87 protein-coding genes, 2 tRNA genes and 3 pseudogenes (1 of these 92 only partly in view) are annotated in these 115343 nt (G+C 45.5%); 43 read left to right on the top strand and 49 right to left on the bottom strand.

Annotated features, from left to right (window positions below; all coding sequences use genetic code 11):
* From AACQ75_RS05785 to AACQ75_RS05770, 4 genes are all read left to right on the top strand, one after another.
* Positions 1–130 carry the 3' portion of an HD domain-containing phosphohydrolase gene (locus AACQ75_RS05785; RefSeq protein ID WP_170888381.1) on the top strand. Its footprint begins 1325 nt before the window's first position, so 130 of the gene's 1455 nt are visible here — the last part of the coding sequence; its start codon lies beyond the left edge, outside the window; it ends in the stop codon at positions 128–130.
* 291 nt (positions 131–421) lie between these two features.
* On the top strand, positions 422–1612 hold the full coding sequence (locus AACQ75_RS05780; protein WP_088717991.1) for an amino acid aminotransferase: 1191 nt from the start codon (positions 422–424) through the stop codon (positions 1610–1612).
* Positions 1613–1881: 269 nt separating this feature from the next.
* Positions 1882–3771 carry a putative nucleotidyltransferase substrate binding domain-containing protein gene (locus AACQ75_RS05775; protein WP_019280961.1) on the top strand — a complete coding sequence of 630 codons (1890 nt, stop codon included), beginning with the start codon at positions 1882–1884 and terminating at the stop codon, positions 3769–3771.
* A gap of 5 nt (positions 3772–3776) precedes the next feature.
* Positions 3777–4496, top strand: coding sequence for a 3'-5' exonuclease (locus AACQ75_RS05770; RefSeq protein WP_202599105.1), 720 nt, complete (start codon positions 3777–3779; stop codon positions 4494–4496).
* A 124-nt stretch (positions 4497–4620) separates the two neighbouring features.
* Here the strand turns inward: AACQ75_RS05770 and AACQ75_RS05765 are convergent, their stop codons facing one another.
* Entirely contained in the window at positions 4621–6504 is a 1884-nt protein-coding gene (locus AACQ75_RS05765; protein WP_170888380.1) for a methyl-accepting chemotaxis protein, read from the bottom strand.
* A gap of 234 nt (positions 6505–6738) precedes the next feature.
* Positions 6739–8316, bottom strand: a complete 1578-nt coding sequence (locus AACQ75_RS05760; RefSeq protein ID WP_170888379.1) for a BCCT family transporter — start codon at positions 8314–8316, stop codon at positions 6739–6741.
* 393 nt (positions 8317–8709) lie between these two features.
* Between AACQ75_RS05760 and AACQ75_RS05755 the strand changes: the two genes are divergently transcribed.
* On the top strand, positions 8710–9186 hold the full coding sequence (locus AACQ75_RS05755) for a MarR family winged helix-turn-helix transcriptional regulator (RefSeq protein WP_010320725.1): 477 nt from the start codon (positions 8710–8712) through the stop codon (positions 9184–9186).
* Between the two features lie 78 nt (positions 9187–9264).
* On the opposite strand, the gene AACQ75_RS05750 is transcribed toward AACQ75_RS05755, so the two are convergent.
* Entirely contained in the window at positions 9265–9654 is a 390-nt protein-coding gene (locus AACQ75_RS05750; protein WP_064625304.1) for a hypothetical protein, read from the bottom strand.
* 199 nt (positions 9655–9853) lie between these two features.
* Between AACQ75_RS05750 and AACQ75_RS05745 the strand changes: the two genes are divergently transcribed.
* Positions 9854–10519, top strand: a complete 666-nt coding sequence (locus AACQ75_RS05745; RefSeq protein WP_013856748.1) for a DUF2982 domain-containing protein — start codon at positions 9854–9856, stop codon at positions 10517–10519.
* Between the two features lie 47 nt (positions 10520–10566).
* Here AACQ75_RS05745 and AACQ75_RS05740 read toward each other — a convergent pair whose 3' ends face one another.
* The 8 genes from AACQ75_RS05740 to AACQ75_RS05705 all read right to left on the bottom strand — a co-directional run bounded on the left by AACQ75_RS05740 (position 10567) and on the right by AACQ75_RS05705 (position 19430).
* Positions 10567–11223: an MBL fold metallo-hydrolase gene (locus AACQ75_RS05740; RefSeq protein ID WP_013856747.1), complete on the bottom strand. Its 657-nt coding sequence runs from the start codon at positions 11221–11223 to the stop codon at positions 10567–10569.
* A gap of 75 nt (positions 11224–11298) precedes the next feature.
* On the bottom strand, positions 11299–11841 hold the full coding sequence (locus AACQ75_RS05735) for a YcbK family protein (RefSeq protein ID WP_170888378.1): 543 nt from the start codon (positions 11839–11841) through the stop codon (positions 11299–11301).
* A gap of 220 nt (positions 11842–12061) precedes the next feature.
* Positions 12062–13615: a L,D-transpeptidase family protein gene (locus AACQ75_RS05730; RefSeq protein ID WP_170888377.1), complete on the bottom strand. Its 1554-nt coding sequence runs from the start codon at positions 13613–13615 to the stop codon at positions 12062–12064.
* 143 nt (positions 13616–13758) lie between these two features.
* A complete protein-coding gene (locus tag AACQ75_RS05725; RefSeq protein WP_170888376.1) occupies positions 13759–14856 on the bottom strand; it encodes a DUF1513 domain-containing protein in 1098 nt (365 codons plus the stop codon).
* Positions 14846–15883, bottom strand: a complete 1038-nt coding sequence (locus tag AACQ75_RS05720) for an imelysin family protein (protein WP_170888375.1) — start codon at positions 15881–15883, stop codon at positions 14846–14848. Before AACQ75_RS05720 ends, AACQ75_RS05725 begins: the two co-directional genes overlap by 11 nt.
* Positions 15884–15892: 9 nt before the next feature.
* On the bottom strand, positions 15893–17275 hold the full coding sequence (locus tag AACQ75_RS05715; RefSeq protein ID WP_170888374.1) for a di-heme oxidoreductase family protein: 1383 nt from the start codon (positions 17273–17275) through the stop codon (positions 15893–15895).
* Between the two features lie 78 nt (positions 17276–17353).
* Positions 17354–18616 carry an imelysin family protein gene (locus tag AACQ75_RS05710; protein ID WP_170888373.1) on the bottom strand — a complete coding sequence of 421 codons (1263 nt, stop codon included), beginning with the start codon at positions 18614–18616 and terminating at the stop codon, positions 17354–17356.
* Between the two features lie 166 nt (positions 18617–18782).
* Positions 18783–19430, bottom strand: coding sequence for a GTP cyclohydrolase II (locus tag AACQ75_RS05705; protein WP_013856740.1), 648 nt, complete (start codon positions 19428–19430; stop codon positions 18783–18785).
* A gap of 223 nt (positions 19431–19653) precedes the next feature.
* Between AACQ75_RS05705 and AACQ75_RS05700 the strand changes: the two genes are divergently transcribed.
* Positions 19654–20550: an ROK family protein gene (locus AACQ75_RS05700; protein ID WP_170888372.1), complete on the top strand. Its 897-nt coding sequence runs from the start codon at positions 19654–19656 to the stop codon at positions 20548–20550.
* A 212-nt stretch (positions 20551–20762) separates the two neighbouring features.
* Entirely contained in the window at positions 20763–22901 is a 2139-nt protein-coding gene (locus AACQ75_RS05695; protein WP_129532532.1) for a TonB-dependent hemoglobin/transferrin/lactoferrin family receptor, read from the top strand.
* Positions 22902–23092: 191 nt separating this feature from the next.
* Here AACQ75_RS05695 and hutZ read toward each other — a convergent pair whose 3' ends face one another.
* From hutZ to hutW, 3 genes are read right to left on the bottom strand one after another with little or no spacing between them, the layout of a single operon-like run.
* The gene (gene hutZ, locus AACQ75_RS05690) at positions 23093–23623 is read right to left on the bottom strand and encodes a heme utilization protein HutZ (RefSeq protein WP_094147124.1); all 531 of its coding nucleotides are present in this window, start codon (positions 23621–23623) and stop codon (positions 23093–23095) included.
* A 54-nt stretch (positions 23624–23677) separates the two neighbouring features.
* Positions 23678–24187, bottom strand: coding sequence for a heme utilization cystosolic carrier protein HutX (gene hutX, locus AACQ75_RS05685; protein WP_088732522.1), 510 nt, complete (start codon positions 24185–24187; stop codon positions 23678–23680).
* A gap of 2 nt (positions 24188–24189) precedes the next feature.
* Positions 24190–25590 (bottom strand): heme anaerobic degradation radical SAM methyltransferase ChuW/HutW, encoded by a 1401-nt coding sequence (gene hutW, locus AACQ75_RS05680; protein WP_170888371.1) that lies wholly within the window; start codon positions 25588–25590, stop codon positions 24190–24192.
* Between the two features lie 155 nt (positions 25591–25745).
* Here hutW and AACQ75_RS05675 point away from each other — a divergent pair, with 155 nt between their 5' ends.
* The 7 genes from AACQ75_RS05675 to trhO all read left to right on the top strand — a co-directional run bounded on the left by AACQ75_RS05675 (position 25746) and on the right by trhO (position 31368).
* On the top strand, positions 25746–26456 hold the full coding sequence (locus AACQ75_RS05675; RefSeq protein ID WP_170888370.1) for a TonB family protein: 711 nt from the start codon (positions 25746–25748) through the stop codon (positions 26454–26456).
* Positions 26456–27163, top strand: coding sequence for a MotA/TolQ/ExbB proton channel family protein (locus tag AACQ75_RS05670; protein WP_088732524.1), 708 nt, complete (start codon positions 26456–26458; stop codon positions 27161–27163). The genes AACQ75_RS05675 and AACQ75_RS05670 overlap by 1 nt, the downstream gene beginning before the upstream one ends.
* A complete protein-coding gene (locus AACQ75_RS05665; RefSeq protein ID WP_088732525.1) occupies positions 27160–27570 on the top strand; it encodes an ExbD/TolR family protein in 411 nt (136 codons plus the stop codon). The genes AACQ75_RS05670 and AACQ75_RS05665 overlap by 4 nt, the downstream gene beginning before the upstream one ends.
* Before the next feature lie 51 nt (positions 27571–27621).
* Positions 27622–28470 (top strand): heme/hemin ABC transporter substrate-binding protein, encoded by an 849-nt coding sequence (locus AACQ75_RS05660; RefSeq protein ID WP_017044793.1) that lies wholly within the window; start codon positions 27622–27624, stop codon positions 28468–28470.
* 100 nt (positions 28471–28570) lie between these two features.
* A complete protein-coding gene (locus AACQ75_RS05655; RefSeq protein ID WP_249339347.1) occupies positions 28571–29515 on the top strand; it encodes a FecCD family ABC transporter permease in 945 nt (314 codons plus the stop codon).
* Positions 29512–30294, top strand: a complete 783-nt coding sequence (locus tag AACQ75_RS05650) for a heme ABC transporter ATP-binding protein (RefSeq protein WP_170888368.1) — start codon at positions 29512–29514, stop codon at positions 30292–30294. The genes AACQ75_RS05655 and AACQ75_RS05650 overlap by 4 nt, the downstream gene beginning before the upstream one ends.
* A 90-nt stretch (positions 30295–30384) precedes the next feature.
* Entirely contained in the window at positions 30385–31368 is a 984-nt protein-coding gene (trhO, locus tag AACQ75_RS05645; RefSeq protein ID WP_026027546.1) for an oxygen-dependent tRNA uridine(34) hydroxylase TrhO, read from the top strand.
* Positions 31369–31461: 93 nt separating this feature from the next.
* Here the strand turns inward: trhO and AACQ75_RS05640 are convergent, their stop codons facing one another.
* From AACQ75_RS05640 to AACQ75_RS05625, 4 genes are all read right to left on the bottom strand, one after another.
* The gene (locus AACQ75_RS05640) at positions 31462–32193 is read right to left on the bottom strand and encodes a transporter substrate-binding domain-containing protein (protein WP_013856728.1); all 732 of its coding nucleotides are present in this window, start codon (positions 32191–32193) and stop codon (positions 31462–31464) included.
* A gap of 25 nt (positions 32194–32218) precedes the next feature.
* Positions 32219–33757, bottom strand: coding sequence for a methyl-accepting chemotaxis protein (locus AACQ75_RS05635; RefSeq protein WP_017044797.1), 1539 nt, complete (start codon positions 33755–33757; stop codon positions 32219–32221).
* Positions 33758–34006: 249 nt separating this feature from the next.
* Positions 34007–35686, bottom strand: coding sequence for a glycoside hydrolase family 32 protein (locus AACQ75_RS05630; RefSeq protein WP_170888367.1), 1680 nt, complete (start codon positions 35684–35686; stop codon positions 34007–34009).
* A 118-nt stretch (positions 35687–35804) separates the two neighbouring features.
* Complete coding sequence (locus AACQ75_RS05625) at positions 35805–36791, bottom strand: LacI family DNA-binding transcriptional regulator (RefSeq protein WP_010319758.1); 987 nt, start codon at positions 36789–36791, stop codon at positions 35805–35807.
* Between the two features lie 273 nt (positions 36792–37064).
* On the opposite strand from AACQ75_RS05625, the gene AACQ75_RS05620 reads away from it, so the two are divergent.
* The 3 genes from AACQ75_RS05620 (at position 37065) to AACQ75_RS05610 (ending at position 41152) form a co-directional block, all read left to right on the top strand.
* A complete protein-coding gene (locus AACQ75_RS05620) occupies positions 37065–38504 on the top strand; it encodes a sucrose-specific PTS transporter subunit IIBC (protein WP_170888366.1) in 1440 nt (479 codons plus the stop codon).
* Between the two features lie 84 nt (positions 38505–38588).
* Positions 38589–39509: an aminoimidazole riboside kinase gene (locus tag AACQ75_RS05615; RefSeq protein WP_170888365.1), complete on the top strand. Its 921-nt coding sequence runs from the start codon at positions 38589–38591 to the stop codon at positions 39507–39509.
* A 254-nt stretch (positions 39510–39763) separates the two neighbouring features.
* On the top strand, positions 39764–41152 hold the full coding sequence (locus tag AACQ75_RS05610) for an EAL domain-containing protein (protein ID WP_228209081.1): 1389 nt from the start codon (positions 39764–39766) through the stop codon (positions 41150–41152).
* A gap of 46 nt (positions 41153–41198) precedes the next feature.
* On the opposite strand, the gene AACQ75_RS05605 is transcribed toward AACQ75_RS05610, so the two are convergent.
* Complete coding sequence (locus tag AACQ75_RS05605; protein ID WP_017042968.1) at positions 41199–41966, bottom strand: potassium channel family protein; 768 nt, start codon at positions 41964–41966, stop codon at positions 41199–41201.
* A gap of 463 nt (positions 41967–42429) precedes the next feature.
* Here AACQ75_RS05605 and AACQ75_RS05600 point away from each other — a divergent pair, with 463 nt between their 5' ends.
* Positions 42430–44061, top strand: a complete 1632-nt coding sequence (locus AACQ75_RS05600; RefSeq protein WP_017044803.1) for a methyl-accepting chemotaxis protein — start codon at positions 42430–42432, stop codon at positions 44059–44061.
* A 63-nt stretch (positions 44062–44124) separates the two neighbouring features.
* Here AACQ75_RS05600 and AACQ75_RS05595 read toward each other — a convergent pair whose 3' ends face one another.
* The 4 genes from AACQ75_RS05595 to AACQ75_RS05580 all read right to left on the bottom strand — a co-directional run bounded on the left by AACQ75_RS05595 (position 44125) and on the right by AACQ75_RS05580 (position 49951).
* Positions 44125–45117 (bottom strand): cytochrome d ubiquinol oxidase subunit II, encoded by a 993-nt coding sequence (locus tag AACQ75_RS05595; RefSeq protein WP_017042970.1) that lies wholly within the window; start codon positions 45115–45117, stop codon positions 44125–44127.
* Positions 45114–46454, bottom strand: a complete 1341-nt coding sequence (locus tag AACQ75_RS05590) for a cytochrome ubiquinol oxidase subunit I (RefSeq protein ID WP_170888364.1) — start codon at positions 46452–46454, stop codon at positions 45114–45116. The genes AACQ75_RS05595 and AACQ75_RS05590 overlap by 4 nt, the downstream gene beginning before the upstream one ends.
* A gap of 353 nt (positions 46455–46807) precedes the next feature.
* Entirely contained in the window at positions 46808–49612 is a 2805-nt protein-coding gene (locus AACQ75_RS05585; protein WP_170888363.1) for a TolB, read from the bottom strand.
* A 153-nt stretch (positions 49613–49765) separates the two neighbouring features.
* Positions 49766–49951, bottom strand: coding sequence for a hypothetical protein (locus AACQ75_RS05580; RefSeq protein ID WP_249339345.1), 186 nt, complete (start codon positions 49949–49951; stop codon positions 49766–49768).
* A gap of 61 nt (positions 49952–50012) precedes the next feature.
* On the opposite strand from AACQ75_RS05580, the pseudogene AACQ75_RS05575 reads away from it, so the two are divergent.
* From AACQ75_RS05575 to cydX, 8 genes and pseudogenes are all read left to right on the top strand, one after another.
* Positions 50013–50648, top strand: a pseudogene (locus tag AACQ75_RS05575) (MBL fold metallo-hydrolase); the annotation flags it as partial.
* Positions 50638–50952: a hypothetical protein gene (locus AACQ75_RS05570; RefSeq protein WP_170888362.1), complete on the top strand. Its 315-nt coding sequence runs from the start codon at positions 50638–50640 to the stop codon at positions 50950–50952. The pseudogene AACQ75_RS05575 and the gene AACQ75_RS05570, both read left to right, overlap by 11 nt.
* Positions 50940–51803, top strand: a complete 864-nt coding sequence (locus AACQ75_RS05565; protein WP_170888361.1) for a DUF692 domain-containing protein — start codon at positions 50940–50942, stop codon at positions 51801–51803. The genes AACQ75_RS05570 and AACQ75_RS05565 overlap by 13 nt, the downstream gene beginning before the upstream one ends.
* Positions 51796–52542 carry an HvfC family peptide modification chaperone gene (locus AACQ75_RS05560; RefSeq protein ID WP_017048643.1) on the top strand — a complete coding sequence of 249 codons (747 nt, stop codon included), beginning with the start codon at positions 51796–51798 and terminating at the stop codon, positions 52540–52542. Before AACQ75_RS05565 ends, AACQ75_RS05560 begins: the two co-directional genes overlap by 8 nt.
* Positions 52539–53137: pseudogene (locus tag AACQ75_RS05555) on the top strand (HvfX family Cu-binding RiPP maturation protein). Before AACQ75_RS05560 ends, AACQ75_RS05555 begins: the two are co-directional and overlap by 4 nt.
* A 120-nt stretch (positions 53138–53257) precedes the next feature.
* A complete protein-coding gene (locus tag AACQ75_RS05550; RefSeq protein ID WP_170888360.1) occupies positions 53258–54838 on the top strand; it encodes a cytochrome ubiquinol oxidase subunit I in 1581 nt (526 codons plus the stop codon).
* A gap of 11 nt (positions 54839–54849) precedes the next feature.
* The gene (gene cydB / locus AACQ75_RS05545; protein WP_170888359.1) at positions 54850–55986 is read left to right on the top strand and encodes a cytochrome d ubiquinol oxidase subunit II; all 1137 of its coding nucleotides are present in this window, start codon (positions 54850–54852) and stop codon (positions 55984–55986) included.
* Positions 55987–56005: 19 nt separating this feature from the next.
* Entirely contained in the window at positions 56006–56086 is an 81-nt protein-coding gene (cydX, locus tag AACQ75_RS05540; RefSeq protein ID WP_170888457.1) for a cytochrome bd-I oxidase subunit CydX, read from the top strand.
* A 114-nt stretch (positions 56087–56200) separates the two neighbouring features.
* On the opposite strand, the gene AACQ75_RS05535 is transcribed toward cydX, so the two are convergent.
* From AACQ75_RS05535 to AACQ75_RS05520, 4 genes are all read right to left on the bottom strand, one after another.
* A complete protein-coding gene (locus AACQ75_RS05535; protein WP_088728898.1) occupies positions 56201–56563 on the bottom strand; it encodes a RidA family protein in 363 nt (120 codons plus the stop codon).
* A 12-nt stretch (positions 56564–56575) separates the two neighbouring features.
* A complete protein-coding gene (locus AACQ75_RS05530; RefSeq protein ID WP_088732541.1) occupies positions 56576–57628 on the bottom strand; it encodes a lactonase family protein in 1053 nt (350 codons plus the stop codon).
* 283 nt (positions 57629–57911) lie between these two features.
* Positions 57912–57988, bottom strand: a tRNA-Val gene (locus tag AACQ75_RS05525).
* A gap of 37 nt (positions 57989–58025) precedes the next feature.
* A tRNA-Val gene (locus AACQ75_RS05520) sits at positions 58026–58102 on the bottom strand.
* A 272-nt stretch (positions 58103–58374) separates the two neighbouring features.
* Between AACQ75_RS05520 and AACQ75_RS05515 the strand changes: the two are divergent.
* Positions 58375–59435 (top strand): annotated as a pseudogene (locus AACQ75_RS05515) (GGDEF domain-containing protein).
* Here AACQ75_RS05515 and AACQ75_RS05510 read toward each other — a convergent pair.
* From AACQ75_RS05510 to AACQ75_RS05485, 6 genes are all read right to left on the bottom strand, one after another.
* Positions 59423–60094: a DUF2726 domain-containing protein gene (locus AACQ75_RS05510; protein ID WP_094123525.1), complete on the bottom strand. Its 672-nt coding sequence runs from the start codon at positions 60092–60094 to the stop codon at positions 59423–59425. The pseudogene AACQ75_RS05515 and the gene AACQ75_RS05510 overlap by 13 nt on opposite strands.
* Before the next feature lie 319 nt (positions 60095–60413).
* Positions 60414–66458, bottom strand: coding sequence for a pullulanase-type alpha-1,6-glucosidase (gene pulA, locus AACQ75_RS05505; RefSeq protein WP_170888358.1), 6045 nt, complete (start codon positions 66456–66458; stop codon positions 60414–60416).
* Between the two features lie 488 nt (positions 66459–66946).
* Positions 66947–67921, bottom strand: coding sequence for a chemotaxis protein (locus AACQ75_RS05500; protein WP_170888357.1), 975 nt, complete (start codon positions 67919–67921; stop codon positions 66947–66949).
* Positions 67922–67945: 24 nt separating this feature from the next.
* A complete protein-coding gene (locus AACQ75_RS05495; protein WP_170888356.1) occupies positions 67946–68725 on the bottom strand; it encodes a transporter substrate-binding domain-containing protein in 780 nt (259 codons plus the stop codon).
* 157 nt (positions 68726–68882) lie between these two features.
* Positions 68883–69563, bottom strand: coding sequence for a response regulator (locus AACQ75_RS05490; RefSeq protein ID WP_170888355.1), 681 nt, complete (start codon positions 69561–69563; stop codon positions 68883–68885).
* On the bottom strand, positions 69560–71179 hold the full coding sequence (locus AACQ75_RS05485) for an ATP-binding protein (protein ID WP_017044817.1): 1620 nt from the start codon (positions 71177–71179) through the stop codon (positions 69560–69562). The genes AACQ75_RS05490 and AACQ75_RS05485 overlap by 4 nt, the downstream gene beginning before the upstream one ends.
* A 360-nt stretch (positions 71180–71539) precedes the next feature.
* Here AACQ75_RS05485 and AACQ75_RS05480 point away from each other — a divergent pair, with 360 nt between their 5' ends.
* The 5 genes from AACQ75_RS05480 (at position 71540) to AACQ75_RS05460 (ending at position 76629) form a co-directional block, all read left to right on the top strand.
* Positions 71540–71794 (top strand): hypothetical protein, encoded by a 255-nt coding sequence (locus AACQ75_RS05480; protein ID WP_170888354.1) that lies wholly within the window; start codon positions 71540–71542, stop codon positions 71792–71794.
* A gap of 144 nt (positions 71795–71938) precedes the next feature.
* Positions 71939–73375: a TolC family protein gene (locus AACQ75_RS05475; RefSeq protein WP_170888353.1), complete on the top strand. Its 1437-nt coding sequence runs from the start codon at positions 71939–71941 to the stop codon at positions 73373–73375.
* Complete coding sequence (locus AACQ75_RS05470; protein WP_017042989.1) at positions 73372–74346, top strand: HlyD family secretion protein; 975 nt, start codon at positions 73372–73374, stop codon at positions 74344–74346. Before AACQ75_RS05475 ends, AACQ75_RS05470 begins: the two co-directional genes overlap by 4 nt.
* 5 nt (positions 74347–74351) lie before the next feature.
* Complete coding sequence (locus AACQ75_RS05465; protein ID WP_069211970.1) at positions 74352–75500, top strand: ABC transporter permease; 1149 nt, start codon at positions 74352–74354, stop codon at positions 75498–75500.
* Complete coding sequence (locus AACQ75_RS05460) at positions 75493–76629, top strand: ABC transporter permease (protein WP_170888352.1); 1137 nt, start codon at positions 75493–75495, stop codon at positions 76627–76629. Before AACQ75_RS05465 ends, AACQ75_RS05460 begins: the two co-directional genes overlap by 8 nt.
* 4 nt (positions 76630–76633) lie before the next feature.
* Here the strand turns inward: AACQ75_RS05460 and AACQ75_RS05455 are convergent, their stop codons facing one another.
* On the bottom strand, positions 76634–77008 hold the full coding sequence (locus AACQ75_RS05455; protein ID WP_170888351.1) for an ATP-binding protein: 375 nt from the start codon (positions 77006–77008) through the stop codon (positions 76634–76636).
* A gap of 137 nt (positions 77009–77145) precedes the next feature.
* Here AACQ75_RS05455 and metA point away from each other — a divergent pair, with 137 nt between their 5' ends.
* Both metA and pilW read left to right on the top strand, forming a co-directional pair.
* Positions 77146–78087: a homoserine O-acetyltransferase MetA gene (gene metA, locus AACQ75_RS05450; RefSeq protein WP_013856656.1), complete on the top strand. Its 942-nt coding sequence runs from the start codon at positions 77146–77148 to the stop codon at positions 78085–78087.
* A gap of 145 nt (positions 78088–78232) precedes the next feature.
* The gene (pilW, locus tag AACQ75_RS05445) at positions 78233–78946 is read left to right on the top strand and encodes a type IV pilus biogenesis/stability protein PilW (RefSeq protein ID WP_170888350.1); all 714 of its coding nucleotides are present in this window, start codon (positions 78233–78235) and stop codon (positions 78944–78946) included.
* A 22-nt stretch (positions 78947–78968) separates the two neighbouring features.
* Here the strand turns inward: pilW and AACQ75_RS05440 are convergent, their stop codons facing one another.
* The 3 genes from AACQ75_RS05440 to AACQ75_RS05430 all read right to left on the bottom strand — a co-directional run bounded on the left by AACQ75_RS05440 (position 78969) and on the right by AACQ75_RS05430 (position 80790).
* Positions 78969–79190 (bottom strand): hypothetical protein, encoded by a 222-nt coding sequence (locus AACQ75_RS05440; protein ID WP_017044824.1) that lies wholly within the window; start codon positions 79188–79190, stop codon positions 78969–78971.
* A gap of 62 nt (positions 79191–79252) precedes the next feature.
* Positions 79253–80287, bottom strand: a complete 1035-nt coding sequence (gene rlmF / locus AACQ75_RS05435; RefSeq protein ID WP_170888349.1) for a 23S rRNA (adenine(1618)-N(6))-methyltransferase RlmF — start codon at positions 80285–80287, stop codon at positions 79253–79255.
* Positions 80287–80790: a M48 metallopeptidase family protein gene (locus tag AACQ75_RS05430; protein ID WP_094132971.1), complete on the bottom strand. Its 504-nt coding sequence runs from the start codon at positions 80788–80790 to the stop codon at positions 80287–80289. Before AACQ75_RS05430 ends, rlmF begins: the two co-directional genes overlap by 1 nt.
* Before the next feature lie 165 nt (positions 80791–80955).
* Here AACQ75_RS05430 and AACQ75_RS05425 point away from each other — a divergent pair, with 165 nt between their 5' ends.
* A complete protein-coding gene (locus AACQ75_RS05425) occupies positions 80956–81183 on the top strand; it encodes a glutaredoxin family protein (protein ID WP_010318599.1) in 228 nt (75 codons plus the stop codon).
* 23 nt (positions 81184–81206) lie between these two features.
* Here the strand turns inward: AACQ75_RS05425 and AACQ75_RS05420 are convergent, their stop codons facing one another.
* A complete protein-coding gene (locus tag AACQ75_RS05420) occupies positions 81207–82076 on the bottom strand; it encodes a LysR family transcriptional regulator (protein WP_026027359.1) in 870 nt (289 codons plus the stop codon).
* Positions 82077–82230: 154 nt separating this feature from the next.
* Between AACQ75_RS05420 and AACQ75_RS05415 the strand changes: the two genes are divergently transcribed.
* The 3 genes from AACQ75_RS05415 to AACQ75_RS05405 all read left to right on the top strand — a co-directional run bounded on the left by AACQ75_RS05415 (position 82231) and on the right by AACQ75_RS05405 (position 84800).
* Positions 82231–83445, top strand: a complete 1215-nt coding sequence (locus tag AACQ75_RS05415) for an MFS transporter (protein ID WP_013856650.1) — start codon at positions 82231–82233, stop codon at positions 83443–83445.
* Between the two features lie 69 nt (positions 83446–83514).
* Positions 83515–84081: a DUF1415 domain-containing protein gene (locus tag AACQ75_RS05410; RefSeq protein ID WP_026027360.1), complete on the top strand. Its 567-nt coding sequence runs from the start codon at positions 83515–83517 to the stop codon at positions 84079–84081.
* Positions 84082–84224: 143 nt separating this feature from the next.
* Positions 84225–84800, top strand: a complete 576-nt coding sequence (locus AACQ75_RS05405) for a nucleoside triphosphate pyrophosphohydrolase family protein (protein WP_010318603.1) — start codon at positions 84225–84227, stop codon at positions 84798–84800.
* Between the two features lie 229 nt (positions 84801–85029).
* Here the strand turns inward: AACQ75_RS05405 and btuD are convergent, their stop codons facing one another.
* From btuD to rtxH, 10 genes are all read right to left on the bottom strand, one after another.
* The gene (btuD, locus tag AACQ75_RS05400; RefSeq protein WP_017044830.1) at positions 85030–85785 is read right to left on the bottom strand and encodes a vitamin B12 ABC transporter ATP-binding protein BtuD; all 756 of its coding nucleotides are present in this window, start codon (positions 85783–85785) and stop codon (positions 85030–85032) included.
* A complete protein-coding gene (gene btuC, locus AACQ75_RS05395) occupies positions 85772–86767 on the bottom strand; it encodes a vitamin B12 ABC transporter permease BtuC (protein WP_029388300.1) in 996 nt (331 codons plus the stop codon). Before btuC ends, btuD begins: the two co-directional genes overlap by 14 nt.
* A 138-nt stretch (positions 86768–86905) precedes the next feature.
* Positions 86906–87934 carry a succinylglutamate desuccinylase gene (locus AACQ75_RS05390; RefSeq protein ID WP_170888348.1) on the bottom strand — a complete coding sequence of 343 codons (1029 nt, stop codon included), beginning with the start codon at positions 87932–87934 and terminating at the stop codon, positions 86906–86908.
* Positions 87935–88156: 222 nt separating this feature from the next.
* Positions 88157–88759, bottom strand: a complete 603-nt coding sequence (locus AACQ75_RS05385; protein ID WP_170888347.1) for a histidine phosphatase family protein — start codon at positions 88757–88759, stop codon at positions 88157–88159.
* The gene (cobU, locus tag AACQ75_RS05380) at positions 88756–89340 is read right to left on the bottom strand and encodes a bifunctional adenosylcobinamide kinase/adenosylcobinamide-phosphate guanylyltransferase (protein WP_170888346.1); all 585 of its coding nucleotides are present in this window, start codon (positions 89338–89340) and stop codon (positions 88756–88758) included. The genes AACQ75_RS05385 and cobU overlap by 4 nt, the downstream gene beginning before the upstream one ends.
* Positions 89340–90140, bottom strand: coding sequence for an adenosylcobinamide-GDP ribazoletransferase (locus tag AACQ75_RS05375; RefSeq protein ID WP_170888345.1), 801 nt, complete (start codon positions 90138–90140; stop codon positions 89340–89342). Before AACQ75_RS05375 ends, cobU begins: the two co-directional genes overlap by 1 nt.
* Complete coding sequence (gene cobT / locus AACQ75_RS05370) at positions 90140–91168, bottom strand: nicotinate-nucleotide--dimethylbenzimidazole phosphoribosyltransferase (protein WP_170888344.1); 1029 nt, start codon at positions 91166–91168, stop codon at positions 90140–90142. Before cobT ends, AACQ75_RS05375 begins: the two co-directional genes overlap by 1 nt.
* 192 nt (positions 91169–91360) lie before the next feature.
* Complete coding sequence (gene rtxA / locus AACQ75_RS05365; RefSeq protein WP_170888343.1) at positions 91361–105496, bottom strand: MARTX multifunctional-autoprocessing repeats-in-toxin holotoxin RtxA; 14136 nt, start codon at positions 105494–105496, stop codon at positions 91361–91363.
* Between the two features lie 22 nt (positions 105497–105518).
* On the bottom strand, positions 105519–105980 hold the full coding sequence (gene rtxC, locus AACQ75_RS05360) for an RTX toxin-activating lysine-acyltransferase RtxC (protein WP_017044044.1): 462 nt from the start codon (positions 105978–105980) through the stop codon (positions 105519–105521).
* 15 nt (positions 105981–105995) lie between these two features.
* On the bottom strand, positions 105996–106331 hold the full coding sequence (rtxH, locus tag AACQ75_RS05355) for a protein RtxH (RefSeq protein WP_170888342.1): 336 nt from the start codon (positions 106329–106331) through the stop codon (positions 105996–105998).
* 303 nt (positions 106332–106634) lie between these two features.
* Here rtxH and AACQ75_RS05350 point away from each other — a divergent pair, with 303 nt between their 5' ends.
* The 3 genes from AACQ75_RS05350 to AACQ75_RS05340 are packed head-to-tail and all read left to right on the top strand — an operon-like array spanning position 106635 to position 112229.
* Positions 106635–108743: a peptidase domain-containing ABC transporter gene (locus AACQ75_RS05350; protein ID WP_170888341.1), complete on the top strand. Its 2109-nt coding sequence runs from the start codon at positions 106635–106637 to the stop codon at positions 108741–108743.
* Positions 108740–110092: an HlyD family type I secretion periplasmic adaptor subunit gene (locus AACQ75_RS05345; RefSeq protein WP_017049398.1), complete on the top strand. Its 1353-nt coding sequence runs from the start codon at positions 108740–108742 to the stop codon at positions 110090–110092. Before AACQ75_RS05350 ends, AACQ75_RS05345 begins: the two co-directional genes overlap by 4 nt.
* A 1-nt stretch (position 110093) precedes the next feature.
* Positions 110094–112229, top strand: a complete 2136-nt coding sequence (locus AACQ75_RS05340) for a type I secretion system permease/ATPase (RefSeq protein WP_069211965.1) — start codon at positions 110094–110096, stop codon at positions 112227–112229.
* A gap of 46 nt (positions 112230–112275) precedes the next feature.
* Here the strand turns inward: AACQ75_RS05340 and AACQ75_RS05335 are convergent, their stop codons facing one another.
* Positions 112276–114234 carry a methyl-accepting chemotaxis protein gene (locus AACQ75_RS05335; protein WP_170888340.1) on the bottom strand — a complete coding sequence of 653 codons (1959 nt, stop codon included), beginning with the start codon at positions 114232–114234 and terminating at the stop codon, positions 112276–112278.
* Between the two features lie 216 nt (positions 114235–114450).
* On the opposite strand from AACQ75_RS05335, the gene AACQ75_RS05330 reads away from it, so the two are divergent.
* Positions 114451–115134, top strand: coding sequence for an NAD(P)H-binding protein (locus AACQ75_RS05330; RefSeq protein WP_170888339.1), 684 nt, complete (start codon positions 114451–114453; stop codon positions 115132–115134).
* The last annotated feature ends 209 nt before the right edge of the window (positions 115135–115343 follow it).

Genomic DNA, 115343 nt, shown 5'->3' with positions numbered 1-115343 from the left:
TCATGATGAAGCAAAAGCCATCATCCTACAGGGCGAAGCGACACATTTTGACCCACAAGTCGTAGAGGCTTTTTTGAGTGTTGAACAACAATTTGTCGCCATTGCCGCTCGCCATCAGGATAAACATTAATCTCTTATTACAGTAACTCCTCCGCTCAATGGCAAAATATCGTATTTGATGATGAATTTTGCCGTTGAGCTGACTACTTCTCAAAGTAAAACCTATTTAATCTCCCCGCCTGAAAACGGTGGATGATAGAGTTTTTTTAAAAAAATCGCCTTTTTGTTCATGATTCTTAGCCAACACAAATTATTTTCAGTTTTTCTGTTTTGTGTGTTGTAACGGATATTTCATAAAGGTATAAATACCTTAATTTTATGTTTCTAAAATCCCTTCTAACACTTTACATGGATGATGATTATGTTTGAAAAAGTTGTCGCAGCTCCGGCTGACCCTATTCTTGGTTTAACCGAAGAGTTTAAAAAAGATCCTCGCACTGAAAAAATTAACCTCGGTGTTGGTATCTACAAAAATGAAGCAGGTGAAACACCTGTTCTTGCGACAGTAAAGAAAGCGGAAGCGGCGTTGCTTGAGTCTGAAAAGACCAAATCTTATCTCACCATTGAAGGTACTGCTGAATATGGGCTCGCGGTACAAAAACTCCTGTTTGGCGATGAATCTGAGATTGTGACACAAAAGCTCGCAAAAACGGCGCAAGCGCCCGGTGGTACTGGTGCACTGCGTGTAGCAGGTGAATTTATTAAGCGTCAAATCGGCGACGTGAAAGTGTGGATCAGCAACCCAACATGGGCAAACCATCACGGTGTTTTTAATGCGGCTGGTTTAGAAACCACGCAGTATTCGTACTACAATGCCGAAACGAAAGATAAAGATTTCGCAGCGATGCTTACCGATCTTGAGCAAGCTCAAGCGGGTGATATTGTTCTTCTACACGGGTGCTGCCACAACCCAACTGGCATTGATCCAACCGATAAAGAGTGGGAAACGTTAGCAAAATTAGTCGCTGATAAAGGGCTTCTTCCTCTGTTTGACTTTGCTTATCAAGGTTTTGCGAAAGGTGTTGAAGAAGACGCACAAGGCCTACGTACTTTTGCGAAATACAATAAAGAGATCTTAGTGGCGAGCTCATTCTCTAAAAACTTCGGTTTGTACAATGAGCGCGTGGGTGCGTTTACCATCGTTGCTGGCTCAACAGATGTCGCTGAAACAGCTTTCTCACAAATCAAAGCGATCATTCGTTCCATTTATTCAAACCCACCAGCGCACGGTGCTGCAGTCGTTACTTATATCCTCAACAACGCCGAACTGCGCGCAGAATGGGAAAACGAAGTGACAGAAATGCGTGAACGTATTCAAGAGATGCGTGAGCTGTTTGTTACCACCCTAAAAGCCGAAGGTGTGAAGGCTGATTTTAGCTTTATTGAACGTCAAAATGGCATGTTCTCTTTTTCTGGTTTGAACAAGGAACAAGTTGCTCGTCTGAAAGATGAATTGGCAATTTACATCGTCGGTTCCGGCCGTATCAGTGTGGCAGGCATGACGAAATCGAATATGGGCCCACTGTGCAAAGGTATTGCAGCGGTTCTATAATCGATAATGATAAGAAATAGACAACAATAGCCGCCACTTGTCGGCTATTTTTTTATCTTCAATTCACTGAAATGGCACTTGATTCACATCGAAGCGCGTACACTTTCCCCTCTTGCCTGCAAAGCACGTTCTTTTCATGTACTATAACTCTCTGAATCCTATGTCCAATGCCACCGATGTAACCGGATCCCTTTGACCAGTTACATCGTTTAGCTGGCTCACGACGTCAGAATCCCACAATATGAACTCCGAAACACAAGGAAGCCTCCATGGAAGCAGAATTAATTGAAATCAAGAACTTCCTTGCTCAGTATCCACCGTTCAATGAACTACCTGAAGAAACACTGATCGAAGTGACGCAGAGCGTAGAAATCTCCTATTTTCGACAAGGTACACCCATCATTCATTTTGGTGATCATATCCAGGACTTGTATTTGATCCGCAGCGGCGTCGTCGAGGTGTACCGTCGCAAAGGCGAATTATACAACCGCCTAACCGAAGGCGGTTTATTTGGTCAAATGGGGCTATTGACCAATAACCGTGTTCGTTTTCCGGTCACAGCGATTGAAGATACGCTGGTTTATTGTATTCCAGAGGCAAGGTTTCAAGATTTATATGACCACTATGATTCCTTTGCTGATTTCGTTGAAGTGCAAGATAACGCACGCCTTCGCCAAGCCGTTCTGAGTAAAACAGAACAGAATGATCTCACCACCTCGAAAGTGCGAACCTTACTCAGCCGAGAAGCCCCTTTCGTTTACAAAACAGAAACCATTCAACATGCGGCGATCAAGATGGCGGAAGAGAGTATCTCTTCACTGCTGGTGATTGACCCTGATATTTTGCAAGAGAGTGACGACGATAACAGCCCAGTAATCGGCATCCTGACTGACCGAGATCTCTGCACGCGTGTATTAGCCGTTGGCATCGATCCTAATCACCTCGTCACGGAAGTGATGACAACGGAGGTTATCTCATTAGATCATAATGCTTATGTCTATGAGGCCATGCTGAAAATGCTTCGGTACAATGTTCATCATCTTCCTATACTCAAAGAAAAAAAGCCGATCGGTATCATTGAAGCGACCGACATTGTTCGCTACGAATCACAAAACTCATTGCTGCTCGTCAGTCGCATCTTCCAGCAACAAAGCGTTGAAGAGTTAGCCACACTGTCGCACCAAGTCAAAGACAGTTTTGTTCGTTTAGTCAATGAAGATGCAAACTCACATATGATCGGCACGGCGATGTCAGTGATTGGCCGTAGCTTTAAACAAAGAATCATTGAACTTGCCGAAGAATTACTAGGCTCGCCGCCTATTCCATACTGCTTTTTAGCCTTGGGTTCTATGGGCCGTGATGAACAGTTAATTGTCACGGACCAAGATAACGCTTTAATTTTGGACGATAGCTATGAAGAAACACAGCATGGTGCTTATTTCGAAGCGTTCGCCAAATTTGTCTGCGACAGCTTAGATCAATGCGGTTACAGCTACTGTACGGGGGACATTATGGCCAGCAACCCGATGTGGCGTATGACTCGTAAAGAATGGGAAGCCTGCTTTGCCGATTGGATAGATAACCCTAACCCTAAGGCGCTATTGAATGCATCCATCTTTTTTGACTTATACGGAGTGTGTGGCAGGACCAAATGGGCAGAACAACTGAATGGGTTTATTGTACGGCGAGCACGCAAAAATAATCGGTTTCTTGCATGCCTTGCACGAAATGCACTGAACCGCACGCCACCATTGGGGTTTTTCAAAGACTTTGTGATGGAAAAAGATGGACGACACAATAACACCATCAATTTAAAACGTCGCGGCACTGCACCGTTAGCGGATTTAATCCGTGTGCATGCATTGGCTGTCGGTTCACGCTCTACCAACTCGTTTGAACGTTTAGATGACATCATTGAAGCCGGAATTCTACCCAAAGGACGGGCGCAAGATCTGCGTGATGCAATGGAGTTTATCGCTATGGTACGCATTCGCCACCAAGCGGCTGACGTTGAACAAGAAATAGAGCCAGATAACAATATCGAGCCAGAAAACCTATCCGATTTTGAAAGACGCAACTTAAAAGATGCGTTTCAAATCCTAAGCAATGCGCAAAATTTCTTGAAATTCCGTTATCAAGCCAGCAATAACTTTAAGTGAGAGTGATGATTAAACAATGGTTTCAAAAACCGAGCATCGATTGGGTAGCAAAATATGCCAATAAGCAGTCGTTGGTTAACCATCCGTTACTCAAAGATTTTTATTCAAGGCCGATTGCTAAGGGTTGCACGCCAATCGATGAAATAGAGTTTGTCGCTTTAGATTTGGAAACAACGGGTTTAAGTGCGCAGCATGATGACATTATCACCATTGGCTTGGTGCCTTTTACCTTAAACCGTATCTATCTCAACCGCTCTAAACATTGGATAGTTCGGCCACGCCAAGCGTTAAAAGAGGATTCGGTGGTTATCCATGGCATCACACACAACGATATTTTAGATGCGCCAGATTTGGCAGAAGTGCAGGAGTCGATACTGAAGGCCTTATCTGGAAAAATTGTTGTGGTTCATTACCGTCATATTGAACGTAGCTTTCTCAATCAAGCATTAAAAGTGCGATTGGGTGAAGGTATTGAGTTCCCTGTGATCGATACTTTGCAATTGGAAACGGAAATTCAACAACGGTTGCATGGAGGTTTATGGAACCAGTTAAAAGGGCAAAAACCACAATCAGTGCGTTTAGGGCAAGCGCGGGCGCGTTATGGACTACCAGCGTACACCCCACACCACGCTTTAGTTGATGCTATTGCCACCGCGGAATTATTCCAAGCACAAATCGCTCATCATTTTGATCGGCAGCAAAGTGTCCGAACGTTGTGGCTATAACTTTTTGATTATCCTTTAAAGGGATTCTTTCAAGGTTTAGTACCGTGATCGACACGAGCAAAAAAAGAGGAACCCATGTTAGGTTCCTCTTTTTTAATCACATCTCGGCTTTTACGCTTAGAACTTACAGCTTAAAGCGACGAATTTCATTTTCTAACTGATGCGAAAGCTCAGAAAGTTGTGATGCTTGTGCTGCTGCTTCATGCGCTTCTTGTGCAAGATCGTTAGACACATCGCGGATCCCTTCCGTGTTGCGAGTAATTTCCGACGTCACAGAAGCTTGCTCTTCAGCGGCCGAGGCAATTTGCGTCGCCATGTCACTGATGCGCTCAACTGAATTATGAATTTGCATCAAACTTGCTGCAGCGGCGTTCGCATCATCTACGCTGGTTCCAGCAAGCATACGGCTATCACCCATAATGCCAACCGCTTTACCCGTCGTTGATTGCAACGTTTCGATCATCTGCTGAATTTCTTTTGTCGAAGCATGTGTACGTTGACTAAGCACACGAACTTCATCGGCAACCACCGCAAAGCCACGACCTTGCTCACCAGCACGTGCCGCTTCAATCGCCGCATTCAATGCTAGCAGGTTAGTTTGCTCTGCTATGTTTTGAATAGTCGCCAGAATCGTATTGATGTGTTTACCGTGTGCTTCCAGCTCAAGGATAACATCAGTGGCCACTTGAACTTCTTGAGCCAGATTTTGAATCGAACCTTGTGTTTGTGAAACTTGATTCGAGCCATGTACGCAAGCCGTTACCGCCTCACCAGAGTTTTGAGCGGTATGATCTGCGTTACCGGCAATCTCTTGTGTAGCTGCGGCCATTTCATTGATGGCCGTAGCCACCATATTAATTTCATCTTGTTGTAAACGGATACGCGCACTACGCTCTTTGGCTTGAGCGGCCGTCTGTTTTGACTGTTCAGACAACGCAGCAGAAACAAAGCTGAGTTTAGAAACCATAGTGTGCATGTTACCGACAAAGATATTGAAGTTTTGTGCTAATTGCCCAACTTCATCATCACTTCTTGGTTCAAGACGTTGAGTTAAATCACCGTCTCCGGAAGCAATTTCCTCTAATGCTTTGGATACTCGGCTAAGATCTCTAAACAAAAAGCTCACTAACCAAGAGACGATTACAATCACAGCAATAGTAATCACAAGCGCAGTCACAAACAGGCCGGTAAGCAAAGATGTATGCGCTGCTTCTTCCGTTGCACGATCCATTTGGATAGCGAAAATCCAATCGGTTTGCGGCACTTTGGCGAAGTAAAATAGCTTATCAACACCTTGTAATGACGCGTCTTCAACGGTACCTGAAGCCACTGCTTGCTCTATCATGTTCATCGTCAACGTCTTCGACAATGACGACACTGGTTTTAATAAGAAATTTTTATCTGGATGCGCTAAAAAGGTTCCATCTTGCGCATCAATTAACATCGCGTAGGCGTTTTTGCCCGCATCTAAACTGATGACATCTTGGATGAGCTGATCGATTAACACATCGGCACCAACGACGCCGACAAATTGCCCATTGCGACGCACTGGCTCTGCAATTGTCACCAACAGTGCATTGGTGATCGCGTCTTTATAAGCGGTGGTGATAATTTGTTTATTCGCTGAAACGGCATCTTTATACCAAGGGCGTTGGCGAGGATCATAGTCAGCACGGTTACGCTCAGGGTGTGAACGATACATCTCACCTTGCGGTGTACCAAAGAAAATATCATCAAAGCCACCCGCTTTGCGAGCTTGCTGTAAGAAAGGGACGACATCATCTTGAGCGGTGTAGTCATTAAAAGCGGTTGAGATCTCTTTACGGACCACAATCCAGTCCGAAATGCCTTTCGCAGCGGCAGCTGACAAGCTTTCTGCCCGCGAATATACGCCATTTCGAGTTTGTTCAAAGAGTTGATCAGCGGCTAGCCAAGTCAACGCGCTCGCCATAACGACGACGGCAGAAAGACTGGCACCGATTAGCTTTTGCTTTAGGGTCAATTTCATTGGGTTACAAAATGTATGAAGCGGAAAAGGTGGCAAATATTAACCAGATTTCGCATAAGTTGCACTAATTATGTATCTATTTTTGACACAATATAACCTTTTGCTTTTACTAAAGTTATTAATTAATGTTGTCATGACGACTGTCAAAAAAACAGCAAAAAGGCGACTAAAAGTCGCCTTGATGATTGAACGTCCATACCCTTCCCACTTAAAGCAGCCTTGGGTATATCTGAATTAGTGCTTAGATAATTCGGTTCGCATACCTAACAGTAGGCTCACACACATCAATAGTAAGACGATGGTAAATGGCAGCGCCGTTGATATTGCCGCAGCCTGCAACGCTTCAATAGCATTGGTGCCACCAATCCATAACAAGGCTACGGCGATAGCGCCTTCCATCAACGCCCAGAAAATACGCTGTAGGACAGGGGCATCCACTTTGCCTCCAGCAGTAATACTATCAATAACCAGTGACCCTGAATCTGATGAGGTGATAAAAAATACCAACACTAACACAACCGCAATCACTGAAAGTAAGGTGCCATAAGGCAGCGCATCAAACATTTGGAACATCGCCAGTGGCACTTCGGTCAAACCATTCGCGCCTAATTGGCCAACATTGTTGATGACTTGATCAATCGCCAAACCACCAAATACAGACATCCAAATCAAGGTAACAGCAGTAGGTACTAATAATACGGCGGTGAGGAACTCGCGGATAGTACGACCTTTTGATACTCGCGCAATGAACATTCCAACAAATGGTGACCATGAAATCCACCAAGCCCAATAGAACACTGTCCAACCTTGGAACCAAGCCTCATCAGTTCGAGCGTGCGGGTTACTGAGTGGAATGATATTTTCAATATACGCCATTAATGTGGTTGGAATGGATGAAAAGGTTACGGTATAGCCAATCAGTGCAACCAAAATCAGCAGCAAGAACGCAACGATCATATTGATGTTACTGATGACTTTGACACCACCATCAATACCACGCACCACGGAGACCACTGCTAATAAAGTAACAACGGTAATCACGACAATTTGTAAGCCCATTCCGGCATCAATGCCAAACACATGATGGATACCACTAGCCGCTTGTTGCGCCCCCAGCCCTAATGACGTTGCTAAGCCAAACAATGTTGCTAATACAGCCAGAATATCAATGATATGCCCTGCCCAGCCCCAAGCGCGATCGCCAAGCAACGGGTAAAAAATAGAGCGAATAGAAAGCGGAAGCCCTTTGTTGTAAGTAAAGAACGCAAGGGAAAGCGCTACCACACCGTAAATGGCCCAAGGGTGTAGACCCCAATGGTACATGGTTGCACCTAATGCTAGTTTAGCTGCTTCGGGTGTGTTAGCTGCAACACCTAAAGGTGTCTCATACCAACCAGTAAAATACGCCACCGGTTCAGCGACACTCCAGAACATGAGACCAATACCCATCCCTGCGGCAAACAGCATAGAGAGCCAAGAAATAAAAGAGTAGTCTGCTGTCGCCTCTTGGCCACCTAAACGTATTTTACCAAAGGGAGAAACAATCAAGCCTAAGCAAAACAGCACAAAAAGATTACCCGACCAAATAAACAGCCAGTCAAAAGTGCCAATAATTTTCCATTTAACGCCATCAAGCACGCTCTTCGCAACCTCAGGATCAACGACTAAAGCGGCGACTAAAAATAGCGCAATAAATCCGGCGCTAAAGCCAAACACTGGGTTATGAACATCAAACCCCCACTTTTGCACGTTATCTTGCCCGACAGTGTAGTCAGTACTGTCGATACTGTACTTATCAATACCTTTTGTCATTTTACCTCTCTAGAAATCTAGACATGATTTTTCAGTTGAGATTAATAACCATGAGAACGAAACAATTTTAAGAAAAAAACCAAAAATAACTTCGTACTCATAGCAATTTATTTTTTCAATATGCTGAATACCCTACCAAAATCACAGAAAAAATCCACTAAAAAGCAACATAAAATGCCATGGAAGGCAAGAAATAAGCTTTAATGGTTAAACTTCAACCAATTTAGGGTGAAAATCGAAAACAAAAACATTCGAGCACTAATCATTTTACATCTCAACTTATACACTCATCATCTTAGACCAAAACAAAAGAGGTCGAATGCTACTTTTCAAGTGAAAAGAACTGCGCTATGGTCCCCGCTTATTAATAACTTTCTTTTTGGGACAATGAGTTTGGAAAAACATGAAGAAGTTTTGATCTCAATTCGACAAATTATTCGCGCAATTGATCTGCACTCTAAAAAACTGAATAGAGACGCTGGGCTTACTGGTCCCCAGCTTATTCTAATGCGTTCAATTCAAACCCTTGGTGAGGTGACTATCCGCACATTGTCGGATCATACGAACATGAGCCAGGCCACTGCCACCACCATTTTGGATAGATTAGAGCGCAACGGATACGTACAGCGAATTCGCAGCAATACCGATAAACGAAAAGTGCACGCCCATTTAACGGACGAAGGTAAGAAGCTGCTAGAAAAGGCACCGCAACCATTGCAAGAAAGCTTTGTCGAACAATTTAGGCAGCTTCAAGAGTGGGAGCAAAGCCTGTTGCTCTCATCAGTACAACGTTTATCTTCTATGATGAATGCCGAAAACATAGATGTCGCGCCGATGCTCGAAATTGGCTCTATTACCAAAGAAGAGTAGCTTTGATTGCATTTTAAAATTTGATCGTAAAAAAGCCTCGGGGCTACCGAGGCTAATTCATTCACAACGAACAGCAGATTAAATGGCTTTATAGATAACTTTGTTGCCTGCTAACTGCTCTTTCACTACCAGATTTTCTTCTACTAGTTTCTTGAGTGCGCCAGTGGCCCAAGCGGCAGCTTTCGCATCTTCTTGACCAGCACTTAAGCCGATCGATTTAGGATTCATACCTTCTGCGTGGTTAGCGACGATATCTAAAACCTGTTGCTGTTTTGGCGTTAACGCAACATCCACTTTTTTAGAGTTCGCTGCACCTTTATCCACAACTACTTTTGTTGCAGCGGTTTTTGCTACGGTCGATTGCGCTGTTACAGGCTTTGCTGATTGAGAGGCGATCAAGTTTGCAACAGTCGCTTTAATACGCTTTTGCAATTTTGCCTGCACCTTACGCTTATGAGCAAGTCTCATCGAATATTTCTCCATTTCACTGCGTTTCAAGCAGTGGTGAAAATTTGAAGCGCGTTTTATATCAAAAATCGTCCTCGATTTGTAGGGCATAGCACAGATTGAGGGGCAAAAACGCATTTTGATGCGGTAACTGACTACAATTTATACAGGTCGCAACAGCCAACAACGATGCTGTAGCTCGAAGGAGTTTCACTGGTTTATGCACACCCAACATTTATCTAATACGCGCTTTTCTCTGCAATCACCTGTGGTTAAATGGATCAATACGACTTGTATCATCGCTTCAATTTGCATTGTCATGTTCTCATCCAACATTATTCATGCGCTGCTGTTAGTAAGTGCACTAGCAGTGACTCTAATCACCTTCTATCTTTTGATTTTGAAAGGAAAAGTTAGCTACACCCTAACCGCTACCCATTTTCAGCAGCATCTCTTTAAAGGAGGTTGGGTCGTAAAATGGAACAATATCAGCCGCATTGGGGTATGCAGTTATGAATATCATGGTTGGCACCAACCTTTGCCTTGGATTGGGATCAAACTGAAGGATTATTCACCTTACCTTGAGAGTGTGTGTCCCAGAATCGCTAGTGAGATCTTGCTCAGCCAGCGCGCGCTGCTCTACTTAGGAGCAAAACAACAGCGCAAAGAGACTCAATTTGAAGATTTGGTACTCGACAACGCACCTTACACTGCGCCAAACGGTAATTACTATCATGGTCTTATGGCAATGTTAGCCAATCGGATGCGCTATCAACGGCAATTTTTTGATTATGATATTTTTATCTCAGCGCACGATCTGGATCGTGACGCCGAGGCGTTTGTGGGGCTGATTCGGCGCTACCTCGCGGCGGCCGAACCAGACTAAGACATGGTTTAATGGGCGCAGAAGGAACACTCTGAGCCTAATCAAGATCAATACAGGGGCATTTCATCTGCGACATAAGGGTTATTGGCACGTTCACGGCCAAAAGTCGATTGCGGACCATGGCCGGGCACAAACGTCACATCGTTGCCAAGTGGCCATAGCTTAGTTTTGATCGAGTGAATCAGGGTATTGAAATCACCTTGCGGGAAATCCGTACGGCCGATACTACCGTTAAACAATACATCACCAACAAACGCCAATTTCGCTTGCTGGCTAAACAGCACTACGTGGCCGGGCGTGTGGCCGGGCGTGTGTAACACTTGTAGAGTTTGAAGGCCAAACTTCACTTCATCACCGTCATTAAGCCATTGGGTAGGTTCAAAGGCTTCCGTCAGTGGAAAACCAAACATTTTGCTTTGACCTTCGAGGCCTTGTAGCCAGAAGTTGTCCGCTTTGTGTGGTCCAATAATATCGACGCCGCCCAACTGCTGCGCCAGCGGTTCGGTTCCACCGACATGATCTAAATGACCATGAGTAAGAACCAAACTGACCACTTTTACCCCGAGTTCATTGATCAACATCACGAGCTGTTTCACATCACCGCCGGGGTCAACCACGATCCCTTCCATGGTGTCATCACACCAAACGATAGAGCAGTTTTGAGAGAAGGAAGTGACGGGCACCACTTGATACTTTAACGACATACTAAAACCTTGTTCGAATTCGCAATTGGCCGAACTATGACATTGACACTTTCATTTGACAAGTCACGAACAGCCTTATGACCAATGACGTACAGGCCCAGTATCAATGTGCACAAAATCACTGCTAGGATAATAACCAACACCGCCAGCGCCCAATTCGATCGCCGCTTCGCGTACTTGACTCAACTGAACACCATCTAATCGAAAATCAATTGCTTGGCCTAGCATATGGAAACTTTTCTTAGCCACCCCCGAGGAGTGAGTGCGCAACCTTTCATTGGTGGCAGGAGATCGATAACCGGAGATGATTTGTACTTCCGCTTGCGTGCCAAGTAGAGATTGAATTTTCGATATTTGGTCAAATAGATTTTTGTCCATTGGATGGACTTCGTTGCGGCGGAAATCACGGCAAATATGGTTGAGCCGATCAAGCTCAGATCGGACATAACGAACACCGTTGAAATAACAGGTTTCAAGTGTTTCACCTGTGTGTAAATTATTCATCGAAAGTATACGTGAGGTTTCATTGTACGATGCCAATACTATCTGGGGGGCACACGCCGCTAAAACGACACCACTACCAGCCAATTTTATAAAATGACGACGAGAAACTAACAAGGTTGGATACCTTCACAACTGAATTTATTTTCAACAAGCCCGGACACTACCGGACTCCATTGTGAAGATCAAATGCATAAATTGTGCTCGAAATGCTCAAGAGAGAGCTACAGCATCGTTACTCTTTGAACATAAAAGAGATCTTTATTAAGTCATTTTTTGGTAAATTGAGAGACGCATCCCTGCTTACTTAGGTGACCACTGTTTTAGCAGCATCCATTCACCCATTACTGGTACTGAATGCATCATAACGATAGATATCATCTCGGTAGTGCAGTTCCCCACCTTCATACCAAACGGTTTGATAGATGATGTGTACGGGGATGCGCTGCTTTAATGGGATCGTGCCATTCGCAGGCCCTTCTTTACCCGTTAATTTATCACCATTAATACCTTGGGTTTCTAATATCATCGAAGCAAACTTATCGGCATTTTGTACTCGAATGCAACCCGAACTAAAGGCTCGCGACGTATTATTGAATAGGTATTTACTCGGCGTATCATGTAGGTAAATCGCTCTGCGATTGGGCGTATTAAATTTATACAGACCTAATGCATTATCTTGCCCCGCTTGCTGACGCATTCGGTAGGGAAAAGAGGCCGGATTCACCGCAGACCAGTTGATGTTGCTTGGGTCAATTTGATCGTTCGAACGCCAGCTCGAAACAATATCAATATTGTGTTGACGCAAATAGTTTTGATCTTTTTTTACCATCGGCAGAATATCTTCAACCATGATTTTGTGTGGCACATTCCACGTCGGGTTTAGGATCAAAGAATCTAATTTGGTGCTCATGAGTGGCGTTTTGCGTGAAACTCGGCCCACCACCACTTTAGACTGAAAGACTTCTTTACCTAAATACCAGTAGCGCATATCAAAACTGGGAACGTTGACTACGATCTGTGTCTCTTTTGATTCTGGCCACAAACGAGTTCGCTCTGCATTTAATGCCAACATAGACAAGCGTGCCTGCAAAGACAAATTTAACCACTTTAAGGTCTCAGGGCCAATCATGCCATCAGCTTTTAAACCGTGCATCGCTTGAAACTCTTTCACAGGTTTGACCAAGCTGTTGTCATACCAAGTAACGTCGTCACGCACTGTACTAACATCGATATTAACTAATGATAAGCGGGCAATAAGCACACTACGTTGTGAGAGCTTATCGCCAGGTTTTTTTAACCCTTTTTGGCTGTACAACGAGAGCGCTGCATTTTCAGTACTGAGCAGAAAATCATAGGCATGTAGCAGTTGATCATAAGCCGCGTTGTTGGGCGCATAACCATTGAGCAGATCGCCGATACTGTTAACTTCCACCGCAACATGAAGAGCGAACAAGGCTTCTTGGCTTGGTGAAGCAATCGCAGAGTTGAGCTTACGTTCAAAGAACCAAGCCATACCGACTTTGGGAGCTTGCTCGGCATAACTCAAATACAAAAGTAAAGTATCGGTCGCCAGCAGATCGTATTCGTTGAACGCTTGCTGATTCCGGTACGCTTTCATTTGCGCTAACTGGCGTGAAAATAAAGGGCTAAACCCCGCTCGGCGAATCACTTCCAATTGATGTTCAAATTGACGAACAATCTGCTCATCTTGCCAAATGCGTCGATTCTCATTCTCTTGGTAAATTCGTTCGACTAAATGCGGATATTGGATAAAAGATTGCAACGAGGCATTCTCTTGCGAGGCAGCAAAAGGCTGTACCTTCTCGGCAGAGTAAAGAGAAAAGCTACTAAAAATCAATAATAAAGCAAATAGGATGCTTTTACTCATTCCGATCTATCCAACAACGCTGATTCACGTTTCAGTATGGCAAAAGAAACGGCTATCTGCTAAACGTTGTTGTCGATATCAACAATATATTCATAAACTCTCATGCAATGAGAATTATCATTAAACAAATTTAGTTCGCTTACTCAGCTTTTTTGGCAAGAGTAATCAATGGCAGACCAGTGATTGTCCCATTGGACATTACTACGCGTGCGTATTTCAGGTTGAGGATAGGGTGAATTAACGACCAAGCCAGCTCCTGAACTGACTTGGAACTGCTGATCTTGCACTACCACGCCAGAAGCATCCGGCAAAGAGGCCAACTCAACCAGTTGCAATGTCTCTTTTGACCAAATACCGTAACAGTTACCACGTGGAGAAGTCGCTAAAATCCATTGGTCGGTCGCCGCAATACTGGCAATGTAATGGTTGAATCTTGCCCATTGTTCAGGCTCTGCCAAGAGCGGAATGAGTTCGCCACCTTGGTCATGTAGCGCTACCAAAGGTGGATACTCTTCCGGCTGACCTCGGTATTGTTGGCCGCACAGCACAGTATCTGCACCATCATGAGCAAGATGGCGGATGCTCAAATGGTGGTCGTTTAATATCCGTTGCTCAAGCACTTCTCCTTGATGAGAAAGGTAGGTCAAGCTTGGCATCATGCTCTCTACGTTGAGTGGCTCGCGGCCGAAGGTATGCACCCCACCCACCCCAATTGCGAGCCTACCATCTGGCATCACAATGACTTCGTGAGGGCCAATACCAAAACCACTGAACTCAGCCACTTTTTGGTAACTGTGCTGCACATCATACACACCAATAATGCCGCGACTTGTCGCTTTCTCGCCTTCAGTTGCATAAAGCCACGCACCATCATTTGAGTAAACGCCGTGCCCATAAAAATGTCGCGTGGGTTGCGCCAGTTGCAATTTGATGAGTTCTCCATTTTGGTAGTTAAACACCATCAAAAACTCACCGGGACGACGGGCAAAAGCGACCGCATGCGTCAAGGTAGGATGGATAGCAACACCGTGTCCCCTTGCAGGCAAAGGTAATTGGTGAATCGCTTGGCCTTGGGCGTCGGCTACAACGGCGCGAAACTGCGAGCCTTTATGAATAGCGCAACCAATCAAAGCGGGTTGTGGGCCACGACGAGTAGTGGCGCACCCCAGCGGCAGCAGGGGAGCTGATGCGCTCAATAACGCCGCTTTCAGTAGCGTACGCCTTGTTAGATCAGTCACCATCGGTTGCATTAAATCCTATCACTACGCCTAGCTCTACCGCGACTTCGTCATGCAGTAAATAATTGAGTTGTTCGAACTTGTTATAGAGCGCAAGCACCTCACGGTAGCCTGCTTTTGTTTGCAATAAATCAAATAAGCTGGCTGTTTGCGGCCACGTTTCCAACATCAAGGATAAATGTGCTTTTACGCGTTCGGCCATGGCGACTTGATCTCTTTCCCGCAACATCTGATCTAAACCGTCTTTTGCTAAATAGAGTGCTTGCATCGCTTGCACATTCTTTTGCAGGTTATTCAAAGAGACTTTGGCGCGCCACGATTCTGAAAAATAAGGGCGTGGCTGGCCGACATTGGCTAAGGGGCGGCTCAGTTTTTTCATGCTGTAATCAAGCTGATTGGAGAGCAGCGCAATGTATTCGGCTTGCCAAGCGCTCAGATCCAGCATCAACCATGGATTCTGTTGCCATTGCACAGCAATCAAATGAGATTTCGTCGCCAAATTCGCGCTGATCGCTTGTCCAATCATACAACCATTTTCTAATGGCTGGTTTTTCAAAAGCGGCGATTGAGCATCGTAGAGTAACCATTCCAATGCGCCAATCCCCTGCACTGTGACACTCTGGTTTGCAATCTGCTCCTCACTCCAGTGCTTGCCACTGCTCGCTAACAGGCTCATTTTTCGCCCGGTAGTGTCTTTTTTATCTGGCCAAAATTGTACGTTCCAACTTTGCTCGAGTGCTTTAGCTGGCCCTCTCTCTTGCCCTTGTAAAAACATCCACGCCCCTATAGTTTGCTGCCACTGTTCTTTCAGCAAGGGCAATGCAACATCGCCCGGCTGGCATTGCTGATCAAATAATTGAGCAAGCTGGTGCGATTGTTGAGCAAAACGCTGCGCCGCAGCAAATTCAACCTCATAAACACCTTGGCTAACATGATTGGTCTTTTGCGGCTCAAGCGCTGATTTCGGCGTGGGTTGGCAAGCCGAAAGTACGCTGGTAACTGCTATCGAAAATAACAGAGGAAATTTCATGCTCGCACCCTATAAAGAATTAAGAAAAGCGATCAACGCGTTGCGTTCGCTGGCATTGAATTGACGTACTTTCTCTTTGGCACTTTGCGCCTCACCACCGTGCCAAAGTACCGCTTCCATGAGATTACGTGCTCGGCCATCATGTAAAAAATAAGTATGGCCGCTCACCTCTTGCGTATAGCCGATCCCCCACAAAGGCGGGGTACGCCACTCTTGTCCATTAGCTAAGGCTTCTGGACGATTATCGGCTAACCCTTCGCCCATATCATGCAGTAGTAAATCACTGTAAGGATGGATTTCTTGCTCTGATAAGGCTGGGCGGTCCGTTCTTTTTACCGTTTTGAGGTTAGTACGGTGGCAACTCTCACAGCCAACTTGTTTGAACAATGATTGACCCAGCTTCACTTGTGGATCGTCGACATTGCGACGCACTGGAACGGCTAAATGCTGAGAATAGAATTCGACAAAATCAAGAATGTTGTCACTGACCTCAGGGTCGCCGCCGTTAGGTAAGGTTTGACAGAGTGTTTGCTTCTCGGTGCAGTTTTCTTTTGGGAATAAACGGCTGGTCAATCCTAAATCGCCGTTAAACGCCGCGGCATTCTGTTGCATTAAACTAGGCTGTCCGGCTTTCCAACCAAAACGCCCGATGGCAAAATCTTTTTTTTCTACATCCCAAACACGGTTCACTTTGCCAGAGATACCATCGCCATCACTATCTTCAGGGTCTGCCATTGCTAATAAGCTGGCATCAGCAATGCTTTCAAGTAGGCCAAGGCCAATCATTGGCGGGGCGACACGCGCCGAAAACTGGGTATCAGGATGCATATTGCCATAACCAAGTTCAGCAATTTTTAAATTGGGTTTACGTAACATCACTTGGTGGCCACCCGTAAAAGCAACCGCAATCTCTTGATAAGTGATGTGGATTTGTCCTTCTGCTTTTTGATCGGGCAAAGCGAAATCTTGTAACTGTCCACCATAGACGGGTTCGGGGATCCCCCCTTCTTTGGCGTAGATCGCTTTTTGTTCATCCGTCACCGCTGGAATACTCAGGCGAACCAACATCGAAACGGCATGTGTGTCATTTTTTTCTGGCGGATGGCCGCGACCATCTTTGATGTGACAATTTTGGCAACCATTGGTGTTAAAAAGCGGCCCTAAACCATCTCTTGCATCAGTGGATGATGGCGCTGGCACCCAAGGGTTACGAAAGAAACTGTTTCCCACGCTAAAATCGAGCCGTTTGCTCATCGGCAAATTGGCCGCAGGAAGCGAGTAAGCATTCGGCCCAGCTTTGGTTGTACTGGTTTTGCCACCCGATTTCACCTCATCGGCATAAACGGGGTTGGAAAGCAAGGTTAGGAGCGCGACGGTAAAAAACGATCTCATTGGGCTTTTCTCAACATCTTTATTCAGTGTAAACGTGGAAAAGGGCTCATCTGAGCCCTTGGATCTTTCATCTTATTATTAGAATTCGTGGTCTGCAGTATCTGGATTAAGGTTATCAATCCCAATCACTGAAGCGGTACGTTCTATCGAAGCGGTTTGAGCCACTAAAGCCATAATGGCTCCATTGACTATCGCGTTGCCTTGAGGATTGTTAGCCGCGATCAATTGATCGAAATGCTGATTATCTTTTTCTGCCGACGTGACTAATTTACCGACTTCAGCGCGCGCACTGTCAAACTGCTTTTGAATCTCTTTGGCTGCTTGTGCATCCTTTTGTGCCACTAAATCATTGAGGCTTGGGCCTGTTAGTACCTTTCCGTCTTGACGCTGGTAAGAACCCGTATAAAGGTTGTAAATACCTTGTTCATTATAGTAATGAGAGTTATGAGTATTATCCGAGAAACAATCGTGCTCATCTTCAGTCGAGTTTGCTTCTAGCGCCACTTTCATACGCTCGCCCGCTAATTCGCCCAGTGATAAAGACCCCATACCAAATAACATCTTACGCAAACCATTGTCTGCTGATTCCGCAAGCAATTCATGACGGTAATTGGCTTTTTCATCCGCAGACCACTGTTTTTCCATCCATGCCAAATCTTGCACGAGCAGTTGAGCAGCCGCTTTTAAGTATTGGGCACGGCGATCACAATTGTTATTGGTGCATTCGCTACCCACGACAAAATCCGTGTAAGCACGAGCACCGGCTCCCGCATTGGTGCCATTTAAATCTTGGCCCCACAGTAGGAACTCAATGGCATGATAACCTGAAGCGACGTTAGCTTCAGAGCCACCAATTTCGTTTAAGCTGGCAATCAGCTCTGGTGTGATAGTGGAGACATCAATCGCTGTCGCACCAATTTTCAACGTTTGGTTGGCAATGATGTTAGCACTGGCGCCTTCATTGCCCAGTTCATATTGGTAATCAGTAGCGACGTAGTCAATCAGCCCTTCATCAAGAGGCCAAGCATTGAGTTGCCCTTCCCAATCGTCAACAACGGCATTGCCAAAACGGAAGACTTCGGACTGCTGGTAAGGCACTCGCGATGCTAACCACGCTTGTTTCACCTCTTCCAATTTAGCCGCCGAGGGTGTCATCAAGAACTGATCGATTGATTTTTCTAATGTTTGAGCGGTCGTCAGCGAATCAGCAAACACGGCATGGGCAATATTGGCATAATGTTCGACCACCTGCTCCTTAGTGACGGTAGCCGCAAATGACGCACTACTTGCGATGGCAAGTGAGGCCGCAATTGACTGAATAAGAAGCGTGTTAACTTTCATGGGAGCATCCTTGTTGAGGCGATTTGAGCGTTATCTTATGGTAGTACTAATTATTATCATTTGCACTTTTAGTCGCCGATAATACAAATTATCCATTTTTTTGCAAGGTAAAAACGCCAAAAACCTCACCGAAATGAGGTTTTTGGCTGTCATCTATAAGTCTGAATTATAGTTTTAAGTTGTGTTTGCCATGGGAAACTTTGGCCTTGAGGTAATTTTCATTACCCGACTTAATATGTGCCGCGGTATTCACGACCTCTACAATTTCAATACCATGCTCCTTCAGCTCACGACTTTTTTTAGGGTTATTAGTGACTAAGCGAATCTTGGTCACATTTAACGCTTTCAACATCTGCGCCGCTTCAGTGAAATCACGCAAGTCGTCACCAAAGCCAAGATGATTGTTGGCTTCATAGGTATTCATCCCCGCACTTTGTAAGCGATAGGCATCAATTTTGTTGTACAGACCAATGCCTCGACCTTCTTGACGCAAATAGAGGATAATGCCGCCAACTTCGCCCATTTTATTAATGGTTTCTTCTAATTGTTCACCACAATCACAGCGTGATGAGTGAAAAACATCGCCCGTTAAACACTCTGAATGCATACGGACTAAAGGAGTTTCCTGAGTAACATCAGCGGATTTAAAAATGACCGCAACATGTTCTTTGTCTGTTTTCAGTCCTCTAAAAGAGAGTATTTCGGCGTCAATATTGCTTTTTAGACCGACTTTGAAATCCACTCTGGCTCGTACTTCCGCCATATCTACACTCACTTGAATAATTGCTTGTTGCAATGCTGAATTGATTTGCATTCGAATTGACCCATTGATGACCTAACTATGGGGATAGATACTCCCCTTTTCAATAAAAAGATCACTTGCTGAGAAATGTTATAATATAACAATTTTCAGCAATCAAAAGAAAAAATCTCACCACATCACGTTATCTTGTTCAGTTCAAAGACAAAACACATTGATTATTAGACTATATTCCATAGTCAGGACTCACATTCAACATCCAAAATAAGGAAAAATCATGCTGATAGGTTTCGACATTGGCGGCACCAAAATTGAAATTTGCGTACTGGATAAATCAGGAAACACCCTCTTTAAACACCGAACCCCTACCCCACATGAGTACGAGCTTTTTCTAAGCACCTTATGTCAACTGGTTGCAATGGCCGAAAGCGAAACGCAAACTCACTGCCAAATCGGGATTGGACTTCCCGGAGCCATCAGCCCAGCGACAGGGCTTATCAAAAATGCCAATTGCACTTTTTTAAATGGTCGAGATTTAAAAGCCGATCTGTGCGCTCGCCTGCAACGCAATGTTGTTATTGCCAATGATGCCAATTGCTTTGCGCTGTCTGAAGCGGTCGATGGTGCCGCCAAAGATGGTAACGTAGTCTTTGGCGCGATTTTGGGCACAGGTTGCGGCGGCGGTATTGTAATCAACAAGCAGGTATTGGTCGGTGCGAACGCCGTATGCGGTGAGTGGGGGCACAATCCGCTGCCAAGTTTTACCAATGAACGTGATGGGCCTAATCGCCACTGTTATTGCGGACGCGATAACTGTATTGAACTCTTTATCTCCGGCTCTGGCTTAACAAAGAGTGCTCAGTTGATTGGTCAACAAGAGTGGAATGCAGCCGAAATTATCACTCGCTACCAGCAGCAAGACCCACAAGCAACAAAGCTTTATCAACAATTGATTGATCAAATGGCGCGCAGCTTTGCTTGCATCGTTAATGTGTTGGATCCTGATGTGATAGTGCTTGGCGGAGGATTATCAAACGTAGCATCGCTGTATGTTGATCTACCTCGGGCAACAGTGAACTACGTTTTTTCTGATAGTGCACAGATTGTGTTTACCCAAGCGAAATATGGTGACAGCAGCGGCATCCGTGGTGCAGCTTGGCTAGGTTTGAACTAGCAGAAAGTGATTAAAGTCACAACTTTAGTCATCGAAAAATTAAGTAAAGCAAGTGTTTTACATATTAAATGACTGATATTTAAAACATACACTCCTAATTCTGTTTATATTTCACATCAACACACAAATACAAATGATAGTAATTACCATTTAGATCCAATATCATTGCGCACAGCTTGAATCTGTTATTGATGAATAAGGTAATAACTCAGATGTACACTAAAACACTACTATCAGCCTCCATATTGCTAGCGCTTTCCCCTGCTGCTCTCGCAGAGGAAGTTTCTCGATTCGATGAGGTTGTTGTTTCGGCAACGCGAACCGAGCAGAGTAAAAAAGATGTATCGTCATCCATTGAAAGTATCTCCTCTTCTGAGATTGCAGAAGTAATGGCTGATAATATTCAGCAAGCTCTAAATTCCACCCCAGGTGTTGAAGCGGAAGGTAATGGCCGCTTTGGAATAGCAGGATTTAATATTCGCGGCATGGATGGAAGCCGTGTAAAAATGATGGTTGATGGTGTACAGCAACCTGTACCTTATAACCCTGGCGCAACTGAACAACGAAAATATCCAAACGCAATAGAGATTGACACTCTACAAGCTATTGAAGTGAACAAAGGTGCGTCATCTACACTGTATGGATCTGACGCTTTAGGTGGTGTGGTATTGCTACGCACTAAAAATCCAGAAGACGTTCTCGTCACAGAAGGAAATGAGCAACGCTTCGGTATCAAGTCTGGTTATACGTCCGCTAACGAGCAATTTAAAACGACATTAACGTGGGCAATGCGTCAAGATAAACTGGAAACCTTACTGATGGCAACTTATGCCAATGGCAGTGAGACCCAAACTCATGGCTCAGGTTCAGAAATCGAAGGCCCTGATCGCGGCGCTCAAAACCCGGCTGACTCCAAACTTGGCAACCTGTTGGCAAAAGCATTTTATCAAGCCAATGATAACCATCGACTTGGGCTAACCGCCGAGTATTACAACAAACGGTATGATGAAGACGAGCTAAACTATAACGGTTATTCCATTATGCCCGGCTTTACCTATACCGATAACTACAACCAAGATACCAATGAGCGTCTTCGTGTCGGTATAGAGCATCAATGGTTGATGAATACCCTGCTTGCTGACTCTTTAGATTGGTCATTGAATTTCCAAGATTCTAGCGCTCTCGCTAAGAACTACGACACAACGCCATCTAATGGCCGCCGGTTACGTGAACGGGAATCATCAGATCAATCGATTCAATTTGATGGACAGCTCTCCAAAGCCGTAGATCTCAATGGCAACCTTCATGAATTTACCTATGGTGCCAGCTACATCAACAACGACTTCGACCTCGATAATACTGACTATAAATTAGATGCAGGTACATCGACTCCGGGTAGCTCTGGCATTCCTGATGCGACTATCGTGCAATGGGGGCTATTCCTACAAGACCAAGCCTACTTCATCCAAGACCGTTTAATATTAACCGCTGGTCTTCGATACGATTCTTTTGAAGCGACACCCAGCGTTGATGCTGGCTACACTCAGTCTTATGAAGCCAATAAAGACAGCGCATTCACTGCTCAATTGGGTTCTGTTTACCACGTCAATCCTAACCTAGCGGTATTTGGTCAAATTAGCCAAGGATTCAAGGCACCAACTGTTTACGACCTTTACTACTTCTATAATCAGGGGGCAATCATTGATGCGAACCCAGATCTTAAAGCAGAGAAAAGTTTGTCCTATGAACTTGGGCTACGTGGTCAAAATGACTCAACTAATTTTGAAATCACCACCTTCTATAACGAGTACACCGATTTTATTACTCAGTCAAAGACAGGCAAACAAGGTGGCAAGGATATCTTTACCAAAGAGAACTTGGATGAAGTCACGATTTATGGTGCGGAATTTAGCTCTCGAATTGACTTAGATAAAGCGTTTAATGCCCCACAAGGGACTTACACCCGTCTAGCCATTGCTTATGCAGAGGGAGAAGATAAGAAAACAGGTGATGCTTTAGATTCAGTCGCGCCTCTAACCAGTAATGTAGGCTTAGGGCTGGATCGCGACCAATACGGAGCACTGCTTAATGTTAAGATGGTTGCAAGTAAGACGGACTGGCAATCAAATACAAATGCAGATACCGCTGGTTATACACTTATCGATTTAACGGCCTACTATAAACCAATGCAAGACCTAACCATCCGCGCTGGTCTATTCAATGCACTCGATAAAAAATATTGGCTGTATAGCGATCTCACGGGCCGAGATGCTACTGGCGAAACCTTTAACATCGATAGCAAATCACAGCCTGGGCGTAACTGGGGTTTAAATGTAGATTATCAATTCTAACGTTCTCTCATCCAAGCAACAAAGCCAAGCTCTACGCTTGGCTTTGTTTTATCTACATTTCTCATACTCGATTAACGATCCCACGAAGTCACAGATAAATCATTAACTCGTAACAACGGTAAATCACGATCAAAAAAGGCTAGATAACTAGCCTTTTCTTCCAATGTCCAATGTATCTTGAGCGATTAAGATTACGCGTTGGAAATTTTCTTATGTCCTTCATCAAGGTGCACAAAATCAACCATGTCATCACCAGACACTTGATACGCCTGGCCAAAGCCTTTCACATAAAGACCTTTTTCTACTTTCAATTGGAATACAGCAAAGTCTTGCAGCTGGCTTAAGCCGTCAATGATCTCACCAAAACGAGCTTGCATTTGGCCAATGACTTGCTGCCATAACGCCGTTTCACGTGGTACAACACTCGCAACGGCGTCAAACGTCAGCCGTTGACGGGCAAAAATCTGTTTTGATGATTCTTCATCTGCAATCATCATCAAGGAGACGTGCGGGTTCACCTCCAAGTTACGCGCATGACGAGCGATGTGTGAAATCAGCACAAAGTAACCTTCTTGGTTTTGTACAAATGGCGCGTAACTCACATTCGGACGGCCTTCCGCGTCCACTGTAGCCAATTGCAATGTACGACGTTCTTGACGAAACTCTTGGATTTCAGGTTCCAATCGTCCTTGTAATCGCTCTTGTTTGATCTGCTGATCCATGACTTTCTCCTCGGCCCTTTCGCATTGCGTTCAGGGCTTATCGTTATATCAATATTATTGGTTGGAATGAACGTCTTGTTGTAATGCTTTAAAACGTGCGACTTGCTCTGCAATCAGTTCGCGCTTTTCATCTCGGCCTAGATAAATTTTAAAAATGTTATCGCCTTGCTCACTAAAGAAACCAAAGTAATGACTTTCACGTCCCATAAAAGGCTTGCTGACTAAAGCAACGTGTTGGATGGATTCCAACTTTAAGTGGCCGTGTAACTCACCCTCTTTACCCATCAAGTTATAATAGCCACGAGCCAACTTCCCTTTTGGAAAAGGCGCTTTCACTTCAAATATAGAGCCAAAAGAGTGGACAATCGTTGTGACCATTCCCCAATCCGCTAATGATTCCAACAGCGATTGAGCTTGAGCTCCATCAACAATCGCAACCATCTCTTTAGGCAATGCCTGCACCACTTCAAATTCAGTCACATTCAACTCTTGCGCCATCGCTGCCGGCAATAAGGTCGGTTGTTGCTCTAATAAAGAGGCCACTTTCTGTTCAAGTAAATCCATATTCATTTCCAGTTTGCTATCAGTGTTGAATTACTGTGTGTTAAATCCGTGCGTTCCGTAAATTCGTTATGTAAAACTTTAATGCATGATTGCGCCAAACTTACGGCCCAAAATCCACCCGCCAAAGTGGAGACTAGATAATCCTCTTCTAGTTTAACTAAACCTGCCTGCTGCCAATGCTGAAGCAGCGGCGTTAGGTAGTCAAAGCAATCCAATCCCATAAAATTGGGTAAGGCTTTACGCGCTAACACGCCCCGGTCAAAGCCTGATTTAATCGCGGCAAAGACAGGCTCTAGTGCGTGTTGTTTCATCATCATGGCGAGCGGAGGCTGTTGCTGTTTCATCGCTTCCATATACGCTTCAAGACTGCGATGCTGCATCATGCTGTATCCACCAACATTACCTCCTGCGCCGCAACCTACTGGCAACACCTCTGCAAAGGTTTTTGCTAGGCTGTTGTATTGGCTGCGCTCTCGGTTATCTTTCGCCCAATGGTTGACACTCAGCGACTTGAAATGGTGTTTGGCAAAAAATTGAACGCCAATTTGGTACATGCTGGCTTTGTCTGGTGTGGTAGCAGGGGCGGGTATTTTCCCTTTCTCAACCAAATTCAACATTGGTGCGCTACCTGAAACTAATAACTGATACAAATCGATACCCTGTGCCCCTGTGCTGACGAAGTCATGCAAATCTTGCTCGAAAACGTCCAAGGTTTGATAAGGCAAGCCATATAATAAGTCGAGAACAATGGGTGCTTCTTCTCTTTCACTCAAATTCGTGATGCGCTCTAACACGACTTCACGATCATCAAGACGTTTTGCACTGCGGCGAACTTGAGTATTAAAGCTTTGAATACCAAATGAAAAACGGTTGAACCCACCTTCAAGCGCACTCTCAAACATTTCATCACTGAAACGGTTAATACGCCCTTCTAAAGTGATTTCACAATCATTTGATAATGGATATAGACGACGAATGCTCTGGCCTAACTGCTGTATTTGTTGCGCTGAGAGATCGGTCGGTGTACCACCACCAATATAAACCGCATGAAATAAACCTGATTGTGTCCAAGCCAATTGGGATTTTTGCTCAAGCTCAAGCATCAACGCTAAGAAGTAATCATCGACTAAACTTCGACTCGCGGCATTTTGAAAGAAGTTACAAAATGTGCAGCGTACTCGGCAAAAGGGAATATGGATGTATAAACAGCGTTTATTGGCGCGCTCACTGCTCTGCGACGTTAATTGTTGCCATAATCGAGGTTGCTGCTCCGCACCAATGGGAGTCGCCACTCCTCCCGCATGAGCGGAATGTTTTTGACCAAAAGCAAAACGCAGTGGGTCGTCTGTTCTCGCCCCCAAAACGGATTCATCATATTTATCTAAATTCATCACAATATTCATAGAAAACCTAGGCGTAATGAGAGGTTATTACGCGCATTCTTTAATTCATAAAATCATAATTTGATGTAAATGATAATGCAATTGATAATTGATCTTATTTGAATGATAGGTAATAATCCTCTCTCTGAACGCTTTGTTTTTATATGGAGTACAACGTGAATTTCACTAGATATCTTGTCGCTGGCAGTCTATCTCTCGCGATTCACGCGGCGATCTTGTTTGTTGATGACGAATCAAAAGTGTTTGCCATGCCTGCGGGAAATCAATCCACCTCAGTGTCGATTAACTTTGTGGCTCAACCTCAAGCTCAGGTAGTACAAGAGCAAGCAATAAAAACCCCACCTTCAGAAAAGAGAGCCAACAAGCCCAAACCAGCAAAAAAAGAGCCGCAAAAAGTGGTGCAGAAAAAGAGCCTGTCAAAACCGGTAAAAGACAAACCGGTGCCTAAAATACCGACAAAATCAGCACAAGTGCAAACTCCTGTAAAGGAAGCTGTGACATCCTCTACAGAGAATGAAAATAGCGCTGAATCGACACCGAAAACCGCCGCCGCCCCAAGCAGCAGCGGCGCAACTAATCAACCGAAATTAGTCGATGCGCCGTCTTTTGTTACTCGCCCAGCCCCTCCTGTTTATCCAAGGCTTGCACAAAAACGAGGAATTGAAGGGGTCGCTATGTATGAGGTGTGGTTAGACGAAAACGGCCGCCAAATCAAACAGGTTTTGCTCTCTTCGTCGGGCGCGGCGCTGCTGGATGAATCGGCTCTTAATGCCATCAAACAATGGAAATTCTCTCCTCAAGTGGTGAACGGTGAAAAAATAGCCCACCGAGTGCAAATCCCAGTACGTTTTAAATTGGAAGGATAATGGAACTACTTACTCAACTAGAACAACAACTTGGCCTGATGGCCTGGCCTCTTTTTGTCTGCTCAGCACTTGCGACCATGATCATTACTGAACGGCTTTTCCAAGTACTGCTTAGCCTTGGTGTTGGAAAAGGTGCGATCGGTAGTGCGCTCAACCAAATATCACCGACCCATACAGCGCAAATTGAGACGCTAGCCAGTGAATTTTCCAGCAAGCGCCCATTGCTTTATAAAGGGGTTGCCATGCTGCTTGCTCATCACGATTTCTCCAAAGGATTACGTGAAGATGCGGCGGGCATTTGGTTGCAAGAAAAGCGTCATCAACTGCATTCCGGACTGCGTATTTTATCTTTGATTGGTGTGATCAGCCCACTGCTAGGCTTACTTGGCACTGTGTTAGGTTTAATTGAAATGTTCAAGGGGGTGGCGCTCTCTTCTGGCAATATTACGCCAAACGACCTTGCGGATGGCCTAGGCATTGCGATGCGAACCACGGCTGCAGGTTTGCTGATCGCGCTTCCCGCAATTACCGGCGCTCAATTGCTTGGCGTATGGGCTGACAGAGTGATGGCAAAACTTGAGCACACACTAAATTATGTCAACTTATGGCTCGAAGGTGTTTCTTTACAGCATGATTGCACCACCAAACAAGAGCGTGTAGCTAAGTATGAAGACGTCTCTGATAATGATGTGGTTAATGCATCATGATTAAAACGCCGCACTCTCACTCATCCGCATTAATGCCAGATTTAACGCCATTGTTGGATATCATTTTTATTGTCATGGTGTTTTTACTGCTTACAGCCGCGGTTAAATTTGAGTCATTAGACGTTTCACTGCCAACAACCGACTCACCCACAGTGAGTGAAGTGAACAAGCAGTCAATCACAGTGAATCTTCTGGCGCACGAACCTTACTGGGCTATCGATGGCAAACAGTATATCGATTGGAATAATTTCACATTGGCGTTGTTAGAGCAAAGCAAAGCGAGTGATCGCCTCATCGTGATTGGCGCAGACAAAACCGCCGAAGTGCAGCAGTTGGTTAAATTGCTGGCGTTCTTGCAAGACAATGGCATCGCTGCCACTCAGTTATTAACCGACCATCCCCAATAGCCTATTCATACGCGCTTTTAAAAACCGTATGATTTTCATGAGTACAACACGATGACACACAAATCTCTTTCTCATTGGCTTGTTGCCATAACGCTCTTCATCTTCTCACCTTGGCTCTGCGCGCAAGAACGGATCATCAGTGCGGGCAGCGCGGTGACCGAAATCCTCGTTGCGTTAGGCGCACAAAATAAACTTGTTGCGGTCGATGTCACCAGTGAAATTCCAAACGATCTTGCTCTCCCAAAAATCGGTTATCATCGCCAATTATCCGCAGAAGGATTATTAGCCTTAGCACCAACACAATTGATTGGTTCTAGTGAAATGGGGCCAGAAAGCACATTGCAACAGCTTAAAGGCGCTGGCGTTAACGTCGAGGTGGTGAATGATGAATCTACACCACAGGGGTTGTTGGCACGCATTGACCAAATTGCGACGCTCGCTGATGCAAAGCCTCAAGCTAAAGCGCTCAAACAGCAAGTTCAAAGCACAATAGCGGCGTTAACCCACCATCAATCTACCCACAAGACACCGAAAAAAGTGCTATTTCTCCTTATCCACGAAGGAAGGGCAGCCAACGTGGCGGGCAGTGACACCACGCCAAACAGCATTATTGAGTTGGCTGGCGCGGTTAACCCAGCCGCTGAACAAGTGACGTCTTATAAACCACTGTCGATGGAAGCGATAATTGAGATGCAACCGGACGTGATTTTAGTCAGTGGCCGCAGTTATGAAAAACTCGGAGGAGCAGACGCCATTTTGCAATCCATACCGACGTTAGTAGCAACTCCGGCTGGGATAAATAAGCAGATCATCACCATCGATGGCCACGCTCTCGTCGGTGGGTTAGGCCTTAAAAGCTTGGCTGAAGCGCAACGTCTAAACGCATTGCTCTATCCTTAAGGAACTTATTTTGTTACGTCATCTATCAAAAAATGTGGTGAATGCAACGCTGTTAGTTTTGGTAATCTTAGTGAGCCTTTATTCTGTCACCGTTGGTCCAATGAATATCAGCTTCAGTGACAGCATAAAAAGTCTCGTGCTGCACTCCAATGACATTGCCGCGCACATCAATTTAGTCATCCACGAGATACGCTTTCCGCGGACCCTGCTCTGCTTGTTGGTCGGCGCAATTTTGGCGCTGTGCGGAACGGTGATGCAAGGCTTGTTTCGGAATCCATTAGCTGAGCCTGGCATTATCGGTGTTTCGGCAGGTTCAGCCCTCGGAGCCGCACTTGCGATTGTGCTATTCGCCAATTTAGCGCTGTTTTCCAACCCGTGGATGAGCGCTGCGGTGGTACCTATTTTTGCCTTTTTAGGCGGTGCATTGACTACCTTGTTGGTTTACCGATTAGGCACCAGTAAATTTGGTACTTCCGTCACCATCATGCTACTCGCAGGCGTCGCCATCAGCGCGCTATCGGGGGCGGGTATTGGCTATTTGAATTATGTTGCAGACGATCAAATGCTACGCGATCTCTCATTGTGGTCAATGGGATCACTGGCGGGTGCAAACTGGCAAAATATTCTCTTGTGCGCTGTGACCTTACTGCTGCTGCTCGTCTCTTTCTCTCGTCAAGCGATGGCGCTCAACGCATTATTACTTGGCGAGTCTGAAGCGCGTCATCTAGGCATTTCTGTGCAACGGCTTAAACGTTCAATGATTTTACTCAGCGCACTCGGCGTTGGAGTGACCGTCAGCGCGGTGGGTATGATTGGTTTTATCGGTTTAGTCATCCCTCATCTAGGCCGGATGCTGGTTGGCCCCGATCACCGTAGTTTGATCCCCATTTCGGCTTTACTTGGTGCACTCTTACTCACTGTCGCCGATATGTTTGCCCGTATAGCAGTGGCACCTGCGGAGCTACCTGTCGGGATTGTGACTGCGCTGGTGGGTGCACCTTTCTTCCTTTATCTTCTGTTTCAACAAAAAGGCAAAGTATTTTGAGTACAACGGCAGCGATCCAAGCCAGTAATATATCGGTTACATTTGGCCATCGAACCATTTTGGATAAGATTGATATTGAGATTTTTTCAGGTCAAGTCATAGCGTTACTTGGCCCCAATGGTGCTGGAAAAAGTACCTTGCTGAAAATACTCAGCGGTGAAATCTCATCAACAGGCAAAATGGCTTACTTCGGTGTTCCGCAAGCACTGTGGCAACCGAATGAGTTAGCAAAGCACTTGGCCATTCTTCCACAGCAAAGTACGTTGAGCTTTCCTTTTATCGCTCAAGAAGTGGTGGAATTAGGCGCACTGCCATTAAATTTAAGCCACCAACAAGTCAGTGAAGTCGCGCTACACTACATGCAGCAAACCGATATCAGCGATAGAGCGAACAATCTCTACCCGGCTTTATCGGGTGGTGAAAAACAACGTTTGCATCTGGCGCGGGTATTAACTCAACTTCACCACTCCGGTGACAAAAAAATCCTGATGCTGGATGAACCAACGTCAGCGTTAGATCTGGCTCACCAGCACAATACACTGCGCATTGCACGTTCATTAGCACGCCAAGAGCAGTGCGCTGTTGTCGTCGTGCTGCACGATCTCAACCTTGCGGCTCAATATGCAGATCGCATGGTGATGCTGCACAATGGAAAACTGGTTTGTGATGCGCCACCTTGGGAAGCGCTCAATGCAGAAAGGATTGAGCAGGTGTATGGCTACTCGTCACTTGTCGCCGCACATCCAACCATGGATTTCCCAATGGTCTACCCCATCTAATATTGTCCTTAATAATTGTCCGTATTTGTGGGCGCGTCCCTTCGCTATAATGCGCCCCAATTCTTCATATCGTTTTTTAAAAGGTACCCCATGAGTCAGTACGTCGTCTGTGCACTCTATAAGTTTGTTGAACTCAATCACTACCAAGAGCTGCAAGCACCGCTTCTTGAACTAATGGAGGAAAACCAAATTCGTGGCACGCTATTATTAGCCAGTGAAGGAATTAACGGCACCGTGGCATCAACACGCAAAGGGATAGATGTGCTACTGGCTTGGCTTGATGCTGAACCGAATTTGAAAGGCACGGTTTACAAAGAATCACAAGCCTCAGAGCAGCCATTTAACCGTACCAAAGTGAAGCTAAAAAAAGAGATTGTCACTATGGGCGTTGAAGGCATTGACCCTCGTCACGTTGTGGGCACTTACGTGAAACCAGAAAACTGGAATGCGCTAATTTCAGACCCTGATGTGCTGGTTGTCGATACCCGTAATGATTATGAAATCCAAATCGGCACCTTCAAAAATGCGCTTAACCCACACACTGAAACCTTTCGTGAGTTTCCTGATTATGTGAAGAAGAACCTCGCACCAGAGAAACACAAAAAAGTCGCGATGTTTTGTACTGGCGGGATTCGCTGTGAAAAATCCACGGCTTATTTAAAAGAGCAAGGGTTCGATGAGGTGTACCATCTCGAAGGTGGCATTTTGAAATACTTAGAAGAAGTGCCGCAAGAAGAGAGCTTATGGCAAGGTGACTGCTATGTGTTTGATGGCAGAGTGGCTGTAGGGCACGCTTTAAAAGAGAGTCACTACGATGTATGTAACGCTTGCCGTTTGCCGATTACCGATGAAGACAAACAGAGCGAAGTCTACGAGCAAGGCGTCAGTTGCCCATCCTGCTTCGGTACTCACTCTGCGGAACAACTGGCCCGTTTCCGTGAGCGAGAAAAACAAGTTCAGCTCGCAAAACAGCGTGGAGAAGCACACATTGGCGGCGATACCGCATCACTGATCGAGCAAAAGCGTGCGCAAAAATTAGCACGTAAAGCTGAGCAGCGCGGCTCAAAGCGCTAATATTTACCCCAATGCTTACTTCAAAGGATTCAAATCCTATTGGAATAGAAAAAGGCCGCAGCGTTAAAACTGCGGCCTTTTTTTTAAAAAAAATCACTGAATACCGTATTTCGCTAAAATGGCATCAAATGTTCCGTCAGCTTTAATCGTGGCTAACCCTTTGTTATACGCATCAATATATTTCTGCGCATTAGGGTTCGCTTTGCCTGAGGTAACATGTAAAGGATTTTTAGACAAAGATGCAGTGGTAAACTGAAAATCACTGCTATTTAAGCCCGCCTCTTTCATGGTCGATAACGCAACCAACTTATCTTCAAGGGTAAGATCAATTCGTTTGGCTTGCAGTTTCTTCAAGTTAGTCGTGAGATCATTAGCGTCTGGTTTGTTGAAATTAGTGGCGGATAAAAAGTCATCCCCATAACCATAGCCCCTAACGATGCCAACTTGTTTACCACTCAAACTATTTAAACCTGAAAATTCGAAAGCATCGCCTGCTCTTTTAATAAAGCTCAGTTCATTTTCTAAATATGAGTCACTGTAAAGTAAATAAGCCGTTCTCTCCTGCGTATACCAAGTTGCGGGCAACAGATCAATTCTGCCTTTACTCACCTCATCTAATGCTCGTGACCAAGGCATGATTTGAAAATTGACGTCATAGCCCTGTGTTTTCATAGCCGCAACAGCGATTTCTACCGATAGCCCCGGCATGCTTTTATCCGGTGAAATAAACGGTGGCCATGGATCTTGCGCAGCCGTAATAGTAGCAGCAAAGCTACTCGGTAAGGCCATCATCATACTGAAAATAAAGATCAACAGACGCTTCATACTTTCTTCTCCTTGAAGGTGGAACTTATGTTTTGAACTTACGCATATGAGTTTTAATATTTGAGCTCAGTTGAAGAACTTCTTTCGTTCTCTGAGCATTATCTTGACCACTACTCGACAGCTCATTAGTGGCCTCTGATGCTTCAACAATCGCCTGACTGACTTCATCAATGGCTTGTTTCTGCTCTTCTGTGGCATGCGAAATCTCGCCATTTCTTTCAGAAATTTCAGAGATAGTATTTTTCACCTGCTCCACAGAATGTTGTGACTCTGATACTCGCTTAGCGGTGCTTTCTAACAAATTAGAGATGCGAATAATTTCTTGCTCAACCGATTCTGTTGCACTGCTAAGTGAGCGAATATTGGTTTGGATCTGTTCGGTGGATTGGCTGGTTTTGGTCGAAAGGTTGCGCACTTCGTCAGCCACTACTGCAAAACCACGGCCATGCTCACCTGCGCGTGCCGCTTCAATAGCAGCGTTCAGTGCCAGCAAGTTGGTTTGCTCGGAAATGTCATTAATCACCCCGACCACCGTTGATATTTTTCGCCCTTCATCAAGCAGCTTATGCATTTCCGCGTTTACCGAACCCATTTCGGAACGCATGTTTACAATCTCGGCAGCAGAGCGTTCTATTGATTGGTAAACATTATCGACCAGTTGAGAAGCCTCACTTGCTTGCCTTGCGGCGTCATTAGCGGTTTCAGCCACTGTTGCCACCGACTGACTCATCTGTGTGGAAGCGGCAGCGACAGTCGATAAACTGTGTTTTTGTTGATCAATTTGCTGCGCATTTCTCATGGCAACCTGACCACTCATCTCTGCGGTGTCTTTTAACTGCACAGAAGCATTCGTTACTTGTACAACTATCTCCCTTAGCGACTCCGTAAAATGATTAATACTGCGGATGATCTGCGAAAACTCTCTATATTTGGGTTCTGGAATGATACGACTTAAATCCCCTTCACCGGTTGCAAGATCGGCCACTCGCTCTGTTAAATCGTTGAGCGGGCGAAGGACGGTTTTCGTTAACGCCAAAATTAGGAATACAATCATTACGCTATCTAAAATCAGCAACTCAATCAGGCTATATTGCAGACTTTGTAACAAGGTTTTTTCTAGCCTATCTGTGTTATAGAAAAGCTCTACCTGACCAACTTCATTTTCCTTTTCATACTCAACAAAGGTGAGCTTTTGCACCGAAGAGAGCATGGATTCGTATTGTTTCCCCTCATTGGGCTCCATCTCTTTCACATCTTGAGAGTCGGGTGATGTACTCAGGAAAAGAAGCGGTGTACCACCCGCATCTTTCACTCTAACCGCTTGTATGTCTGGGTTATTTAACTCTGCTGAAATAGTGAGTTTGGCGGCATGTAAATCAAAATCCCAAATTGCTTTAGGTAGGCTGTAGCTCAAACGCTCTTTTGCATTCAAGATTGATGTATCTAGGCTATGCTGTAGCTCCGCTTTCTTTGACTGGTAATCAATGTAACTAGAAATGCCCAACACAATGGACACTGCCAGAACAACTTGGGTAACAAAGATCACTTTGACACTTTTCCACATACTTCATTTCGCCTTAATCAATGGTATGAGTTAAGCACTGTGCGTTGGCTTCATCGCACCGCATGATAACCATCTGACTCTTGTGTTTAATGAATAGGACAATGCAGACCAGAAGAGAGGTCAATATCATCTCTGCTATTGTCTGAACTCATACCGATCATGTTGATCTCACTTATCTTTTACTTAAGGATAGACCAAGAAAGAAAAAGGCTATTATTTTTTAAGCCGAAAGTTTACTTTCGGCTTAATTTAGAATTGAGTAGCGAATGAAGAAGCGCTAACGGGCTGGATAGAAGAGTATTTGGCCGTGGTCAACGCATTTAATAGTGATACTCCTGTCGCCTCTTGTTCAGTAAACACTCTTGCAGTCATCACAGCTTTTCCGCCGTTGATGAACACTTCTAATGAAGAATTATCCGCGAGAATCTGCAGCTCAACCTGTTCACATTCTAAGGCCAATTCACGAATCACATCACCTTGACGTATCAAAGTATGGGAACGATCAAAGCGTAATACTTTTTGCTGGGCATCTAAACTCAATTCAACGTATTGCTCATCTTTTTCAAACAAACGTAAGCTTGCCCCCCAAGGCAAAGTGATGCACATTTCAAAACTTTTGGTGTTAAGAATGGTGCATTTATCGCTCAACTCCAAACTTAACGGGTGGTGGCATAACTGCTCTAGCTCCCTTATAGGCCTTTGAATAATTTGACCATTCTCAAGACTCAACTCTCGCAGTGCCGTAAGTTGATGCAGCCAGCCGTTGTCACAACTAGGATGATTAATTTCGTCAGGCAGCCCCATCCATGCACACAAGACGCGCCGCCCGTCTGCCGTTTGCATTGTTTGAGGGGCATAAAAATCAAAGCCGTGATCCAGTGGTTGCAGATGACAAAAGTGAGGATGATCATTTTCATCCCATAAGACTTTTGCAATACGATTTTGATGGACAACTGTGTGGTTCACGTTATCTGAAATAATCCCTTGAGGGCCAAAAACAAAATAACTTTGGCCCGCAATTTCAAACATATCAGGGCATTCCCACATGTAACCTAGCGGTGCGATTTCTTCACCAAATAGACCATCGAAATGCCACTCTTTAAGATCATGTGAATGGTAAATAGCGATCCGACCTTGCAACTGCGTTGTTTGCGCGCCAAGCAACATGAGCCATTTGCCTCGGTGGCGCACTATTTTAGGGTCGCGAATGTGTTCCGTGACACCCGTTGGCAAATTACGGATCACTGGGCCACGTTTTTCAAAACGGAGGCCATCTTGCGACACAGCTAAACACTGCGTTGTTTGACGCAATCGCTGTTCACCTAACCGAACATTGCCAGTATAGAAAAGCATCAACTCATCGTTGTGACTTAAAGCATGACCAGAAAAAACTCCGTGACTGTCATACCAGTCTGATGGAGTCAGTGCAATACCTTGCCATTGCCAGTGAATAAGATCAGTACTCGTCAGTTGTACCCAATATTTATCCTTGTGCTCACACCCATAAGGATACCACTGATAAAAAAGATGATATTTTCCTTGGTGATAAATGAAACCGTTTGGGTCATTGAGCAGCCCTTGCGGCGGAGAAATATGCCACGTTGGACGAAAGGGACAATCGTTTGGCGAGGAATAGGCGTACGCATTAAGCCGCAGCTGAGAGTCAATCATTCGACCTAAACTGTTGATCAGTTCATCGGCATATTCATTGATGCTATCTTGTTGAATCAAAAATGAAAGCTGCCATTCACCGAGCACTTCACGCAATCGCATGTGGCTAGGCAAAACATTGACTAAAGCTGGATCTCGCAGCGCAATAACGATTTCGCCTCTTGGTGCGAGTACTCGCTGAATATTGGCCGGGCCGCCAACTAATCTCACCATCTCTTCAAATGACATTTTTTCCACTGGCACTGTTTCTAATGACATGACTTACACTCAATTTCTGGGAACGATTGCAAAATATAAAAAAATAAGCCTGCTTGCAAGCATTGGTGAAATATTGCCCTCAATTATGCGGGCTTCCCCTCAGCAAGTACCTTCAGTCTTAGCCGGTTTCACGTTCGATATTTTGGAATGTTAACACGACTTTACTCATCTCCTGCCCACGACCAGCAATACGTTCAAGCAACATCTTGGCTGCATTTTCACCTGCTTTATCAAAGGCATAGTTGAATGTTGATAAGCTTGGGTTACTGACAAATGCGAGCTCATCATTGCCAACTCCTAATACTTTTATTTGCGATCCAACCTGAACTCCAGACTCTTGTAGTGCTTTCACCGCTCCAACCGCAATTCTATCGGTTGCGCAAAAAAGACCATCTAATTGTGGGTATTGCGTGATTAATGTTTTAGCTTGTAAGTAACCAGATTCAATCGAAAAATCACCACGCACATGAAACAACAAGGTTAAATTGTTGATACCCAGTGCTTGCTCTAACCCTTGAGAACGTAAACAATCCACCGCTACGTCATCGCTCTGAACACCAATAAAACCAATGTGTTGACAACCTTTTGCTATCAACCGTTTACCCGCTTCGAATCCAACGCGAAGATCATCATGAACAATACTCGGGATATCGTGCAGTGAGCCATCTTGCCCAACCAAGACCACCGGGACATTAGATTGTTGGATTGCTTTTACTAATGGCATATCAAGGTGTGTGGCGTAAAGTACAATGCCTTCGACCCTCTTTTGATTAAATATTTGGATATATTCCAACTCTTTAGCGTGATCTTGATGCGTATTGGCGAGCAACACGTGTTTGCCTGCTTGTTCAAATATGGCACTTAAACCATCAACGCCTTGTGCTGTCGCATGCGAAGAGACTCGCGGAACGATGACTCCAATTAAATTGGTTTTTTGTGATTTGAGATCTTTAGCGACTTGGTTGACCATATAGCCGCATTCGGAAATTGCCTTTAACACTTTGATTTTTGTAGACTCTTTAACACCATACTCATCATTTACAACGCGTGAAACCGTCGATTTAGAAACTCCGGCCAGCTTAGCGACATCGTGCAAACTCGACATACATAACCTTACTTATTCTGTTTTGGGATTGTTTGCAAAACTCAGCGCGGCAAACGATCGAATAGTGTGATTCTAACGCTGTTTGTAGAATTATCGATCTCTCTTTTACTGATCTAATTCACAGAATCAATGGTTGGCTTTTGACTACTTTGAATTATTCATCAAAAATCCATTTTGCAAACGTTCCCAAAAATACTTATTTTAACTTTATCCACCATGCTTATCTTAAAGAGATCAAGTCATCTGGATACCAAACAACAACCGGGGTGGGTTATGAACTATCCAGTCATAGCAAAACAATTATTAGAGCAATTAGGTGGCAGAGAAAATATCCAAGCCCTTGCTCACTGTGCAACACGTTTAAGATTAGCGCTAAAAGATGACGCATTGGTTGATGAACAAGCCATTGATTCACTTGAAGGTGTCAAAGGACAATTCAAAGTCGCTGGCCAATATCAAATTATTTTTGGCTCCGGTATCGTGAACCAAGTTTATGCGGAAATGGCCAAGCTGACCGGACTTGCTGAAATGTCAACCAATGATGTTGCAAGCGCGGGTGCACAAAAGCAGAACCTAGTTCAGCGCGCCGTTAAAGGGTTGTCGGATATTTTTGTCCCTATTATCCCGGCCATCGTCGCTGGCGGTTTATTGATGGGGCTGTTCAATGTACTGACAGCTACTGGGCTTTTTATCGAAGGGCAGTCACTGATTGATGCCAACCCGGGCTTGGCTGATCTTGCCAGCATGATCAACACCTTCGCTAACGCCCCTTTTGTTTATCTTCCTGTTTTGTTGGCATTTTCTGCTTCAAAAAAATTCGGCGGCAACCCATTTCTTGGCGCTGCATTAGGTATGTTGATGGTTCACCCAGACCTGCTTAATGGTTGGGGATTTGGCGGCGCGTCTGTCGCAGGCACCATCCCTACTTGGAATATTTTTGGCTTTGAGATCCAGAAAGTCGGCTATCAGGGCTCTGTCTTACCCGTTTTAGTCTCCGCCTTTATTCTTGCAAAAATCGAAAATGGCCTGCGCAAAATTATCCCTTCTGTACTGGATAATTTACTGACGCCTATGCTCTCGATTTTCATTGCAGGCTTTTTAACCTTCACACTGGTAGGCCCGATTACTCGCGATATCGGCTTTCTATTGGGTGATGGGCTGAACTGGCTATACGATTCTGCTGGCTTCATTGGTGGTGCACTGTTTGGCTTTATCTACGCACCGTTTGTGATTACTGGCATGCACCACAGCTTTATTGCTATCGAAACACAACTATTGGCTGACATCGCCATTACTGGCGGTACGTTTATTTTTCCTATTGCGGCCATGTCAAACGTCGCACAAGGTGCAGCAGCTTTAGCGGTTGGTATGAACACCAAAGATATCAAATTAAAAGGCATTGCGATTCCATCAGGTGTGACCGCCCTTCTGGGCATTACCGAACCCGCTATGTTCGGTGTAAACCTGAAACTTCGCTACCCATTTATTGCTGCGATCATCGGTTCAGCTTGTGCCAGTGCATTCATTACCTTGTTTAATGTCAAAGCACAAGCGTTAGGCGCGGCTGGGCTTCCAGGAGTGATTTCTATTAACCCAGAGAAAATCAGCTACTACATGATTGGTATGCTGATTTCTTTTGTCATTGCCTTTACCTTAACACTTGTTTTGGGTGCCAAAGAGCGCGCAAAGCTTAATAAACAAGCAACAGCGTAACCCCCAAGGCTGTTATGCTCCTAAGCCCGCTCGATGTGAGTGGGCTTATTTCTTCAGCGAATAACACGGATATTGGAAGAAAAAATGAATCGAGTTTGGGTGACAGGCGACGCGGTCGTCGACTTAATTCCTGATGGTGAAGCACACTATCTAAAATGTCCGGGCGGTGCTCCGGCGAATGTGGCTGTTGCCATCGCAAGATTGGGGGGTAATAGCGCCTTTTTTGGCCGTGTGGGTAATGACCCTATGGGGCGCTTTATGCAATCCACATTAACCGAAGAGAAAGTAGACACCCGATATTTGCAGTTGGATGAACAGCAAAGAACATCAACCGTCGTGGTCGATTTAGACTCGCACGGCGAACGCAGTTTTACCTTTATGGTGAAACCGAGCGCGGATCAATTCATCCAATGTTCAGATATTCCCACCTTTTTAGCGGGCGAATGGCTGCATTGTTGCTCCATTGCACTGGCCAGTGAACCGAGTCGCAGCACTACCATTGAAGCGATTAAACGCATCAAAGCCAACGGGGGATTTGTCAGTTTTGATCCCAATCTACGAGAAGGGGTCTGGCCTAACTCCGAAGAGATGATCCCAGTGGTGATGAGCGTGGTGGCAATGGCGGATGTGGTTAAGTTTTCCGATGACGAACTGCTCTTGCTCACGCAGCGCCCTAGCCTTGAGCAGGGATTAATCTCAGTGAAAGAATTGAACATTCCGCTGATTGTCATTACTCAAGGCGCAAAAGGAGCACTGGTGATCACCGCAGAGATGCAAACACTGATTACGGGAAAAGCCGTAAAACCTATCGATACAACAGGTGCCGGAGATGCTTTTGTCGGTGGATTGCTGTGCCAGCTGTCATTACATAAAGAGTGGCTTACTAAGGGTACTATCATAAACGCAGTGCAATGGGCTAATGGCTGCGGAGCATTAGCCACCACTCAAAAAGGGGCAATGACAGCGCTACCAGATAAACACATGCTTGATCAATGGATTGGCTAAAATGATGGCTTGTACTTACAAAGACGTAAGTCGTGTTGAAGTTCAAGCAAACTGCGAAATAAACGGATGATTTTCAGAGGATATTTGCTACGCTTACTGCATGATTAAACAAATAGCACTCGGACCAGATGCAGACATTTGTAAAATATGAACGATGTAGACGGTGGGTAGTTAGCTTACTATTTTGCTTACTGCCCATCGTTGTAGCTAGCCCAATTATCGCTTGGCAGACACGAGCTGATTTGAATCATCACATGCAAAGCGTTCTGGTAAAAGGCATAGATTACATTAATCTACTGCTAAGAAATGCTCATGTTGCCAACGAGCGTGCGGCGCCCTACCTTAATATGGATTGCCTAGATGCTACTCGTTATTTGCGCGAGCTAGTGGCGACAACTCCCGATATCCGGACCATCAATTTAGCCAAACAAAATACGATTTATTGTAATTCGTTAACCGGTCAAGTAAACGATCACTACCAAATCGACAGCTATGTCAGTGGTGAGCTCTATTTAATGGCAGGTAATCGACTCACACCTCTCCGGCCTGTGTTGGCTTTTCACAGAAGCTACGAACAAGGTATGGTGATCACTGGAATTAGTTCCTATTACCTAACTAACATGCTTATTTTACTTGATCGCTATGGCAAACTTTATTTTCACGTTGGCAAAAATCACCTCGACGAGACTGGCGTTGTAACTTCCGAACCGTTATTTCCCACAATTATTAATACTTCAGAACGCTACCCTTATTCACTATCGACCCTATTAACTATTGATGACTACTGGCTTTATTTTAAAAACACCAAACAAACCAGTGCGATGTTAGCTCTCTTAATGGGAATCAGTTTAGGAGGATTTGTTTTTTGGAAACTCGGCCAAGCTTCGTCAATGCAAGGAGAAGTGAAACGCGCTATTCAATCCAACGAGTTCATTCCGTATGTACAACCGATTGTTGATGGTAGTGGCCAGCTCAGCCATATTGAAGTTCTTGCTCGTTGGCAACATCCTGTTCATGGATTAGTGAGGCCCGATCTTTTTATTCCCTTAGCGGAGGAATCTGGGCTAATCATTCCTATTACGACTCAGTTAATGTCACAAGTAGAGCGTGAACTTTCATTACATCAGTCACAATTTCCAGAGCATTTCAGTATTGGATTTAATATTTCAGCCAAGCACTGCGTAGCTTCCAATTTGTTTGATGATTGCAAACACTTTATTGAAACCTTCGACAATCGTAAGCATATTTTAACGTTAGAGCTCACTGAGAGAGAGTTGGTTATTGATAGTGATGAAGCAAAAAAGCTCTTCCAGTCATTGGATAAAATAGGTGTGTTGCTAGCAATTGATGATTTTGGTACGGGTCACTCTAGTTTGAACTATTTGCAAGAGTTCAAGTTTGATATTTTAAAAATCGACAGAAGCTTTATTACCATGATCGGTAGTGATGCGATCTCTAGTCATATTGTTGAAAACTTAGTCGATTTAGCTAAGCGACTTGGGTTAAAAACCATCGCAGAAGGTGTGGAAACCCAAGATCAAATTGACTTTTTGAACGAAAGAGAAATTGACTATTTACAAGGCTATTTCTTTTATAAACCTATGCCGCTCAGTGAGTTTATCACTCTGCTTAAAACCACCTAGATCAATCTCTGGCATTCCAATACGATGATAACTAGAACTTCAGTGGTTATTTCTTATGACGAGAGGCCAACTGAGCACGGTAGCGAGCTAAATGAAAACGCTTGCGAACAGGTTGTTGAACAGAAAGTTGTTTTAATACTTTATTAAGCTGTTTCGTGTGATGTGCACTATTATACTCTGCTGATTGCCCATCTTCTTCAATAAAAAATGAGGCGACACTCGCGGTCAATAAACCGAAAAGTGTAATACCCGTCAACATCAGAAACACGGCAACACCACGCCCAAATGGAGTGATTGGATACATATCGCCGTAACCAACAGTAGTAATCGTGGTCATTGCCCACCAAATCGCATCAGAAAAATCATTGATTGGGCTATCCGTGCCTTTTTCAACCAAATAGACAAAAGCCGCAGAAAGAAGCACTGTCGATAAGCTGGTTAACCCAATAAAGCTGAGTGTTTTTTGTCTTAGTACCGCCTTTGTTTGACGCCATGCTCTTGGCAAGATCAGTAAAATGCGTAAAAAACGGAGCGGACGTAGGAATGGCATGGCCACAATCAACACGTCAGGCCAGTTTTTTACCATGTAACGCACTGGATGTGGGCTGAGTAAGACCTTAACCAGTAACTCCGTTGCAAACAATGCCCAAATAATCCAAAGCAGATGCTCCAGAAAATCAAGCTCTTCGGGTTGTAAAGGTGCAATATCTGGTAGTAAAGCGACGATCACATACACTACCGATAATAGCAGCATCGGAATTTCAGTTTTATGTTCGATCGCAGACAGTAGTTGTAAACGTGTTTTTAATTTCATGATTCAAATACCTTTTTCCGTTTACCTTAACGCCAAAAGTACCAAGTGAACAGTACAACCATCCCTTTCGTTACCCAATTAGCACCCAATTCAAAATGGAAATCACTATAAACTAGGTGGTTGAGATGTAAAGAATTGTGACCTTAACAAAGCTTAAAATAACCGTCTTGAGCGTTATTCTAAGCTCTCCACACCCAATATCTCACTCACAAAAATCTCAAAAACACCATAGGAGTCAAGTTTCAATTGTGATACGATGCACAACTTTATGGATATCTCTCTATTTTCATATGGACGTGACCCGATACCCAAGCCACTTAGGATGCTGCCGATGACCAGTAAGTGAGGCCGAAAAAACATCAATAAAATGGTGGAATTGGCGTCAATGAACGTGATCAATACAGCAATGCTGCAAGTGGGACAGGTATAACTCCGTTGTTTTACTCCGAGGTCACTTATTACCATGTCTTTTTTAAAAGATTTAGCCATTCGTAAAAAAATTGCGCTTGCCTTTACTATTATCGCGTTAGTCAACATCGCCTTCGGTTATTACCTATATCGTTCATTGAACGAAATACAAGATGACCTACTCAATCTAACGGATGACACACTCCCATCAATGATGATGGTCAATAACGTCAAATACAATATGGCTTCTGTGCGACGTGCTCAAATCAGTTTGCTTTCCGCAACCGATCAAGCCGAAATTACGGAGGATATTCGTTGGATGCAGGAACACTATCAAGCAATTGATAGTGCACTAGCCACCTATGAGCGTGCGGTTTGGACCGATCACGAGCGTTCGATTTTTATGCCAGTTAAAAACCTCTGGCGTGACTACTTGACTGCGCTTGGCTCTTTTAATGACGATATCCTCAATCAAAATATCGTAAAAGCTCAAGGGGATATCTCAGCCTCTTTGGTTACATTTGAACGCCTAGAGAGTGCGATTGACGATCTTCTCAATTTAAACCAAACCTTTGTTGCCAAAAATCGCTCTGAACTGATGACGCTTATTCAAGCTATCACCTCATTTTCCACAGGCAGCATCGTTGCGCTGATAGCGTTTATGGTGTTCATTACACTATTACTTTCTCGCTTAATCTGCCAGCCACTACAGTTGGTTGTACAGCAAGCGAACGCCATTGCTGGAGGTAATTTAAGCCATCGATTAGCACGTCAGCATATTGGGCAAGATGAGCTAGGTGAATTGGCCGATGCGTGTTCAAGTATGCAAGAGAATTTACGCTCAATGGTGGAAGAGATCATCGCCGGAGCGACTCAACTATCTCATGCTGTCGATGAAGTTAGCGCCGTCTCTGAACAGACATCACAGGGCATGCAAGAGCAACAGGTCGAGGTCATGCACATTGCTACGGCCATGACGCAAATGAAATCAACGGTTGCAGAAGTGGCACGAAGCACAGAAGTCGCTTCTGACGCCGCTCGTGAAAGCAACCAACAATCCATCCTTGGGTCAAAACAGATGGATTCCGTCGCGAATGCTATCTCTCTTGTGACTCAAGAAATTGATCAAGCAGAACAACGCGTATTAGAACTTGAGCAGCAAGCGCAGCAAATTAACGTTGTCGTTGACGTGATAAGCAACATCGCCGACCAAACAAATTTGCTTGCACTTAACGCAGCAATTGAAGCAGCGCGTGCTGGTGAACAAGGGCGTGGTTTTGCCGTTGTGGCTGATGAAGTCCGTGCTTTAGCTGGCAAAACTCAGCAATCGACGGGCGACATCGTCAATATTATCCAAAGCCTACAAACATGCGCACTTCGTGCTCGTGAAGCGACGTCACAAAGCAGTGTACTTATGGGACAATGTGTTGAGCAAAGTGGCCAAACTCAAATCGCGATTGACCACATTAGTAATCAAAGCGCGCATATTGCAGATATGACCATTCAAATCGCCAGTGCGTGCGGAGAACAAGATTCGGTTAGCGAAGAGCTCAGCCGCAATATCGAACGCATTAGTGAATCAGCCAAGCAAGTTGCACAAGGTTCTTCCAGTGCCGCTCAAGCGTGCGTCGAACTTAGCCAGTTAGCAGCAATGCTACAAAATACGGTACGTCGCTTCCAAGTCTAACCTCATATCGTGGGTTTAAAAATAACGGCCTCTTTTGAGGCCGTTATAGTATCCATTCTCTTGCTATTTATAGCTTAAATCTGTCGCTTTACCTTTAAAGATTCGGTAAACCACAAAGGTGTACAGCAAGATCATCGGCATCACAATCACGACACCAATGCCCACTACCAATAAGCTAGCCGTAGAGGCGGCTGATTCTTGAGCCGTCATTATCCCGGGGACGACATCAGGGAAAAAGCTATAGGCTAATCCAAGAAAGCTTAATGCAAAAATTAGCATCACGCCAAAAAATGGCCATTGAACTCCCATATCATTCACTACAGGCACTCTTTTTAAATAGCGATCAACCATAAAAATCGTGACTAACACCACCAGCGGAACAGGAGCTAATAACAGCATTTCAGGGAAACTAAACCAACGTTCCGCGACCAATGGGTTAAATAACGGGTTAACAATACTGACTGAAAAAATACCCAGCGCGGCCAACCAACCCGCGCGGCGTGACCAGCGCGCCGCTCGAATTTGTAACGCGCCTTCGGTCTTTAACACCAGCCAAGCACCACCGATATAAACATAAGCGGCCGTCACGCACAGCGAACTGAGTAGTGCAAAGCCATAAGCCTGCATCGACTCCTCAAAGCTCATCACATACCGTCCAATCATGTAACCTTGGGTTAATGCGGCAAGTAAAGAACCGGTTTTAAAACACAAGTCCCAGTGGTCTTTATGATCCGCTTTCGCTTTTGCACGGAAATCAAACGCTACACCACGCATAATCAATGCGATCAGCATCAGTGCGGTGGGCAAATACAGCTCTGTCAAAATCAAGCTATGTGCACTTGGAAACGCAATCAATAAAATACCAACGCCTAGCACTAGCCATGTTTCATTGGCATCCCAGAAAGGACCAATTGAGGCGATCATTCTATCGCGCTGTTGCTCATTATTTTGGGGTAATAAAATACCGACACCCAAATCATAACCATCAAGTACCGCATACATGAAAACACTAAAACCAAGCAGTAAAAGATAAATTTCCGGTAGATAAGAGATCATAATGGTGCCTTTTGCTCGTCAATCGGTTGAATCGTTATGCCTGTGGAGAACTGCCTTGCTAAATAAAACAGTGTATGGATATAAGCAACTAGCAATACGGCATAAATGGTTAAATACATGGCTAATGACAGCACAACAGAACCACTTCCAATCGCAGTGACCGCATCAGAAGTACGCAATACACCACTAACAAGCCATGGTTGACGGCCAATTTCAGTAACATACCACCCTGCTAATGTGGCTACCCATCCTGAAAACGTCATCGCGATAACGGTATAAAGGTAGAACTTGGGTAAGGTTTTTTTACGAATTAAACGCCATGCACCAAACCAGCTCACTAGCAGCATCAGCACGCCAATTCCGACCATAATTCGAAAGCCAAAGAACAGTGGCTTAACTGGGGGATGGTCCGGTGCAAATTGATTTAAACCCACAATTTCACCGTCGAGGTCATGCGTGAGTATTAAGCTGGCTAATTTAGGAATGCCGAGTTCAAAGTGATTGCTACGTGTGGCTTCATCCGGCCAAGCGAATAAGAGTAACGGTGCTCCTTGCTCCGTGTCCCACACCCCTTCCATCGCGGCAATTTTAGCGGGTTGGTGTTTTAACGTATTTAAACCGTGTAAATCGCCAACAAAAATTTGTATTGGTATAGCAATGGCCGCGAGAATAATGCCGACTCTAAGGCCCACTTTCGCTTCTTCCAGTTGTGAATTACACAAAAATTGGTAAGCAGAGATCCCTGCAATGACAAAACTTGCGGTGAGTAAAGAAGCCAGCAACATATGTGCAAGCCGATACGGCATAGAAGGATTGAAAATAACCTCTTTCCAACTGGTGACATGAACAATGCCTTCAATCACTTCATAACCAGCGGGTGTATGCATCCAACTATTTAAAACTAAAATCCAAAAAGCAGAGAGTGATGTGCCTATCGCCACCAGCACTGTTGCTAAAGTATGCACCCATTCAGGTACTCTTCCACGCCCAAAAAGCATCACGCCAAGGAAAGTCGCCTCCATAAAGAAAGCCGTCATCACTTCGTAGCCTAACAATGGCCCAGCGACGTTACCGACTCTCTCCATGAATCCTGGCCAGTTAGTCCCAAATTGAAAACTCATCGTGATACCAGAAACAACACCGAGCGCAAAAGTCAGGGCAAATATCTTGACCCAGAAATAATATAAGTCCAACCACAACTGAGCTTGCGTTCGTACAAAACGCCACTTAAAAAACACCATCACCCATGCAAGCGCAATCGTAATGGTTGGAAATAAAATATGAAAACTGATATTGGCGGCAAACTGGATCCGCGACAACATGAGGGTCTCTAACATCACTCTTTCCTCAATCAAAAAATACTAGGCAATCAAATAACAACAATTTACTTAATTGTTAATTACGTTGATCGACCTAATTAAGTTCACTACCTGAGGATTCTCTTACTTAAAGTCACTAAGGCTCCTCGTCGGTTGAGAGGAATGAAAATCCGAACAGCGCAGCCAATGAGTTGTACCAACCATCAGCAGTAAGACCGAGGAAAAAGATGTATCAAATTACGGAAGAATTATGACAAAAAATAACCGTGCCCCATAACAAGCGTTAGGTTTGAGTAAGCAGTAAGCCTTGCTTCGACTTACAACGCAAAAAGGGTCGCATTTCATGCGCCCCTTTCCTCCTTAACAAAAGGTTAAAACTGAGCAGTTAGCTTGATATACACTTCATCTTTGCCTAATTTACTGTCTAATCCATGAGCGTAACCAATCCGTACTGGTAACGTGCCGCCATAAAGTACGATGGTATCGATCTGCACTTCAGCACCAATCCCCGTCAGGGCTTGGTAGTTTTGGTTATCGTTCCAGCTTGATCCTGAGTCGACAAATACAGAACCTGAAATATCCCCCAAGCCAATTGGCCACAAATTCCAGTTTCGTTCAGCGCGATACAATAAGCGGCTTAGTTCAACACTTTGTGTCGCGTAAACTTGCCCTACTTGAGCCGCAGAGCTGTAGCCACGCAACGCTATCTGTTGGCGGCCATAGAGCTGCGCGCTGTCACCTTCGTAACTGCCCAGCTCAAACCGTTTGGCTTTTGAGTCCGCATAACCTGCCGCAAGATGAGTGGTAAGGTTGAAGCTCCCCGGGAGGTCCCAATGTGCTTGCCACTGCGCCTGCCATTTTTGTCCAGAGTAATCACCGCCAACATTGGACTCCCATACCAAATCAGCGTAATGACCCCACGCATAACCGGGAACATTCAATAAGCCTTCACGGTTATCCCATTGCAGCGCAGCCCCTGCAAGCCACTCATCACTGGCTTGTGTATAGCGCGTACCTTGAGGCGCTTTGATCAATGACTCTTTCTGCCAATAAGTTCCGATACCAAACGTTAAGTTATCATCGAGACCATGCCATAAATAATTACGTTGTAACGTCAAGTCATCTTGGCGGACAATGCGATCGTCTTTATTGGTCAATGGGTTTAACTTAAACTCATGCTCTCGGCTGAGCGTTGCTTGCCAACGGTTGTCATATTGATATCCCAATTGGTACGTCGCCAACGCATTTTTTGTATCCCAAGCCGCTTGGATTTCATATTGATGTCGCCCTAACACATCTGAACCACTGGTCGAGAAACCAAGTAACGATTGGTTCTCATCCCCTTGCCAAACGGGAACCCAATAACGTGGCGTTAAAGTCGACAACGGTGAGTAGTCGGTAGTGTCACTTTTTTCGGCCTGAGATATCGGCGTCGAAGCAACGGATGTCACCTTGGCAAAGGAAGACAGCGGAGTCTCATTGAAAGCCGTCACCGCCGGAATGTGGCGCAAATGGTAACCATCATGCTCATAAGCTTGGTAGATAAGCCCTTGCGATTGATTCCATTGCGGAGAAAAAGCACCGCCAATTTCATTGGTTAACTGCTCCAACTGCAAACTGGCCAAGTCCATACGGTAGATCTGATAACGCCCCGTGTAATCGGCGCTGAACAGCAGCTCCCCCTCTTGGGTAAAACTCAATTGATGCTCGGTTGCTGATGTTTCAGTGACAGCCAACCAGCACTGCTCTTTGGCGACAAAACGCATGATATTCCAAGCGCTAGACGGCTGCTTCACGGAAGCATAAATGTCGCCTGTCGGAGACAGCGCCATATCACCAATGACCCAACCATATGTGCCTTGCCATAAGCGAGTTTGCTGTCCATCCAGCGTCACCTGCCATAATTCAGGCAACCCTTGTTCATGACGGGTAGAGAAAACACTTTGCCCATCTCGGCTCCAACGTACTTGGGTAAAGCGCTGTTGCTCGGTTAAACGCTGCCACTGCCCATCAACGTAGCGATAAAGATCATTCAACACTCGTCCGTCAAGATAACTATTCACTTGTGACGCGACGATACCTTGCTGGGGATGAACATCGAGGCTAGTTAAGCTTTTTGTAGTCAATAAACGCTGCCATTGATTTTGCTTACTATCCCACATCGCTAAATTTGCTCGATCAACCCCATCACGACGCCAAGCCAGTAATTGCTCTGATCCACCATTGGCTAATAGATATTCAAACGGCTGGCTATCGAGAGATTGAGCCTCTGAAGGCTGTTCCTTACTTTGCACAATTTGATCTGAAAACTGCGTGATTAGATCGGCACGGAACTCTTGCCAAAGCGCAAAAAAGTCTTTACCAAAAGCACGTTGAGCGCTTCGGTTTAAGAAAACGCCCGGAATTAGGTAGCCACTGTAATCGCTTAAAAAATGTTGGAGTGCGTCTTCGCCATACGTTTTGGCTAAATAATCAATAAAATACGCGCCGTAGAGGTAATTACTGCCAAGCGGTAAACGTTTATTCGCTACCACGATTTGGTTGAGATCAGCTAGTTGTCCGCTCGCCACTTCCATGCGCATTTGCATCGCAAAATGGCTATTGTGCAAACGTCCATAACCTTGTTCATTTTGGCTTTCCATGTAAACCGCTAACCCTTCTAACAGCATCGAGGGTGTCATTGCATGCGGGAAAAGCAGTGTGTGACGGCCAAAAATACGTCGAGCTCCAGTGACCGCACGCTCATTTAATTCCATATGAACAATGTGAGTGTATTCATGGCGGATGAGCATGTGCAACCATTCATCATTGCCTTCCAATCCATTGACATCGCTGGGAGGATTTAAGATCAAGCGAATTTGAGCATAAGGCAGCGGCGTTGCCCAACCGTTGGAATAGTCGTAGTCATCCACCAGCGTTAGGTGCGTTTTTTCAGCTGGCATCTTTGAGAATTGACTGGCAAGGTCTTGATGCACTTTCTCGGCAATATCTAACGAATGCGCCGCGTACTGGGCCAATTCACTGCGAAAGTGCACGATAAAATGTTGCGATTGTTGAGTCTGCCATTGCTGACCAGCTTGATCCCAAGCGACTGACTCAGCCAATACTGTTGGTGTATGCATACCCAAACAAACCATCAAACCCATAATGGGTGAGAGTACAAATTTTGCTGACATCGTTACAACAACCCTTTTCAATAATTAAGTGCGGCGATTGTACGTTGAATGAGAAAAGGATTGGGTATCGAAATGTATGGCTTTGTCAGGATAAGGCCTGACTATCATTTGCTCCCCCATTTAAGGAGATGGCACTTAACATTGATAAGTAATCTATTTCATATCGCACTCTATTTGACTGATCGGAACGCTCGATTGACCAAAACAGACATAAGCGGTAATTGGTTGATTTACCTTCATTTTCACGTAGCCAGCTTTTACATCATCCTCTCGAAATCGAACCATATTGGACGTTGCTTCTGAACCATCGACATAAATCGCCGTGAAATCATCATTCATCCAAGCAACCACTTTGTCGTAACTCTATTTGGTCTTAAACACGATCTCGGCGCAGCGAATAGGCGGCTACTTCTTTAAGCGAGAAGACCCACTAGATATTGCAGGCCCGCAAGCGGGATCAGCCTTCCCTAGCCTATCAGGCTATATGGACGCACTCTTTAATAGCAAAGATGGCGCTTACGCTTATTCAAATGGTTTATATGATGGCAGCGATGGTTTGTTCCCAGTCACCATCACTGATGTTCCTTACAAAACCACGACACCAACTAAAGTGTATCAACAAGACGGTTTAACCATTTACGCACCCGGTATTCCTCATGGGGACGTGCCATGTTTGGCTTATCGTATTGAAAGTGATCAGGGCGTTATTGTTATTTCTGCCGATCAAAACGGCAGTAACCCAGCATTTCTCGATTTTGCTCAAGGCGCTGACATTTTAGTCATGCCGATGGCTGTTCATGAGTCAGCCGATGAAGTTTCCGCATTTATGCACGCTAAACCTTCAGTGATTGGCGAAATTGCAGCCAAAATCAATCCTAAACTGCTCGTGCTCAACCACTGGATGGGAGTCGGCCTTAAACATAAATCAGAGTCCACCAAGATCATCAAACAGTTTTATCACGGCGAAGTTATTGCCGCCCGTGATCTCTCAAGCTACCCAATGAGTTCCGTGAAGGAGATAACCCATGAATTGTAAAATTGTTTTGTCTATTGCGATGACTTCGGCCATTGCTCTTCATCCTGCAATGAGCGTTGCAGAAACGTCAACGGAAGCACCTGTGAGTGCGCAACCCACCTCGCAAAATAGTGGCAAATGCGCGGCTGGCAAATGTGGTACTGAAAAACGCTTTGAGAAACAGGATTTAAAAAGCGATCCGCAAGGACGTTTAGTACGCGCCAGAGATGGTAAATGTGGCTTAACCGCAGAGGGAATCGCACCTTCCGCTGAAACCATTACTCTAACCAACAGCAAAATCACTGGTGGTGTATGCGGGCAATAGATCGCACTTCAAAAGGCATCGGCTTGCGTAGCGAACACATCTATTTGCTATGCCAGTTGCCTGACCATCCCGACATCGATTTCCTTGAGCTTGCTCCGGAGAACTGGATGAACATGGACGGACTTAAACGCGAGCAGTTACAGCAGATAGCAAAGCACTATCCTCTGGTTGCACATGGGCTGAGTTTGTCGATTGGCGATTGTCAGCCACTGAACAAAGCGTTTGTGAAAAAGATAGCGGCATTTTTAGATGAATTTAACATCGACATTTACAGTGAGCATTTGAGCTTTTCGCGTGATGCCCAAGGGTACTTGTATGAACTGCTGCCTATCCCGCGCTATAAAGAGAGCATTGCTTACTTGGTCGATCGCATTCACTGCGTTCAAGATCTTGTGCAACGCCCTTTGGTGCTGGAAAACATCTCCTACTACCACAGTTACGGCAAGGAGATCCCCGAAGGCGAATTTATTGCTGAGATAGTTGAGCGCAGCGGCTACCAGCTGCTGATTGATATCAATAATGTGTATGTGAATAGCCGTAACCACAATTACTGCCCGTTTGACATGCTGGCCACTTTACCGAGCGAAGCGATCTGCTATTACCACATCGCAGGTCACTTAAAAGAGCGCGAAGATTTCTTGCTCGATACCCATGGCAAACCAGTACAACAAGAGGTGATTGACTTGGCTCGTTATGCTTACGCTCAACAAGGTAGCCGTCCTTTGCTGCTTGAACGTGATCATCATGTGCCTCCTCTGGTGGTTTTGACTGAAGAGTTGCGCACTATCCGTCACGATATTATGCAACCAGCGCCATCATTAGTTATCGATGTGGAGCGTAGCCATGCTTAAACCACCAATGAACATGAGTATGTCAATGCACGCACTGACCTGTGTGATCCGCTCTCCTGTCGCGCAAGGCGAACCGCCCTGCCGTTATCGAGAGTTCATTCGAGCGAATATCTACTCTGTCATTAAGCACACTTTTCCTCTGTTTTACGCTCAACTTAACGAGGAAACACTCTACATTTTGACGGACGAATGGCTGGTAATACATGGCGCTATGGAGCCTGAGTTCCATCAGATTGCGACTGAATTTGTTCAGTTTATCCAACAGCAAAATAACCATAACGCCAGTGTTAACCTCAGTGCTGAGCAAATCGCACTGCTTGAATATGAATGGATCGTTTTCAACGCTGAAATGGATAGCGCTCATGTGCCGAATCTCAACGTATGGTGGGATGATGTTGAAGCTCAACCGGAGGCGTTTTGCATACAGCTTAACCCAACGTTAAAACTGGTCGAAGTGCCTTTTCTTGTCCATCCAGAATCGGTCACTTTTTTGATTCAAGAACAGAAAACTGTCTGTTATGGGGTATTTCGTCATGCATCGCATCAGGTGGTATCACAAAAACTCAGAGAAGTAGATATCGCCCTAATTCAGATGATTCAAAACGCCCCAGCGCAGTCACTAACGCAACTAGAACAACAGATAGCTCAACACCTATCCAACTTCCATTTTTTGGCGTGGGTTCAAACGTTTCAGCAACAAGGACTCATCAGCCTATATTTATTAGGAGAAACTCTATGATTCACTCAGCCCTCAATTGGTACGATGGCGTGATCGAAAAATTTAAAAAATTCGATTTTATAGTACTACTTGTGATTCGACTTTTTCTCGTGCCGGTGATTTTTGTCGGTGCTCATTCCAAAGTGGTTGGTTTCGCTGGAACCGTTGCTTGGTTTGGCGCCTCAACCGCCGATGGTGGTTTAAATCTACCTTTTCCAGAACTGCTGGCATTTTTAGCCGCCGCGACAGAAGTTCTCGGCTGTATATGCATCGCACTTGGTCTTTTTACTCGCATTATGGCTATCCCTATGATTCTCATGATGAGTGTGGCGAGCGCAATGGTGCACTGGAAACATGGCTGGGACGCGATTGCCACCAGCAGTAGGAAGCGACGGTGCGCTTAAACGGTTTTATTGAATGGTTGGCGGTCAATTTTCCGGGCCGCTACAACTACATCACAGAACTTGGCGACCCTGTGATGCTCAATAACGGGATGGAATTTGCGGCTACTTACTTTGTGATGCTGATGGTTCTTTTCATTTATGGTGGTGGCCGCTACGTCAGCCTCGACTACTGGCTAAAAAAACCATTCACTCGCACGCCTCAAACTGCTTAACACCTAATGATGCCTACTAACTTGAAGTTGCCGCCCGCAGCTTCAAGTGGCAGGTGTTATCAATCACACATTCATCTCTGACTATCTTACCTGCCATTTTGGTGGCGGGAGGGAGACTTTATGCTTACAGATGTGGTGGAACTGTCACGGTTCCAGTTCGCCAGTACGGCGCTTTACCATTTTATTTTTGTTCCGCTGACCATTGGCTTATCGTTTTTACTGGCGATCATGGAATCGCTGTATGTGATGACCGGAAAAACCGTTTACAAAGACATGACTCGTTTTTGGGGCAAGCTGTTTGGCATCAACTTCGCCGTTGGCGTTGCCACCGGTCTCACTATGGAGTTTCAATTTGGCACCAACTGGGCGTACTACTCTCATTATGTGGGTGACATTTTTGGTGCCCCGCTGGCGATTGAAGCTTTGATTGCCTTTTTCCTTGAATCTACCTTAGTTGGGCTATTTTTCTTCGGTTGGGAGCGCCTTTCTAAACGTCAGCACTTAAGCGTGACTTGGTTAACCGCTTTAGGCTCTAACTTTTCTGGATTGTGGATTTTGATGGCCAACGGCTGGATGCAAAACCCCGTCGGTGCCGAGTTTAACTATCAAACCATGCGTATGGAAATGACCAACTTTACTGAGGTCATTTTTAACCCAGTAACCCAAGTGAAGTTTGTGCACACCGTTGCGGCGGGTTACACCACAGGCGCACTGTTTATCATGGGTATCAGCGCTTACTACCTATTGAAAAAGCGCGACCTTCCCTTTGCGCGTCGCTCATTTGCTGTGGCTTGCGCTTTTGGCATGGCATCCATTAGCGCCACTTTATTGCTAGGTGATGAGTCAGGTTACACCTTAGGTGAAGTGCAACAGATGAAACTGGCCGCCATTGAAGCCGAGTGGGATACCGAACAAGCCCCTGCCTCTTTTACTCTGTTTGGGCTACCTAACCAAGAAACCATGCACACAGACGCGGCGATTAAAGTCCCTTATTTGATGGGTATTATCGCCACGCGTTCATTGGATGAGCCCGTCATCGGCTTAAAAGATTTGATGGCGCGCAGTGAAGAGCGCATTCGCAATGGCATGCTTGCTTATGGGCTATTAGAAGAATTACGCAATGGTAACGATTCACCGCAAAATATTGCTCAGTTTGAAACGCTAAAAGAGGATTTGGGGTACGGTTTATTACTCAAAAAATACACCGATAAAGTAACTGATGCGACTGAAAGCCAAATCAAACAAGCCGCGCAAGATACCATTCCGCAAGTTGCACCTCTGTTTTGGAGCTTCCGCATCATGGTGGCCTGCGGTATGGCAATGTTCGCTGTGATTGGGCTCTGTTTCATCCAACTTTGTCGGCGAAAAATCGGCACTCAGCCTTGGTTACTTAAGGCGGCATTATTCGCTATTCCACTTCCCTGGATTGCCAGCGAAGCGGGTTGGTTTGTCGCTGAGTTTGGCCGCCAACCTTGGGCTATCGGCGAAGTGCTTCCGGTTAATATGGCCGTATCTAACCTATCACCTAGCGATTTATGGATTTCACTGGGCCTAGTTTACTTACTCTATAGCGCATTTTTGGTGGTGGAAATGTACCTGATGGTGAAGTTTGCTCGACGCGGTCCAAGCGCCCTACATACCGGACGTTACCATTTTGAAACTCAAGATGGGCACGGATCTCTATCTCACGTACACCATTAAGGGAGAACACAATGTTTGATTACGAAACCTTACGTCTGCTGACTTGGGCGATTATCGGTGTGCTATTGATTGGTTTTATCATCACCGATGGCTTTGATATGGGCGTTGCAGCGCTACTGCCCATTTTGGGACGCAGTGATGTTGAACGAAGAGTGATGATCAACAGTATCGCGCCTCATTGGGATGGCAACCAAGTGTGGTTGATTACCGCTGGCGGTGCGATTTTCGCCATCTGGCCATTGGTGTACGCCACCGCATTTTCTAGTTTCTATTTAGCGATGATGTTGCTACTTGCCGCGTTATGGCTGCGCCCAATTGGTATGGATTATCGCTCGAAAATCGATAATCCCTCATGGCGCAAGGCGTGCGATAACGCACTGTTCATCAGTGGCGTTGTGCCGCCCCTCATCTTTGGCATTGGTTTTGGCAATTTATTGGTGGGAGTCCCTTTTCAGCTCAATAACTTATTGATGCTTGATTACCAAGGCCATTTTTGGGATCTATTCACGCCATTTCCGCTACTGTGTGGCCTGCTCAGCCTTGCCATCGTCGTCACTCAAGGCGCAACGTTTTTACAGCTCAAAACTTGTGATGCGTTACGTGAGCGAGCCCATAGCGCGTCGTTGGTCAGTGCCAGCATTGCCGTGGCTTTATTTCTCATCGGCGGATTCTTTGCAGCCAACATGGCGGGTTATATTATCGTGAGCCCGATTGTGACGGATGCCGCTTCAAACCCCTTGCATAAAGAAGTGGTTAGCGTCGCTCTCCATTTACTGCATAACTATCAAGCACACGCCATGCTGTGGTTGATCCCTTGCGTGGGCATCGCGAGCTTATTGGCGTGCATATGGGCAAGCCTGAAAAGAGCATCTGGCGGGGCCTTCTTATTCTCTAGCCTTGCTATTGCATGCATTATTTTAACGGCAGGCGTGGCGCTATTTCCGATGATCATGCCATCAAGCTTAATGCCATCACACAGTTTGACGATTTGGGATGCCACATCCAGCCAGAAAACACTCAATATCATCACGATTGTCGCCATCTTAGTGGTGCCAGTCATCCTCAGTTACACGGCTTGGGGTTACTACAAAATGTTCGGTCGATTGAGTGATGATTATATTCGCAACCACAGCACATCGCTGTACTAAAGGAGATAACTGATGTGGTATTTCCGTATTACTCGCCTGCGCATTTGGCATAATCAATGGATTGTGGCTTGAGCAAGCTGAGCATTTCGATGAATCGTAACTCACTCATATACAAGCAGATAACCTGTTAAGAAGCGTTAAGATCATCAAGCTTTAAGATAAAAAAATGGCGCTGTTTTTAGCGCCATTTTTTATCACATCGTAAGAAACGTATTTACTGAAATTTTGGGCCAGCTGCGGCAACAAAAGCCATTTCAACCAGATAGTCAGGGTTAGCCAGTTGCGCTTGAACGCAGGCTCGGCTTGGTGCGCATCCTTCTGGAAACCAGCTATCCCACACTTCATTCAAAGCGGCGAAATGAGCAAAATCTGTGACATAAATCGTCACCGATAACACACGGCTTCTGTCGCTGTCGATCGCCGTTAACTGTTGCTCAGCTTGGGCTAAGATCTGCTCAACCTGCCCTTTCATATCGGCTTTTGTATCGCTATCAGCCACTTCCACAAAGTGGGCAATGCCGTTGAATACGGTAATGTCAGACCAACGTTTACTCGGATTAATACGATGAATAGTCATTAATTTCTCTCTTTATGGTAAAGATAACTCGCAACAGTGCTGTTCGATCACACAGACTGGCGCGCCGACTTTGCAGCTAAAGCCGCTGGCAACCAACCTGCCTGTGGTTTCATCTCGGCGATAACTGGCGATTGTGTGTGAATGTTGGCTAGCAACCAACAACCAATCTCCATCCGCAGACAAAGTGAAGTCACGCGGGAATTGGCCACCGACGTCAAATGCGGCAATCCATTGCGGTTGTGGCTGGCATAGTTCAAAAAGAACGATTTTATTTTGCTCTCGGCAGGAAGCATAGAGAAAACGTTCATCGGGCGACAACTTAATCGCCGCAGCCGCTCCACTTTTCGCCTCATTCGGCAAGAGATCGCACTCTGCCTCTATTTGCCATTGTGTCCCGGAAAATACTAAGGTGACCAAAGTCTCCGACAATTCACAGACCACAAAAGCTCGGGTTTCTGCGTGATTAAACACCACATGGCGCGGCCCACTCCCCGCTGGCATCTCCACAGTTTGCGCCAATGAAAATGCCTGATTATCACTGTTGATGGCGAAAAAATGAATTGCATCACTCCCTAAATCGACCACAACCAGTTGCGACGACTGTTTAAGGAAAACCACCTGATGAGCGTGAGGTGAGGTTTGGCGCTCTGCATTTGGCCCCTGACCATTAATCCATAGATCAGCGATACATAACTCCGGTTTGCCAGTGTCGTCCAAACGAACAATGTTCACATTACCCGACCCATAATGCGCCACGGCGCAATAGCGCTGCTTGGCATCAATAGCAAGATGACATGCATAGCTACCCGACAGTGGCACTTGAGAAACAGAGCCCTTGTTAATGTGTATTAATTGTGGGTTGTCGCTCGCTTCTACCTCATTAAAAGTGTAAAAGCCCTTGGTGGTTTCAAGAAGGTAGGAAGGGTTACGCGTCGCCATCACCTCTTGCAAAACACTAAGTTCACCCGTGATGGTGTTAAGCTCAATCAGCTCAACGCCGTTACTACTGCTTGGTGCATCCGTATAAGTACCAATGTAAAAACGCGCGGCAGTGTGTGTGCTCATTTTCCACCTATCATCAAAAATAAAACACTATACCCAAATTTCACCTTAATCTGGGATAATTTAATTAAGCTGCCTGTATGGCAGTGATGAAAACCGCCATACAGTCCAAACTTAAATCCAATCGGGCGATTGCGGAACACAATCAATGAACAACATGCTCGGAATAATGTTTATTTTTCCTAGAGGATAAAATCCATCTTCGCTGTTAAATAATTTTCCGCGATAACGTTACGTGGGTTTTTAGATACAACAAAGCCCGCACGTGGCGGGCTTTGTTTGAATTTGGTGGGTCTTATTGGATTCGAACCAACGACCTTCTGGATGTCGACCAGACGCTCTAACCAACTGAGCTAAAGACCCAAATTTTTGTTCTTGAGCATGATACATGCAACTGAAATGGTGCGTCCGAGTGAACTCGAATCACCGACCCCCACCATGTCAAGGTGGTGCTCTAACCAACTGAGCTACGGACGCATATCTTCAGAACGGAGTGGATATTAACGGCTGTTTTTGCTGTGTGCAAGTCTATTTTCTTTGTTTTTGAGCCAGTTGGCTTATCTATCACCAGCTTGTCTGTTTTTTATTCACAACTCTGGGTTTAAGCACAATAACCGGATCAACAATAGGTGTAAGCTGTCCAATTTATTTCATTGTATAAGTTATGTGAGATTATCCATTGATTCGGACCAATTATCTCGTACTATAACCTTTATCAATATCTTCGATATGCAATACGGTGACGTAATATGGATGCGCGATTATTCAACCATTCTCATCATTTGAGAGCCTCTGTACTTTGCGGGTTAAGCTTGCTGCTGACCGCTATTGCATTTTTCTTCGTCCTATTTAACGTTTTTTACACTTACAGCTACGGGCTAGCGGCCTTAGAATCTGTCTTCATGTGCTACTCCTATTACGTTTACTTGATTGCAAAACAACAAGCACATTCAGTCACTCACATTCGTGTCTACGTTTATTTTCTGATCTTTATCATCAGTGTAGGAACTTTTATTCAGCCTTTAAGCAATGGCCTATTTTTATGGACAACGTTTTTCCCAGTACTTTTTTACCTATTGCTAGGGGTTAAGCATGGCCGTCTCGCTACAGGCATCGCACTCATTCCGCAACTGTTCAATATCCATTCTCAAGGCTCATGGAATGTGGATTATGACCCAACCCCGTTGATGATTAACCTACTTCTTTGTTATTGCGGTATTTGGACGGTGGCTCATCTTTTTGAATCTAGCCGTAAGAAAACCGAAAACTCGCTACGCTACCTCGCTTCTCGTGATGCGTTGACGGGCTCTCACAATCGTTTGGCACTCACTCATCCTTCGCTCACTTTGTGCAAAATAAGGTGGATACGACGTTGTGCCTTTTAGTGATTGACCTTGATTATTTTAAGCAAGTGAATGACACCCATGGGCATGATGCCGGTGACAAGGTGCTGATCGATACGACGCAGGTAATGTCTCAAATTGTGGGCGACGATAACCTCTACCGTATTGGTGGTGAGGAGTTTTGTGTGACTTTGTTTAATAACAGCATCGCGCAAGCCGAACATGTGGGAGAAAAACTGCGTGAGGCGATTAATCAACATTTGTACGCTTATGGATCGAAGCGAATCCAACTGACCTTAAGTGTCGGTATTTGTGAATACCGTGAAGGTGACAAGTTGGATGTACTACTGAAATTAGCCGATGTTGAGCTTTATAAAGCGAAGAAAAATGGACGTAACCAAGTTTGTATTTGCCAAATCAATGACACAGTGGATGATTCGACACTTTGGATTTCTCAGAGCTCTTGATCATCGCCTATTTCATACACCACATTATAATTTTCAGTATAGGTACACTGTGGTTGACGGCTACACGTAAAGAATCGTCGGCCTTTGAATTCGCCTTGGCTGGCAATTTTTATCACCATTGGGCTGCCACATTTTTTGCAAAAACGCACTTCTTTATCGGTTTCGATCAAATCAATATGCGCGGCCAGTAACCTTCTTAGTTTACTCACTTGATAGCTGTGTTTGATGTTCGCACCAATCAATGGAATGTTGGCAGACTTACACACATGCATCAGCAATTTTTCACGCTCTACCTTGCCTTTATGCAGTTCTTTTCCGTTATCCAACTCGATGATAACTCGCGGCTCTAAGGTTCTTGCATCACACACCACAAAATCAAAATAGTTTTTGGCGATTCGGTTATTGGCGATGAACCACTGCTTTTTATTCAAGTTCGCCGCTGGGGTAACCACGTTGGCCATTGAAACTTTAGCCAACACCACACCGTGTTCCCCTACTGCAGATTTCAGCGCGTTATGAAAGGCGCCTTCAGACATATTGAGTAACGCCCCTTTCTTCTTATAAGCGTAATCTTTGGTATCGTCGTGTTTGATCACGTACTTTTGGATAAAGACAAAAAACAGCACCAGCAGTGCAACAATGATAAAAATGTTGGTCATACGATAAAAACCATGTTGAAGTAATTAGCTAACTCGCTAATTAATAAACGAAGTACCGCCCAAAGGCCAGTTTATTACTATGGATTTGTTGAAGAGGGTGACCTAATCCACATGGCAGCAGGCTCTCTTGTAAGCTGAATCTAGAATGTGTACCAGAGTGTCATTCAGGTTGATAAGCTACGCCAATGAGTGAAATGTCGCAACTTGTGTTTTCTGTCAATGGACAATGACCAAACGAGAAGCTCATTAATGAGAGCCTTAGTAGGAAAAAGTAGAGAAGGAAAAAGCTCGCCGTAGCGAGCTTTTATTGCTTTAACGATTAGTCCAGTCGAAGTAAGCGACCAGTTAAAGACGGAACGATGATTGTCGTTGTACCGATTTGCGTGGCGATCGTCTCTTCAGTCATTAAATCCTTCAATTGAGTCGCAGCTTTTACGCTTCCCATATCAAGAGATAATCTCCGCTCCGCAGTGCTGGTGTTCAGCACATAGAGGATCTGCTCATCACCGTACACTTTGAGATCCGCGTACAAACTCTCGTCAATCCACACATTACGCCGCTCCCCTTTAGCCAGTGACGGGTATTGGCTGCGCAGTAGCATTAATTGACTGACGCTGTTTTTCAGCGCTTGCTGTTGTGGTGACAAGCTTGAACCATCCACTTTGCCACTAGAACGAGCAACGTGATCATCACACAAACCAACAGCAGCACAATTTTGTGTCACTTGCGCTGCAAAGTTTTCGACTTCATCCCCAATCTCTTCACCATAGTAAAGCGTGATTGGCCCAGAATAAGCAGCAAGAAAACTGAACGCGGCAAGATGTCGCGCATAATAATCGCCTAAATTACCTCGTTGGATCAAGTCACCAAAGCGAACCAAATCATGATTACCTAACATTAGATTTGGCATGGCGTGATAAGGCGATTTCGCTCGGTTATTCCAACTGGCTTCTAGACTCAGAGCGCTACCGCTTGCACCAGATTCTTCCACTGCTAGTGCTTGCATCACACCATAGCGTAAAGGAAAGTTGAAGGCTGAGGAGAGCGCTGGGTTTGCATCACTGCCATACGCAGTTAGGGTAATGTCATCAGCCCCTTGCCACACTTCACCGACCATATAACCTAATGTGCCCCATGATTTCCCTGCATTGAGGTTATCTTGCGATGCTTGTTCAACCGCCGCGCGCAGCGAACGCCAGCTCTCAAGCGGGACTTGATACGCTTGGTCTAAACGCCAGCCATCAATGCCAAACTCACGGATCCAGTAGCTGACAACTTCAGTGAAAAATGCCTCACTCGCTTGGCTAGGATAAGTGACCAACTTGCCCGGATAACCACTTTCCCCGTCATGAAGCTGAGGCAACTTGCCGCTCGGTGACGCTTTCACGCCAACAGAGCTGGTGTGGCCAAATACGCCATCCAATAACACGTACAGCCCTTTGTCATGCGCACGATCAATCAGCTCTTTTAGCTTAGCGTTGCTGCCAAAGTTAGGATCTACGTTGAAATAATCACACGCAAAATAGCCAGTAGCATCAAGCTTATCATCGCCATTTTGACCCGCACAGGAATCAAATACTGGCGTTAACCACAACGCATTAACGTTCAAGCTAGCAATGTAATCCAAGCTATTGATGATGCCTTGCAAATCACCACGGTGGTGCGAGTTGCCGTAACCAACGCCGTAATCAGCGTTTGAATCTCCATCAACAAAGGATTCCACCATCACTTGATAAATTCGCAAATCACAAGCGGGGTTATTGTCTTGATAACACGCGTAGTCAACACCTGTATCCACAACGCCAACCACCAGTTGCGATGTGTTGGATGCATCCAGTGTGAACTTCCAAACACCTTGCTCTGTTACGGTAAGCTTGATATTGCCATTTCCTGCATTTTCCAATGTCGCGGAATCGCTAGCTATATTAAAGCCACCAAAACCCAGGTTTAGTGTGCTCCAATCTTCAGAAGCAATTTTGAATTCATACACTCCGGGAGTCAGATAACCTTCAAACGTGTAGAGACCATTTTGCTGATAGGATAATGGATTTGAAACTCCCCAACCGTTCATCGAACCACGCACGTACACCGTGGTTGAACCATAAGGTGCAACATCAATTGGTGGCGCATCAATGCTTAAGCCAGCACCCTGCTCGCCCTGCTGCGGCATCACAAACACTGCCGCCGTTAAGGCTGGAACGGTAAAGCGGCCATTGTTAAACTGGCTCTCTTTGACGCGCACATCTTGTGCTGTGCGTAAAACAGGATGTAATTCAAAGCGCTGCGCATTCGGGATCACCACACTTTGCTCAACGCTATTGGCGTTGATGGCGACAACGATGGCCTCAACGTTAGGGTCGAGATCCGCACCAGCTGAAATACCATCATTCACCGACATCACTATCATGCCAGGTTGCGCATTTGGCCCCGTATTATGGAAACGAACACGGTTTAACACTTCTTGCTCAGAGATTAGCTTGAGCAACGGTGTTTGCGCACGAATTGCCAGCAAAGCTTTGAAGGCATTATCTGTCCATACAATATCTTGCGCGGAAGCCACCGTATTGGGGTTGGCTATCACACTTTGAATCGCACTCCAGTTAGCCTGATCTTTATCTGCTCTTGGCAAGCCGACATTCCAGTTGTTGGTCTGCTTGCTAAAGTCAACACGGTTGTACCAATCACCACTGTCGTAACTGTCGCGCGCCATCGATTTTGAGCGAAGTAGTTCTGACCCCATATGGAAGAAAGGAACACCTTGCCCAAGCATTACTGGCGCAAGACCAATGATCTGCATGCGCGCTCTATCCGCTGAGCTGGTCTCTGCTTTTGCTTTATATTGGTTGAAGTCCCACAGGGTTTGATTGTCATGTTTAGAGACGTAGTTAATCGACTCTTGTGGGTCAAGTGTATAAGCCGCGCCTTGACCACCGTATTGGAAATCACGGCCAAGCACTGTCATGCCGCTGGTGGTTTGCAATGGATAGGCTTGTAAATTGCCAGCCATGCCATAGCGAATTAAGTCCATTTTCGATTTCAGCTCATCACTAAATCGATCACCTGCATTAGCAAAACCCGGAGTGGTTAATAACGCCTCACCGCTATCAAATGGACCACCGCCACGCACACCATCACGTAAGCGGTCGTTATAAGTCCCTATTCCCGTTCCAGCCATTGGCCATTGCGTGGCATTTTCGCCTCTGGCACCGTTTGCGACTTCACCAAAGTTCCAGCCTTCACCATAGAACCAAGTGTCAGGATCAACCGTTTTCGCCGCCTCATAAATCTTGAGCATGCTTGATTTCATCAAGTGTCCCATCAGATCGAAACGGAAACCGTCGATTTTGTAATCTTGCGCCCACATCGTGACGCTATCGGTCACCAGTTTCTCGAACATACGGTTTTCTGAAGCGGTATTGTCACAGCAGCTAGAATTTTCAACCGCACCTGTGATGGGGTTCAAGCGGTGGTAATAACCGGGCACGGTTTTATCCAGTACTGATTTGTCATACAAACCTGACGAGTAGGTATGGTTGTAGACCACATCTTGCACGACTCGAAAACCAAGCTGATGCAGTTTTTGCACCATTTGACGGTACTCTTTCACCCGTGACACACCATCACTTTGCACCGCATAACTGCCTTCTGGCGCGCTGTAATGGAATGGATCATAACCCCAGTTGAAGCTGTCAAGCGGCCGCACATCCGCAAGTAATGCTTGTGCTTGCGGTGTATTCGGGTCGGTTTTTTCCAACAAAGAAAGTATGGTCGCGCTCATCGACGTGCCATCAGAACAGAGCGACGCTTGCGGGTTAATACCACACAGTTTTGCGACCGTATCATTAAGATCGACCCGCTTTTGCTCATCTTCCGGAATCGACGCTAAATCATAGCTTGGCAGTAAGTGAATGGTGGTTAAACCCGCTTGTTTTAAACTTTTCAGGTGCGCAACACTGTCACGTTCTTCTTCCAAGAAGGCGAGGTATTTACCGTTGTATTCCGCTGTTCCTTTGTTATCACTGTTGCTGAAGTCACGAATGTGTACTTCATAAAGAATGTTATCTTCAGGATGACTCAATTCAGGAATAATTTGAGTATCCCAATCGTCCGGTTTTGACTCTGCTGCGGTTAAGTCCACCAATTGAGAATAAAGGCTGGATGTGCTGAGCGATTGCGAATACGGGTCGGTCGTCATCATCCATTCAAGTTGCGCCGTTTTAGGATGGTAGGCCTGCACGCGGTAACGATAGAAACTGTTTTTCAGCGAGCGCTCACCTTGATAGTGCCAAACTCCGGTGTTTGGATCTTCAACCATCGGCTGAGGGGAGGTACTGCGAAGGGTTTTATCTTGATCATACAGATACAACTCCACTTGCTGCGCGGTCGGAGCCCATAGCGCAAAATGCGCGCTATCACCCTCTATCCAAGCGCCAAGTTTCGCTTCATCGGCATCATCGCTGCCAGCCGTGTAAAGATTATCGACTATTCCTGGGATCTGTACTTTTGTTGCAACCAGTACTTTGCCTTCAGCATCTCTCGCTACTGTGAGTAGCTGAGTTTTCAACAGCGCTTTAGCTTGTTCATTGCTCACATCCAATGTGAAGGCTGTTCGACCCGCTAAATGTGGAAAATGCGCATTATTGGTCACGCCTGACAAGGCTAATGGGTAATGAATGAATTGTTCAGGATGGGCGATATCACCATTGCCTTGTGCACGGCTCCAAAGCTCATAGCTTGCCGCTTCGCTGTGATCGAACCACGCCAGTTGATTTACCGCAAGCCAATGTGCAGCTGCGCCCTCAATGGCAACTTGAATTTGCTCATTCGGAGAATAGTTCAACACCGCACTACCGTGGCGCGTATAAAGCGTATTGCCTTTGACAAAATCCAGCACTAAATCATCGCCGCCCAGCGCTTTATCATTGCCACTGTGCACAATAAAGTTCATGCAGTTGCCATGTTCTGCTTTAAGTGGAATGCGATATATCGCTCCATAAATCGGGTCGATTTCTGAGGCTAAGTAAGGATTTCCCCAATCCACGCCATTAAGCGCAGATTCAGAAACAGAATCACAGCTACCGTTGTTCCAAAGGTGTAGTCCCCATCCGTCATAATTATTGTCATCACGCAGGTAGTAAATAATCGCTTCTTGATAAGTTGGGGTCGGCTCGGTTGTCGAGTTATCCGCCTGTTTCGGTTGTGGATCAATGCTGTCGGGGATGCCATCACCGTCATCGTCGCTTGAGGCAAAATCCCCTAGCCCATCGTTATTGGTATCAAGGCTTTCTAAGCGATCTCGTGGGAATACATCCTGCGCGTTGCCCACGCCGTCACCATCAATATCGTCATCTTCGCTATCGGCAATACCGTCACTATCAAGGTCAGCAGGAACGCTTGAAACATCATTGGCGTCCGTTCCTAAACGCGCTTCATCGGCGTTGCTCCACCCATCACCATCAATATCATCATCTTCGACATCCGCAATGCCATCGCCATCGAGATCGGCAGCAAAGCTTAAGGCGTCATAAGGATCTGTCCCTAATCGCCATTCAGTTTCATCAGGCCAGCCATCGTTGTCATCGTCTAGGTCTGCGTGATCGCCAATGCCATCATTATCGGAGTCAATACTCTCTTGGATGTCGTAAGGAAAGTGGTCAATCAAATCGGCTACGCCATCTCTATCGCTATCAAAGCCAATAACAGGCTCACCATTTTCAAGCATCAGTGTTTTATCGCGAATATCGCTCTTTTCTCGCTGTGCTTTTTTGATCTCATCGCCAAACCGTTTACTGGCTTTTTTCAAGGTATTGGCTAATTCAGGCAAGCTGGAGTCATCGATAGTAGCAGGTAGCAGTTGCGCTAGCGCTTTAGCAGATTGAGCAACCAAGATGTGGTTATCGACATAATCCGCTTTGACATCCAAAGTTGGAATACGCAGCGCCTTTTTCAGCTCAGCCAACGCTTTACTCTCTCGCTTACCATTTTGCATCTGCACGCTGAGGTAAGTCGTAAAAGGGCTGATCACCGGATAATTTGCTGGCGCCATCATTAAATAATTGCGCGCTGCTTTGACGGTGGGAATATCTTGGTCAACGGTTTTTCCCTTGATGGCAGAAGCCATCAGATAATAATTTTTTACGTCACCACGCAGCCCCGCCACGTTAATTTTTGCGATACCTTTTTGGTCGGTGGTATACGCTTGAGGTTCGTTTTGTTCAAATTGACGATTGCTGTTCACATCCGGCCAGACTTGGGCATTGGTTAAATACCCATCCATGACTTGAACGTCTAACGAGTCATTACAACCCGCTAGCATACCAATTGAAGCAAACGCTAAAGTCATTCTCGTTAGGTTTGTTTTCATTGTTGTAATCCGTTTTATAACGTTAGTGCTCGTCCTGCTCTCACTGCTGGCAGAAAACCTATAAATCAGTAGACATATGTCTATATCTACCTAAGCTAACGTTATAATTTTGACACCGCCAATTACCTCCCCCTTGCCATTTTGCTCTCAGGGCGTAGAGCCAAGGGAGGAGAAGAAAAACACAGAGTTCACTCACGCTCAGGGTAAATGAGATGAAAGGAAAGCAGAGAGAGCAAGATAAAAACGTGATCGGAAAGACAAAGCGTAGAATGAGGAATGATAAAGTGTGAAAGAATATTACATTTTGACCAATCTAATAGAGTTTGATCTTCCTCCCATCTCTCTTTACTCATTGCTCGCTATTCACGCCGCTGAGCTTAACGTTCAAAATTGTGATAAAGCAAAAAGAGCCTCAAATGAGACTCTCCTTAATTGGTCACAGACTGACCGCTATACCCAAACAACTCTAAGTGGGGAGGGTATAAAGGTTAAGCAAATACATATTTATCCATCAGGGTGACCATTTTGCCAATTTCGGGTTTGGTCAAGGTATCATCAGCACCCAGTGCTAATGCTTTGGCTCGGTTATCATCACTCATGATCGAGGAGAACATCACTATCGGCGTTGTTTTATAAGTTTCGCTGTCACGCAAGCGCTTCAATAAGTGCATACCATCCATGCGCGGCATTTCTACATCCGTTACGATCGCATTCACTAACTCTGCCACGGGTACGTTTTCGGACTTGGCTACTTTTTCAATTTCCATCAATTTCTCATAGGCTTCACCACCGTCTTTACACGCAATAATGTTGTAGCCTGCAGAGCTTAATGTGTCTTGTATTAAGCTGCGGATAAACGCCGAATCATCCACCACCATGATGGTTTTCGCATTACGTTTGCTGATCATTTTTTGGTTGAGGTCGACCGATCTGTCCACCGTGACATCGTATTTTTCCATACTCAATTCAGGGTTGATGTCAGCGATGATTTTCTCAAAATCCAAAATCATGATCAGGTTGCCGTCTTTGCGAACAACCGCCACGACGCAATCTTGCTCACCCGCTTCTAAAAACTGACTCGGCGATTCAACATCGTTCCAAGAAATACGGTGAATACGACTAATGCTGTCAATCAAAAAGCCATTGGTCATGCGGTTAAAATCCGTCACGATAACAAACTTTCGATCAAGGCTTGGATTAGTAGGCACACCAAGCCAACCGGCAAGATCAACTAACGGAGTTAGTACATCACGTGACGAAAATACACCGATCATATGCGGCTGAGCATTGGGATAATCGGTGGTATCAGGAACTTGTATCACTTCCCTAACTTTCGCAACGTTAATGCCGTAATAGCAGGTTTTCGTGCGTCCATCTGGCAGTACCTTTTCTAAATGGAACTCAATAATCTCAAGTTCGTTGGTACCACTCTCTGTCAAAATTGTACTACTTGGGTTGCTCATACTGGTCACTAATCTTAAGAATGGTTATTGGTATTTGTTTAATATGGCTTGATATCGATTAACACCGTCTTCATTAACCGTGTTCTTTACTTTATCAATACCCATTTGTAAATCGTCTAATAGTGTTTGGTCTATATTTTTATTAAAAGCATAGTAAAGTAATCCCTGCTTTAACACATAAAGTGTTTCAAATTGATCGGGGGCATATCCTGCTTGTTTTATCCACCAATGGGCTGACCGTTCATCGTATGCAATCAAATCAATACGCTTTTTCACTAACTGCTCTGCCAACATAGTGACATCCGTTGCTTCTTGCATTGAGTCTCTCGGAACACCATATTGCAACAGCATTTGTTCGCCGACGTCATCTTTTATCACCCCGATCTTATAGGAGGTAATTTCTAAAGGTTCCCCAAGTTTGATATTACTGCCTTTACGTGCAATTACCGAAACTTTGATGTCATCAATTGGGCCTACCCAATGAAATAATTCCTCTCTGTGTGACGTCCTTGTTGTCGAGAAAAGTACTCCGTCTTTTTTCAAAATGGCAGAGCGGTAAGAACGAGCCCACGGTTGCAATACGATCTGGCTCGATAATACGTCATGTCCTGAGAATTTAGCTGCTTCTTGGAGTAAATCAACCGAAATTCCAGTGATTTTGCCCTGATTCATAAAATTAAAAGGGGGATAGGCCTCTGTATAATACGTTAGTGTTTCAAGACTAGCGGGATAAGCAGGTGATGATGCCAACACACTGATTAGCCACATAGGTAGAATAGTACGCAGATATTTGATTACGTTCATCCTCTCTCCTACATGATGTTATCTGCCTTTTGTTCTTAAACTTTAGATGGGGTTTGAAACGCCGTCTAGTTCATCGCAAGCATTCATCATCAACAATACAAACAACGTGATTAAATAGCATTAAATTTCATGCAGTTAACCCATTAAATCTCTTTGTCTAACGCACAACTTTTTTGTAGCAACGCTCCGGGCGACCAACCGTGCCGTAATTTAAGTCGGCGGTCAGATCACCACTGCTGATTAAATATTCCAGATAACGCCTTGCCGTGGTTCGACTTGCGCCAATTTTCTCTCCCGCTTCGTCCGCGGTCAAACTGCATGGTGTATTAAAAAGATGGCGTATTTTGTCTAGCGTAACCCCATCAATTCCTTTGGGAAGACGCAGATGAGTGAGAAGCTCACTGGTATTGGCTGTCAACATTTTATCAACTACGTTTTGGTCAACATCAGCCACGGAGCCCAGCTCTAATTGTTGGGTTTGGTATTTCTTCAATGCCGATTCAAGACGGGGAAACATGACTGGCTTGAGCAAGTAATCAACTACGCCACCACGCATTGCCTGTTGTAGCGTCTCAACATCGCGCGCTGCAGTAATCAAAATTACATCACAGCCTTGGTTATTGCCTCGAACTTTCTGTAAGAGATCGAGCCCCGTACCATCCGGTAGATAAACATCCAGCAATACTAAATCGGGTTTGAGGATATCTAACTGCAATTGGGCATCGGCGTGAGTCGTTGCAATGCCAATGACTTCAAATCCCTCAATTTGTGTCAGGTAACGATGATGTAATTGCGCAATCGCGATATCATCTTCAATGATCATGACACGGGTATTCATACTTGTTCTTCCTTAGGCAGATAAACCGTAACTCTTGTTCCAACATCTTGATTACTTTTCATTTCTAGCTGCCCTTGATAGCGATCAGCTAACTGTTTTACCAGGTGTAAACCCACACCTCGGTTATGTTTTGCTTTGCTAGAGACTCCCTTTTGCCATAATTGCTGTGGCGACATTTGTTCGGGTAAACCACACCCTTTATCATCCACTTCAAGAATAATTTCGGCACCATAATCGCTGAGTGACACTTCAATGATGCGTCGTTCTTGTGTCACCCGTTTTTCATTGCGGATCATCGTGAGTGTCGCATCAAATGCATTGTCAATCAGGTTACCCAAGATAGTGACGATATCTTCGGCATTGATACGCTGCGGCAAAGGTTCTAGACGCGATCCCTCTTCAACAACTAACTCCAAACCAAGTTCACGAGCCCGCTCAGTTTTACCCAGCAGCATTCCGGCAATGAGTGGATCTCTAACTGTCTCGCGTAGAAATTCAATGAGCGATTGGTAATGAGCCGTTTCTTGGCCGATTAAATGCTGAACCGCTTCCAGCTCTCCCATCTGTACAAGCCCACTGATAGTGTTGAGTTTGTTGCGATGTTCGTGAGTTTGAGAGCGCAGCATTTCAGCATACTCTTTGGTTTGGGAGAGTTGCTCAGTTAACTCGTTGATTTCATCTCGGAGGCGGAAGCTGGACACCGCCCCAACCACTTTACCGTCAACAATAATCGGACTTCGATTGGCGATCAGACGCTGTTGATTGAGGTACAGCTCGATGTCGTGATCAGGCGTGCCACTTTCAATAACACTCATGAGATCACTTTCAGGCAGAAACAGAGAAAGTGGTTGATTAAGCGCTTTCTCTCGGTTAATCGCCAAAATCTCACACGCACTTTTATTAATGGAACGAAGAATACCCGCCTCATCAATACTTAAAATGCCTTCCTTTAAGGTACTCATGGTGACATCGAGTTCGACATACAATCGGCCAATCTCTTCTGGTTCAAAACCGAGTATCGCTTTCTGAAAACGGCGTGAGGCGTAGCTGGAAAGTACAGCATTCGCCAGCACTACCAGCAGTGCCATCCCAATTAGGTAGATGAGAAAAGGTTCAATTTTATCTTGTAGTCGTTCTATTAAGTAACCAACTGACACCACACCAACGATTTGTCCTTGGGCATTTTTTACCGCCGATTTTCCACGCACGGATTTACCCAATGAACCCTGAGCAAAAGAAACGTATGACTCACCATGTAGCAAAGCTTGATCGTTATCTCCCCCTTTCATGGGAAGACCAATTCGTTCATCAACAGGATGGACTAAGCGGATCCCATGTTGATCGCCGATAACAATGAAGGTTGCACCGATTAATTTTGTTAACTCTCGATAACGCTGTTGGTGATCCACCCCACTACCAGATTCAAGCATATCGACCACTGATGGAGTTTGTGCAAGAAATGAAGCAACCCCCAAAGCCTTTAAGCCCATCTCTTCTTCTTGAGAATGTTTGATGTACACAAAACCAGCGGCAACTAACAGCAGTAATTCAATCAACCCTGAAAGGGTCATTATGATCAGCATACGCTTACGAAAACTGATACTACTCCACACCATAAATCCCTCTTTAACTCTGCATACAAGCTAACACTTATTTAACATTTGAGCGAAGAGAGAAACGAATAACTGTGAACAATACTACGCATTCCACGCACCATTTTGGTTCGTTTTATTGCAATCTATTTCGAAGACTTGCCAAGCAGAATATGCACAAGGTTTTATAAAAATTTATCATAGTTATTTCGTGATCTATATCACGCCTATTTTAGAAAAATTTTATCTTATAATGCCAAAGCATTTGTATACTAATTGTGCAGTGAAGAAGATGATGAGGAAACCTCACAAAAAGATAGCCCTATAATAACCATACCAATTGCTATCGATTCCATTCATAACATTGTCAGAAGGACACTTACAATGAAACGCGATGCCTTTGGAATTTGCCTTTCCCGAGATATGCTGTTTAACCATTTACAGTCTACCTTTACTCATGTTCGGGCTTATGAAGAAATAGCGACTGAGTCAAATGATGACCTGAGAGTGCTGCTCGCTTTCCCGCAGATGTCGGGTAAGGACGTGCTGACCACGATGCAAGGCAGTACAAACGTGAGAGGTAGTAAAAAATTGGTTTGGCGGGCCGATTATCTCTGCCCTTCTTACAATAAGTATTAAATTTAAATATTGAATTTTGATGATATGCGCTTCATGCTAGCGCATATCACTTGCTGTTGTTTCGACATTTCAACCCATCACACTGTTGACTTCCGCAGCAAAAAACTAGAGCATTAACTCTAATTATTATTACTCGAGCTTAGCATGAAAGCGAAAACACTCAGCCTATTCGTCTTTACTCTGCTTGGTGCAGCCCCTTCTTTCGCCGCGCCGATTTCCTTTCAACAAGCATGGGATCTTTTGCAACAGAGCAATAATTCACTTGCCGCTGGGCGGGCAAATGTCGAACGCTATGAGCATATTGAAAATTCCACAGACAGTCTCAATTTGCCTGCTGTTTCTATTGGTGCAAACTACACGCGTTTAGACCAAGATGTTACTTTGTCAGGAAAGCAGATATTCGATAGCACTGGGCAATCTATCCCATCATCTTTGGGGCCAGTTTTAGGACCGATACTCGCCAGTGCTGGCTCCATCACATCAACCATCACCGAACGTGATATTTTCAGCTCTTCGATTCGCGCTATTTGGCCCATTTTTACAGGCGGACGGATCAGCGCCGCACAAGCCGCTGCGGAAGGTAAAAAAGAAGAAGCACAAAGCCAGCTCGCAATGGAAACACAAGCGCGCTATGAAGACTTGAGCAAATATTACTTTAGTGTTCTTTTGGCAAAAGAGGTTTTAGTGACTCGCCAAGCCGTTGAGCAAGGGTTAACCAAGCACCGTGATAATGCACTAAAGTTAGAGCAACAAGGACAAATTGCCCATGTGGAACGGCTACAAGCTGAAGCCTCATTAGATAAAGCAACGGTTGAACGCAAAAAAGCACAAAAAACCTTAGATATTGCCCAAAGCGCACTAACCCAAATTCTAGGTCAAACAGAAAAAGTCGAGCCAAGTGGTTCACTGTTTGTCAATGACCGTTTACCGCCGCTCTCTGTTTTTGTGGAGCAAACGCTCAATACCTATCCGGGCTTGGCACTACTTGAAGCAAAAGAAAAGCAAGCAAGCAGCTTGATCAAAGCTGAAAAAGGCAAATACTATCCAGAAGTCTACCTTTACGGTGATTACAGCCTACATGAAGACGATTCGCTGGCCAGCCAAATGAAGCCGGATTGGTTAGTGGGTGTTGGGGTCAACATTCCGTTAATTGAAACATCGGGTCGCAGCGATCAAGTCAAAGCAGCGCACAGCGCGGTCTCACAAGTACGTTACTTAAAGGCGCAAGCTAAGCAAGATTTGAGCGTGTTGGTGGAAAAAACCTATTTGGAAGCCGAACAAGCATTGGAAGAAGTGATGGGACTAAACTCAAGTCTCACACTGGCTAATGAAAACCTGAACCTACGCCAAAAGGCATTCAGTCAGGGTTTAGCAACGTCTTTAGATGTAGTGGATGCAGAGCTCTACCTTGCTAGTATAAAAACGCAACAGTCATTAGCCAGCTTCAATTACTTACTTTCTTTAAATAAGTTACTGGCATTGACCAGTGAAATGAATACTTTCCCTATCTACACACAATCAGCGATTTTGTTGTACTCATCAATAACTCACGAATCACCTGCTCAAAAGGATGCCTTATGAAAGCCGTAAAACCAACACTGATTGCTCTTGCTGCTGTGGTGGCGATCTCTTGGGTAGGCTATCGCTTTTACCAAGCATCTCAACCTAAACCTGTTCGCTTACAAGGACAGATTGAATCTCAACAATACAGTATTTCTTCAAAAGTTCCCGGCCGTATTGATCAGGTACTGGTGCGCAAAGGCGATAGCGTTGAACGTGGCCAGCTCATTTTCACGCTGCACAGCCCTGAAATTGAAGCCAAATTAGATCAAGCGATTGCGGGTCAAAAAGCGGCGGGAGCACTGGCTAAAGAAGCAGAAACAGGCGCACGCGATCAGCAGATCCAAGCGGCAAAAGATCAATGGCTTAAAGCCAAAGCCGCAGCGGATTTAATGGAAAAAACCTATTTGCGTGTCAATAATCTTTACCGTGATGGTGTCGTCGCTGAACAAAAGCGTGATGAAGCGAATACCCAATGGCAGGCCGCTAAATATACTGAAAGCGCCGCTTTTCAGATGTATCAAATGACCAAAGAAGGCGCACGCTCTGAAACTAAACTCGCAGCCGCGGAAAAAGAACGTATGGCTGCTGGTGCCGTAGCGGAAGTTGAAGCTTATGCCGCGGACACTAAAATTGAGAGTTGGTTTGACGGTGAAGTGTCCCAAGTACTGCTGCAAAGCGGCGAACTGGCTCCACAGGGCTTCCCTGTCGTCACTGTCGTGGATACCCAAGACTCATGGGCGGTACTCAACGTACGCGAAGATCAACTCAAGCATTTTACGAAAGGCACAACATTTACGGCTTACTTACCTGCTTTAGAAGCCAAAGTAGAATTTATCGTTTCCCATATTGCAGTGATGGGTGATTTCGCCACGTGGCGATCAACAGACGCCTCACAAGGGTTTGATTTACGCACCTTTGAAATCGAAGCTCGCCCTACCACACCTGTCGAAGGTTTGCGTATGGGAATGAGTTTAGTGGTTGAGCTATAAGCCTTATGTCGATTCAGGTTCGCCCTCAATGGCCTCTGCTGCGCCATGACCCTTGGCTATTGTCTAGCCTAAGCTGGATACCAATAGTATTGGCATTCAGTATTTGGTGGATTTTCTCACAAGGGATAGTGCGCGATCTGCCGATTGGCGTGGTCGATTTGTCTCACAGCCAATTGTCACGTCAATTGATAAGAGATTTCGATGCAACCTCGACCATGGCAGTCACGCACCAGTTCCAAGATGTCAATCAAGCCAAAACTGCGTTAATTGAAAGTGACATTTACGCGTACGTTGTCATTCCGTATCAATTTGATAAATCAATATTTCGTGGTGAGCAGCCACAAGTATCGACCTTCTTCAATAGCCAATACATTTTGGTTGGACGATTGATCAACTCTGCTATTGTTCAAGCACAAAGTACGTTCAATGCCCAAGTGGATGTCGTAAAAAACCTAGCGACTAGCCAACAAACCACATTGAGTGCGATGGGGCGAGCCGTACCAATCAGGACACAGATTACGCCCCTGTTTAATCTCAATACAAACTATGCGCAATTTTTAGTCTCGGCGGTTATACCCGCTCTTTGGCAAATCGTGGTCGTGGTCAGTACCATTATGATTTTGGCAGCAAACCATCGTCACTTTGGTTTGCAAACGTGGCTTGGAGAAAAGCCATTACGAATTTTAACGCTAACATTGATGCGTTATCTGCCGATTTTTATGTTGCAAGGGATTGGTTTTTTAATCTGGTTTTATCAAATATTAATGTGGCCAATGCACGGCAGTTTTGCTCTATTGATTATCGCACAACTTGCAATGACGCTCGCCTGTATGATCATGGGCGCACTCTTTTTCTTTCTAACACTCGATCCGGCAAGAGCGATGAGTTTTGCTGGCGCTTTTACCGCACCAAGTTTTGCGTTTATGGGCATTACGTTCCCAGTGACGGATATGAATACTCTAGCGCAGTGGTGGCGAAGCCTGCTACCAGTGAGTCACTACATTGAAGTGCAAGTAAGCCAAGTGAGTTATAACGCTGAATTGCTGTCATCACTTAAGTATTTAGTGCCAATGCTGGGCTATGCATTGCCGCTGCTGCTCACTTTGATTCTTATCCGTAAACACAAGCAAGCCGAGCGAATCAACCATGACTGAAACTACGCGATTCATTGCTCTACTTAAAGCAGAGCTAAAAGCGCTATTCACTAACCCTGTGGTGCTGTTGACTGTCTTTGGTGGCGTGGTTTTTTACTCCTTTTTATACCCTTTGCCCTATACGCAGCAAACTCCACGCGAGCAGACACTCTCGATTGTCAATCTCGATAAAAGCCAAGCCAGTTACCAACTAGAACGCATGGTTGACGCAACACCACAAGTCAAAGTGATTCAACGAGACAGCACCATTGAAGATGCCAAGCAGGCGTTTCTTAACCGCAAAGTTAGCGGTATTTTAGTGATTCCTGAACATTTTTATAAAGACCTACTGCTTGGGAAAAGTCCAACACTGGCCTACGCTGGCGATGCCTCTTACTTTCTAGTGTACGGCACCATCGTTGAGGGCTTATCGCAAGCTGGTGGAACCTTAGCTGCGAAAAGTAAAGTGTCACGTTTAGTGATGGAAGGAGAACCGCTTTCTCTGGCCGCTCAGCACTATTCCGCCACAAGCATCAACCTAAAACCGACCTTTAACCCACGCATGGGTTATGTTGATTACGTTGTCCCAGCGGTGTTTGTTTTGATCTTACAACAAACCATGATCATGGCGGCAGGATTAATGGGCGGAACACAAAAGCACGGAAATGGCTACTGGAGCCATACCACACCGCTACGATTAATATTGGTACGCAGCATTGTCCTTGTTGCTGTTTATTATCTACTCAGCATGTACTACTTTGGTGCCAGTTTTACCTCACATGGTATCAACACCCTCGCCAGTGCGGGACATTTATTGCTACTTCTACTGCCTTTCTTACTGGCCTCTTGCCTATGCGGCATTTGGCTTGGTTCAGTTACACCGCGGCGAGAATTGGTGACGTTAGTGGTATTAATCAGCTCAATGCCACTGATTTTTTCAGCTGGTTTTATTTGGCCGTTAGAAGCAATTCCACGCCCTATCATTTGGGTATCCAACCTCTTTCCAAGTACGCCTGCCATTCAGAGTTTTCTCAGTTTGAACCAAATGGGCGCATCATGGGATCAAATCAGCACTCAGTGGGGGATCTTGTGGGTGCAAGTGTTTGGTTGGGGAGCCCTTGCTTTTTACCAACTCCAGCGGAAGCGTTAATTAATCATTCCTGCCACTGCTGACGCATACGCTCAACAGTGGCATCATCGATACCATGAACATTCTGGTACTGCGCACGACAAACATTAATCACTAAGGTTGCATGGTAACGTTTAGCCAACTGCTGGTAAGCTCGCATCTCCCACTGTCGAACAAAAGTATTTGCCACAACAACGTCCTCACCTTGCGCTAAACAGCGCTCCACTTGCTGTTGACACCACCGATGAGCTTGCTCGATTTTATCTGGCTGATAACAATAGCTGCCTTGCTCATTGATAAAATACATATCCGCTTCAAAATGCTTTGCATGTAGCGTCCTTGCTAAGGTGCTTTTGCCTGAGCCGGGTAATCCCCTGATCAAAGTTAAGGTTAGCGACATGTGTATCCAACAGGTAAGTAAACGGATATCCAATAGTAACCAATTTCACAGCAAGATTCATTTTGCTATCGACATCTGGTTTTGATTGAGTTAAGTTTGGCAGTATAGACGTCCAAAAATAGCTTAGGGAGAAAGCTGTGCCGATTAAGATCCCCGACCAACTGCCAGCCGGTGATGTACTGCGTCATGAGAACATTTTCGTGATGTCAGAAACACGTGCCGCCACACAGGGCATCCGTCCATTGAAAGTTTTGATTTTGAATTTAATGCCGAAGAAAATCGAAACCGAGACTCAGTTTTTGCGCCTGTTATCCAATACTCCGCTGCAAGTGGATATTGAATTACTGAGAATTGATGAGCGCCCAAGTAAAAATACCCCCACTGAGCATTTGGAGAACTTTTACCGTCAATTTGAGATGGTAAAAAATCGCAACTTCGACGGGCTCATCATCACCGGAGCTCCTTTGGGGTTGGTCCAATTTGAAGATGTGATTTATTGGGAACACTTAAAAAGCGTGATGGAATGGGCTAAAAATCACGTCACTTCCACACTCTACGTTTGCTGGGCAGCGCAAGCGGGGCTAAAACTGCTCTACAATCTGCCCAAACGAACTCGCAAAGAAAAATTATCGGGCGTTTATCATCATGAAATCCACCATCCCTTTCATCCGATATTACGCGGCTTTGACGACACCTTTTTAGCGCCCCATTCTCGTTATGCTGATTTCTCACCAGAATACTTAGCCGAACATACGAATTTAGATATTCTCGCCACCTCTGATGTTGCGGGTGTGTACTTAGCCTCAACCAAAGACAAACGTAACGTGTTTGTCACAGGTCACCCTGAATACGACGCACATACACTGCATGGTGAATATATTCGAGACTTGGGTGAAGGGATGGAACCCGCAATCCCAGTCAACTACTACCCCAATGATAATCCAGATAATAAGCCAGTCGCCAGTTGGCGAAGCCACGGTCACTTGCTGTTTGCAAACTGGTTAAACTACTGTGTTTACCAACAAACACCTTACGACCTTGAACACTTTAGCGAAGATAAATTTACCAAAGACGATTAGTGTTTCATGCCTGATCATCTCAGTAATGAGGTGTTCAGGTTTTCATCAAACATAGTGCATACTGACTCGCATTCTTCTCTGCTCTTTCCCCCTCGATCTTCTGATTTCCTTATCATGCGTCTAAGCGATTTAGGAGCTGCAGATAATGAAAAAAGTACTGATGATATTGATAATGTTCACGTTATCGGCCTGTGTCACCGTGAACGAAAAAGGTGAGCCTGAAGTAAAAGCGGATCCGGTTGAAATGGCCGAATCTCGCATTGCGCTCGGCCTAGGCTATTTAGAAAATGGCAACATGAGCAAAGCGCGTGAGAACCTAGAAAAAGCCACACAACATGCGCCAACTTACTATCGATCGCAACTTGCGATGGCTCACTACTACGAAACTGTCGGTGAAACAGAGGTCGCACGTAAAACCTATCAAACCGCGCTTCGCGCCCATCCCAAAAATGGCAATATTCTCAATAACTACGGCACATTTTTGTGCAAGCAGGGCGAATATCAAAAAGCCGATGAATATTTTAACCGCGCCATTGCTCAACCCTATTATTACCTTGTCCCAGCAAGCTATGAGAACGCAGCCTTTTGCGCGTTAAAATCTGGCGATAAAGAACAAGCGCGCTACTATTTTGCAAAAACATTAGACCATGACCCTAATCGAGCTCGTTCATTGCTGCAATTAGCTAAATTGGAAATTGACGCTCAACAATACACGCAAGCTCGCATTCGCTTGATGCAATTTAATCAGCGCTACGGTAACCAAAAAACATCGCTTCAATTATTGGTAGAGTTAGAGAAAAAGGCAGGAAATAAAGCGTTAGAGAAAAAATATCAAGCGGCGCTCGATACCTTTTCCTAACATCGTATTACTAGGGCAAGGGTTATTTGATATTGGTGGGTCTACCGTCTTTGCCACCAGGACGATCACGATAGTGGATACGGCGAAGACGTCTGACTTTCTGAGCGCGCTGAATTTTTTGATATTCGCGATAGATAATACGAATAAAAAACCCAAGTCCAATCATCGTAAGCAAGGCAAACAGATAAGCGAAGGGCTGGCAGATCCAGTCAGGTTGGCAAGGTAAATAAAGGTCAAAGTCCATACCTTACTCCTTCTATTGCTATCTCAACTCACTGACCAATATAGTCAATCAACGAAGTCAGCCTAGCACTTTGCCGCTAACCATTGTTTGCGTTGACTGTCATTTTGGAAACTCCATGCGATGAATCGACTCACTTTTTGCCCTTGTTGCATTTCAACAACCTTCACCACTGCAGCACCCACTTTATCTAACTGTTTTTGCATCCAACGTACATTCTCTTTTTTAGAGATCAATGTGGTGAACCACAGCACTTGCTGAGCGTAGTGTTGACTTTCAGAGGCCATGTTTTTAATAAAAGCAGCTTCACCACCGGGGCACCATAACTCAGCTTTTTGTCCACCAAAGTTGAGCGTGATCGCCTTACTTCTGTTAGCGTCTTGCCCCGCAATTTCTTGACCTTTTTTGACTCGATTACGCTGTAAATTTTTCAACTTACGTTCGCTGCCTTGCTGCGCCTCTACTTGTGACGCGTGGAAAGGCGGGTTGCACGTGGTGAGATCGTAACGCTCATTTTCTTGAATAATCTGCTTAAAAATATGTTTTGCATCGCTCTGCAAACGGCATTCAATACGCCCATTGAGCGAAGCATTACCATTAACCACCAGATTGGCGGATTTAATAGAGATAGGATCAATATCGCTACCAACATAGCGCCAGCCGTACTCTGCCACGCCCACTATCGGATAAATACAGTTCGCTCCGACCCCAATATCAAGTGCTTGAACCTTTTCATGCTTGATTGCTGAGCACTCATCTAGCAGCAGATCGGCCACGCGATGAATATAATCAGCTCGACCGGGGATCGGCGGGCACAAATACCCAGCGGGAATATCCCAATGGGTCACATGATAATGATGTGCCAATAACGCTTTGTTGAGCATTTTCACCGCCATCGCATCGGAGAAATTGATGCTCGGTTCACCACTCGGGTTGCGAATAACAAAGGGCTTCAAAGCAGGCAGTGTATTAATCAGCGCGGGGAAATCGTATTGTCCTTGATGCTGATTACGAGGATGTAACCCCTGCTTTGCTTTTAACGCAGGTTTTTTATGGCTCGCTTCAGGTTGGCTTTTCTGCGACTTCGCTTTGGCTGACATTACTGCTCCTCTTTTAAATCGAGATACATCATAAACAATCGTGCATCAAACTCGAGCTGATGATAATTCGGTTCCATATGGCAACACAGTTGATAAAAAGCCTTGTTGTGCTCTTTCTCTTTGATGTGAGCCAGCTCATGTACCACTAGCATGCGCAACAGCGGCTCCGGTGCTTCTTTAAACATGCTCGCTATGCGGATCTCATTTCTAGATTTGATTTTCCCACCATGCACTTTGGCAACATAACTGTGCAACCCTAGTGCGTTATTGATAATGTGGATTTTATTGTCGTACACCACTTTACTGATCGGCGCCGTTTTCTTCATGTATTGATTTTTGAGATCAATCGCGTAGTTAAACAACGCTTTTTCACTTTGAATCGAATGGCGCTGTGGGTAGCGTTGCTCAAACCAGCTAACGAATTTACCGGCCGTGATCAACTGTTCAACTTGTGAAACGAGATGAGGCGGATAGTTTTGTATGTAACGAAAAGATGGATGCATAGCCCAGCAACTGACTCATAAAAAAGGCGCTAAGTGTAACTGAATCAAGCCTGCGTTTCATCTTTCCAATCACAAGGAGCAAGGCTTCGCATCCGAGAGAGTTGAAACTCAGCGCCTCGGTGGGTAAACTTGCCGCCCTTTATGTTCGGTTAATGAGTGAATTGGATGAAACGTATTGTGCTCTACGTCAAAGATAAATGCCCGCACTGTAAAGATGCTCAGCGCTATCTTGACGCCAAACAGATCCCCTACCGCTTATGTAACGCAAAAATGCAACGCGGCCGGAAGGAACTGGATGCGATCGGCGCGCGCAGTGTACCGGCTTTAAAAATTGGTGATCGAATTATGATTGGCTGGAACCCAAACAACTTTGAAAAAATCTATCAAAGTTAATCGAACGATACACATAGCCCCTTTCACACGTACTGTTTCACAAATTCAATAAAAGTACGGTCGGCATTAGACAAATAGCCCTCTTTGCGCCATGCGAGGGCTAAATCTAACCAGACTGGCGGTTCAAAAGGGATCGCTCGTACATCCGGTTCATGCTCCGTTACAAGCTCTAATAACGCAGTCACTGCGTACTCATGTTTGACAATACTTAAAATCATTGGCAACAGATTGGTTTCAAAAGAGAAATGTGCGCTGAGCTTATGCTCTTTACACACTTTATCAATGAAGTCGCGGTGGAAATAACCGGGCTTAAACATTACCAATTCATGCTCAAAAAAGGTCTTAAAATCTATCGATTCTCGTTGTGCTAACTCATGTTCTTTCCCCACTACCGCCACCATTTGCGATGATAAGAGGGGATCAACCTCTAAATCCGGAGGAAGATCATGATTGAGGATCACGCCAATATCTAGCTCACCACTGAGCAACATTTTTCTAATCGACTGAGTTCCCGCTTCTATCACCGTCATTTTTAGCAAGGGAAAGTGACTTTTAAAAGCCATTACAATTTCTGGAAAGAAATAGGATCCCATCATGCTCGGCGCGCCGAGCCTCACTTCGCCTTTGACGAGCCCTTTAAGCTCATCCATCGCCAATTGTGCATCTTCAAGTTGCTGCAAAATACGAGTGGCGTGTTCATATAACACTTGCCCTTCATGGGTCAGCGTCACTTTTCGCTCATCTCTTTTTAGCAAAACAACCCCTAATTGCTGCTCAAATTTTTTAATCGAAATACTAAGCGCTGGCTGCGCAATGTGCAGTTGCTGGGCTGCTAAAGTAAAGCTGCCGCACTGAACCACAGCCGAAAAATGTTTTAGATGGCGAGTATCCATAGCTTTATGGTTCCACAGAATCAAACGAAGCGAGATTCGTCCAACGAGGTTGAGATATATTTTATATATCACGACGATATTTTTAATATATTTTATTAATCACCAAGCCACTGCTACTGTGATCACAGATACATAACGTAAGTGAAGCGTAATCATGATCGAAATTGGCAGTAAAGAATACCGAAAAGTCACTTGGGGACTTGCGCTCGGCTCGTTCTTAGTCTTTTGTAATCTCTATCTTTTTCAGCCAATGTTGCCCTACCTTGCTACGCATTTTGCGGTTTCGGAAACCCAAATTAACTGGTTATTTGCCGCATCAACCCTCGCACTCTCCGTCAGTTTAGTCCCTTGGGCAATCAGCTCTGAATCCTTTGGCCGCCGCAAAGTGATGTTATTAGGGCTATTCATGATGCCATTAATCGGCAGCTTAATGTTGATCAGCCAACAGCTATGGGTGCTGGTTTTAACACGTGCACTGATGGGCGTCGCATTGGCCGCCTTTGCTTCGGTTGCCGTGGCTTACATGGCTGAGGAGCTTTCGCCTCAAGCATTTAGCCAAGCGATTGGCGGTTATATTGCTGCGAATTCATTAGGTGGTATTAGCGGCCGAATTTTAGGCGGTATATTGACCGATGCCTTTGGCTGGCAACAAGCCGTGATTGTGATTGCCATACTCACTTTCGTATGCGCCATCATTGTGCTGTGGTTACTGCCCATTCAACGCAATTTCACGCCGCAACGAGGCTTGTTCTTTCACCACAATCGTGCGCTGGTAAAACATCTTTCTAACCGCACACTGTGGCTAGCGATGCTGATTGGTGGTACTAACTTCGCGCTGTTTGTTAATCTCTACTCAGTGATGGGCTTTCGGCTTGTCGCCGAACCCTATTCGCTACCGATTGGCTTAGCATCATTGATCTTCCTATGTTATTTGGCGGGAACACTCAGCTCGAAACTGACCGCCAACTGGACAAAACGCTACAATGCCATTTCGGGCATGATGTTGGGAGCCTTGCTCAGTTTATCGGGGATGTGGCTAGCCTTGGTTGAATCGATCCCGTTTATGCTGATCGGTTTAATGTTGATCAGTTTCGGCGCGTTTTTTACTCATACGCTCGCCTATTCATGGGTGAGCCAAAAGGCCAGCAGCGCAAAAGCAACCGCGACCGCTCTATATTTGGTTCATTACTATGTAGGTGGCAGCCTTGGCGGGTTTTTCTTACTCTATTGCTGGCAAAATGGCGGTTGGGCGGTGGTGGTTTCGGGTGGAATGGTGTTGTATGTGGCGATGTTTTTTCTCTGTTGGAAATTGCGCCATGATGACCGCGCCCTTGCGCACCGCAAACCGCTGCATGAATTGATCAAGTAGTGTTATCCACTCACTTTATCAAAAGACTCATGTTATGCTTGCGCCAAATTGACTATTTTAATAAGCACTATGAGCGTAACGATAAATAAAACCGCCATCACAACTGAAGTCGAACAGTGGCTTAACGATGTGGTGATTGGCTTAAATCTCTGCCCTTTCGCCGCAAAACCACAACGTAACCAACAGATCAAAATTTTCGTCAGTGAAGCCGATACTGAAGAACAATTGCTGCAAGACATTTTGCAACAATTGCTAGAGTTAGAAGGCAGCTCGGCACAGTCTCTTGAGACCACCTTAGTGGTGGTGCCAAACATGCTCGAAGATTTTTTTGAGTACAACTTTTTTATCGATTGGGTCGAAGCATTAATTACGCAACAAGATTGGCAAGGCATCTTCCAAGTCGCTACCTTTCACCCTCACTACTGTTTTGGCGGCACACGCCCCGAAGATGACGAAAACCTAACTAACCGTTCGCCGTACCCGATTTTCCATCTTATTCGCGAAGAGAGCATGGAAAAAGTACTCAAGCACTACCCTAACCCAGAAGCGATTCCCGATACCAATATCGCTCGTGTTAGTGCTCTAAGTGACCAAGAACGCCGCCAACTGTTTCCTTATTTGTTTCTCAATAAGTAACCCTGCTCTTTAACCAAACTGATGGCATGGGTCGCAGCTTTGCCATCAGTTTGTTACTATCCATTTTCTTACTATCAGTTTATTACTATCAATTTGTTACTACGCGTCACAATCCCTGTTAACCAAACCAATGGACCGAGATAATGCATTTATCCAAGCTTACTCAAGAGATTTACGATCATCTTTACCGCGATATTACCGAGTTTCGTAGCACCTTTGATCTCCCCGTTGCTGATGCCAGCAGCTTAAACGATAAAGCTGACACGTTGCATACTTCGCTCGCGATTGAAGAGTTGACTGAACTTGCTGAAGCTGACAATAAAACGGAACAAGCGGATGCGATCATCGATACTGTGTATGTTTTGATGGGTCGTTTAGTCCACCTTGGACATAGCCAAGTGAGTGACAACTTAGCGATCAGCTATTTGATTGATCTTCTGCTCAATGTTGCCGTAAATCGTGGCATCGAATTTATTCCATGCTGGGATGAAGTACACAGCTCGAACATGAGTAAAGTATGTCGCAATGAAAAAGAGTATGCCGATACCCAAGCCTACTATGCTGAGCAAGGTATTGAGCTGATGGCCGTACAAAAAGGCGACTACATTATTGCTAAATGCGCACAAGATTTTGTCTCTGAAGGCAAAACGATTCGCCAAGGTAAAGTGCTCAAATCAGTCTATTACCGTCCTGCTGACCTTGCTTCATTGACGCAATAACCTTGCAAAGACTCAGATAAAAAAAAACCACCTTGTGGGAGCAAGGTGGTTAAGAGACTTATAAAAAGCCTAACAAGAACGAGAATGTATCGATTCTATTAAGGCGATTGGCGTGCCAACTTTTGTATAAAATCTAACCAATTGTTTTTAATAGACTTATTATTTTTACTATTATATCTCCAGCACATTGATGCGCTAAAAGTGTGCTGACTGCACGACAGTTGTGCTTTTAATCAAAGATAAGGTAAGGCTTTCCTTCAACAACAACCTGCTTCACCTGAGTCTGAAACGCTGCACTTAACGCTTGGCTCTCTAATACTTGTTCAACCGAGCCGGAACTTTGCAATACGCCATCTTGCAGTAACAGAGCGCGATCGGCATGGCGCAATGTTCGATTGAGATCGTGATTGGCCATTACTACCGCTATCCCTTGCTGTGCAACCTCTTCAATCAAACGATAAAGCAACCCTTCTTGAGCAATATCAAGAGGCGCCGCAGGTTCATCTAATATCAATAACTGCGCGTAAGGGTTTAAGGTTGGCCAAATTTGCAAGCAAATACCGGCCAAGCGGACACGTTGCCATTCGCCGCCTGACAGTTGGTGAATGGATCGATGCAATTTGTCTTGAATATTCAATCGTTGAGTGAGATGAACCACGGCTTGATTAACAGCCTGAGAATGTAAATCGGCGCAACTGGGGATCGCTAAGGCAAGATATTGATAAACATCGACATTAAAAACAGGCTTGTCGTTTTGCGACAAATAAGCTCGGTGCAGTGACAGCGCCTCTAACGATGCGCTTGAAAGCTGAAGATCACCAATGTAGACCTCACCTTGGCTCTCTGTCACGCCAGCTAACGCCGACAGTAAAGTGCTTTTTCCGCTGCCATTAGGCCCAATAACATGCAGCACCTCTCCCGCTTGGCAAGTAAAAGAGAGTGGCAATAAGCGTGATGAAACCTGCAGGCTATTAACGTGAATCATGGTTTTTCAACAACATCCAAATAAAAATCGGCGCACCAATGGTGGTAGTGACGACACCAAGTGGAAGCTCAGCAGCATTAAGCGCCGTTCTGGCAACGGTATCCGCGCAGACCAGTAAAAGTGCGCCGAACAGAGCCGACATAGGTAAAAGGTAGCGGTTTTCAGAACCAAACGCCAAGCGCAATAAATGCGGAACAACCAACCCAACAAAACTGATCACACCGCCCAATGCCACCGCAGCTCCTACCAGCAGCGATACGGCAAAAATCAATTTCCAACGTAGTCGATGTACATCCACACCTAACTGCTTTGCATGAGTTTCGCCCAGCATCAGTTTGTCTAACGTTTTTCCTTGCAGAGCAAGCCAGATGATCACCGGAAGCGCAGCTAATGAAAGCGTATGTTGATACCAGCTTGCACCACCAATACTGCCCATCAACCAGTAAACCAGTTGCCTTAAACTGAGATCATTACTGAAATAAAACGCCCATGTCACCACAGCACCAGATAAAATACCCAGCGCCACACCGACCAGCAGTAAGCGGGTTGTACTTAAACGCATCGCTTTAGCCATGCTGACCAGTAAAAGAGTAAACACCATCGCACCGGCTACGGCACAAAGCATGAAAATTTCAGGTGAGGCCAAAGCAGGGAAGAAAAACAGCACCACTACCATCGCCACACTGGCGCCACCAGAAATACCAAGCACGCCCGGCTCTGCCAAAACATTCCCTAATAACACTTGCAGCGCCGCGCCTGATACGGCTAGTGAAGCACCAATGATGACGGCAGAGAGCAGACGAGGAGCACGAAGTTCAGTCACTAACTGCCATTCCAGTGGTGACCAAGTGTGAAATGGGCTGATAAAGAGTTCACCCACCATCAAATAAAACGCACTCATCGTAATCAACAATGCCAGCATAGCGTAGAGGGCGTAATGCCAGCGACGCTGTTTTTTTAAGAGTAACTGATTGAACGTCATGCGCTTATATGTAAGTAAGAGAAACAATAATGGCCTAACCTTACCGTTAAGCCATTTAAATAGAAAGTGATATACCAAAGCAATCGCCTGTTAACCTCGTTAACAGGTCAAAAGATTAACAGGCAAAAGTACCATCGGTTAATCGTATACCAATTGATCGTCTTCATAGCGTGTCGCCACTTTGCACACCATTAACGCGGCGCGCTGACCTAATGCCACTTTTCGGTTAGGAAATACGATCGCTTCATCTTCATTTTTCGCCATGAGTGGCTTTTCACCATCATGACCAAATACCTCACCATGTTTAAACGCGGTGAAGTTTTCGACGTTATCATCAAACATGAAATCAAAATCGTCATGCAAACGGACGATGGTACGGCTGACACGATAAATGGTTGGCTTTCTTGGCAAGTGTTCAGGTGTCGCATTGGCTACCAAATCGCGCATGGCTAAGTCAAACGCGACTAATCGCTCTAGGTTGTTTTGACCAAGAGGTGCGACTTGCCCCAGCTCAAGCGTTAAAGCTTGCGCGGCAAAATTCTCTGCACTGTGCCAACTGAAGGTACTCGATGGTGAATTTGAAAGCAGCACCGCTTCGATATGCGCACTTTCAATCAATGCCATCAGTGCGCGGCTGCGAACAGGATGGCGAGATTTGGGGCTGACGGCAAACGAATAATGTTTGGAGTGACGAATCGCACAGTGCAAATCAAGATGCCACCGGTTTTGCTCAGCAGTGTGTTCGAAAAAGTCTTTCACTGTCTGTTTTAGATGCTGTGCAATCTCTCTTTCTAGGGAGGTATTGCCCTTTTTATCATCAAATAAACGGTTCAAATTTTCTTGCACGAAACGGGTATGTTGATTCGTCGCCTGAGGATGAGCCACAATAAATAAGCAGCGGTGTTGGACCGCTTGAAAACCTGACTGAATATCATCCACCAGCTTATTTACTAATTCCAGTGGCGCAGTTTCGTCACCATGAATACCGCAAGAAATAATGATGTGCTTACTCTCATCGTTAAGATGAGCGGGGATCACTTCAAGCACTCCACGCGAGAGCACTTTAAGCGTAATACCAGCTGCCGTTTTGATTTCGCCAGTGACCATTTCTTGGTCTAAATCCAAACTATCAAATAGGAAAGATTGGCGGAAAAGGGACTTCGTCATGCGTTACTCCTTTATTGCACAGCGGTATGTTAATGAATTGTAGAAGCAATTTATGTTGAGGCGATCCCACTAATCAAGATGGATAAGGGTAAACTTAACTCATCAACGATCGTCTCAATACCTTATACAAAATACTCTTAACCAGAGGCCGGCGTTAATTGCCGGGAATTCTATCATTAAATCTGATAGTTACTCCATACTCTACTGCATGCTCACCCGGTGCTAAATTTGAATTCCGATGCTCTTCACACTCACATTCTTAGCATTATCTTTTCCTATTTGGATATGAGTTAATGATTGATAGTCGATATTCAACACACTATACCAATATTGGTTTTGCCAGTCAGTGCCTAGAACATAGGCAAGTATCATTCTGATTGTTCCACCATGGGCAATAACTAAAGTGTCTTGCTTAATCTCTTTAATCTGAGCCTCCCAAGCACGAGTTACACGCTGATGAAAATCGGCTAAGTTTTCTGCATTCGGTAGTTGATGTTGGGCCGGATTGATCCACAAAGTTTCCACTACTGGCCACATCGATTGCAGTTCATCAAAGGCCACGCCATCGACGTCACCAAAATCCATTTCTTGGAAATCAGGCTCAATTTGGTAATCCAATTTCGGCTGCTGTAAAACCAGTTGCTGCGCTAAATCATGGCAACGGCGTAGCGGCGAAGTAATGATGTTTGAGAAGGAGTAAGGGGATCTCAGCAAAGTGTGAGCGATCTGCTCTTGCCGATGCGCTTCAACGAGCACATCTGTTTTACCATTGAGCGCAGGCCGACCGACGGTTTTACCGTGGCGCATCAAATAGAGATTGATCATAGTGAGCCTTTTAAAGCGATGTCGTTTAGAGCAGTGTCTTTTAAAACAATCGGTAAGCCCGCCGCAATAAAGCTCACTCGGGTTGCTAACTTGGCTAGCGCTTGGTTAAGCCAGCCCGCGTCATCGACAAATAAGCGCGAAACCTCCCCCATAGGGATCACGCCAAGGCCCACTTCGTTAGCGACGATAACCAAAGTGGCGGGCGTTTGCTCAACGGCAAAACAGAGTTGCTCGACTCGCTTTTTTATCTCCGCTTCGTGAGCTTGCTGGCCATGGTTGTAGATAACGTTATTCAGCCACAGCGTTAAGCAGTCCACCAATACCACATCATGTGCCGAAAAAGTGGCAATTAACTCAGGCAGTTGTTCAGGGCATTCGTGCTCTTGCCATTCCGACGTTCTTTGCTGCTGGTGGTGAGCAATCCTTGCCTGCATTTCATCATCAAACGCAATCGCGGTGGCAACATAGTTAAGCTGAGCCTGCGGCAGCCGCATTAACAGGGCTTGGTGTTCTTGCTTTGCGGCCTGTTCAGCGAAACAAGACTTACCGCTACGCGCGCCACCCAAAATCAAATGCACCATTATTCAATCATTCCCATGCTCAAATAACCCAACCCAGCGAATACAATAAGCAGCAGATAGATCAGCAGTTCCATAATCTGTTGTGCAGCGCCAAGGCAATCACCCGTGAAGCCACCAATACGCGCCATCAACCAAGCTTTGAAGAAAATACGAAAAACTACAGCAACCAATACCAAACTTAAGCTTACCTGCCAACCAAACCATAACGCAGGCGCTAAGCCGCACAGCAGTAGAAAAATGAGCTCTGGAAGGGTTTGTTTATTGGCTAGCGGCTTACTTTTGCTGCTATCGAGATCGCTTACATACGGCATATCGAAAATCAACGATGCCGCTATCGCACGGCTAAAACTGTAGCCTAGTACCCACACCATTAATACGTTGCCATAACCAAGTAGCGCCTCTAAAAAGAGAAACTTACACAGTAGCGCCATCACTAAACTGGCCGCACCATAAGTGCCAATCCGGCTATCTTTCATGATGCTCAAACGGCGCTCAGCCGTCATTCCTCCGCCAATGCCGTCCGCCATGTCAGTTAAGCCATCTTCATGAAACGCCCCTGTTAATAGCAAACTAACCACCATCGTCAGTGCGATGCTTACCTCGTTTGGTAAAATCAGGATCAGCACACTGTAGATGGCACCGCAGATCGCGCCGAGTAATAGACCAACCAAGGAAAAATAGCGCCCAGATCGGTTCATTCGTTCACTGCAATAGGGCGTATTGTTAGAAATAGGAAGGCGCGAGAAAAAACTCAACGCCAACCAGAACAGCTCTAATTGATAAGCGAAAACGCGCAGCATTACACTGTCACTCCTGCGTCGGCAAAACTGGCCATGGTGTTGTAAAACTCGGCGGCCGCTTTGACCAAAGGTACGGCTAATACAGCACCCGTTCCCTCACCCAACCTCAACCCTAAATTAAGCAGTGGTGTCGCGTTTAACAGTTCCAGTACGCGTTGATGGCCCGATTCATGGGACTGATGAGCAAAAATCATCAACTCGCGGCAATCTGGTTCAATAAGTGTGGCCACATACGCGGCTACCGTGACGATAAATCCATCCACCAGAATCGGCGTTTGCTGCTGGTAAGCGCCTAAAAATGCTCCGACCATTTGCACAATTTCAAAGCCGCCTACTTCCGCAAGGACCGTTTCTGGATCCAAACCACGGCAGCGTGTTACGCCTTGCTTCACCAACTGTATTTTTTTCTGATATTGCTGTGTTGAAATGCCAGTGCCGTAACCAACGCACTGCTCAACAGAATGTTTAGAAAGCGCTGCTAATATCGCAGAAGCGCTACTGGTATTGCCAATGCCCATTTCACCAAACATCACTATATTGGACTCCGCACGGATCACCTGCTGCACGGCCTGATTGCCTAGCAGTAGCCCTTGCTTCACTTGCTCTACAGACATCGCCGCTTGGCGAGCAAAGTTCTCCGTTCGGTTACCTAAGCGCTGCACAAAAAAGTGCGGATTGTCGCTTTCTACAGGGAGTAAGATCCCGCAATCTATCACTTTCATCTCGACTTGATTGCTGCGACAAAAACAGTTGATGGCCGCACCACCCGCCAGAAAGTTAAGCACCATTTGCTGAGTCACCGCGCTTGGCGCAATGCTAATGCCTTCATCTGCAATGCCGTGATCGCCAGCAAAGATCAGTACTGTAGGCTTATGAATGGTGATCTGCTGAGTGGGCTGAGGCTGATTTTGACTTTGGATTAAGGCGAGCTGGTGTGCTAATGACTCAAGTTGGCCCAGCGCTCCTAACGGTTTGGTTTTTTGATCGATTCTTTGTTGTATTGCTTGGCTATGATCTTGTTTTAACATTGCTTCTGGGCTCTTCCATGAAAAGAGAAGAGTTTACTCGTATTCGCTAGTATCGGCTAGGTTTTGCCTATTTGAGCCTAAAAAAACACCCCCTGTTTTCTATAAAATCAGGAGGCGTTTTTAGGTTTATATGGGCACTATTGTCAAACAGACACGCCCACAAAGGCTGGTTTTAACCCGTGAAAGACATGATTACGACAAGCTAAACTTCCCGGTATTCACATCCGACCATGCGGCCATAATCGCTTGCTGAGGCTGAGAAGCTAATCCATCCATAAAGTTGCTTTCTCCCACCTTAGGCGCGAAGGAACTCATCGCTTGAATGAGGTTGTCTAACGCATTATCAGTCAAGCAGGTATATTCCTGCTCGCCTTGAGCGTCTTTTTCACCTAAACCGATAATAAGTTTGGCTCGATTATTTGCAAAATAATCATTGAAAGTAACACAACCTAACGCATCAAATAGCGTTTGATCGGAAGAAGTATCAGTATGGCGTGCCATAGAGATTTTCAGATCGTAACCACTACGCTCAAACCATAAACGGTTCCAATCAATACCGTTGAAGATGATGTTTTCACCTTGGCGAATATCTTCAACCACGTTATCGATCACCTGACCACTGACCACAAAACTGTCTACGCCAGCACCGCCTTTGAACGTATTTTGGTAACCCCCAAGCACCATGACATCGTTACCTTCTCCACCGTTTAATGTGCTGAATTTTGAGATGGCGGCGGCAATTAAGTAATCCTCGCCCTCGCCAGCATTAATCGAAGCATGGTAACCCATCAGTTTGACTTCATCGTTTCCTTGGCCAGCATCAATTCGGTTGTGATTGCCAAAGACTCTCGCAAAGTCATTGCCTGCACCAAGATCAAGTTGGTTGTTATTACCGATGGTTACAGCAAAGTCTTGATCGTCTCCCATGTCCACACGGTTGAAGTTACCTGAAGTGACCGCATAGTCATTACCTGACCCCATGGTGATCTCACCACCTTCGCCAAAGACAAAGGATTGATCATCACCCGCGCCCATAAAGACGTGGTTAATGCGTCCGGCCACAACCGCCGTATCATTACCATCACCGCCGAACATCATGTTCTCGCGACCCATTAAAACGCCCATATCGTGGCCTTCACCGCCGGTGAAAATATTGGAGACTCCCGTTGCGTAGAACACATCGTCATCTCGGCCGCCCCAGAAGTTATTATTGTCGCCTAGATAAGCGCCGAGATCTTTACCGTCACCACCCCAGTTGAAGTTGTAATTGCCCAGAGAAACGTTCATATCGCCATCCCCTTGCAAATGCCCACTGTTACGAAGGAAATCAAACGTTTTATCCTTCATATTGAGCAAATCGGCGGTGAGATTCTGCTTCAGATTACTGACCAATGATGCCATCTCTGCCTGCTTATCTTTGCTAAACATGGTGGCAAATAAATTGGGCAAATTGAGCGCATTAAAACCAAATGCGCGCTCTGGTTTGGTTTCTTCAACAGTGGCTGATACGTTTTCCGTTGCCGCAGGCGCGCCATTGAGAGTCACTTGCGCTGTATCGTTTTCCTCTGGTGTTTTCTCTTTCAGTCCATGACTTTCAGCAAAGGATTGAAGACCATCAGCCCCCATATCGATTCCCGCTTTGAGGCTATCTAGCAATTTTTCTGGGTCAGTAAATGCGCTGAGCTGCTCACCACCAAACTCGCCAATCACTTCTAGCATCTCTTTTAAAATGGCAACGCCATCTACCGCTTCATCAGTACGAGAGACTATTTTGCCATCAGCGGTGTAATTGACACCGAAGATATCACCTAAAGTCGTCTCTGCACCGACCTCAGCAAATTTACCCAGCAGCTTATTCTTAAGCTGACGAGGCAAGTCTTGCGGATTATAGGTAAAGGTCGTTTGAGCCATTCCCGTTGCTGAGAATTGCTGGGTTAACACACCAAACAATGAACCGAGATTGGTATCCAAAATCGCTTGGATGTTGTCTCCGAACATAAAGTTCCAGTTGCCCGTGGTGACCTGAATATCGGCTCCTTGGCCACCGACCGCGAAGTTAAAGGCCAACTTCTCGTTCATTTGACGGAACTTATCCGCTCGGCTCATCTTGCCAGAATCATTATTACTATTGCCACTTAGCCACTGGTTGTACTTTTTATTCAACGTTGCTTCAGCGTCAGACTTCAAGCCGCGGCTGCTGCGCTCATTCTGAGAGTCCAAATCAACCAAACTGGTGTAGTCAACACTGCTGGTTTGATCGAGACCGGACATCTCTTTAACAAATTTTTTCGCACCAGAGAGTGTCCACTGCTGTTCTTGAGCCGCTAACCAATCGGCACCCTTTCCTGATTGTGCGATGCTTTGTAATACTCCTGAAATACGTGATGCACCATCAAATGGATTGACCAGTGGCGGTGTCGGGATCGACTTATCCATCATCATGATAAGATCATTACTGCGACCCATATTGAAACTTACGTTGCGGTTACCCATAAACATTTGAGCACCTTCAAGCGCCTGATAACCAGCGATGTCGACACTATGTTTGCTGTCACCATTACCAATATGAACCATGACATTGTTGTCACCAAAGGCCAGCGACTTAAAGCCTCCCGTACCCACTTTAATACCAACATTTGACGTACCCCAGTTAACTGCGGTGAACTCACCATCACCGACGTTGACCTGAATATTGCCCGAGTAGCTGAGCTTATTGTCACTGCCCGCCGATGCCGTAGTATCCGTTTCCGTTTTACGCTTTTCAGGTGCTTCAAACACCTCACTGTTGTCGCCGATGGCACCACGTGCTGGCTCATTAACCTCACTCGCACCAACACGAGCAAGGTGGATATCCCCTTCCGCCACACCGTTACGAATGATCTCGTCACGTGCGGTAACTTCGCCTTGCGTATTCCAAGTCAGTGAGACTTTATTGTTTTCAGCCTTTTGTACCCAATTTCCATTGGCATCTTGAGTATGTTTGCGCCCTGTTGTATCTACCGCTACATCAGAGTTGCGAACCGACACATCCACACGAAGACCATTGGCATCCATGGCATTGATAAATTGATGGCCAAAACCTTTCTGCTTGTCATCACTCACTAAAGAGCAACCGACAATACTGATATGGTCAGGCTTGTTGCTGATGTTTTCCGCTTGGCCGAATGCCTGCTGGAATTTCGCCAATTTCACTGCAAGTTCATCGGCACTGTAGCCACTTAAGCGAGTGTTGTTATGTTCTGAATCATCACGCCCATGGCCAACCAATTGCCAGCGCAGCTTTCCATCCAGTTTCGATGGGTCACCATACACCACGCGATAATTCCCCTCAGAATCGAGCTGAACGACCACACTGTTTTCAGGATGCTTGCCAGCTAGATTTGCCGCCGCTTTTGCAACTACTGAATCGTTTTCCATTTGAACAATCACTTGGCCATCAAAGCGCGTTTCACCGCCGTCCGCTGTCGGAGTCACAACAACACGTTCCCAGTCATTCACATTTTGGTTGTGAAGTATCTTTCCACCAGCCAATGCTTCTTTCGTATCATCTACAGCTTTTGCATTGCCATCGACATCTAAAGTACCAGGCTTTTTAATCGGTGTTGCGTCAAACACAGGTAAATCGAGGATCCCCTGCATGGTGGTCTTATCACCAAAGGTTGGCTTGTAGCTTGCTAACGTGTTGCCATCCATTACCACCACGCGGTTGAAGATTGCTTCACCTGCGTCGTTTTTACCCAGCTTATAGCTTTGAGCCATGTTCAGATCGGACTTGCCGAAGAAACGCGTTAGGTAGTCGCCAAACTTCTCTGCTGATGAGAACTCAACAATACCAGCATTTGGATCGTAGAAGCCGTAAACACGATCGTCGCCTGAGCCTTTTGCCCAAGCTGCCATCGCATGCCCCGGAGCATCAAGTTCCAACAACACAGGTTTGCCGTTAGCCGATGCATCAGTGATTTTCTCAACCACACCGTTTACGGTCAGCGCTTGCTTCCCTTCCAGCTTTTCCTGCCACACTTTCATCGACGTATCATGCATTGGGTTCTTCGCATGAATGGCCGCTAAGCTGCTGAGCAACTTGCTTGCATTGGCTTTTTCACTGTCTGAGTAAAGGGTTGGATTGCTCAGCACCGCTGCCGCAGAGTACATCTTCTCCAGCAGTTGTCTTGCCACGCCAACTTGACCATCGTTTTCCAGCTGTTTCGCAACCAAAACGAGTTTAGAAAGTGGATCACAACGTCCACCAAAACCGTCATTCGATAGGTTCAACAGCATTAACTGTGGCGCGAGCTGTTCAGTCGCTTTCGCATCCACCACGCCAGCAGAAGCAATCTCACGGAACAATCGGTTGTACTTCTCAGACTTGTTCTGGAACGTCACTTTCAGTGCACGACTTTCGATTTCCCAAGCAAGCGCACCTTTTTGCTCTGCGCTCCAGTTGCCTTTAACAAACAGATCCACCAGTTGCTTGATGCTCATATCTGAGCGGAAGCCGTCAACGATCTCCTTCGCATGGTCGTTTTTGTAACCATTTAGGAAATCTTTAGTGGTACGAATGTCTTTCGATTTACCCGGTACGCTCATATCAGGTTTCAGCGCGTCGCCATAGCGTTTAAAGTCTTTCTCTAGCCCTTTCAGCACTTCGCCCGCTTCTACCGCTGCTTGCTCTGCATTAAACAGACCGGAGACAATTTGATCCGCGTACTGCCCCATCAAGCGGTTGCTCGCTTCGTGGCCATAGAAGGTTTGTTCACCCGTGACGTTGTAGCCAGCAATCGCGAGTTTAGCTCGTAGCTTCTCGCCTTCTTCGCCTAAACCTTCGTTGTCCGTTAGCAGCAGAATCGGCGTCTCTTTTGGCAAGCCTTTTAGGTTCTTCTCCACTGAGAACTGACCGTTAACCGCTTTCGCGATAGCCCCTACAATGCCCGCTGGATTCGCCACTTCATGAGCGGTGATCGCTTTAGTCATACTTGGCATAGGACGGTCGAGCAATAAGCCAGAAACCGTTTGACCATTTTGCACAGCATAACGTGCTAAATCTGCAGCAATCGGGCCACCCATTGAGTAGCCATGAATGATGATGTTGCTCGGGTCAATGCCCTTGTCATTCACTAAGTACTTGAACATGGTGCGCGCGTCTTGGTACAAGCCTTTTTCACTTGGTCCGCCGTCACTTTCACCATAGCCACGTAGGTTGACTGCGAGCATGTCGATACCTTGTTTCTGATAGTGGCTGCGAATCGCACTCGCTTGTTCTTCAGAAGAAGAACCAGAACCGTGCAGGAACAACACGACTTTACCGCTGGTCGCGCTCGTTTCAGTGTCGCTTGATACAGCTCCCTGATGATAGTACCCCGTTAGACGGCCCGATTCCCCTTTCAAGGTGACTTTCTGCGATTCACCTTGTTCTACCGCATGGTCAAGTAGGGTTTGCGTGATTTCGCCAATCTTACGGCGAGCTTCTTTATCGCCATACAACTCGTTATTGAGGAAGCGAGTCAATGGGCTCAGAGATTCTTTATCGCGCGGTGGCGTACCATCATTTTCGATGGCGACGGTTTCTTTCTGCTTCTCGTTGCCTGATAGAGCATCAAGGACATCGCTTACTTGATGACTTTGCTTCTTAGCCACGATTTCTAACTGGGCCTCTTGTAACGCTTGACCAAAGTTAAATAGCTCTGTCGGCGTCCAAACACCAAACTTAGGCAGCCATGTGTGACCAATGAGTTTATCTGCCCCACCCGCTTTCAACACTTTAGCGACCGTGCTAGAGCAGTTTTTGGTGAGCAGTTGATAACGCGCATCCGGGTCGTTACTTAGACGATGCCATTCTGCCTGCATTGCCGCAGTATTAAGCCCTTCTAAGTTAATGCGGAATACACGGCCTTCATCCGCTTGGCTGGCCTTAAAGGCTTCGATTTCTTCCAGCGCTCTTTCAGCAAACTGACGAACCACATTATCGATGCGTTTTTCCACCAGGGCAGGATCGCCACTCGCTTTAGCTTGTTTCTGTAGCTCTTCGGCAAAACGGTTTGCTACATCCATCATGTCGTAACTGGTGTCATTCCACTGTTCAACGAATGGTTGGAATACATGTGCTGGAATGCCTGTCGTTTCAAGTATATCCGGGTTGCCCAGTAGCACACTCGCGTAACCTCCAGAAGCGTCTTTGTAAGAGGCATCAATACCTTTAGCGGCATTGAGTTTTTCGATAAAGCGTTTCAGCTTAGTTTCGCCGTCATTCAAACCAAAGCCATCGTTTTCTTCTGACACCATATCATGCTCAAGTGTGTCATTTTGATGAGCTGGTTGGCTGAAGTCGCTCCAACGCAATTTAAGATCAGGCTGATTTTTTGTTGCAACGTTGAAGATATTACGGATATTGGATGACTTGCTACCTAGTGGCCACCAACTCACATAATTCTGCTTGTTGAAATCAGCCGCGGCTTGACCTTCAAGCTGCGTGCGACCTTGGCCAATTTGCAATGCGGCGTGACCTAGTGTGCTGTGATCACTCGGCTTCCAGATGTACATGGTCGCGCTCACTGGCGACATGTGCTGTTCAATCGCTTGGTGTACTTTGTTTAACCCAGCAATATCAATACCTTTACCATCTTTTGCAAGATCGTTTGCAGAAAGCCCTGCGAAGATCGTATCGGCAACAACTTGACCATATTCATGACTTACGGCTGCTTTTACTTTTTCAAGTACAGCATCGCTACCGCCTAGCTGATCGATATTGGCAAGATTACCTTTGCCCTTAGTGACGAAATCGCCATTTCCATCCAGATACAGATGTTTACTCTCCTTCAAGTTGGCGTTATCAAGCTGGTCATACAGACGGCTAAAGTTATCGTGAGCTTTGATGCTTTGCTCAGAGGCTGCAAGAACCGAGACTTCCTCTAAACGTACATTCACTTGGTTTAACAGTGAACTCATAGCCTCAACGCGGCCAGAATCGGGGTGGCCGAGTAGGTAGCCTTCAACCTGTTTGCGCAGGTTCACCAGTTTTTCTACGGACTCCAAATTATAATCTGCATAATCAATCGCACCGTGCCCTAGATCCTTTGCGGCTTTGAATAGAAGAGGGATAGTATGATAATCAGCCAGTGCATCAATCACTTGTTGGTAGCTTTCACCACGAATTTTACCGCTCACATGAGCAGCATCAAGTAGCTCAGTCACAGACATCAGTTCTACGTTGGTGTTGTACGTCCAAGCACCGTCTTCTTTTTGTGCCAAAATTCGCGTGCGGCCATCGTGATGCGAGAGCACCTTGTTATCGACTAAGAATAGCTCATCTGGCATCTGCTCGAAGTTGTCGAAGTTTGCCAAGATAAAGCGCTCAATGGATTTTTGTTGAGCTGCATCTTCAGGATTATCAAGAAGAATAGTCTTTCTCTTTCCATCGGTTCCCGGCCACGATCGAACTTCAAAACCTTTATCGCCTTCTTGCACCAAGAGATTGCGCTCAGTACGAAGTGAATAGAATGGTAGAGATTCACGCAACATGCTATCGATCGCGCTTAGCTTCACATCCAGTTCAACCAGCGTATCGGCCTTGTAACCATCCGGATTATCTGCCAAAAGCTCTGCTTGTTGCGCTGTACTTAGTGCATCAAAACGGATTTTAACCGCCACGCCAGCATCGGTAAGTCGACGTCCAATTTCGTCAACGGGCACATCTTTGTATTCTGAAACAGGCTTATCGAGTAAACGGATTTCACCTACTAATCCTTCACGTTGCAATTGACGCAGCGCAGGAAGTTCAACATTCCAGAAATAGTTACCAAGACGCATGCCACCTTGGGCAATAACATAAACATCATTTTGTGCGCCCGTTGCATAGACTGAACTCCAGAAACCCGTATTGCTGAACGTTGCTGCATCAATTGACAATTTCAATTGATTTTGCTCAGCGTTATCTGGGTCAAGGAACATGCCCCCCCAACGCATCAATTGCTTGTTTAGGTCGATTGCAAACGCATTGCCCTTAACATCAATGTCGTAAACTACCTTTTTGCCATCAACCTGCGCATTGTCGAGTACGTTTCGGTATTCCTTAAAGTTTCTACCAGACCAGAACGAAACAATGCTTTTCTCACCGTGTGGCGCTTCAAAACTATAACCATAGCTCTCAAGCTTGGTGAGAAATTCGACGCGCTTGTCCCAGTCATAATCGAGCGTAGCTTCAACAAACAAAGTGGCTAATGCTTGCGCTTGATCTTTCGGTACTTGGTTGTCAGTGTGTTCGATGTAGCCACCAACAAATTGAATCATGCGCTCCTTGGCTTCATCAGAGACATCGGCATCGACGCGCTCAAAACTTGGAACTGGTACATACTTATCTGTCGCCGCGTCATTATCGGTGTCTAGCCAGCGATAAAGATTCGCCACTTTTTCTGCGCGAGCAGCTACAAGCGATTCTGCAGAGTCATGCGAAGCTTCGCCTAAGCTTTCAAGGTTCACCCCTGAAATGTGAATCTCTTTTCGGCTCACATCCTGAGAGGCCGTTGTTGGCACAACAATGCTGTCGGCGTTTGTCTCAGTGAACATCGAAGTGACAGAACTACCCGTATTTTTCGCTCGAATTCCTGCGTTAATTTGCAGGCGGTTGACTGCATTGGTCGCACCTTCTAAGGCTTCTAGCTCTTGCTCGCTCAAGCCTTCGCTAAAGCGGCCATCAGCGTTTGTTTGACTGTCAGCGTTGATATGGCGGCCCGCAACACCAGCGGCTTCGACGCTATGTGCTTGACCCACAAGGCCGCTGCCCGCAACACCTTGACGATCAGGGCGATCGCTTTCGTTTTGCTTAGCCCCTTTCGCATCATTCTGCACTTGGTTGGCTTTATGTTCCGCGTTCATCGCATCGCGATCACCACGCGATTGCGCGTCGTTTGCTGCGCTGTGTGCGTCAGATTCGGCTTGTTTCGCGTCATTGCCTTTTGCCAAAGCATCAGCTTTACGTTTTTCAGCATCAGTTTTAGCATCAGCAATGCCTTGCTCTGCACCCGCCAGGTTTTGCTCACCTTTTGCGACGCCTGCTTCCGATTGTGCAACCGAATCTTTGACTTTATTTTGATTGTCCGCGTGCGTCTGTTTCGCGGCAGCAATCTGCTCACCAGAAACCTGTTTTGCGTTGTCCAATTGGGTTTGAACACCATCAAGCAAGCCACCGGCAAAATCGTTGCGCCATTGGTCGCCCGACTCACCCGTATGCGTGGCTTTGTCATCGAGCACATCGAGACCTTGTGCCAGTTCGGTCAACTCAGCCGTCACGGCTTCCGACTCTTCTTTCACTGCATCGCGTTGAGCTTGACCATTATTTTCCAGAGCTTGTTGGTCGGTAGATTCCAGTTGGCTTTGCGAACCTGCGACAGCATCGAGCTGTTTCTGCTTTTCTTGTTCTAGACGCTGGCGATCCGCTTCTGCGCGCTCTTTGTCTGATAGGGCATTCTGCGACGCTTGATTTTGCGTTGCATGCTCACTCACCGCATTAGTTTGCTGTAGCGTTTCTAATTTCGCAACTACGTTATCTAAGATATAGCCCAACCCATCATCGTGGCCTGTGCCTTTGAATTCGATACGGTTACTGCCAGCTTGAGCGGTCAGTTTTAAGGTTTTTTTCTGCCAAGCAGATTCATCACCAGACGATGAGAAAACCACTTCGCCGTTCCAGAGAACGTCAATGCCTTCGTTATTAGAAATGCCTGCACGTTTTGCAAAATCAAAGCTCAGCGTAATAACTTCGCCATGATTGAGATCATTCAGATCTTGAAAAATGGTCGTGTTGATGTAGGTGTCAAGCTCACTGACTCGGTTGCCGTGTCCTTCACTTGCAACGCCATAACCGTTGGCAGAAAAACCTGCTTCAATACCGTTAGAGGCCCTCCAACCGTACTCCCCCTGCTCAAAATCGCCATTAACAATGAGATTTGGCCCTTGAACTTGGTCCGAAGAGTCGTCAACGCTGAGCGCATTTTGCATTTGATTGAGATCAGGTGCGTCTACCTTGGTCACACTACCTGTTAGGCTGTCTCCCAAATCAGAGCCCACTTCTTCAATCACCTCCATTTGGAAGCCATCCAGCTTGGTGATTTCAGGTGTCGCAATCGCACCACGGCCTTTATGCGTGCCGGATGATGATGCTTCATCGCCTTGCACTAAGTAGTTGATTGCTTGGCTACCACCTACACCAAGTACGGTTTGCTTGATGTTATCAAACAGGGCGGAGAGCTTGTTGCTACTGGTGTTGCTCGACGCGACCGCCAAACTGTAGAAATCACCATTACCGATTTTGATCGCCACGTTGTTTTGAGCGTAAGAAGCATTAACCCCTAAACCATCACCAACATGAATATTAGCGTTGGCTTTACCTTTCATGACCGCGACGTTCAAACCATCGCCGATTTTGGTATTGACGTTGTATTGGCCCCAAGCAACATTGACCGAAATACCATCACCAACCACGGTGTTAATATTGGCATCCCCATAAGCGGCGGTGACGTTTAGGCCATCTCCCACTCGAGTCGTTACGTTCGCTTTACCTTTCGCGGCGGTCACCTGCATACCATCACCGACTTTGGTGACGATGTTGCCCTTACTCCAAAGTGCGTTAAAGCTATCGCCATCACCCACTTGAGTCACGATGTTGGCTTCACCTTTGGCTAGCACAACATTTCGGCCATTACCCACTTTGGTGATAACGTTGGCTTTACCCCAAGCACCGGTATAATCATCACCATCACCCACATGGGTAATGATATTGGCTTGACCTTGCACGACAGAGACTTCTTGACCATCGCCCACTTTGCTGATGACGTTGGCTTCACCTTTGGCAAAATTATAGCGATCTCCATCACCTACATGAGTAAACACGTTAGCTTGACCCCAAGCCACGTTAACACCCAAGCCATCACCGACTTTGGTAATAATGTTTGCCTTGCCCTTGGCAATACCAATGGTCGTGCCATCTCCGACATGAGTCATCACGTTGCCGATATCGGAAATCAACAAACCTACCGTGGTGCCTTCGCCCACTTTGGTGAGGATATTGCCTTTACCCGCCAATACAGCGGCGGTGGTTGCATCACCGACATGAGTCACGACGTTGGCTTTCGCCGCGGCCACAACACCCATGAAATCATCACCCACTTTGGTGACGATATTGGCTTCGCCCAGTGCTAAGACACCGGTTAAACCATCGCCGACATGCGTCATGATGTTCGCTTTACCGAACATCGCCGCCAGCGTTGTGCCGTTACCGACTTTGGTCATCACGTTCACTTCGCCCGCAAATATTCCTAAGCTGGTTCCATCACCGACATGGGTGTAGATGTTAGCTTTACCGACCATCAGCGCAGCGGTGAGATCATCGCCCACTTTGGTCATAATGTTGGCTTGACCGATCATTGCAGCAAACGTGCTGCCACTGCCTACGTGAGTGAAGATGTTGGCGTTACCCACCATAGCCGCAAGTGTGGTTCCATTACCGACTTTAGTTGCTATGTTGCCTTTGGCTAACATAAGCGCCACCGACATGCCATCACCGATATGGGTGAAGACGTTAGCTTCGGCCACCATTAACGCGAGAGCATCACCGTTGCCCACTTTGGTAAAGACGTTACCAAGGCCGCCCATCAATGCCCAAGCATTCCCTTCGCCCACATGGGTAAAGATATTGCCCGCACCAATCATGACTGCAATGGATGTTCCATCGCCCACTTTAGTGAAGATGTTGCCTGCGGCGCCCATTACGCCAAGGGTTTGACCATCACCAACATGCGTTAGCACGTTGCCAACACCAAGCATAATGCCAGTCGTATCGCCATTCCCGACTTTCGTTAGGATGTTCGCGCCGCCTACCATTACGCCAGTTGTGGTGCCATCACCCACATGGGTGAGTACGTTAGCGCCTCCGCCCATCACTGCAAGGGTGTTGCCTTTGCCTTTTTTGGTGAGAATATTTGCGCCGCCGAGTGCCACCGCCGTGGTATTCGATAATTGATCATCACTGCTGATATGGGTAATCACGTTCGCACCACCCAGCATGCCCGCCGTGAGTTCACCATCACCCATTTTGGTCAGTACGTTTGCGCCACCAGCCAGTACCGAAGCCACATCGCCTTGACCGACTTGTGTCATGACATTGAAACCGCCAGCCGCTAGCCATAGTGCATCACCACTACCGATTTGCGTGTGCGTGTTATAGCCGCCCAGTAGAGTAACTCGACTATTGCCTTGGCCTTTCTGTACCGAGATGTTGCCGTAAGCCAATAAGTGAGCCAGATAGTCGCCGTTACCAACACGAACCAGCACGTTCAACGCACCACCCGCGTAAACATCCATCTTGCCTTGCTGACTTTGGTGCACTAATACGTTTGCCAAACCTGCGCCGCGGAAGGTGAGATCCCCTTCTTCGCCATTTTTGACAATCACGTTAGCCGCGCCAGCACCGTTAAATTCAGTGTTACCAAACTGAGAGCTATGCAGGATCACGTTGGCAAGACCGCCACCGTTAAAGTAAACATGACCGCGTGTTACGTTGGATTTAATAACGTTACCGCCACCGACACCATTGAAATGAATATCGCCAGAGCTTTCGCCGCTATCGCTTACGGGTTTGAATAAGGTTTGATCCGTGTATTCGTCGATATCAGCCACTGTTTCGCTGGTACTTCTTACCGCGTTAACGCTGTAATGCAAGTCGCTGAGCGAGTAGCCCCCTTTACCCATTGGGTTATACCCAGTTGCAGACGAAATATCTTGGTTGGCTATATTGGCAGTGTGATCACCTTCTTTATACCAAGAGCGAGCTTGATATTTCATCGCACCGGTTTCGGCATCGTTAGCCAGCTCAACCACTACAATTTTTGTGTAAGGCCCAAGCACTTTAGCGTAAACATAAGTGTTGGGTTTGCGGTTTGATTTCACCGCTTTGACATCAACCTTAGTGCCATCAGCATAAATCGCGTGACCACCAATTTTGGCATCCGACAATGACACATCTTTTGCATCAATCACCGCGCCATTAGCGTAAGTCACCCACTCATATTCAGTCAGGCTTTTCTCAACCGCATGAACAGTCACTGATTGCTGATGTTCAATGGCAATATTAGAAAGGGTATAACCACCGTTGACTGGATTGGACTCAAAGCCACCTGAAGAAGAAACATCGGAATGAGCAAGATCGGTTAAGTGATTACCCTGCTTGAACCATGCCTCTGAGTAGTACTTGAGTTTGCCGGATTCAGCATCGTTATAGAGACGGATTTTGTTGATTTTGGTGTAAGTACCATCTGCAATAGCGAACAAATAAGTATTTGGCTCTCGCTCTGATTTTACAGCGTTAACCGAATGAAACTTGTTGCCGTTATCAATCGATATACCGTGCATCTGTGCGGTAGTGAGGACAATTTCTTCGGCTTTGGCATATTCCATACCTTGAGCATCAAAATCGCCGCCACTACCTTTACGAGTAATGGTGTTATAAGCACCGCCGCCCGAGAAATGAATATCACCATGTGCCACATCAGAGTAAAGGCTGTTGTAACCACCTACACCTTCGAAGCGAATATTACCGCGTGTTTCGGTATACACATCGTTCGCATTGTGCGTACGCTCAATTCGGTTGGATGCCCCGGCACCCGCTAGGGTAATATCCCCAACCTTGCCTTTGCGAACCAAATGGTTATCCGCACCAGCTCCACTAAAGTGCAAGTTACCGCTTTCAACACGTGAGCTAATACTGTTAGCAACCCCCGCGCCGACAAAACGCACATCACCTTGAGATCCTTGATACTGGTTAAACCAAGTACGATCGATTTTATTGCCCGCACCTGCACCTTCGAAACTCAAGTTTCCATGATTGGTTTCATGCCAGATAGCGTTGTAGCCACCAGCACCTTGGAAAGAAACATGGCCTGATGACCCTTGACGCTTAATGTGGTTGTAAGCCGCAGCACCTGCGTAGCTGATGTTGCCATGCTGGCCGTCATGACCAATGTCTACACCACCAGCAGCACCTGAAAATGAGAGATTACCGTCTCCGTTTTTCTTGATATCAGCATAACCCGCAGCGCCTCGAACGCTCAGGTTCCCCGTTGTATCCTCAACTTTTAGATAGCCGGCCCCCGCCGATACCGTATCGTTACCTGAACCGGTATATACCGTGGCTCCGATCGACCCCAGATGAATATGATCATCTCCGCCATAAGCATGAATTTCGCCGCCAAAACCGATGGCAACAATGTCGTTATTTCCATCGTCGGCGGAATAATTTCCGGTGAAGAAGTATTCGACACTTCTCCAAAATGGTTTTCCCATAGACTGTGGCTCTTATTATTATTTAAATAGAAAACCACTGTACCTTACGGATACAGCGGTCGTTTTGCGTGTCGATTTTGCCGCGGACAGTACACACTTTTTGCCCTTTCCACGGCAAAAAAACACGCTGTCGTAAGTCATTGACGATTTGACGTCCGTGACCAAAAGGAGCAAGCATTTCAGGAATGTAGATATGATCACCAGAGCGCCAGTCAGCGGCTTCGATTTCTCGTTCACCGGACAATAGCAACTCTCTCACTTGCTCAGACAAAAACGCCCAATTACAAAATGCAATTGGACGTCCTTGTTCATCTTCGTAATAGCAAAACTGATTTAACTCAAATGATGGCATAATCCGTTGCTGCCATTCACTGATAAGATACCGCTGATGCAGAGGAGAATATTGGCTGAGCAGAAGAATCCCACCCATCATTTTCTGCATCATTGCACGATCCAGTTTTGCCGCGTGATGTTGAATCAACATACGCTAAGCCACCTTTTATTTTTTCGTGCGTGTCACGCGTTTTTTAGCAGGCTCAATACCACTCTCGTTCTCTTGAGGTGCTTCACTCGATGAGGGTAGAAAACCTGCGGCAATTAATTTTTCTAACTCTTCGTTCATACGAGGATCTTCAAGCATATTCTTAACCATCGAAACCATATACATAAAACCAGAAGCAGGCATATGAATCACTTCTTTTAGCTCTAAGTCCGTATCACTTTCCGCCATAATACCGTTTGCCATGTTGGATTGATTCTGTCCAACAAAATAGAGAGAAAAAACACCTTTATTATAATTAACACTCGATACAGTTTGAACGAATTTCTCAGACATAAATAACTCACCTCATAATTTAAAAAGAAAATAAAAAAAGATTAAAGCCACTTATAAAAAAGTAGCGATAACCCAAAAATGATTTTTAATGTTATACAGCATTTCAATGGCATGCAACCATACAATAACGCTAAGTCATGAATAAATTAACAAAACCAAAATATTACCGAATACAAGCAACTGATAATTAAAACCTTTAAAAACCGCAATTAACTAATCAGACCAGATAATATTTGAGCATCTATTGATATTAATGATATGATCCGCCCCCTTTCTTTTTCTGGCCCTTGAAGAATCAAATATATGACTGATTTAAATGAAAAAAAAGCCATGCTACATTGCTTATCAGTCTACTTACCGCTGATCGGAATTCGTGAGATAAAATTAGATATCTCTAATGAAACGCCATCCAATGCAATTGATTCAATAATAAAAGATTTAAAAGGAAGAAATTATTTAGTCACTGCTAATAAAGTGAAGTCTTTTACTGGAATTACTAAAATAAAGAAACCGATTATTTTATTTAACAAAAATAATCACCCATTTATTTTGGCTAAAGTTGAACAGGATAAATGTTTAATTCACCCATGTGATTCAGATACCCCAAAAGTAGTAGATGCAAGCTATTTAAAACAGAATTGGAATGGAAAAACGCTAGATATCAAAAAAAAGCAATCCTCTTTTGATATTCGTTGGTTCTTACCTGAATTATCGCAACATAAACATTTAATCGCTGAGATTGTTTTATTCTCTTTCGTACTGCAAGTTATTGCACTTATTACACCGCTATTTTTCCAAGTCGTGATGGACAAAGTATTAGTGCATCAAGCCCACTCGACACTCGATGTTTTAGTGTTCGTCTTAGTTATTTCTGGAATAGCTGAGGTATTGCTACGCGGTTTACGCGAATATCAATATGCTCATACCGCTAACCGCATTGATATTAAGCTTGGCATTAAATTGGTTCACCATCTGTTTGGTTTACCGCTGCTGTTTTTCAAATCAAGGCAAGTTGGGGCGATTGTGACTCGAGTAAGAGAGCTCGATACCATACGCGAGTTCATCACAGGCTCGATGTTTACCCTCACGATTGATCTCGTTTTTCTCGTGATCTTTTTCTACGTGATGAGCTTACTTTCTGGCGGGCTAACCCTATTGGTATTGGCCACACTGCCGTGTTATCTCTTTTTGGCTTGGTGGCTAACCCCAAGGCTGCAACAAGCGATTGAACAACAATTTACCCATATGGCGCACAACACTTCGTTTCTAACTGAAACCGTCGCGGGGAGTGATACCATTAAAAGCTTAGCGACTGAACCTCGCTTTATTCGACGTTGGGATACTCAAACCGAACAGATGATATCGAGCAACTATGTGGTTCAGCAGTGGAATAACCGCTCTAGCCACGCAGTACAGTTCATCCAAAAAATAACGAACGTCTTTCTATTATGGATTGGTGCATCCGAAGTGCTCGCGTTACAAATGACCATAGGTCAACTGATCGCTTTTAACATGCTCGCCAGTCATGTTGCACAAACTCTTGCCCGGCTCGTCGAGCTGTGGGGACAATTTATACAAGCGCAAATTGCAGTCGATAAACTTTCCGACCTACTCAATTTGCCCACCGAGCAGCAGCAAGCCAGCCATTCCCTACAACTGCAAGGTGCGATCACTCTCAGTAAAGTGAGTTTCCGTTATCAACCCGATTTGCCGCTGACCATCAATCAGCTTTCACTCAATATCCAAGCGGGTGAGAAAATTGGTGTGGTCGGTGGCTCGGGGTCGGGAAAAAGCACCTTGGCTCGGCTTTTACTCAAGCTGTACAGCCCTGAATCAGGCCAAATCATGTTCGATAACACCTCACTCAAACAGATCGGTGTTCATGAATTGCGTCGCCAGTTGGGGGTGGTATCACAAGAGAACTTTCTCTTTAGTAAAAGTGTTAGTGACAACATTGCCCATTCAAAGCCACAAGCCAACTTGGATGAGATTGTGCAAGCAGCAAAATTAGCGGGCGCTCATGAGTTTATTTTAAAGCTGCCAATGGGTTACGACACGATTTTAGCCGAAGGGGGGGTGTCACTTTCAGGCGGACAACGACAACGTTTAGCCATTGCTCGCACACTGCTTGCAGACCCTAAGATTTTAATTCTTGATGAAGCCACCAGCGCTTTAGATGATGAATCACAAGCCATCATTCAAACCAATATGGAGCAAATTGCCGCCGGGCGTACCGTTATTACCATTGCACACCGCCTCTCTACGGTAAGAGAGTGTGACCGGATTATCGTGCTGGAAAAAGGCGAGATTGCAGAGCAAGGCACGCATCTACAACTTCTCGCAGAGCAAGGCAAATATTTCCAGCTGTGGCAACTGCAACGAGCATTAAAACAAGAGGATGAGCGAGTATGATCTCTCAGTTAAAGAAGCTTCGCTCTAAGCGCCCGAAAACGAACGGCTATTTTGAGTTTTTACCCGGCCATCTTGCTCTACAGCAGAGCCCACCCTCTCCGTTTGCTCGCATCACCGCCATCACGCTAAGTGTAGGGTTACTGCTCACCTTACTTTGGACCTATTGGGGGAAATTGGATATCCAAGCGACCGCAAACGGGCGGCTGTTAGTCCCTGGGCGCTCGCAAGTGATTCAGTCTTACGAACAAAGCCGAGTAGCACAAATCCATATAGCAGACGGCGAACGTGTCGAAAAAGGGATGCCCTTACTGACTCTGGACACGTTAGGCGTTAGCCAAGATATTGAACGTTTGCGTCATCAAATACGCTATCAAACCCATGAATTTCTCAAGTATCAAGCGTTGCGTGGTAAGGCTGATCTAGCTCAACATCCCCTGTATTTGGCATTGGCACCTTCGGCGCAGCAAGAGGTCATTGACAGCTTTGATACTGAAAAGAACGAATTCACATCGGTGTTGGAAAACTTGCGTGCTGAAATGCAGGTCAATCTTGCTTCCCAGTCCTCACTTGAGGTCGATATCAGAGGCTTAAAGCAGTTAGTGAGTAATATTACTCAGCGCCTTGATGCTCAAAAAAAGCTCAAACAACAGCGTTTGATCGGTCAAGTGCAGTATCTGGAGCAGGAAAAAGAGTTATTAGAATCCGAACGAGCGTTAGCCCAGCAAACATCACAACAGCACGTGCTGCAAAAGCAATATCTCAACCTAGAAGAGCGTTTAAAAGCGCTGCGTGCGCAAAAAGCCAGAGAGTGGCAAGACAAAAGTCAGCAAGCACACCTACAACTCTCAGCGCTGCAACATGAACTGGACAAAGTACGCGAACATGAAGGATTACAAGTGGTTCGCTCTCCTGTCACTGGCACTGTACAGCAATTGAGTGTTCACACCCTTGGGGCAGTCTTACAACCAGCACAAAATTTGATGATTATTGTGCCTGACGATTCGGTACAAGTCGCCGAAGTTAAAATTCTCAATAAAGACATTGGCTTTATTTATGCTGGCCAACCCGTGACGTTGAAAATTGATGCCTTTCCCTATACGCGTTACGGCACCTTATCGGCAACATTGGTCCACGTCTCTAGAGACTCGACAATGGATGAGCAACTTGGGTTGGTTTTTCCCGCTCAAGTGCAATTGTTAAACCATACAATTGAAGTCGATGGTACCTCTGTTGCCTTATTGCCCGGTATGTCTGTCGTGGCTGAGATTAAAACCGACCAACGTCGGATCATCGATTATCTACTCAGCCCAATCCGAGAATATCAAGCTGAAGCATTGCGAGAAAAATAGAGTGGATACCTTAACCAACACCGTCTCAACGGTTCATGATCAAGAAAGCCATGGCGCATTAGCGGCCCTCTCGTTTGCCAGCCTTTCATTTGATAAAAAAGTCACGCCATCACAACTGATTCATACACTAGGCGTTGCCGAAAATGAGCTCAGTGCTCTCGACATTCAGCGAGCCGCTCAATCTATTGGTCTGAAAAGCCGAATGATCACCGTCAGAGGAAGCGAGCCGATCCCGCTACCTGCATTGGTCAAAATCCGTCAGCAATGGCATGTCATTCATGCGCTAAACGAGTATGGTTGGACCTTGTACGATCCCATTAAACAGCGCTATTTCGAGTTTCCGTTGGCGCAAGGATCTTCAAGTTCCTGTTATGAGGTCTTATTACTGATTGAGCAGAGTATAGAGCCAAGCGATGTCGCTTTTGGCCTCCGCTGGTTTATGCCTTCGGTACTCCGTCAGTCAAAACAGCTACGTGATGTGTTTCTGTATTCGATTGTGCTGCAACTGTTTGCCCTGTTTGGTCCCAAACTTTTTGAAACCGTTATTGATAAGGTTCTTGTGGGGCGAAGTTTGTCGAGTTTGCACGTTTTAGCGCTGGCTATGCTTGCGCTGGCTATTGCTGAACCTCTTTACAGTTATTTGCGCAATACGGTTTTTGGTCATCTTTCTAGTCAAGTCAATGCAGAACTATCAGGGCGATTGTATCGGCATTTGATTAATCTTCCATTAAGTTATTTCAAGCAGCGTCAAACGGGGCAAATCATCGCCCGCGTACGGGAAATGGGGCAAATACGTCAGTTTTTGACGGGCTCAACCTTAATGCTGCTCTTGGATCTCATTTTTATCACCCTCTTTATTGGTGTGATGTTTCATTATGCGCCAGCGCTCACCGGGCTGATTATCGGTTCATTAGTGATTTATTTTCTGCTGTGGTTAGGTATTGGACCTTGGGTTCGTCACAAGGTAACGACAGAGTATGACGCAGAAGCAGAGACAACCACCTTCCTGACTGAATCTATAACGGGTATAGAAACAATCAAGACAACCGCAACGGAAGCTCGATTTTTAGAACGGTGGCAGCAAATACTCAGTCGACAAATTGAATGCGCGTTTTCAGCCCAAAAAGCCAGTTTAATTGCTGGGCAATTGATTGCCTTAGTGCAGAAAATAGCCGCTGCCATTTTACTTTGGTGGGGAGTCAATTTAGTGCTCAATGGGCAGCTCACCCCCGGTGAATTGGTCGCCTTCAATATGCTAGCAGGGCATGTTACTCAACCCGTTTTGCGACTTGCGCAAGTGTGGCAAGATTTCCAGCACACCTTAGTAGCCTTGCGTCGCGTAGGCGACATTCTTAACGAACCGGCTGAAAATAGTAAAGATGGCCTTGCTTCCATCCCTTCTGTTCAAGGAGGCATTGAGTTTAAAAATGTTCGCTTCCGTTATCATATCGATGCACCGGAAGTCTTAGCGAATCTCTCGTTGACCATCGCTCCGGGGCAATTTATTGGTATTACTGGGCCTTCCGGATCTGGAAAAAGTACATTAACGAAACTGCTACAGCGTCTTTATGTACCTTTGCATGGGCAAGTCTTGGTCGATGGTATGGATCTCGCCATTGCAGATCCGGTCTCATTAAGGCGCAGCATGAGTGTGGTGCTACAAGAAAGCATGCTATTTGCAGGCAGCGTTGCCGACAATATTCGTCTTTGTAAACCCGATGCAAGCGATGCAGATCTGATAAACGTTGCAAAGCTTGCTGGTGCGTTAAACTTTATTGAAGCGCTGCCACAAGGGTTTGAACAACAAGTAGGAGAAAGAGGTGCCAACTTATCTGGCGGGCAACGTCAACGCATTGCACTGGCTCGCGCATTGTTAGTTAACCCAAAAATCTTACTGCTTGATGAAGCGACTTCAGCGCTCGATTATCAGTCAGAGGCGGCCATCATGAGCAACATGGAAACCATTTGCCATGATCGAACGGTGATCAGTATTGCACATCGGTTATCGACGATTCGTCATGCCGATAACATTATCGTCATCGAAGATGGGCAAGTGGCCGAGCAAGGTACTCACGAAGCGTTGCTCGCACGTGCAGGACTTTACGCACGTTTATGGGAACAACAAGTCAGTGGTTAACTTTCTCTCCTTCAAATGGGTTAGGTATAAAAAATCTCCCCAGAAATTACTGGGTCTTAAACTTACTCACTAAATTATTCAGATCATCAGCTGAACTCGCGAGATTTTGTGAGTTCAGTAGAGCTCGGCTCGATACATCATCAACTTTCTGAGTATCTTCTTGTACTTGATGAATATTACGATTAATTTCTTCTGCGACTAGGTGCTGCTCTTCGGCAGCCGTTGCGATTTGAGTATTCATATCGTGAATCGACAATACTGACTGATAGATGCCAGTAAAGCTATCGTTGACCGACTCAGTCGTTGTCACGGTTTTCCGTGACGCATTTAAACTCACGGTCATCTGTTCTGCGACTTCTTTGGTCCTATTTTGCAAACGTACCACTAAGCCGTTGATTTCTTCGGTTGAATCTTGCGTACGTTTTGCGAGCGCACGAACCTCATCCGCAACAACAGCAAAACCTCTTCCCTGCTCCCCTGCACGAGCCGCTTCAATCGCAGCGTTTAAAGCCAACAGGTTGGTCTGTTCAGCAATGCCACGAATGGTATCTAAAATTGCAGTGATACCTTGGCTATCATTTTCTAACTCTTGAATCGTGGTTGAAGACGTTGAAATATAATCGGCTAACTGATTGACACTAGAGACGGCGGTGTGGATATTTTGCTGGCCTTGACTCACTAATTGCTGACTGTCATCAGCAGCCTGGGCTGCCGAGCTGCATAGCGTTGCTACTTCATTGGCAGTAGACACCATTTCATTAAACGCCGTTGATACCATCTCAACCGCTTGTTTCTGTCGTTGAGAAACGGCTGACAAGTCTTCCGATATTGTTGCCGCTCTTTGCGCCGATTCCCCCATCTGTTCTCCTGCATGGCCTATTTGCTGCACAAGTAATCGAATGGCTTTCAAAAATGCGTTGAAATACACAGCTAATTGACCCGTTTCATCGTTCGAACGAATGATCAATTCCTTGGTTAAATCACCTTCACCTTCAGCTATCTCTTGTAAGCCGTTTGAAACTAAACTAAGCGGCTTGGCGATCAACCCCGCTAAAAAAAGTGCGCCAATGATGAAAATCACTGTCAACACAAAAACAATCGCTAAAATGTATTTGATCAAGCTATTGCTTTCTGCCATAACTTCTTCGGTAGTAATCAGGCCAACGAACTTCCAACCTAACTTTTCGGAATTCATGACATTAGCCATATATTCCACACCGCCAATTTCGATATTGATAAAACCAGAGGATGTTTGACCTATCGTTTTGTATGCAGCAGCTAAGGAGTCAAGGGATTGAAAATTGTTCTCTGGGTACTTAGCATCCACCAAGACGTTACCGCTATCCTCAACCATCATAATGTATCCGGTTTCGCCTAATTTTATCTTCTTCACGATATCCGTCAGTGTTTTTAGCGAAACATCAATCGCAACCACCCCAGCATTTGGGGTACCAGCAGCATTAAAGGACAAAACATTGCTCACAATCGTGGCGTCATCAGGCTCCCAATAATAGGCTTGAGTGCGTTTTATCTCGCCTGGACTAGACATCGCCGTTTTGTACCACGGGCGAGCTCTAGGATCATAATTGTCTGACGCCTTACCCGTCGGCCATTGTATATATCCGCCCTCTTTGGTTCCCATGTAAACGTACGAATAACCTTTGTGCGCCTCACCCATAAGGTAAAGCGCTTCATAAATTCCACGCTCCACCATTCCATTGCTATCTGGGGTCATCGGTTCAGCTATTTTGTCGATATAACGGGTAATGGAACTGTCCACTTTTTGCAACGCGGGTGAGTTGGCTAACATTTTCACATTTTGTTCAATGCCAGAAAAATAGATGGCAATGGCATTATCAACCTGACTCATTTCTCCATGACTTTGTTCAATAAAATCACTAACGGCTTGTGAACGTAAATTCGTCACCATTACCGTTGAAACAATAGTAACAGGGATAATGGTCGCCGAAATCAAGCTGAGCAACAGTTTAGATTTTATTTTCATTGTTATTACGCCTTATCTCTGTATTTGACAGCAGCTCATTTCTTTTAGTTACCTACACTAAAAATTTAGTTAATAGCGATAAAGATGCAATGTCACTAAAGCATTATTTCTAAAATAGGTGCTTATAAATGGTTGAATACGATGAAAGCGAAAGAATACACTGCCATAAGTAAGCAGCACTGCATACAATCACTGCAAGGTAAAAAGGAGAAAACGATGGATAAGCGACACAAAACTATGATTATTGCTGGCGCTTCCGGTCTCGTTGGGCAGCATGCTTTAGCCATTATGCTAGAAGAGCAAGCCGTCTCTCAAATCTATTCTTTAGTCAGAAAAAGCACCGAAATCCAACACCCAAAGTTGCAAGAAATCATTCATCCGCAGCTGCAAATCACGCACTGGGATGAAAGTTTTGTCCCTCCCCAGCTTGGTCTCATCGCACTAGGGACTACCCGTAAGCAAGCGGGTTCAATGCAGGGGCTGGAGAAAGTAGACTATGAGTTGGTTTGTCAAGTTGCTCAAACAATGAAGACATTGGGTGTCAAGCGCATTGCCATCGTTTCGAGCTTAGGTGCCAAAGCTCGCTCTCGATCTCATTACTTACAATGCAAAGGGAGAATGGAAGAAACCATTCGCCGAATGGGTTTTGAACAAGTGACCTTCGTCAGGCCTGGGCCTCTAACTGGCATTCGGAAAAACAAGCGAACGGATGAAAAATGGGTACGAGTGATTCTGACTCTATTGCACCCTCTGCTACTAGGGCGCTTACGCAATTTTATCCCCATTTCCGCGCAAGATGTTGCAAGCGCTATGCTCTATTGCCTCTTTCAGATACAACCACACGCCATAGATATTTTGCACTCTAGCGACATGCTTGCCTTGCTCAAGAAGTATCAATGACTTGCTTAAATAACTCACCGATCGGTTCATTTACCAGCACAATAGAAAGATTGATAACCATTTGTTCTAAATCATGCTGATTTTGTCTTTGGATTAACCTACGTTAAAAGATATGGTTGCGTTTCATCGCTTTTATTCCCCTTTTACCTAGCATTATCGACTACATCGCTCATCGGCGATCAACGTAATCATGGGTACACAACTTTTAA

The organism is Vibrio sp. B1-2, assembly GCF_963888445.1.
In the GTDB taxonomy this organism is placed as follows: domain Bacteria; phylum Pseudomonadota; class Gammaproteobacteria; order Enterobacterales; family Vibrionaceae; genus Vibrio; species Vibrio anguillarum.
The sequence above is the reverse complement of the archived record's forward strand: the minus strand, read 5'-3'. Positions and strand labels throughout refer to the sequence as shown.

Excerpts from the sequence above, each read along its gene's own strand:
- cydB (WP_170888359.1), top strand. The coding sequence starts at position 54,850 with ATGTTTGATTACGAAACCTTACGTCTGCTGACTTGGGCGATTATCGGT.
- AACQ75_RS05585 (WP_170888363.1), bottom strand. The coding sequence starts at position 49,612 with ATGTCAGCAAAATTTGTACTCTCACCCATTATGGGTTTGATGGTTTGT.
- pulA (WP_170888358.1), bottom strand. The coding sequence starts at position 66,458 with ATGAAAACAAACCTAACGAGAATGACTTTAGCGTTTGCTTCAATTGGT.
- rtxH (WP_170888342.1), bottom strand. The coding sequence starts at position 106,331 with ATGTCTGAGAAATTCGTTCAAACTGTATCGAGTGTTAATTATAATAAA.
- AACQ75_RS05730 (WP_170888377.1), bottom strand. The coding sequence starts at position 13,615 with ATGAGTAAAAGCATCCTATTTGCTTTATTATTGATTTTTAGTAGCTTT.
- AACQ75_RS05625 (WP_010319758.1), bottom strand. The coding sequence starts at position 36,791 with ATGTCGAGTTTGCACGATGTCGCTAAGCTGGCCGGAGTTTCTAAATCG.
- AACQ75_RS05630 (WP_170888367.1), bottom strand. The coding sequence starts at position 35,686 with ATGTCATTAGAAACAGTGCCAGTGGAAAAAATGTCATTTGAAGAGATG.
- AACQ75_RS05500 (WP_170888357.1), bottom strand. The coding sequence starts at position 67,921 with ATGAGCAACCCAAGTAGTACAATTTTGACAGAGAGTGGTACCAACGAA.
- AACQ75_RS05535 (WP_088728898.1), bottom strand. The coding sequence starts at position 56,563 with ATGACTATTCATCGTATTAATCCGAGTAAACGTTGGTCTGACATTACC.
- AACQ75_RS05720 (WP_170888375.1), bottom strand. The coding sequence starts at position 15,883 with ATGAAATTTCCTCTGTTATTTTCGATAGCAGTTACCAGCGTACTTTCG.
- AACQ75_RS05345 (WP_017049398.1), top strand. The coding sequence starts at position 108,740 with ATGATCTCTCAGTTAAAGAAGCTTCGCTCTAAGCGCCCGAAAACGAAC.
- hutW (WP_170888371.1), bottom strand. The coding sequence starts at position 25,590 with ATGAATATTGTGATGAATTTAGATAAATATGATGAATCCGTTTTGGGG.
- AACQ75_RS05465 (WP_069211970.1), top strand. The coding sequence starts at position 74,352 with ATGTCGATTCAGGTTCGCCCTCAATGGCCTCTGCTGCGCCATGACCCT.
- AACQ75_RS05335 (WP_170888340.1), bottom strand. The coding sequence starts at position 114,234 with ATGAAAATAAAATCTAAACTGTTGCTCAGCTTGATTTCGGCGACCATT.
- AACQ75_RS05350 (WP_170888341.1), top strand. The coding sequence starts at position 106,635 with ATGACTGATTTAAATGAAAAAAAAGCCATGCTACATTGCTTATCAGTC.
- AACQ75_RS05550 (WP_170888360.1), top strand. The coding sequence starts at position 53,258 with ATGCTTACAGATGTGGTGGAACTGTCACGGTTCCAGTTCGCCAGTACG.
- AACQ75_RS05605 (WP_017042968.1), bottom strand. The coding sequence starts at position 41,966 with ATGAAATTAAAAACACGTTTACAACTACTGTCTGCGATCGAACATAAA.
- AACQ75_RS05740 (WP_013856747.1), bottom strand. The coding sequence starts at position 11,223 with ATGTCGTTAAAGTATCAAGTGGTGCCCGTCACTTCCTTCTCTCAAAAC.
- rtxC (WP_017044044.1), bottom strand. The coding sequence starts at position 105,980 with ATGTTGATTCAACATCACGCGGCAAAACTGGATCGTGCAATGATGCAG.
- AACQ75_RS05440 (WP_017044824.1), bottom strand. The coding sequence starts at position 79,190 with ATGGACTTTGACCTTTATTTACCTTGCCAACCTGACTGGATCTGCCAG.
- AACQ75_RS05620 (WP_170888366.1), top strand. The coding sequence starts at position 37,065 with ATGAACTATCCAGTCATAGCAAAACAATTATTAGAGCAATTAGGTGGC.
- AACQ75_RS05670 (WP_088732524.1), top strand. The coding sequence starts at position 26,456 with ATGGAACTACTTACTCAACTAGAACAACAACTTGGCCTGATGGCCTGG.
- AACQ75_RS05485 (WP_017044817.1), bottom strand. The coding sequence starts at position 71,179 with ATGGTGTGGAGTAGTATCAGTTTTCGTAAGCGTATGCTGATCATAATG.
- AACQ75_RS05570 (WP_170888362.1), top strand. The coding sequence starts at position 50,638 with ATGAATTGTAAAATTGTTTTGTCTATTGCGATGACTTCGGCCATTGCT.
- AACQ75_RS05695 (WP_129532532.1), top strand. The coding sequence starts at position 20,763 with ATGTACACTAAAACACTACTATCAGCCTCCATATTGCTAGCGCTTTCC.
- AACQ75_RS05510 (WP_094123525.1), bottom strand. The coding sequence starts at position 60,094 with ATGACCAACATTTTTATCATTGTTGCACTGCTGGTGCTGTTTTTTGTC.
- AACQ75_RS05705 (WP_013856740.1), bottom strand. The coding sequence starts at position 19,430 with ATGCAAATCAATTCAGCATTGCAACAAGCAATTATTCAAGTGAGTGTA.
- AACQ75_RS05420 (WP_026027359.1), bottom strand. The coding sequence starts at position 82,076 with ATGGATACTCGCCATCTAAAACATTTTTCGGCTGTGGTTCAGTGCGGC.
- AACQ75_RS05385 (WP_170888347.1), bottom strand. The coding sequence starts at position 88,759 with ATGATCAATCTCTATTTGATGCGCCACGGTAAAACCGTCGGTCGGCCT.
- AACQ75_RS05580 (WP_249339345.1), bottom strand. The coding sequence starts at position 49,951 with ATGAATGATGATTTCACGGCGATTTATGTCGATGGTTCAGAAGCAACG.
- AACQ75_RS05530 (WP_088732541.1), bottom strand. The coding sequence starts at position 57,628 with ATGAGCACACACACTGCCGCGCGTTTTTACATTGGTACTTATACGGAT.
- AACQ75_RS05415 (WP_013856650.1), top strand. The coding sequence starts at position 82,231 with ATGATCGAAATTGGCAGTAAAGAATACCGAAAAGTCACTTGGGGACTT.
- AACQ75_RS05665 (WP_088732525.1), top strand. The coding sequence starts at position 27,160 with ATGATTAAAACGCCGCACTCTCACTCATCCGCATTAATGCCAGATTTA.
- hutZ (WP_094147124.1), bottom strand. The coding sequence starts at position 23,623 with ATGGATCAGCAGATCAAACAAGAGCGATTACAAGGACGATTGGAACCT.
- hutX (WP_088732522.1), bottom strand. The coding sequence starts at position 24,187 with ATGGATTTACTTGAACAGAAAGTGGCCTCTTTATTAGAGCAACAACCG.
- btuC (WP_029388300.1), bottom strand. The coding sequence starts at position 86,767 with ATGACGTTCAATCAGTTACTCTTAAAAAAACAGCGTCGCTGGCATTAC.
- AACQ75_RS05745 (WP_013856748.1), top strand. The coding sequence starts at position 9,854 with ATGCACACCCAACATTTATCTAATACGCGCTTTTCTCTGCAATCACCT.
- AACQ75_RS05770 (WP_202599105.1), top strand. The coding sequence starts at position 3,777 with ATGATTAAACAATGGTTTCAAAAACCGAGCATCGATTGGGTAGCAAAA.
- btuD (WP_017044830.1), bottom strand. The coding sequence starts at position 85,785 with ATGATTCACGTTAATAGCCTGCAGGTTTCATCACGCTTATTGCCACTC.
- pilW (WP_170888350.1), top strand. The coding sequence starts at position 78,233 with ATGAAAAAAGTACTGATGATATTGATAATGTTCACGTTATCGGCCTGT.
- AACQ75_RS05390 (WP_170888348.1), bottom strand. The coding sequence starts at position 87,934 with ATGACGAAGTCCCTTTTCCGCCAATCTTTCCTATTTGATAGTTTGGAT.
- AACQ75_RS05700 (WP_170888372.1), top strand. The coding sequence starts at position 19,654 with ATGCTGATAGGTTTCGACATTGGCGGCACCAAAATTGAAATTTGCGTA.
- AACQ75_RS05610 (WP_228209081.1), top strand. The coding sequence starts at position 39,764 with ATGCAAAGCGTTCTGGTAAAAGGCATAGATTACATTAATCTACTGCTA.
- AACQ75_RS05715 (WP_170888374.1), bottom strand. The coding sequence starts at position 17,275 with ATGAGATCGTTTTTTACCGTCGCGCTCCTAACCTTGCTTTCCAACCCC.
- AACQ75_RS05750 (WP_064625304.1), bottom strand. The coding sequence starts at position 9,654 with ATGAGACTTGCTCATAAGCGTAAGGTGCAGGCAAAATTGCAAAAGCGT.
- AACQ75_RS05405 (WP_010318603.1), top strand. The coding sequence starts at position 84,225 with ATGCATTTATCCAAGCTTACTCAAGAGATTTACGATCATCTTTACCGC.
- AACQ75_RS05470 (WP_017042989.1), top strand. The coding sequence starts at position 73,372 with ATGAAAGCCGTAAAACCAACACTGATTGCTCTTGCTGCTGTGGTGGCG.
- AACQ75_RS05375 (WP_170888345.1), bottom strand. The coding sequence starts at position 90,140 with ATGCTGCGCGTTTTCGCTTATCAATTAGAGCTGTTCTGGTTGGCGTTG.
- AACQ75_RS05410 (WP_026027360.1), top strand. The coding sequence starts at position 83,515 with ATGAGCGTAACGATAAATAAAACCGCCATCACAACTGAAGTCGAACAG.
- rlmF (WP_170888349.1), bottom strand. The coding sequence starts at position 80,287 with ATGTCAGCCAAAGCGAAGTCGCAGAAAAGCCAACCTGAAGCGAGCCAT.
- AACQ75_RS05475 (WP_170888353.1), top strand. The coding sequence starts at position 71,939 with ATGAAAGCGAAAACACTCAGCCTATTCGTCTTTACTCTGCTTGGTGCA.
- cobU (WP_170888346.1), bottom strand. The coding sequence starts at position 89,340 with ATGGTGCATTTGATTTTGGGTGGCGCGCGTAGCGGTAAGTCTTGTTTC.
- AACQ75_RS05595 (WP_017042970.1), bottom strand. The coding sequence starts at position 45,117 with ATGATCTCTTATCTACCGGAAATTTATCTTTTACTGCTTGGTTTTAGT.
- AACQ75_RS05460 (WP_170888352.1), top strand. The coding sequence starts at position 75,493 with ATGACTGAAACTACGCGATTCATTGCTCTACTTAAAGCAGAGCTAAAA.
- AACQ75_RS05425 (WP_010318599.1), top strand. The coding sequence starts at position 80,956 with ATGAAACGTATTGTGCTCTACGTCAAAGATAAATGCCCGCACTGTAAA.
- AACQ75_RS05600 (WP_017044803.1), top strand. The coding sequence starts at position 42,430 with ATGTCTTTTTTAAAAGATTTAGCCATTCGTAAAAAAATTGCGCTTGCC.
- AACQ75_RS05760 (WP_170888379.1), bottom strand. The coding sequence starts at position 8,316 with ATGACAAAAGGTATTGATAAGTACAGTATCGACAGTACTGACTACACT.
- AACQ75_RS05490 (WP_170888355.1), bottom strand. The coding sequence starts at position 69,563 with ATGAATACCCGTGTCATGATCATTGAAGATGATATCGCGATTGCGCAA.
- AACQ75_RS05495 (WP_170888356.1), bottom strand. The coding sequence starts at position 68,725 with ATGAACGTAATCAAATATCTGCGTACTATTCTACCTATGTGGCTAATC.
- AACQ75_RS05565 (WP_170888361.1), top strand. The coding sequence starts at position 50,940 with ATGCGGGCAATAGATCGCACTTCAAAAGGCATCGGCTTGCGTAGCGAA.
- rtxA (WP_170888343.1), bottom strand. The coding sequence starts at position 105,496 with ATGGGAAAACCATTTTGGAGAAGTGTCGAATACTTCTTCACCGGAAAT.
- AACQ75_RS05655 (WP_249339347.1), top strand. The coding sequence starts at position 28,571 with ATGAATATCAGCTTCAGTGACAGCATAAAAAGTCTCGTGCTGCACTCC.
- AACQ75_RS05765 (WP_170888380.1), bottom strand. The coding sequence starts at position 6,504 with ATGAAATTGACCCTAAAGCAAAAGCTAATCGGTGCCAGTCTTTCTGCC.
- cobT (WP_170888344.1), bottom strand. The coding sequence starts at position 91,168 with ATGTTAAAACAAGATCATAGCCAAGCAATACAACAAAGAATCGATCAA.
- AACQ75_RS05330 (WP_170888339.1), top strand. The coding sequence starts at position 114,451 with ATGGATAAGCGACACAAAACTATGATTATTGCTGGCGCTTCCGGTCTC.
- AACQ75_RS05780 (WP_088717991.1), top strand. The coding sequence starts at position 422 with ATGTTTGAAAAAGTTGTCGCAGCTCCGGCTGACCCTATTCTTGGTTTA.
- AACQ75_RS05660 (WP_017044793.1), top strand. The coding sequence starts at position 27,622 with ATGACACACAAATCTCTTTCTCATTGGCTTGTTGCCATAACGCTCTTC.
- AACQ75_RS05725 (WP_170888376.1), bottom strand. The coding sequence starts at position 14,856 with ATGGTGACTGATCTAACAAGGCGTACGCTACTGAAAGCGGCGTTATTG.
- AACQ75_RS05560 (WP_017048643.1), top strand. The coding sequence starts at position 51,796 with ATGCTTAAACCACCAATGAACATGAGTATGTCAATGCACGCACTGACC.
- AACQ75_RS05775 (WP_019280961.1), top strand. The coding sequence starts at position 1,882 with ATGGAAGCAGAATTAATTGAAATCAAGAACTTCCTTGCTCAGTATCCA.
- AACQ75_RS05455 (WP_170888351.1), bottom strand. The coding sequence starts at position 77,008 with ATGTCGCTAACCTTAACTTTGATCAGGGGATTACCCGGCTCAGGCAAA.
- AACQ75_RS05430 (WP_094132971.1), bottom strand. The coding sequence starts at position 80,790 with ATGCATCCATCTTTTCGTTACATACAAAACTATCCGCCTCATCTCGTT.
- AACQ75_RS05480 (WP_170888354.1), top strand. The coding sequence starts at position 71,540 with ATGAAACGCGATGCCTTTGGAATTTGCCTTTCCCGAGATATGCTGTTT.
- AACQ75_RS05590 (WP_170888364.1), bottom strand. The coding sequence starts at position 46,454 with ATGTTAGAGACCCTCATGTTGTCGCGGATCCAGTTTGCCGCCAATATC.
- AACQ75_RS05710 (WP_170888373.1), bottom strand. The coding sequence starts at position 18,616 with ATGAAAGTTAACACGCTTCTTATTCAGTCAATTGCGGCCTCACTTGCC.
- trhO (WP_026027546.1), top strand. The coding sequence starts at position 30,385 with ATGAGTCAGTACGTCGTCTGTGCACTCTATAAGTTTGTTGAACTCAAT.
- AACQ75_RS05615 (WP_170888365.1), top strand. The coding sequence starts at position 38,589 with ATGAATCGAGTTTGGGTGACAGGCGACGCGGTCGTCGACTTAATTCCT.
- AACQ75_RS05635 (WP_017044797.1), bottom strand. The coding sequence starts at position 33,757 with ATGTGGAAAAGTGTCAAAGTGATCTTTGTTACCCAAGTTGTTCTGGCA.
- AACQ75_RS05640 (WP_013856728.1), bottom strand. The coding sequence starts at position 32,193 with ATGAAGCGTCTGTTGATCTTTATTTTCAGTATGATGATGGCCTTACCG.